At 62.4% G+C, this 115343-nt stretch carries 85 protein-coding genes and 1 riboswitch (2 of these 86 only partly in view); of the genes, 42 read left to right on the top strand and 43 right to left on the bottom strand.

The genetic code is table 11. The features are described from left to right. Positions 1–205: the 3' portion of an HTH domain-containing protein gene (locus tag VGG89_07585; GenBank protein ID HEY1976388.1), read on the top strand. Its footprint begins 56 nt before the window's first position; the window shows 205 of its 261 coding nt (coding positions 57–261); its start codon lies beyond the left edge, outside the window; the stop codon is at positions 203–205. A gap of 60 nt (positions 206–265) precedes the next feature. Next, positions 266–1189, top strand: a complete 924-nt coding sequence (locus VGG89_07580; protein HEY1976387.1) for a WYL domain-containing protein — start codon at positions 266–268, stop codon at positions 1187–1189. A 135-nt stretch (positions 1190–1324) separates the two neighbouring features. Here the strand turns inward: VGG89_07580 and VGG89_07575 are convergent, their stop codons facing one another. The 10 genes from VGG89_07575 to VGG89_07530 all read right to left on the bottom strand — a co-directional run bounded on the left by VGG89_07575 (position 1325) and on the right by VGG89_07530 (position 14945). Further along, a complete protein-coding gene (locus VGG89_07575) occupies positions 1325–2608 on the bottom strand; it encodes a hypothetical protein (GenBank protein ID HEY1976386.1) in 1284 nt (427 codons plus the stop codon). Between the two features lie 533 nt (positions 2609–3141). After that, complete coding sequence (locus tag VGG89_07570) at positions 3142–3318, bottom strand: hypothetical protein (protein ID HEY1976385.1); 177 nt, start codon at positions 3316–3318, stop codon at positions 3142–3144. A 277-nt stretch (positions 3319–3595) separates the two neighbouring features. Next, a complete protein-coding gene (locus VGG89_07565; GenBank protein HEY1976384.1) occupies positions 3596–6688 on the bottom strand; it encodes a type I restriction endonuclease subunit R in 3093 nt (1030 codons plus the stop codon). Next, positions 6689–8026 carry a hypothetical protein gene (locus VGG89_07560; GenBank protein ID HEY1976383.1) on the bottom strand — a complete coding sequence of 446 codons (1338 nt, stop codon included), beginning with the start codon at positions 8024–8026 and terminating at the stop codon, positions 6689–6691. After that, on the bottom strand, positions 7980–9563 hold the full coding sequence (locus VGG89_07555; GenBank protein HEY1976382.1) for a class I SAM-dependent DNA methyltransferase: 1584 nt from the start codon (positions 9561–9563) through the stop codon (positions 7980–7982). The genes VGG89_07560 and VGG89_07555 overlap by 47 nt, the downstream gene beginning before the upstream one ends. Positions 9564–9902: 339 nt before the next feature. Continuing rightward, positions 9903–10226 carry a hypothetical protein gene (locus tag VGG89_07550; GenBank protein ID HEY1976381.1) on the bottom strand — a complete coding sequence of 108 codons (324 nt, stop codon included), beginning with the start codon at positions 10224–10226 and terminating at the stop codon, positions 9903–9905. A gap of 248 nt (positions 10227–10474) precedes the next feature. Further along, a complete protein-coding gene (locus VGG89_07545; GenBank protein HEY1976380.1) occupies positions 10475–11638 on the bottom strand; it encodes a DUF5677 domain-containing protein in 1164 nt (387 codons plus the stop codon). Between the two features lie 870 nt (positions 11639–12508). Then, entirely contained in the window at positions 12509–12892 is a 384-nt protein-coding gene (locus VGG89_07540; protein ID HEY1976379.1) for a hypothetical protein, read from the bottom strand. 625 nt (positions 12893–13517) lie between these two features. Continuing rightward, on the bottom strand, positions 13518–14084 hold the full coding sequence (locus tag VGG89_07535; protein ID HEY1976378.1) for an EVE domain-containing protein: 567 nt from the start codon (positions 14082–14084) through the stop codon (positions 13518–13520). A 159-nt stretch (positions 14085–14243) separates the two neighbouring features. Beyond that, complete coding sequence (locus VGG89_07530; protein ID HEY1976377.1) at positions 14244–14945, bottom strand: DUF6602 domain-containing protein; 702 nt, start codon at positions 14943–14945, stop codon at positions 14244–14246. A gap of 764 nt (positions 14946–15709) precedes the next feature. Here VGG89_07530 and VGG89_07525 point away from each other — a divergent pair. From VGG89_07525 to VGG89_07500, 6 genes are all read left to right on the top strand, one after another. Further along, positions 15710–17278, top strand: a complete 1569-nt coding sequence (locus VGG89_07525; protein ID HEY1976376.1) for a DUF262 domain-containing protein — start codon at positions 15710–15712, stop codon at positions 17276–17278. 780 nt (positions 17279–18058) lie between these two features. Then, on the top strand, positions 18059–18808 hold the full coding sequence (locus tag VGG89_07520) for a hypothetical protein (GenBank protein ID HEY1976375.1): 750 nt from the start codon (positions 18059–18061) through the stop codon (positions 18806–18808). Positions 18809–18810: 2 nt separating this feature from the next. Next, positions 18811–19131, top strand: coding sequence for a hypothetical protein (locus tag VGG89_07515; protein HEY1976374.1), 321 nt, complete (start codon positions 18811–18813; stop codon positions 19129–19131). Positions 19132–19137: 6 nt separating this feature from the next. Next, positions 19138–19566 (top strand): hypothetical protein, encoded by a 429-nt coding sequence (locus VGG89_07510; protein HEY1976373.1) that lies wholly within the window; start codon positions 19138–19140, stop codon positions 19564–19566. A 689-nt stretch (positions 19567–20255) separates the two neighbouring features. Next, entirely contained in the window at positions 20256–23432 is a 3177-nt protein-coding gene (locus VGG89_07505) for a DEAD/DEAH box helicase (GenBank protein ID HEY1976372.1), read from the top strand. A gap of 55 nt (positions 23433–23487) precedes the next feature. Continuing rightward, positions 23488–26187, top strand: coding sequence for a TonB-dependent receptor (locus tag VGG89_07500; protein HEY1976371.1), 2700 nt, complete (start codon positions 23488–23490; stop codon positions 26185–26187). Positions 26188–26196: 9 nt separating this feature from the next. On the opposite strand, the gene VGG89_07495 is transcribed toward VGG89_07500, so the two are convergent. From VGG89_07495 to VGG89_07485, 3 genes are read right to left on the bottom strand one after another with little or no spacing between them, the layout of a single operon-like run. Further along, positions 26197–27060: a hypothetical protein gene (locus tag VGG89_07495; protein ID HEY1976370.1), complete on the bottom strand. Its 864-nt coding sequence runs from the start codon at positions 27058–27060 to the stop codon at positions 26197–26199. A gap of 45 nt (positions 27061–27105) precedes the next feature. Beyond that, the gene (locus VGG89_07490) at positions 27106–28293 is read right to left on the bottom strand and encodes a hypothetical protein (protein HEY1976369.1); all 1188 of its coding nucleotides are present in this window, start codon (positions 28291–28293) and stop codon (positions 27106–27108) included. A 40-nt stretch (positions 28294–28333) separates the two neighbouring features. After that, positions 28334–28480 carry a hypothetical protein gene (locus VGG89_07485; protein HEY1976368.1) on the bottom strand — a complete coding sequence of 49 codons (147 nt, stop codon included), beginning with the start codon at positions 28478–28480 and terminating at the stop codon, positions 28334–28336. A 134-nt stretch (positions 28481–28614) separates the two neighbouring features. Here VGG89_07485 and VGG89_07480 point away from each other — a divergent pair, with 134 nt between their 5' ends. Further along, entirely contained in the window at positions 28615–29406 is a 792-nt protein-coding gene (locus tag VGG89_07480; protein HEY1976367.1) for a hypothetical protein, read from the top strand. 48 nt (positions 29407–29454) lie between these two features. Continuing rightward, positions 29455–31275, top strand: coding sequence for a hypothetical protein (locus VGG89_07475; GenBank protein ID HEY1976366.1), 1821 nt, complete (start codon positions 29455–29457; stop codon positions 31273–31275). Here VGG89_07475 and VGG89_07470 read toward each other — a convergent pair. Continuing rightward, positions 31238–31558, bottom strand: coding sequence for a GYD domain-containing protein (locus tag VGG89_07470; protein ID HEY1976365.1), 321 nt, complete (start codon positions 31556–31558; stop codon positions 31238–31240). The two genes, VGG89_07475 and VGG89_07470, sit on opposite strands and share 38 nt — an antisense overlap. 72 nt (positions 31559–31630) lie before the next feature. Here VGG89_07470 and VGG89_07465 point away from each other — a divergent pair, with 72 nt between their 5' ends. From VGG89_07465 to VGG89_07455, 3 genes are read left to right on the top strand one after another with little or no spacing between them, the layout of a single operon-like run. Beyond that, positions 31631–33793: an EAL domain-containing protein gene (locus VGG89_07465; protein HEY1976364.1), complete on the top strand. Its 2163-nt coding sequence runs from the start codon at positions 31631–31633 to the stop codon at positions 33791–33793. Positions 33794–33837: 44 nt separating this feature from the next. Then, positions 33838–35142 carry a copper amine oxidase N-terminal domain-containing protein gene (locus VGG89_07460; protein ID HEY1976363.1) on the top strand — a complete coding sequence of 435 codons (1305 nt, stop codon included), beginning with the start codon at positions 33838–33840 and terminating at the stop codon, positions 35140–35142. Further along, on the top strand, positions 35139–36527 hold the full coding sequence (locus VGG89_07455; GenBank protein HEY1976362.1) for a serine hydrolase domain-containing protein: 1389 nt from the start codon (positions 35139–35141) through the stop codon (positions 36525–36527). The genes VGG89_07460 and VGG89_07455 overlap by 4 nt, the downstream gene beginning before the upstream one ends. Here VGG89_07455 and VGG89_07450 read toward each other — a convergent pair. Continuing rightward, the gene (locus VGG89_07450; GenBank protein ID HEY1976361.1) at positions 36511–39657 is read right to left on the bottom strand and encodes a two-component regulator propeller domain-containing protein; all 3147 of its coding nucleotides are present in this window, start codon (positions 39655–39657) and stop codon (positions 36511–36513) included. The two genes, VGG89_07455 and VGG89_07450, sit on opposite strands and share 17 nt — an antisense overlap. 58 nt (positions 39658–39715) lie before the next feature. Here VGG89_07450 and VGG89_07445 point away from each other — a divergent pair, with 58 nt between their 5' ends. Then, entirely contained in the window at positions 39716–40729 is a 1014-nt protein-coding gene (locus VGG89_07445) for a hypothetical protein (GenBank protein HEY1976360.1), read from the top strand. Between the two features lies 1 nt (position 40730). Here the strand turns inward: VGG89_07445 and VGG89_07440 are convergent, their stop codons facing one another. Genes VGG89_07440 through VGG89_07425 form a run of 4 tightly spaced genes read right to left on the bottom strand, consistent with a single transcriptional unit; the run spans position 40731 to position 45242 of the window. Further along, positions 40731–42419, bottom strand: a complete 1689-nt coding sequence (locus VGG89_07440; protein ID HEY1976359.1) for a hypothetical protein — start codon at positions 42417–42419, stop codon at positions 40731–40733. A 41-nt stretch (positions 42420–42460) separates the two neighbouring features. Continuing rightward, positions 42461–44191: a PDZ domain-containing protein gene (locus VGG89_07435; protein ID HEY1976358.1), complete on the bottom strand. Its 1731-nt coding sequence runs from the start codon at positions 44189–44191 to the stop codon at positions 42461–42463. Then, positions 44188–44985, bottom strand: coding sequence for an SAM-dependent methyltransferase (locus VGG89_07430; GenBank protein HEY1976357.1), 798 nt, complete (start codon positions 44983–44985; stop codon positions 44188–44190). The genes VGG89_07435 and VGG89_07430 overlap by 4 nt, the downstream gene beginning before the upstream one ends. Next, complete coding sequence (locus VGG89_07425) at positions 44967–45242, bottom strand: hypothetical protein (GenBank protein ID HEY1976356.1); 276 nt, start codon at positions 45240–45242, stop codon at positions 44967–44969. The genes VGG89_07430 and VGG89_07425 overlap by 19 nt, the downstream gene beginning before the upstream one ends. A 115-nt stretch (positions 45243–45357) precedes the next feature. On the opposite strand from VGG89_07425, the gene VGG89_07420 reads away from it, so the two are divergent. The 8 genes from VGG89_07420 to VGG89_07385 all read left to right on the top strand — a co-directional run bounded on the left by VGG89_07420 (position 45358) and on the right by VGG89_07385 (position 61163). Continuing rightward, complete coding sequence (locus tag VGG89_07420) at positions 45358–46893, top strand: D-alanyl-D-alanine carboxypeptidase (GenBank protein ID HEY1976355.1); 1536 nt, start codon at positions 45358–45360, stop codon at positions 46891–46893. A 10-nt stretch (positions 46894–46903) separates the two neighbouring features. Continuing rightward, positions 46904–48490, top strand: a complete 1587-nt coding sequence (locus VGG89_07415) for an alkaline phosphatase family protein (protein HEY1976354.1) — start codon at positions 46904–46906, stop codon at positions 48488–48490. Between the two features lie 9 nt (positions 48491–48499). Then, positions 48500–49177 carry a DUF969 domain-containing protein gene (locus tag VGG89_07410; protein HEY1976353.1) on the top strand — a complete coding sequence of 226 codons (678 nt, stop codon included), beginning with the start codon at positions 48500–48502 and terminating at the stop codon, positions 49175–49177. Beyond that, positions 49174–50139: a DUF979 domain-containing protein gene (locus VGG89_07405; protein HEY1976352.1), complete on the top strand. Its 966-nt coding sequence runs from the start codon at positions 49174–49176 to the stop codon at positions 50137–50139. Before VGG89_07410 ends, VGG89_07405 begins: the two co-directional genes overlap by 4 nt. Continuing rightward, positions 50136–51110 carry a DUF2891 family protein gene (locus tag VGG89_07400; protein ID HEY1976351.1) on the top strand — a complete coding sequence of 325 codons (975 nt, stop codon included), beginning with the start codon at positions 50136–50138 and terminating at the stop codon, positions 51108–51110. The genes VGG89_07405 and VGG89_07400 overlap by 4 nt, the downstream gene beginning before the upstream one ends. Before the next feature lie 72 nt (positions 51111–51182). Further along, positions 51183–54509: a choice-of-anchor Q domain-containing protein gene (locus tag VGG89_07395; GenBank protein ID HEY1976350.1), complete on the top strand. Its 3327-nt coding sequence runs from the start codon at positions 51183–51185 to the stop codon at positions 54507–54509. 42 nt (positions 54510–54551) lie between these two features. Next, positions 54552–57806 (top strand): choice-of-anchor Q domain-containing protein, encoded by a 3255-nt coding sequence (locus VGG89_07390; protein ID HEY1976349.1) that lies wholly within the window; start codon positions 54552–54554, stop codon positions 57804–57806. A 9-nt stretch (positions 57807–57815) separates the two neighbouring features. Then, on the top strand, positions 57816–61163 hold the full coding sequence (locus VGG89_07385; protein HEY1976348.1) for a choice-of-anchor Q domain-containing protein: 3348 nt from the start codon (positions 57816–57818) through the stop codon (positions 61161–61163). Here the strand turns inward: VGG89_07385 and VGG89_07380 are convergent. Further along, positions 61147–63054 (bottom strand): multicopper oxidase domain-containing protein, encoded by a 1908-nt coding sequence (locus VGG89_07380; protein HEY1976347.1) that lies wholly within the window; start codon positions 63052–63054, stop codon positions 61147–61149. The genes VGG89_07385 and VGG89_07380 overlap by 17 nt on opposite strands. 99 nt (positions 63055–63153) lie before the next feature. Between VGG89_07380 and VGG89_07375 the strand changes: the two genes are divergently transcribed. Then, complete coding sequence (locus VGG89_07375) at positions 63154–64608, top strand: OmpA family protein (protein ID HEY1976346.1); 1455 nt, start codon at positions 63154–63156, stop codon at positions 64606–64608. Positions 64609–64731: 123 nt separating this feature from the next. On the opposite strand, the gene VGG89_07370 is transcribed toward VGG89_07375, so the two are convergent. Together VGG89_07370 and VGG89_07365 are read right to left on the bottom strand one after the other, a co-directional pair. Beyond that, entirely contained in the window at positions 64732–65325 is a 594-nt protein-coding gene (locus VGG89_07370; protein ID HEY1976345.1) for a hypothetical protein, read from the bottom strand. A gap of 140 nt (positions 65326–65465) precedes the next feature. Continuing rightward, positions 65466–65849 (bottom strand): hypothetical protein, encoded by a 384-nt coding sequence (locus VGG89_07365; protein ID HEY1976344.1) that lies wholly within the window; start codon positions 65847–65849, stop codon positions 65466–65468. Positions 65850–65922: 73 nt separating this feature from the next. Between VGG89_07365 and VGG89_07360 the strand changes: the two genes are divergently transcribed. Then, positions 65923–66483, top strand: coding sequence for a hypothetical protein (locus VGG89_07360; protein HEY1976343.1), 561 nt, complete (start codon positions 65923–65925; stop codon positions 66481–66483). On the opposite strand, the gene VGG89_07355 is transcribed toward VGG89_07360, so the two are convergent. Beyond that, positions 66484–69606, bottom strand: a complete 3123-nt coding sequence (locus tag VGG89_07355) for a hypothetical protein (GenBank protein HEY1976342.1) — start codon at positions 69604–69606, stop codon at positions 66484–66486. It lies immediately after the preceding gene. A gap of 171 nt (positions 69607–69777) precedes the next feature. On the opposite strand from VGG89_07355, the gene VGG89_07350 reads away from it, so the two are divergent. The 5 genes from VGG89_07350 to VGG89_07330 all read left to right on the top strand — a co-directional run bounded on the left by VGG89_07350 (position 69778) and on the right by VGG89_07330 (position 75461). Continuing rightward, positions 69778–70785, top strand: coding sequence for a hypothetical protein (locus VGG89_07350; GenBank protein ID HEY1976341.1), 1008 nt, complete (start codon positions 69778–69780; stop codon positions 70783–70785). A gap of 20 nt (positions 70786–70805) precedes the next feature. Further along, entirely contained in the window at positions 70806–71198 is a 393-nt protein-coding gene (locus tag VGG89_07345; GenBank protein HEY1976340.1) for a hypothetical protein, read from the top strand. A 165-nt stretch (positions 71199–71363) separates the two neighbouring features. Then, positions 71364–73442, top strand: a complete 2079-nt coding sequence (locus tag VGG89_07340) for a hydantoinase/oxoprolinase family protein (GenBank protein HEY1976339.1) — start codon at positions 71364–71366, stop codon at positions 73440–73442. Next, positions 73439–75013, top strand: coding sequence for a hydantoinase B/oxoprolinase family protein (locus VGG89_07335; GenBank protein ID HEY1976338.1), 1575 nt, complete (start codon positions 73439–73441; stop codon positions 75011–75013). Before VGG89_07340 ends, VGG89_07335 begins: the two co-directional genes overlap by 4 nt. A 19-nt stretch (positions 75014–75032) precedes the next feature. Beyond that, positions 75033–75461, top strand: a complete 429-nt coding sequence (locus tag VGG89_07330) for a hypothetical protein (GenBank protein ID HEY1976337.1) — start codon at positions 75033–75035, stop codon at positions 75459–75461. Here the strand turns inward: VGG89_07330 and VGG89_07325 are convergent, their stop codons facing one another. The 3 genes from VGG89_07325 to VGG89_07315 are packed head-to-tail and all read right to left on the bottom strand — an operon-like array spanning position 75462 to position 79328. After that, positions 75462–76997: a glycosyltransferase family 2 protein gene (locus tag VGG89_07325; protein HEY1976336.1), complete on the bottom strand. Its 1536-nt coding sequence runs from the start codon at positions 76995–76997 to the stop codon at positions 75462–75464. Then, on the bottom strand, positions 76982–77983 hold the full coding sequence (locus tag VGG89_07320) for a zinc-dependent alcohol dehydrogenase family protein (GenBank protein ID HEY1976335.1): 1002 nt from the start codon (positions 77981–77983) through the stop codon (positions 76982–76984). The genes VGG89_07325 and VGG89_07320 overlap by 16 nt, the downstream gene beginning before the upstream one ends. 1 nt (position 77984) lies before the next feature. Then, entirely contained in the window at positions 77985–79328 is a 1344-nt protein-coding gene (locus VGG89_07315; GenBank protein HEY1976334.1) for a sugar porter family MFS transporter, read from the bottom strand. A 38-nt stretch (positions 79329–79366) separates the two neighbouring features. Between VGG89_07315 and VGG89_07310 the strand changes: the two genes are divergently transcribed. Next, complete coding sequence (locus tag VGG89_07310; GenBank protein HEY1976333.1) at positions 79367–80191, top strand: serine hydrolase domain-containing protein; 825 nt, start codon at positions 79367–79369, stop codon at positions 80189–80191. Here the strand turns inward: VGG89_07310 and VGG89_07305 are convergent. From VGG89_07305 to VGG89_07285, 5 genes are read right to left on the bottom strand one after another with little or no spacing between them, the layout of a single operon-like run. Then, positions 80166–80363 carry a hypothetical protein gene (locus VGG89_07305; protein HEY1976332.1) on the bottom strand — a complete coding sequence of 66 codons (198 nt, stop codon included), beginning with the start codon at positions 80361–80363 and terminating at the stop codon, positions 80166–80168. The two genes, VGG89_07310 and VGG89_07305, sit on opposite strands and share 26 nt — an antisense overlap. A 17-nt stretch (positions 80364–80380) precedes the next feature. After that, positions 80381–80761 (bottom strand): hypothetical protein, encoded by a 381-nt coding sequence (locus VGG89_07300; GenBank protein ID HEY1976331.1) that lies wholly within the window; start codon positions 80759–80761, stop codon positions 80381–80383. Continuing rightward, positions 80758–81303: a hypothetical protein gene (locus VGG89_07295; GenBank protein ID HEY1976330.1), complete on the bottom strand. Its 546-nt coding sequence runs from the start codon at positions 81301–81303 to the stop codon at positions 80758–80760. Before VGG89_07295 ends, VGG89_07300 begins: the two co-directional genes overlap by 4 nt. A gap of 57 nt (positions 81304–81360) precedes the next feature. Beyond that, positions 81361–84444 (bottom strand): hypothetical protein, encoded by a 3084-nt coding sequence (locus tag VGG89_07290; protein HEY1976329.1) that lies wholly within the window; start codon positions 84442–84444, stop codon positions 81361–81363. Further along, positions 84441–87725 carry a hypothetical protein gene (locus VGG89_07285; GenBank protein ID HEY1976328.1) on the bottom strand — a complete coding sequence of 1095 codons (3285 nt, stop codon included), beginning with the start codon at positions 87723–87725 and terminating at the stop codon, positions 84441–84443. Before VGG89_07285 ends, VGG89_07290 begins: the two co-directional genes overlap by 4 nt. Positions 87726–87976: 251 nt before the next feature. Between VGG89_07285 and VGG89_07280 the strand changes: the two genes are divergently transcribed. Beyond that, complete coding sequence (locus tag VGG89_07280) at positions 87977–88618, top strand: lytic transglycosylase domain-containing protein (protein HEY1976327.1); 642 nt, start codon at positions 87977–87979, stop codon at positions 88616–88618. Between the two features lie 13 nt (positions 88619–88631). Here the strand turns inward: VGG89_07280 and VGG89_07275 are convergent, their stop codons facing one another. The 4 genes from VGG89_07275 to VGG89_07260 all read right to left on the bottom strand — a co-directional run bounded on the left by VGG89_07275 (position 88632) and on the right by VGG89_07260 (position 93802). Further along, on the bottom strand, positions 88632–89162 hold the full coding sequence (locus tag VGG89_07275) for a hypothetical protein (protein HEY1976326.1): 531 nt from the start codon (positions 89160–89162) through the stop codon (positions 88632–88634). Continuing rightward, the gene (locus tag VGG89_07270) at positions 89159–89656 is read right to left on the bottom strand and encodes an HAD family hydrolase (GenBank protein ID HEY1976325.1); all 498 of its coding nucleotides are present in this window, start codon (positions 89654–89656) and stop codon (positions 89159–89161) included. The genes VGG89_07275 and VGG89_07270 overlap by 4 nt, the downstream gene beginning before the upstream one ends. 34 nt (positions 89657–89690) lie before the next feature. Then, positions 89691–91271 carry a phosphomethylpyrimidine synthase ThiC gene (gene thiC / locus VGG89_07265; protein HEY1976324.1) on the bottom strand — a complete coding sequence of 527 codons (1581 nt, stop codon included), beginning with the start codon at positions 91269–91271 and terminating at the stop codon, positions 89691–89693. Then, positions 91262–91373: riboswitch (TPP riboswitch) on the bottom strand. It overlaps the preceding gene by 10 nt. Next, a complete protein-coding gene (locus VGG89_07260) occupies positions 91370–93802 on the bottom strand; it encodes a hypothetical protein (GenBank protein HEY1976323.1) in 2433 nt (810 codons plus the stop codon). (Overlaps the previous riboswitch by 4 nt.) A 226-nt stretch (positions 93803–94028) precedes the next feature. Between VGG89_07260 and VGG89_07255 the strand changes: the two genes are divergently transcribed. From VGG89_07255 to VGG89_07235, 5 genes are all read left to right on the top strand, one after another. Then, positions 94029–95711, top strand: coding sequence for a FecR domain-containing protein (locus VGG89_07255; protein ID HEY1976322.1), 1683 nt, complete (start codon positions 94029–94031; stop codon positions 95709–95711). Positions 95712–95736: 25 nt separating this feature from the next. Further along, positions 95737–96603 carry a DMT family transporter gene (locus VGG89_07250; protein HEY1976321.1) on the top strand — a complete coding sequence of 289 codons (867 nt, stop codon included), beginning with the start codon at positions 95737–95739 and terminating at the stop codon, positions 96601–96603. 79 nt (positions 96604–96682) lie between these two features. Next, the gene (gene aceE / locus VGG89_07245) at positions 96683–99346 is read left to right on the top strand and encodes a pyruvate dehydrogenase (acetyl-transferring), homodimeric type (GenBank protein ID HEY1976320.1); all 2664 of its coding nucleotides are present in this window, start codon (positions 96683–96685) and stop codon (positions 99344–99346) included. A 2-nt stretch (positions 99347–99348) separates the two neighbouring features. Beyond that, positions 99349–101040, top strand: a complete 1692-nt coding sequence (aceF, locus tag VGG89_07240) for a dihydrolipoyllysine-residue acetyltransferase (GenBank protein HEY1976319.1) — start codon at positions 99349–99351, stop codon at positions 101038–101040. 371 nt (positions 101041–101411) lie between these two features. After that, a complete protein-coding gene (locus VGG89_07235; GenBank protein ID HEY1976318.1) occupies positions 101412–102260 on the top strand; it encodes a hypothetical protein in 849 nt (282 codons plus the stop codon). Positions 102261–102690: 430 nt separating this feature from the next. On the opposite strand, the gene VGG89_07230 is transcribed toward VGG89_07235, so the two are convergent. Continuing rightward, positions 102691–105153: an EAL domain-containing protein gene (locus tag VGG89_07230; protein HEY1976317.1), complete on the bottom strand. Its 2463-nt coding sequence runs from the start codon at positions 105151–105153 to the stop codon at positions 102691–102693. A gap of 97 nt (positions 105154–105250) precedes the next feature. On the opposite strand from VGG89_07230, the gene VGG89_07225 reads away from it, so the two are divergent. Together VGG89_07225 and VGG89_07220 are read left to right on the top strand one after the other, a co-directional pair. Beyond that, entirely contained in the window at positions 105251–105640 is a 390-nt protein-coding gene (locus tag VGG89_07225) for a VOC family protein (GenBank protein HEY1976316.1), read from the top strand. 5 nt (positions 105641–105645) lie between these two features. Continuing rightward, positions 105646–105993 carry a VOC family protein gene (locus VGG89_07220; GenBank protein ID HEY1976315.1) on the top strand — a complete coding sequence of 116 codons (348 nt, stop codon included), beginning with the start codon at positions 105646–105648 and terminating at the stop codon, positions 105991–105993. A 9-nt stretch (positions 105994–106002) separates the two neighbouring features. Here VGG89_07220 and VGG89_07215 read toward each other — a convergent pair whose 3' ends face one another. From VGG89_07215 to VGG89_07195, 5 genes are read right to left on the bottom strand one after another with little or no spacing between them, the layout of a single operon-like run. After that, positions 106003–106971 (bottom strand): YafY family protein, encoded by a 969-nt coding sequence (locus tag VGG89_07215; GenBank protein ID HEY1976314.1) that lies wholly within the window; start codon positions 106969–106971, stop codon positions 106003–106005. Continuing rightward, entirely contained in the window at positions 106968–107555 is a 588-nt protein-coding gene (locus VGG89_07210; GenBank protein HEY1976313.1) for a TMEM175 family protein, read from the bottom strand. Before VGG89_07210 ends, VGG89_07215 begins: the two co-directional genes overlap by 4 nt. 32 nt (positions 107556–107587) lie before the next feature. Beyond that, the gene (acnA, locus tag VGG89_07205) at positions 107588–110332 is read right to left on the bottom strand and encodes an aconitate hydratase AcnA (protein ID HEY1976312.1); all 2745 of its coding nucleotides are present in this window, start codon (positions 110330–110332) and stop codon (positions 107588–107590) included. After that, positions 110313–111503, bottom strand: coding sequence for a ribonuclease D (locus VGG89_07200; GenBank protein ID HEY1976311.1), 1191 nt, complete (start codon positions 111501–111503; stop codon positions 110313–110315). The genes acnA and VGG89_07200 overlap by 20 nt, the downstream gene beginning before the upstream one ends. Then, on the bottom strand, positions 111500–112141 hold the full coding sequence (locus VGG89_07195) for a VTT domain-containing protein (GenBank protein ID HEY1976310.1): 642 nt from the start codon (positions 112139–112141) through the stop codon (positions 111500–111502). Before VGG89_07195 ends, VGG89_07200 begins: the two co-directional genes overlap by 4 nt. Before the next feature lie 6 nt (positions 112142–112147). On the opposite strand from VGG89_07195, the gene VGG89_07190 reads away from it, so the two are divergent. Beyond that, positions 112148–112570, top strand: a complete 423-nt coding sequence (locus VGG89_07190; GenBank protein HEY1976309.1) for a vitamin K epoxide reductase family protein — start codon at positions 112148–112150, stop codon at positions 112568–112570. Positions 112571–112723: 153 nt separating this feature from the next. On the opposite strand, the gene VGG89_07185 is transcribed toward VGG89_07190, so the two are convergent. Beyond that, a complete protein-coding gene (locus tag VGG89_07185; protein ID HEY1976308.1) occupies positions 112724–113305 on the bottom strand; it encodes a hypothetical protein in 582 nt (193 codons plus the stop codon). A gap of 32 nt (positions 113306–113337) precedes the next feature. Further along, positions 113338–113772 carry an RpiB/LacA/LacB family sugar-phosphate isomerase gene (locus tag VGG89_07180; GenBank protein HEY1976307.1) on the bottom strand — a complete coding sequence of 145 codons (435 nt, stop codon included), beginning with the start codon at positions 113770–113772 and terminating at the stop codon, positions 113338–113340. A gap of 42 nt (positions 113773–113814) precedes the next feature. On the opposite strand from VGG89_07180, the gene VGG89_07175 reads away from it, so the two are divergent. The 3 genes in view from VGG89_07175 to VGG89_07165 are tightly spaced (at most 4 nt apart) and all read left to right on the top strand, a layout consistent with a single transcriptional unit that may run on beyond the window. Beyond that, positions 113815–114381: an NUDIX hydrolase gene (locus VGG89_07175; GenBank protein ID HEY1976306.1), complete on the top strand. Its 567-nt coding sequence runs from the start codon at positions 113815–113817 to the stop codon at positions 114379–114381. Beyond that, entirely contained in the window at positions 114375–115286 is a 912-nt protein-coding gene (locus tag VGG89_07170) for an MBL fold metallo-hydrolase (protein ID HEY1976305.1), read from the top strand. The genes VGG89_07175 and VGG89_07170 overlap by 7 nt, the downstream gene beginning before the upstream one ends. 4 nt (positions 115287–115290) lie before the next feature. After that, positions 115291–115343 carry the 5' end (the start) of an AAA family ATPase gene (locus tag VGG89_07165; protein ID HEY1976304.1) on the top strand. 3355 nt of this gene lie beyond the right edge of the window, so the window shows 53 of its 3408 coding nt (coding positions 1–53); its start codon is at positions 115291–115293; its stop codon lies beyond the right edge, outside the window.

The following is a 115343-nucleotide window of genomic DNA, read 5'->3' as shown; positions in this document are numbered from 1 at the left end:
CCCCGCTATGCGGCGCAAGATCTCGGTCCTCGTGCAGCTCGTCCGCCGGCGACGGGTGTCGCTGCGGCTGCTGCGCGATGCGTTTGCCGTGTCGGAGCGAACGGTGCTGCGCGATCTGCAAGAGCTGCGCGAGATCGGCAAGGTCGAGGGCTTTGCGATCGGCGAACGCGATGGCGCGGGAATGGTTTCCTTGACGGAATTCTAAACCTACGCCATGGCGCAGCGTTTAGGAAGACCGCGGAAGTCGGGCAGTCCGACGCCGGCAGTGGCGCGCAAGATCGGCATCTTGCTGGATTTGGTGCGCAATCGAAAGATCTCGCTGAAGGGCTGCGAGGCGACCTACGGCGCATCAGAGCGCACCATTTTGCGCGACCTGCAAGAGTTACGCAACATCGGAGAGACCGCGGGATTTCGCATCACCGAGCGGGAGCACGGCGATATCTGCGAATTGTCGGAGTTCAAGGCGTCTCCGCCGGGCATTCTCGAAGGCGAGAAGCGCGTACGCGCACTAATGGCCGAGCTGTTTAAGGCATTTGGCGATCCGGTGAACGAACTCGCCGGCGCGGTCGGCGCGGATGGCGATGAAACGCCGTTTCTTCACGTCGTACAGCCGCAGCTCGTAGACGGAACAGCGGTCGGCAAGATTTACCGCGACCTCGAAGCGGCGTGGCGAAGCAGTGCGCGCGTTGAGTTTCGCTACCGTGGCCAGGTGCGGCGAATCGAACCTGCAGCAGCGGTGGTGCGATCGGGGCGCTATTATCTCGTAGGGCGCGACATCGACAAGGGCCGCGACGGCTGGCGACAGTTCTCGATGGACGTTATCGAGGGTTCAATCAAGCGCGTAGGCACGTATACGCGCACCGCACCTCCGACTAAATACACATCCGGCGATACTATCGGCTTCTTCAAGGGCGACGGCGAACCACAGACGGTAGAAGTGACCTTCTCAGAGGACATGGCCCCGGCGATGACTTCACGAAAATGGCAACACGCGCAACAGGTGCGGAAGAACGCCGATGGGACCGTAACCATAGCACTCATTGTGGATGATGTTGATGAGGTTATACGCTGGACGCTCGGATTTGGCGATGAGTCCTGGATCAGCAACCCACCGGCCGCTGTAGATCGATGCGAGGATCTCATAAAAAGAATTCTAGCACGGTACGGAGTACGCTCACTTCGCACCTAGGGCTTACTTCAAGTCTCATCATCTGCATCCGCAGGTCCATAGAATGTTGATGGCGGCCGACTGACAGTGCATTTTATCGATTGGCTGTAGCCTGCCGGCAAAGCTTGTGAGCTCATAACTGCATTATGCGCACTCTTAGTGAAAGTGCTCCGCCGCCTTCCAGAGAAAATACATATCCGATAGGGAGACATCCTCTTTTGCATCGTTGAAGTCCTTAACCGCCTTAGCACCCAATCCAACGCCAACAGGGGCCAGCAATCCAGCCACGGGCGTTAGAAGCCCAAGCGTCAGACCCGCCAAGGTTACTCCAGCACCAAGTGCGAGTGCGTTGTCCCGCTTACGGACATAAGAATCCATCCTATCACCGATCGCTCGGACTTCCACATCGATAACATCCTCAAGGATTTCCTGTGCGATTTTGCTCGGATTGTTGGAGCCAGCGCTATTAATCCGTTCGCGCGCTGCCTTTCTAATAGCGCTTTGGAACCGCTGGAACAAATCCTGATTTGACATCCTGAATTCGACCAGATCGCGCAGCGGGACATCACTTAAAACGGGGAGCTCGAGCGCAAACGCAACGTCCTCGATACGGTTTTGTACCGGATTCTTCAAGAGTTGTCCGTAGAATCGAATCGCCGCACCAAGAGGGAGGTCACTCTTTCGCGCAGATAGCGCATCTGCACTAAGATTTGCGATAAACCGTATTACAACACTTTTTGCAGCCGCCCTCCTCTGTTCGGACTCGCTAACTGGTATAGGACAACCATCTGCCTCGGCGCAAAGGTGCCCGGCAACAACGTGTTCGAAGAAGCGGTGGTGCAGGGCAAATTCTAAATGAGCGTGCCCGGAAATGTTTTCGGCACGAAACTCGATCCTTGCCTCCCGCGCCAGCGTCGTAATTACATTTTTGACATTAGCAATCGATTGATCTATTCGCGCCTCTTTCGCATGATCACGCCAATGCTGTCTACAAGCCGGAAGTCGAGATTCGAAGCGCACGAGGCTCATGGCCGAAGTCGCACGTAAATAGAAAATTGTATCTGCAGTGGAAGCAAGACGCTCCTCCAACCCGTCTTGGTCATGATGCGCGCCCTCGATTAGGCTATGCGCGACATCTGGCAAGACCACGCCGTCGAAATAGTGCCATGACTTGCCCAGCAACTCATCAGCCTCTTTGCGCAGGCACTCGTAATGGTAGCAACCGAGGGTACCGGTCAAGTCAATTCCTTTACCGGCCGAGAGCCACGTCGAACGTCGAGCCTTCGCATCTGGGGCCTGGCCAAACTCTGCGACCGGGCTCGATTGTTGCGCGGCGGCGCGTAACTGCTCTACGGTCGTTTTCCCGTCGAACGCGGCCTGAAATTCGTCGTGGCTCGAAATACCGCGCTCGTCCATCCAAGCCGCAAACCAGTATGTCATTGAAGCAGGCCTATTAAGTGCAACAAGGTAAGAACTAGTCAGGCGCCGCATCGACGTCCCACAACTCGGCACCGTTTTGATGGAATTCGATCGCGAGTCACGGGTTCGACGTGGTGCCTTCCTTCCGCCCTTGCCCGCGCCTTCTCCTAGCATTTATACCAGTGAGAACGCAATCGCCTTTTTTGATAGTTCGAAAGTCTCAGTCGTCCCGGGCTATGTTGGCCTGCCTCGCCGCTTTCTGGTAAATGAGCCCAAGCGAGTGAACCCCATCGAGACAGGCAACGCTCACGAGCGTAGACCCAAGTGCGACAGGTCGGCCGCGTACGCGCGCATAGTAGATTCGGCGACCGAGGACTCCGCGAAGCTTTCCGCACGCCGGCGAAGATCCCCGAGGTGAACAAGCGCGTTCCGCTCGGGGTTGTCAATCAGAGCAAGTGCTGTGTTCACGGCTTGAACTCCGCGACGTCGACGCCGAGCGCCGACTCGAACCACCTCGCAACGTAAAGGCGGTGGCAATCCTCTCGATGCTTCTCTTAGCACAATAGAATTGGCTCGTAGCCAGCGGCCAGCGTCACCAGATCATCGTGCGTCTGGCGCGGATCGAGCAAGGCGAACTGGGCTGCATATGCAGCGTCAAAGGTGCCGCTATCCATTTTCAACATTGCGATCGACGGACAGAGCGGTTTGTAGCTGCCACCCGTGAAACGCATCCATCTTGGTCCGAATCTTGCGATCGAGATGGCGCCGGGGCTCGTTCCCGCAATGGAAAAATAGCTGGTTGTCAAAACCAACCCCCGAGGTTGTGAATTTGTTTTGGACTATACCTTTAGTATAGCATTTGACACGCTAGTGTGCACGGGAAACCCCGCTAGTTTTTCAGGTTTCCCGCTTCGTAAGTCGCGAGAAGTGATGGTTATCGTCGGTGAAGAGCTGCGGTATTACTTTAATGTGGGTCCGATTGTCGCGCTAGTGGACAAGCTATTGATTTTAGGCAGCGACTTGGCAGAGCAACTCTGCCTGTTCTAGCACCTGTTCTGTGGCCTCTTCGGTGGCGTCTGGCGGGTAGCCGTGCTTGCGGAGCAACTTCTTGATCTTCAATCGGATACCGGCGCGAACGCTTTCTCGGAGATTCCAATCGATGGTGGCGCTTTCACGGACGCTCTTAACAAGGTCGCGCGCGATCGCGCGTAGTCGAGTGTCCCCAAGGACCTCTAACGCGTTCTTACTTTGGGCCAGGGCATCGTAGAATGACAGCTCGTCATCTGAGAGCCCCATTGCGTCAGCGCGCTTTGGCTCGTCTCTCAATTCTTTCGCAAACGCGATGAGATGCTCAATCAGCTGCATCGTAGTGACTGATCGGTTCTCATACTTGGCAATTGCCTCAGAAAGCATGTCTGAAAACCTACGCGCCTGAACAGCGTTCTGCTTCGACCGAACCTTAATCTCGTCGCGTAAAAGCCGCTCAAGCATTTCGCGTGCGAGGTTACGCTGCTCTATACCGGCGAGTTCCGCCAGAAAGTCGTCGGAGAACACCGCGATGTCTGGCCGCTTGACCCCGGCCTGCTCAAGGACGTCGACGATCCCACGTGAACCGACTGCCTCAGAGACGAGCTGCTGCAAAGCGAGGTCAATCTCCTCAAGGCTTTGTCCGCTAAGCGGCGTGATCTTAACGATCGTCGATCGCACACCCTTGAAGAACGCGACCTCGTCCGCGATCCCTCGAGCGTAGTCTGCGGTCGAAGCTAGCGAAAATGCCTTCGCAAGGCTGGCGCACGCTCGAAGATACCGTTTCTTCCCGTCGTCCAGACCGAGTATGTGGTCTGCACCATTCGTCAGTCCGAGCATCTTCTGTGCGGTATCGGCGTCGATATATGCCTGGTAAGGAAAACCGTGGAACATACCGCGCACGACTTCGTAATCGCGCTGCAACACTGCGACGGCGTCGCGCTCGTCCAACACCGGATTGCCTGTACCACCTGAGTCGATGTAGGTCGCCAACGCCCGCTTGAGGTCGTCGGCGATGCCAAAATAGTCGACGACTAGACCGCCAGCCTTAGTCTTGAACACCCGATTCACGCGCGCGATCGCTTGGACAAGGCTATGCCCTTTCATCGACTTGTCGACGTACATTGTGTGCAGTGAAGGCACATCGAAGCCGGTCAGCCACATGTCGCGCACGATCACGAGTTTGAGCGAATCGCTCGCGTGTTTGAAACGCTTCTCGATCGTGCGGCGTCGCGGTTTGTTGCGGATGTGTGGCTGCAAGAGCAGATCGTCCGCCGCGCTTCCCGTGATGACGACCTTAATCGTTCCCCGCTCGTCGGCATCGTCGTGCCACTTAGGTCGTCGCGCGACGATCGCCTGGTAGAGCCGCGCACAAATGCGCCTGCTCATACAGACGATCATCGCTTTGCCCTCGAACTCGAAGCCCTTCTGTCGCTGCTCAAAGTGTTCGACAAGGTCACGGGCGATTTCGTCAATGCGGGCGTCCGTTCCGACAAGCGCTTCTATCTGTGACCAGCGGCTCGCGCTGCGGCGTTTCTCGTCGTCCTCTTGCCCCTCGGTAATCTCCTCGAACTCTTCGTCGAGGTACGAGACCTTCACAGGATCGAGCTCGACTTTGACGATGCGAGCCTCATAGTATATCGGCACCGTGGCGCCGTCCTCTACGGCGCGACGGACATCATACACGTCGATATAATCCCCAAAGACACTGCGCGTATTGCGGTCGGACAGCTCGACTGGGGTTCCTGTGAAGCCAATGAATGACGCTTTCGGCAATGCGTCGCGCAGGTGTCGAGCGAATCCGTAGACTGTTTGGCCGGACTCCTCATCCACCTTCCCTTCGAATCCATACTGGCTACGATGCGCTTCATCCGCGATCACGATGACGTTTCGACGATCCGTAACCGCCGGATGGCGGCTGCCGTCACCTTCTGGAAAAAACTTCTGAATCGTGGTGAAAACGATGTGCCCAGAGGCGACCGTAAGAGCCCTGCGCAGATCCTCGCGCCCTTCGGCTTGTTCGGGCGCTTGGCGCAAGAACTCTGTACAGCGCATGAACTGACCAAATAGTTGATCATCGAGATCGTTGCGGTCGGTCAGAACCACCAGTGTGGGATTGGCAAGCTGTGGCTGCTGGGCGACCTTCGAGGCGTAGAAAGTCATTGAGAGACTCTTGCCGCTGCCCTGCGTATGCCAAAACACGCCAATTCGGCGATCGCCACCGTCAGCAGTGGCCGTGATGGTCCGCTCGACCGCTTTGTTTACGGCATAATACTGGTGATAGGCAGCTAGGATCTTGTTCGGCGGCATCGTTGCTTCGTACAGGATGAAGTGTCGCAGGATATCGAGCAGCCGCCGTTTCTGGAAGACTTCGTTGACGAGCGGTTCGATCTCAACTGGAACTTTGGCACCGTCTTCACGTTTCCACGTGCTAAAGCGCTCCCAATCCGCCGTGAGTGAACCCACCTTCGCCTGCGTTCCGTCCGCGACAATCAATAGCTCGTTGTACGCGAGCAGGCCGGGTAAATCGCGCTTGTAGGTCTGTGTCTGACGAAAGGCACTGAGAATTGTGGCTTTCTCATCCATCGGGTTCTTGAACTCGAAAAGCGCGACCGGCAGACCGTTAATAAAGACCAGCAGGTCAGGGCGGCGTTCACCAGCATCCTCTTTGACGGTGAATTGATTGACTGCGAGCCAGTCGTTCCCGTCGGGTTTCTCGAAGTCGATGATCCGTGCTTTAGCATAGCGAACACCACCCGCGCCATCACTATACTCGACACCCACACCTTCGATCATGAACTTGTGGAAACGCTGATTGTTGAGCACGAGATCAGTCGTCTCGTGGACTATAAGCTTGCGCAGCGCCTCATCGAGCGCAGAAACCGGAATCGCCGGATTCAAGCGGCGCAGTGCGGTGCGCAATCGCCCAACAAGTACTACATCTTTGAACGATGCGCGTTCCTCGGCGGCGCCGCCGGGTGCAATAATCGAGCCATGTTGATAGGCATAGCCGACGCCCTTGAAGAGGTCGATCGCGTATTGCTCGATCGCATCTTCGTCGAGGTACCCTGCCATCTAAGTGGACCGCTCCACAACGCGCTCCGCATCTGCTTCACAGATCTCACAAGAGATTAGCTTTGGCAAAAGCGCGTTTCGGATCGAGGACAGAGTATGTGATTCTCTTTCTGCTGCTTTCATGCGCTGCGCTAAGGCCATTTCGATGCTAAAGAACCAATCTTGGATGGCCTGCGGCGGCTGCACTATCTTAAGCACTCCGAGTGCTTGCGTTGAGACCGCCTGACCCTCTCGCGAGCTCGCAGAGATCGCACGATAGTAATAACTGGGGCTCGCCCGCATAAGTCTTTCAAGCATAGCGGGTGGAACGGAGGGGTTGACGACGCGGAAGACCTTGTAGGCCGGGCTTACGCTACCGAGTTCATCGCGCATTATGCCAAAATTTAGCACCTTTCGACTCAGGCCGAAAACGAAGTAGCCTCGCCGAATCAGTTTGTTTCTAGTCGCCGATCGGGAAAGTGTCTTCTTAAACCGGACCGATCTTAGCTGAAGACCCTCATTCGTAGAGGAATATTCCGGGGCAGCCTGGTTCCCAATTCGTTCGATACTCTCTTCCAGAATCTCTGATAAGGGCGCCGCGCTCCAGCCTTTCGGAATTCTTCCTAACTCCGACTCCTCGAACGAATCGGGGAAGATCGCGGCGATCTCTATCGGAAGGCCAGGGTCGCCGCCTTCGCTTTTTGCGAGAACGGGATCGAAGTCAACGAACCACGACTTGAACAACGCCAGCGCTACTGACTCGAGTGTCGCGCTCATCTTGCGGTTCAAGTCGATCTTGTCATCGAGAGCGCCTAGAAGCGCGGCGCTTGCACGTTGCCGCGACAGAGGCGGGAGTGCGATGCAAAGCTTAAGCTGATCGCGGAGACTTAGATATGGCGCCATGTCGGTTGACGACATCATCGCGCGAACCTGCTCTTGGCATTGGGTTGAGCGGGCCCATTGACGAAGGAATCCGGGATCGATGACTCGCCGGTCGAGGACGCGCCAAAACGAAAGGTGCGGAGAGTACACGGCTGGCGGATCGCCAGGTCGAATTACCGCTGTTCTTCCAGTACTATTTCCCTTAGTCGTGATTACGACGTCGTCTGGCCGTGAGCACTTAGGCAATAGGGCCGCCGTGCGTTTACTCGAGAACCTTTCGGCACCAGCCAAATTAATTCCCGAATCCTGAACGAGCGCCGCGCGCATGAATGGCAAACCATTGCCGTTAAGTTCGCTATTTTTTGCGCGATAACCGTCGCCAATTTGCAAGATTTGATTGGCGACTAGCTCTTCAAACGCAACTCGTTGCTCAGTCAAAACCGATGTTCCCGAGTGCGGCGATAATAGAGTCGTCAAGCCGCTCGCCTTCGGTCCGTTGCTCACGAAGAAGGGACGTCAGTCGCCGCATCTTATCAGCAAATGGCTCCGCATCGCCTTCGAGCTCCTCGGTTCCAATGTAGCGGCCCGGCGTGAGCACGTGACCGTGTTTGCGAATCTCGTCGAGGGATGCTGCTTTGCAGAGACCCGGAACATCCTCGTAACCACCGGCCTTCCCGCGCCAAGCGTGGTAGGCCTGGGCGATCTTCGCGACATCCTCGTTCCGAAGGGCACGGTGCGTCCGATCCGTCATTTCACCCATCTTGCGGGCGTCAATAAACAGAATCTCGTCACCGCGGTCCCGGAACTTGTGGTTTCGGCGGTTGCGCGCAAGGATCCATACGCAAACTGGAATCTGGGTCGTGTAGAAGAGCTGGCCCGGTAGCGCAATCAAACAGTCGATGAGGCCGCCGTTTTCCGACTCAATCATATTCCTACGGATCTCACCCTCGCCACCTTGGTTCGAGGACATTGAGCCGTTCGCCATCACGAATGCGGCGACGCCGGTCGGCGTCAAATGATAGACGAAATGCTGAATCCAAGCGTAGTTCGAGTTCCCGGCAGGCGGGATGCCGTAGCGCCAGCGCGGGTCATTGCGCAAACCGACGCCGCCCCATTCACTGTCGTTGAAAGGCGGATTGGCCAAGATGAAGTCAGCCTTTAGATCCGGATAGGCATCCTGAAGGAACGAGCCGCCTTCGTTCCAGGTGATGTCAGCCTCGATCCCGCGAATCGCGAGGTTCATCATTGCCAGGCGCCACGTCGTATGATTCGATTCTTGGCCGTAGATCGATACATCGCCGATCTTCCCACCGTGCGCCAGCACGAACTCTTCCGACTGCACAAACATGCCACCAGAACCAGCGCACGGGTCGAAGACGCGTCCTTTATATGGCTCAATCATCTCGACCAAGAGTCGAACGACAGAACGCGGTGTGTAAAACTCGCCGCCGGCCTTCCCTTCCGCGTTAGCGAATCGCCCGAGGAAGTATTCGTACACACGCCCAATAACGTCGTGCTTGCGCGCCTCAGCATCCCCCAAGCCAATGCCGTTCACGAGGTCGACGAGCTGACCTAGGCGCGTCGAGCCGAGAGACGGCTTTGCGTATTCCTTCGGCAAGACGCCGCGCAGTCGCTGGTTCTCATGTTCAATCGCAATCATCGCCTTGTCGACGATCTCGCCGATCCGTGGTGACTTAGCCTGCGCCGCAATCTGCGACCATCGCGCCGCCGGCGGCACCCAGAAGACATTGCGCGCCATGTACTCGTCGCGGTCTTCGGGATCCGACTCCCGGTCGTCGGCGAGTTGGCCGTGCAGTTCTTCAAATGCGTCGGAAATATACTTGAGAAAGATCAGGCCGAGAACGGGGTGTTTGTACTCGGACGCATCCATCGAACCGCGGAGGGTATCCGCCGCCGCCCAAAGTGTCGCTTCGAACCCCAGGTCACCGCCATTTCCGGTCTTGCCATTTGTCTTCGCCGTCGAGCTCTTGGCCGTCGCTCTTGTGCGTGGCATGCCTCTGAGTGCCTCCCATCAACAACTGAACCTTATGGCCCAAACGGTGGCGACCACGTCACGATAACACTGTTTCGAACGCCGGCACGTCACCATCGAACCCGGGCTGAGGTTCTGCCCACCGATCGGCGGATCCGCCCTTTCGGCCAGTTCGGAAACGCCGGACCTGCAGAACCTTGCACGGCCAAAAGGTATTCCGGGACTCGTTTCTTACCGGGAACTGTGGTGGGGAGAATTGGGGATTATCACTATCCGGTGGCGTCCGTTGCCGGTAGAGTTTGCTCCGAAGCTCGCTTAGGCTGCGCCGAGAGCACGAACACGCTGACCTCAACTACTCGGTTATTCAACGGGCTCGTCATCTTCGAGCCACTCTTCGGCCGATCCGCTGCCGTAGGCCCGGTACGGCGCGTAACGTGCACGTTTTGGCAAGGCTTCGACAAACGCTAGGATCTCATAGAGTTCCTTTCGGCAATCTCCGTGCAGTCGGCGGAGCTCTTCAATAAGACCGTTAAGTTGCTGGGCATTCCCCACGTATCTGTCCCTAAAGCGTTCGTATCGCCCGACGAGGCGATTCACCAAGGCCATGTGCTGCTCGATATCCCCCAACCTCCAATAAAATTTTTCGTCAAAACGGTCTACAATGGCTGCAACGTCCTCGCCCAAGAATAGCGCGAACGTTCGATCAAAGGCGGCTCTATCATAACCGTCATCTGGAAAGAGGTAACTAGTGTTCTCAACGGAGCTAAGGAGCATTTGAAGGCTCGCCCGAGCCCGTCGCAGGATCGCGAGCTCCTTACCGAGCCGAGTAAAATAGTCTCCGCTACGCTGAACAAGTAGCGTGACGATTGCGCCTACCGCTGCGCTCCCGACTAGAGCCAAAATTGTATTAATCGAGGTCAAAAGCCCTCTCCTTACAGATTGTTGTGGGGAGATGATTGGGCTAGGCCGAGTTCCGATCGAACCTGCTCCAAGTATATCGCCGGCCGATCCTTGGGGAACCGCAGGGTGTGCACCCTATTCTCGCGGTCCAGTTCGGATATTCGCGATGCTGCCTCTTCGCTTTGGTGAAGGCCAGGAAAAGCGTCTCGAAAGGCGCGGAGAAATTCGACAAGCATGAGCGTGGCGTCGACAAGATCAGTATTTATGTCCTCGTCGCTTAGATCCGGAACGACCACCGTGGAACCATGAGCATCCCACTGAAAGAGTTCCCGCATCCCGGCTGGGTCTGCATGGATAAAAGCGCTCGGCCAGCGGTATAGGCTCGCATGTTGATCTGCGCTGGCTACGTATTCGAACATCGTCTTAAACTGCAGATCTTTCCAGCGCGCTTTCTTGGCAAGCTCACCGACGGCGGCAAAACGAGCTTCGGTCTGAATCCTAGCAGCCTCCGCTGCCGCGATGGACCTTGAATCCGCGCCGCCATCTTTTAGGCGCTTCTCGAAATCCAGAGCTTCAGCAATAGTTAGCCGCCAGAGAGTGTGGTCAGGATGGCTTACCGCAAATCGAGCTCTAACTGCATACTCTGCCAACGTTCGCTGGATCATTGTCACGCCGCGATCAAGTCTATGAACCGCAAGGCACGCCGTTGACGATTGCGCGGTATCGACGAGCGTAGAAAGATAAAAGATATAGCGCTGAACCATAGCCGCGGCTGGGTCGTCATCCGGTGATATGAGCGGACCTACTTGGTCTCGTAACCAGTAGTGGGTCTCCTCAACCCGCTTTTGTGTAACGAGAATCCCTGTATCGAGCCCAGCCCTAGTATCCGCGCCGCAGGTTCCGCGAGCTGACTGCTTTGATACTGCTTGCACGGTCGGTGGCTTTTGCCATTCGCCTGCAAGCCGCAAAATAATAGCCGATGCCACCTCGGCTGGGAGATCGCTCGCAGAGAATGGCGCCGGAGATCCGATGGCTGCGTCGAGTTGCGGACTCAGAGCTTGAACAAGAAGTCTCGACTGCTGCTCCTCTAGAACGACACTCGCGCTAGGACTGCACCACAAGATCCCGTTTTCCCCGGGCGCGTCCACGACCGCGACAGGCAGCGCCTTACGTACTAAAGCGACGGCGTCGTTCATTAAGTCACGGATTTCTCCCATCGCCTTATCGCTTCGTTAGAGAACCGGTTCTTGAGGGTCGCTTTTGAGAAAGCGCCCAAATCGAGCCTTGGGCAAGTAATGGCGCATGGCCAAGCATGCTCAACCCAACGACCTTGGTTTAAGTCTTCGATCTGCAATTTTTCGAAGATCTTCGCCCTCAAGAGCGCGTTTGCTTAGAAAATCCGTGAAGATATTTATGTGCCAGCGTTGCAGGAGTGTTCTCCGAATATAGTTGGCATGTCCAGATCCTGCAAATGAGCAGACAAGCGACGGAGCTATGTGAATCCTTTTCCGCGATGCTACCTTCTTAAAGAAAATATCGGGCATCATCTCGAACAGCAGTCCAGAAAACGAAAACAGCAGTTCAGGGAATGGAGACATGTTCTTTATTTCGAGGAACGTACGCAGCGATTCATTAGGCACGAAGAACACTGAGCGACGAATTCCTACTTCAAGGTTGTCTGGACCTCGTTGCATTTGGACGCTCTGATCGTCAGCAACGACTATGTCCGCCGAGAAATAGTGTCGAGCTGCGTGCGCGGACTCCACAGACACGTTAGTTAGCACGGAATACACTCGTCCACTTTTTCTCACTGAAAAGTACGAAAAATTACTCGGGTTACCCGTAGGCGTCAATTTGTACCTAAATAAGCCTTGCTTAACGTTCTCGACACCGCACCTAAAGTGCGACTTGCGATAGAATTCTATCACACTATGATACGCCGCGATTTCGGCGTAGGTGCCTATTTTGTCAGTGTGTTGCGCAATTCGAGTGCCATATTCAGACAGAAACGCGTTAACGGCAGACTTTATCTCATCAAGGGGAACAAAAGCATGACTAGCTGGCATTCAGGTGGCCCGTGGTGTACGGCCGAGACGCGCGTCGTACATCTCTAACAGCGAAGGGACATCCGGGTACTCGAGCATGTACTTTGGAATTTTACAAAGCATGAGGCGTTGCTGAAAAGCCACGGCAGTGTCATGAAGTCCATCAAACGTATGCCGCTCCACCTGCTCGCGCCCTACTGCCACACTCAAAACGTTGTGTCTGCGAATTAGGGTCCTTCCGAACTCGGCAAAGCCGCGAAACTGGAGCATAATTAAACGATTAAATGCTGCAAGCGCGATAACAATACTAAGTTCTTCAACTTGTCGCTGGGTTCTGCGACTAAGATCCTTGTTGGTCAGGGTATACGCGAGTGAACTAAGTTGCGCTTCATAGGCACGAAGCACGTCACTCCTTAGATCTCGTGGAAGTCCAACCACCAGGCTTTTCATCAGACTATCTGCGCCCTCACGAGGGAGGTCAGAAGCGCTTCGATATGTCTCTGCGGAACGCCGTCGCTGCCGCGGCATTGCTACCCCCTTTATGTTAGCTCTGACTTCCGTCGTCCGTCAGTCAATACAATCCGCGACCCCAACGCCCGCGCATTTCAATATATCTCTTTGAAGTCATCGTGGGGCTGCAGGCAAGGGTGCGCGCCGGAGCGATATCTTCTCGAGGGATCGGAATGTCGAGAATGGGGAGTTATCGTTAGGTAAGACTGCTCTCGATAGGAAGCGGTTACGTTAGCCAATCACGCGCCGTCACTCCGATAGTTTCCCACTAGATTTTGTGGTTCTCGATCGCAGCAACCGACTCTGGTCGGATCCGCCAGATCCCCTTCGTTTTTACTGGCTCAGTGACGATGTTAAACGCCACGAGGCGCCCCTTTTTGAATGAGCGTGTGCACATGCTGTGCGGAACAGTTCAGGCGCGCTGCCACGTCGCGGACGGTTAGCGCCGGCGACATGGTGTCTATCGGCGATGATTTTGGGTTCACCTTCTTGCTAAACTCGAGACCACCGGAAGCAGTATCTACCATAAGTGTAAGGTCTTTTCAAAGCCCTCGTCAGATGGCCAAATGATGCCGATCCCCTCCGCCTTTGCGAGGCTTAGTAGGTCGTCATTTGGCTTCTCGGGGAGCAGAATCGCACATGGCGGCGCCTTCATAAATCGGCGGTAATCCACGAGCTGACCGATCGCCATACGGAACGCGTCCCGGTCACAAGTCCCTTTCGCTTCGATCACGCGACTATCTCGAATCGGAAAATTTGTGCCCTCCATGCGAGAAAACACTCGAAACTGACTTAAAATGGGATCCTGTAGAACCTCCTGTCGGGGAATGGGAGGCTCAAGCTTCGACTCGTAGATGATGTCGACCGAACCGAATCTACCAGAGGGATTCTCAGGATCGACCTCGGAGACGATTTGCCCCATGGCGAGTAATGCGGCGTGGTCTCCACTTTCCCAAAAGTAAACTCGGTCGCCAGGAGTCATGAGTTTTGCGTGCTGGTTTATCCGCCACCAATCACTCGATATACCATTTGCTAGTAACTTTCGCAAATCATAGATGCTCGGCTTACACTGAAAGACCCAATCCATATCTACGGCTCCAATAAGATTCGCAGAAACGCGCCAACGACGCGGCCCCATAAAACCTGCTGTACCAAAGTTAGCGAATTGATTCTCTTTTAACCCTTTATCGATTCAGAAGTTCCGTACTCGGCGTCCTGGCGGATCCTGCGACGCGTTTTCTCGGCGTTACTTAAGATACGCTTTTGGCTCTATTGATGCCATTTGAATTTTATTCACGGCCGCATCCAGAGCGCAGATAAGCTCCCACAAGGCCGACGGTCCCGTTGCCGTCACTCCTCCAAACGCGGAAGAGCTAGCAAATAAGCCCGCATCGATGATCAAGATCCCGGATATATCCGCTGCTCCACTTAGTGCACTCGTTAAAGAAGCCATGGTCGTCCAGCCCGTGAATGCAGCGACAAAAAGCGGAATTGCGTCCGTTGTTGTCACAGGACCAGCGCCGAGTCTGATGCTTGAGTCAGTCATTCTAATCGATGAGGTATAGGTTCGGCGGAGAGGAGCAAGCTTTGCAGCTGTTTTTATGGCTTGCGTCCATTGTTTACTGATATCGGACTTTACCTCAATAACCGCAGCTATAGACTCCGCTAGGTACAGACGGGTGGACCCGAGCCCAACGTTCGGCAACGTCGGCGCGAATGGAGATTCCACGACTACGTCGAGCTGACCGCTAATCGCGCCATTTAGATCCGTTGCATCCCCCGTTCCAAATCTGTATATGGTGGGCAGCACATTCCTCAAGAACGACTCTATGAATTCTTGCCGCTCGGCCCCTGTCGTGTTTGAAGACATTCCGGAGCTCGCCTGATGTGCGCCTACGAGAGCTGCCTGAATACCGGCGAGCCTTTGTAAGAGAAATCTGTTAGGCATTGCCGCCTCTTGAAGTGAGAGAAAGTTGAAACCATGCCGCTAAGGCCCCGTGCTAATCCGGGGCTAACACAGGACGATGTGCGGCACTAGGTTACGTTATCGGCCGGCGCTCGTCTTGGCCGGGGCGATCTTCTATCCTCCCCTGAAGGTGAAGCCCGCGCGGCAGGTGAGGCGTTATCTCAAAGCTGGATAGTAACAAGGTGTCGGGGCGCCCCTTCAGGGCTGGAATGAAGTGGCGAGAAATAAATGTTATCGCTAGCTAGGGAGCCCCTTCGCTCGAGTCGAGGGCCTGCCTTATCATTCGTGTCCCCCGCCGTTCATGTCGCCTCCCGCCTCGCGCAAAGCGCCGACCCAACCCACTACGTCGCCGTGGCCCGTCCGATTCGGAATGCGAGGCAAAGGAACGCGCCCCACCGCTGACCGCGCCCTGCCCCGGCTGAGCGGCCACCGGGGGTTTTCCCCGACTCGGGACGGGTCCGGATTGCCGGGGTTCTTCTCTAAATATAGGTACCAGAATCGATTTCAAACCGGAAAGTTTTCCTCGGGAATGGTTCTTCCAGGCTTTTTCGTTGGCTTTATTTCGATAAAGCAAAAAAATGGTGGATATTTTTATCCGACTTTTTTAAATGGCGCGTATTTTTAAATCCAAGCTTCCTAGTTTATGCAAATAAGACGGAGTACCAATCCGCTTCCAAGCTGCCGCGTTCTGCAATCGTGGAAGAATCGGCTAAATGCGCCTTTGCCCCGACTTTGAATCGTGTGCGTTGAAGAATCTACTAAATAGATCCAATCGTTTTGATAGCAATATTTCTGCCAAAACGCAGACTGCAATCACGTTATTTCGATTGATGAAAAACTCATATGGCATCGTGCAAAAAACGCACGCGCGCGCCGACCACAATTCGCGCGTCGACCCCCTTCCGCCGCGTGCGCGCGCATGCTATAGTGATGCCCTGCTCGAGCCCCACCGCGCCGTCGACCGCGCATCGGCGGCGCAACCCAACCGGAGAGCAACCATGATCATCACTCGCAACGACATGACTGTCGATCGACTCGTGCAAGCTCACGCAAACGCAAGCGTGAGTCCAAACGAAGAGTACCAACGCGGCGAAAAATGGAACGCGAAACAACAGAAGTGGTTCGTGGACTCCATCTTTCGCGGATACGCTATACCACCGTTTTACTTGCGCAAGCGCGAAGGCGCGTCGCTCGACGGCGACCGCACAATCAGCTTCGAAATCATCGATGGCTACCAAAGGACGCTCGCGCTCAGCGGCTATCGTAAGGGCGACTTTAAGCTGCTGCCGGTCGCCGATCTGCAACTGCCACGCAGTCTCGTGAAGGTCGAAGCACCTTGGGCGAACTGCTTTTATCACGAGCTGTCTCCAGAGATGCGTGAGCAGTTTGACAACTCCGAACTTGTCGCGTACTACGTGTCCGAGGCGACGTCTGACGAAGTACGTGATATCTTCATCCGCTTGAACCAAGGAACGGCCCTAACGGCTCAAGAGAAACGGGACGCGTTCCCCGGCGGGATCGGACCGTTCGTAAACCGGCTCGCCGGCAAATGGCCGAAGCACCCTGCGGTGCGGCTATTCGCGCTAACCGACAAGCGCGGACTCGAACGCCTGGACGACGACGATCTGCGCGATCCGTATGTCGCGGACCGTCAATTGTGTGCGCAGTTGTTGCTCATTTTCCTTGCGCGTGAACGTGCGGAGAGCGACTACCCCCGAACCGGTGCACGAGATCTTGACCGCATGTATCATGAGCACGTTGACTTCGACCCAGATGGCGAGATCGCAGCCAGGTTCCGGAAGATTCTCGAGTTGACGACAACGTTCTTCGACACCGTGCGCCGCTGGTTGCCCAAAGTCAAGAAGATTCGACGTCTGGACATGGCCGCGATTTCAATGCTCATACACGATGCCACGCGCCAGGGACTGAAGATCTCCGAAAAGGCTGTTGCATCGGCGGCGATCGATGCGGCGCGCGTTCTCGACGATCCGACCGCGCGTGAAGGGCGCGACGGACGGGCACGGAGTACGAGCAAGGAGGCTTTACTCGCGAACTACCTGTTTTGGCGTCAGAAGCTGCCACCGGAGACTTTCGGCGTGCAACTCGACGATCGTCGCTTTGCTTCCGCCGAGGTGACTGCAGAAGTGTGCGGGCGCGACAAATGGCGTTGCGGAGAGTGCGGAGGCATCGTCGACCCGGACGAAGTCGAGATCGACCATCATCCGATTCCCCACCGGGATGGCGGTCGCACCGAACTCGACAACCTCCGCCTGGTGCATCGGGCCTGTCACAAGCGCGGCCGCCCGGCGGCGTAGGTGGTCTACCCAAATAGAGGCTGGCAAATGTCGAAGGGAGGCGTGCGGGTGCGCAACCCTTCGACCACAGCGATGGACTTAATGCCTGCAATCAACCCACAGACAGGCTCTTAGATTACCAACGAGCGCCTGTTGCGGCTCCCCATTGAAATGCATACCACCGAGGGCTGGATCGGAGCTGGAATCGTTGGGAAAGGTTTCGGAGGGGCTGCGAATCGACGAGACTCCGCGAGCTGGGTACTCGCCTGCGCTCGGGCCGTCGGGGATCGGCGAGTCCCCGCAACGGTTGGACACGGTGCCCCAGGTGGATCTGGCCAGCGGCAAACGCCGGAACCTCGCCTATGCGGCCACTGATACGCTTCGCAGCGGCACGCCCACCGCTTTAACCGTAAGGGTGGGCGTTTCGAACCGCGGCCGCGAGAGCGCCACGCCGAGTGCGCAATGCAGACCTCCAAACCGGGAACGGAATACGCGCGGCAGGGAACACCGAACCTCGTGTGTGCCGTGCAGCGTCGCAGTTTTCGAGCTTTTTCCGTCAGCATTGAAGAACGCGGGTCCTTTCACGCTTCGAGTGTAACGCTCCCTAGCGTGACGCGTAAGGTACCAAATAAGATACTCTTCGTTCCGCGTCGCGCCCGATGATGGGCCGATGCGCTACGAGCGTTCGAGCCTGCTGAAGAGCGTGAGTGCATCAAGCCTGGGCATTCGGCAAGACGGATGGAACAGCGGAAAGCCGCCGTCGCAGCTGCTTAGCTTAAGTTAGAGCTAAGGGTCAAAACAGTGGATAACGACGTAATAAAACTCGCCGCCGAGTATTCGTACGGCTACGGAAAGTGGAGCGCGCCGTACTGGTTCATCGGTCCCGAACCGGGAAGGGCGAAAAGGGAGGGCGACAACCTCGCGGCGCGATGCGCGGCCTGGCGGGAACTGTGCCCGGATGGTCCGCAGAGCGGGGACCTCATCGATTGCTTCGATCACCACGAGAAAATTGGGCGCCTTGATTTGTTCGTGCCCGGCCCGCGTAAGCGCGTTCCGATGCAAGGTACGTGGCGACAGTTAATTCGCCTTCTCCTCGCCTACGAAGGCAGGCAGACTGACAACGATTCGATCGCCAAGTGTCAGGCGACAGAATGGGGGCGACGCGATTCAGACACGTGCGTTATAGAAATGTCAGCGCTGGCTATGAATAGTTTGTCTGACGCACAGGCGCTTCGTGACAGCTTCCGAGCGGCGCGGGCGTTGAAAATACGCGAGAAGGCGGCGCAAAGCAATCGGTTGCAGTTCGTCATCATGTACGGTGGTGGCAGGAAGTTGCGCCCGTCTTGGCAGGTCATAGGCTGTGGCGACGAGTGCAAGAACTGCTTTCAGACGAAAATGATCGCCGATCCATGGACCGCGGACTTCGTGCTCAACGCGGGCGCCGTATTCGTTGTGGCGAAGCATCCGGTAAATCCGGGTGGCCCGGCGCCGCCAGCCGAATATTGGACCGGCATCGCAGCCGAGATAAGGCGCTTACGGGAGGTACCGTAGCGGTGGAAATCGAGCGAATCCCGAGTAGAGGGTTAAAGCGCGATGATGTCCCGTCTACTCCGGAGCATTGGGACGAACCGTTCGTTCGTTTCGCGCTGAGTTTCGACGGCTACAAAGTCCTCGGGGACGAACTTGCCAGCGCATGCAACCTCGTTAAGGAACTCTTCGCCAAGCACCGCAAAACTCTTGACGTGTCCAGTACGGACGGGCTTCGAATGCTTCTGTTCTACGAGCAACGCCGAGCACGCTGGCTCGATGTACCCGAAGTTGACGATTACTCGAAAGCGATCGCAGATCGGCTTCGCAAACGCTTGCCGAAATAAATCCTGATGCTGGAGCATGTGTTCTCGACATCGCGGGCCTACGCCGAGGAATTTTCCTGGCAGGAGCCGTTTGCCATCATAAGTATTTGCGATCCCGATAGCCCCGCGCCGACGTTGAGAAGCCGAAATCTCGTCGCGCGACTCGATCTACGCTTTCTGGATCTCGACCGAGACTACGAGGACAGCCGCGTCGTCTTCACAATTGAAATGGCACATGAGACGCTTCATTTCGTGCAGCGGCGATGCCGCAACGCGAAGATGCTTCTCGTGCATTGTGAAGCCGGCGTTAGCCGTTCCACGGCCATCGCGTCTGCTCTCGGAGCTGCTTTGGGAGTCGAGGTACGCCACCAGAACGCGGACTACGTGAGTCCCAACCCACTCGTCTCCCAGCTGATGGCCGAGGCGATCGCCAGCCAGGCGCCTACTCCGGGCTGAATCGTGCGAACTATGATGCACCGCTTATCGACGTCAGGGGCTCGCCAGTAGGCTGCTCCGTCACCAGCCGCGGCAAGCGATAACTAGATCCGCCCCTGCACGTAGTCGTCTAACTCACTTGTCGGAATCAAAAGTCGTCTTCCGACGCGTACTGATCGAAGTTGTCTCGTCCTCACGAGTTTGTAGAGCTTTGAACGTCCAACTCCAAGGCATCGCGCCGCCTCATTGATCGGCATCGTTAGCTTCGTGTGGGAACTTGTACCGGGATTTGCTAAAATCTGGGCTAGGAGCCGTTCGATTCTAAGCAGCGACTTAAAGATGGCACCTTGATAATCAGGAGTAGAAGTGATGTCAAGGGATGCCGACTCGACGCTCATGTTAACTCCATTCGCTTTTGTGCAGCAATGGTTGACAGTGCGTACGCAACACTTCGGCGTACAGCCTATTTACAGCCTATCCCCTGCACTTGGATGGACAGCGACGCACGGTTACGCATATTTTTACGAGTACTAGCCAAATGCAATGCGTGCTTGGCTTAGTTCGCATGTAAGGGGTCAGGCGCAGCGGCTCAAGCAACGATCTTGAAAAACCCTAAACTATACACTGGACGCTTCGACGCGGCTAGTCGCTTCGCCCGCGTGCGGAATGCCGCAAATGGGACGGCGTGCCGAACGTCGTAACAACGAAGGTTGCGCTTTACACTTGACATTGCACGTGCTTCCTTCGATCCGACGACGTTTACGCGCGGGATGGGTTACGCGCGCAGCGGACGGGTGGTGCGGCTCGACGCGGCCGCTGGCAACGGGCGCATCGAAGCATCGGTGCGCGGCACGTCGGCGCTCCCATACGAAGTCGTGATCGAGTGGCGCGAGGGCGAGCGCCGGCTTCGCAGCACCTGCGACTGCCCTATCGGCCGTAACTGCAAGCACGGAGCGGCGGCCGCGATCCTTGCCGCCGAGGGCGGCGCTCGCGATGCCGCCGACGGGGCCGTTGATAGCTGGCTGCAAGCGATCACGGCGCAGCGTTTCGAGTCCACTGCGCCGCGGCGCGAGTACGTCATCTATCTCCTCGACGTGCGCGAGTCGTACTACGTTCCGCGCGTGGAGTTGATCGCGCGGGTCGCGACGCTGCTCAAAAACGGCGAGCGCTCGATGGGGCGCGCGATCGAGCTCGCCCATCTCGGCCAAGGTACGGGACGCTATACGACGCCGGTCGATCGCACCATCGGTCGGCTCGCGAGCGTCAGCGGCCTGACCGGCCTCGGTACGCTCTCGCCAAAACTCTTCGCAACGCTGCTCGATCTGCTGCTCGCCACTGGCCGCGTACATTGGCATTCGCCCAACAATCCACCCTTGCAGCGTGCCGACATGGGCGACGCGAAGTTCACGTGGCGCATCGACCCCATCGACCGGCGGCAGCGAGCCGGCATCCACGGCCGTCCGTCGGCGCGCTTGTTGCCGAGTGATCCGCTTTGGTACGCCGACCCCGATCACAACGAAGCCGGCACGATCGATCTCGGCATCACGCCAGAACTTGCTAGCGCGCTCGCGCTCGCACCGTCGCTGAACGCACGGCAAGCGCGGCGCGCGCACACGATGTGGCATCGCATTCCGATCGCACACGCCGTTCCGCCGCCGCAGTCCGACGCCCAGCTCAACGTCATCGAACGCGATCCCATCGTGCGTTTGTTACTGCGCGGCAATCCGGCGATTGCGGAGCTCTCGTTCGCCTACGGCGACAAGACTGTCCGTCCCGACGAGCCGACGTTCGAGTTTCAGGAGACGAACGCGCAGGGTATCGTAACGATGTGGCCGCGGCGGCTTGCGTTCGAAGCGACCGCGCGCGCGACGCTGGCCGAGTACGGCTTGCGCTCCATCGCGTGGCCGCAGGCGCAGTTCGAAGCGGCGGAACGATCTTGGGTGCGCTTTCTCGACGACGCCGTTCCGGCGTTGCGCGAGCGCGGCTGGCAGATTGAGATCGATCCGACCTTTCCGTACGAAGTCGTGCACATCGACGACGCGGCCTGGGACGCCGAGATCGTCGCGAGCGAGAACCGCTGGTTCGAACTCGACATCGGCATCGATCTCGAAGGCAAACGCGTTTCGCTCTTGCCGGTGGTCGTCGACGCGCTGCAAACCTTAGGCGTGCAGTCAATCGCACAACTCAATGCCGAGCTGAGCGGCCCGCACGCTCGTACGCTCTACGGCCGGCTGCCTAACGGCGCGTTCGCCGCGCTGCCGCCCGAGCGCATCGGGCGCATCGTTTCGACGCTGGTCGAGCTGTTCGATGCGCCGCTCAATAAAGAAGGCCGGCTCGAACTCACGCCCGCGCACGTCGCTGCGATGGGCGCCATCGAGGCAGCGCTGCCGCTGCGCTGGTCGGCGGCAACGCAACCGTTGCGCGCCGCGCTGAACGAGCTGACGAGCGCGCAGCACGAACCGGTTACGCTGCCGGCCACCTTTAAAGGCGAACTCAGAGCCTATCAAACGCACGGCGTGGCGTGGCTGGAGCTGCTGCGGCGTCACGGCTTGGGGGGCGTGCTCGCCGACGACATGGGCCTCGGGAAAACGGTCCAGTTCCTGGCTCACCTCGCGATCGAAAAGGCGCGCGGGCGATTGAGCGGACCGGTGCTAATCGTCGCGCCGACCAGCGTGCTGCCGAACTGGCGCGCCGAGATCGCGCGTTTCGTGCCACACCTGCGCGTCGTCTCGCTCTCTGGCAACGATCGGGCGGAGCGCTACTCCCACATCGACGACAGCGACGTCGCGCTGACGAGCTACGCGCTGCTCCACCGCGACGCCGATCGCCTGACCGAACGCGAGTGGCAGATGGTCGTGCTCGACGAGGCGCAGTTCGTGAAGAATCCTCGCTCGAAGGGTGCGCAGGCTGCGGCGCGCTTGCGCGCTGTGCAGCGCCTCGCGCTCACCGGTACGCCGATCGAGAATCATCTCGACGAGCTGTGGTCGATCCTCTCCTTCGCCATCCCGGGTTTGCTGGGCGAGCGAACGAAGTTTGCGCGCGTCTTTCGCACGCCGATCGAGAAGCGCGGCGATACGGCGCGCCGCGCGTTGCTGGCGGCGCGGCTGCGGCCGTTCTTGATGCGGCGCACCAAGGAAGACGTCGCGCTCGACCTGCCGCCCAAGACCGAAATCGTTACGCGCGTGGAGCTCGACGGCGCGCAGCGCGATCTCTACGAAACGATTCGCCTGGCGATGCACGAGCGCGTGCGCGCCGAGATGAAGCGCCGCGGCCTGGCGCGCAGCCGAATCGTCGTACTCGACGCGTTGCTCAAGCTGCGCCAGGTCTGCTGCGATCCGCGGCTGGTTAAGCTCCCGGCCGCGCGCAACGTGCACGACTCGAGCAAGCTCGAGGCGCTCTTCGAGATGCTGCCCGAGCTCATCGACGAAGGCCGGCGCGTGCTCCTCTTTTCGCAGTTCACGTCGATGCTCGATCTGATCAAACCTGAGCTCGAGGAACGCGGCATCGAGTACGTGGAAATTCGCGGCACGACCAAGGATCGCGAAACGCCGGTACGGCGCTTTCAAAGCGGCGAGGTGCCGCTGTTCTTGATTAGTCTCAAGGCGGGGGGCACGGGACTCAACCTCACCGCCGCCGACACCGTCATCCACTACGATCCGTGGTGGAACCCCGCGGTCGAGCGTCAGGCGACCGATCGCGCGCATCGCATCGGTCAGCACAAACCCGTCTTCGTCTATAAACTCATTACCGTCGGCACCGTCGAAGAACGTATTCTCGATCTACAGGAACGTAAAGGCGCACTCGCGGCCGGCATCTTCGACGATGCGGCTGCGGCCGCGCAGTTGTTGGACGAAGCGGAGATCGAGCGGCTTCTTGCTCGCGCGTGACGACCGTTAGGCTGCGATAATCTCGACTTAAAGTCGCGGGCGTACGCTTCACGAGGTGAGCACGTCCTCATTTGTCGCGCGCGTGGCGCTTGTCGTGATCCTCTTTTCACCAGTCGCACTCGGCGCGACGCTGACCACGATTCACGGCCGCGTCTTCGACGTGCGCAGCGGTCTGCCGATTCCCAGCGCTACAATCCTCTTGCAGTCTAGCCAAAAGACGATCGCTCAGACCTCGACCGCGGGCGACGGCTCGTTCGAATTCCGCGGCGTCGCCCCGGCCGGCTACCAAATCACCGTGATCGCGCGCGGCTACCAACAGCAGCGCGTCATCGGCGTCACGATCGCACCGGGGACGGCCGATTTCGTCTTTCGCACCGCGCTGACACCCGGAACGAACGCGTTGCAAACCATTGCGCACGTCGATAGCGCCGCCAAAACGATCGCGAGCTCGAGCACCGTGACCGAGTACGCCAACCCGGGGGTGATGCAGCAACAAGACATCTTGCGCGCCGGCGATCTGTTGGGAACGCTGCCCGGCGTAACGTCCAATGCCAGTTCATCGTCGGTCGGTGATGACGCGACGATCAGCATCCGTGGCTTCGATCCAACCGAAACCGCGACGCTGCTCGACGGGCACCCGATCGGTCCGATCGGCGCGCAAGGCGCGGGCTACAACTACGCCGTCTCGCCGTTCTGGGGTCTGCGTGATGCGAGCGTTACGTTCGGCTCGGGCGCGACCGGATTGTACGGCGTCTCGACGATCGCCGGAGCGGTGAACTTCGTGACGCTCGATCCGACCCGCGAACCGCGCGCCATCGTTGCGCAGGGCATCGGCAATCAGGACCAGCTGCTCACGGAATGGTCGGCGACCGGTACGACCGGCAATCTCGGCTATGCGCTCGCGTTCGGCGTGCAGGGGACGAGCGGCTTATACAGCCCGCAGCTCGTCAGGCAAAGCGGATTGCTCGGCGCCGATGCCAACGGCTATCCCAACGTCACGTCGGGCAATGTCGCGGCCAACACCTACGCGGTGAGCGGCGCTTACGATTTGCGCAACGACCTTGCCAAGTTCACGTACCGCCTCGACAATAAGACGAGCATTGAGGCGACAGCCTACATTGCGACGTCGTGGGTCGATCATACCGGCAACGGCGACAACGACTACAATCCCTATCCGTACAACCTCTACGAATATGGGCTCGAACTCGCCTCGCGCGAAAAGACGAGCGTCGTGCTGCCCGACGGAAAACGCGGAGTCTGCTACGATACGGTGGCGTTTCTCGATAACGGGCCGGGCGGCTTCGGCTGTTTTACGGCAAGCCAAGCCGCGGCCATGACGGCCGGACCAGCCGGCGGCGGCCCCAACTCCTTTACCGCAAACCGCGACCAGGATTATCACGTCCGTCTGACGCGCAGCATCGGTATTTCGCAGCTCTTGGTCGACGGGTTCATCGACAACTACGCCACCGACGATTTCTCGCCGCCGGGACCCCAAATCGGGGGTTATTCGAGCGATCGATTTCTCACGCACGGATTTCTGGTCGCCGATCAACTGCCGCTGTCCAAAAACAATCTGTCGTTCGGCCTGTACTTTCAGCATCAGGCGCACACCGGCGACTCATTCAATCAAGCCACCGACATCTTTGGCAATCCGCTGCAGGGGATCGTACCGTTCCAAGACTTTCACCTGAGCAGCACGAGCTATTTTGCGAGCGATCAGTGGACCCCCAACGGGCGGTCGTCGGTTTTTGCCGACTTGTGGTTCCAGCATTCCAACAACACGCGGGTCACCAACTTCGATCCGCGTCTGGCGTACGTCTATCGTCCGACCAACAACGACACGCTGCGCTTGAGCGGCGGCCATTCGTATAGCGAACCCGATCCCGCGCTGCTGTATGCACTGCCAAGCCTCAACTCCGACGTTTCCGGCTTCAACCCGGTCTGCGGTCCGGGCGCACGAAACGCAATCGGTGGCGTGAGCGATCCCAATCTCAAACCCGAGACCGCGACGGACGCCGACCTTACGTACGCGCACCGCTTCACTTCGGGAACGAACCTGCAAGCCGACGTGTACGATGCCACTGAATGGAACGGCTTACTCGGCGGCACGCTGCCGCTAACCGATACCGGCTTTTCGCAGATTCCGGCGAGCATCATCAACGGCTATCTGAACAAGATCGACGCGTTCTGCCACAATAACCCAACCGAAGCGAACCTGGCCGTCGGAACCACGTACAATGCCGCGCAAGCACACTACCGGGGGATCGTCCTCTCGCTCGATTCGCGGCTGACGCGTTTTCTCGATCTTTCGGCCGACTATAACGTGGAGTCGGAGTTCTACTTCAACCTCGAGAAGAGCCTCATGAGGAATAACGTTACGCTTATCGACGGTGGGCAAACGGGGCAATCGCCGCTCCACACTGCCGACGTCGGATTAGACGTTCACAGCGGCGCGATGAGCGGCTCGTTCGATTCGCATTACGTCGGTCCCGGGAACTGGCTCGACCGCGGCGGCTTCTGGTACGCCGATGCCAGCATTTCCGCGACCTCGCGGCCGTTCACGCTGACGCTCGGCATCAACAACGTCTTCAATAGTGTCGCCGCCAACTATGGCTACATCGGCCTAGGCACATATCAGCCGGAGAATCAGTATGGCCGCGACCTCAACGCCTTCGATCAAGCGTCGGAGCTTTTCGGCTTGCCCTACCGCGGCGTTCGGTTCGTCCTCACCTTCGACAGCGGGACGAGTATCTGAACGTTAGGTTTACTGATAATACGGCGGGACGAACGCCTCGCCGGGGATCGATCGCGGAAAACTCATCTGATCGAGACGGTAGCGCCACACGCCGTGGCCGGTCATGATGCCCAACGTGCGAACGCCGCTTTCGATGATGCCGTCGGTCTGCAGCCAATAGCCGCCGACGGTGCTGTAGTGTTGCTCGACCGACCCTCGGAAACCGGGCGCCGACGCGTTGAAACGCATCGTGCAGAAGTGCATGTTGTGCAAGTTGACGACGACGTCGGCAAGTTGATGGCGCGGATCGCGGTCGCGCGGAATTAAATGCAGCGCGTGGCCGGGCGCACCGTCGCTGCACGTCGCGGGCCCTTTGTCGACCACGCTGTAGATGCTGCTGCCCATCACTTCTACGACGGCGATCGTGCGCAGATCGCTGGGCGGCCCCGGCGTCGGCGTCGCGTAGCTCGATACCGACGGATCGGGTTTTTGATAATCGAGCATCCCCTCACGCAGCGCGCGAAACGCACCATACCAGGTTGGATCGAAGAACGCGCGCGTGCTGACGAGCCGGTCTTCGGCTCCGCCGGTGATCTCCGAGGCATAGTCGTCGGTCCGGTGCCGGATGGACCACAGTGCGGGAGACCCATCCGTTCCCGTCCTCATCCAAAGCCAGACGAGATGGTTGATGACGGTGAGATCGATCCCTAAGTTGTCGCCCTGGCCCTCGATAATGTACGTGAGGTAATGCGGCTGCGGCAGCGCGCGCATCGAATCCACGGCGGCGGAATAAAAAGCTTGCGGCGAAGGTGACGACGCTTGTTGGGCGCGCGCTTGCCCGAGAGCAAAGGCAAGCACGAACACGACGAGTCCGACGACGCGTGCGGGTCGCATACTGCGATTCTACAACCGAAGCCGGCCCCGACGATGAGAAACGTATTACGGAACGCGAGCGCCCCCGACACCCACGATCACGGCACGCGGTTGGAGCACTCCGCCGAATCCAAGCGGCGCGCCCACGGTGCTGCCCTTCGTGTAGCCGATCAACCTGCGGACGGTGTGTATGACGCCGCGTCCCTCGTATACCGGCGGCTGCAGAGCATACTCCTGCGAGATCGTCTCGACCTCGCTGCACACGAGGCCGATACCGGTCGCATAGTAGCTCGTCTCGACGCTGTGGTTGACGTTGCCTAACGGGTTGAACTCCGTTACCGTAACGACGATCTTTTCACCGCGCGTCGCAATCGACGGTGCGACGCCGCAGCTTGCGGGAATCGCCGCCGCCCCCATGTCGCTGGCGTTGGCGCTGCGCAGCGGTGACGGCGGCAGCGCGCCGCCCGGATACCAATCCGGGAGCGTCGTCGCAACCGGCGTAGGAGCCGACGAACAGCCCTTTGCAGACGTCGCGTAAGGAATGACGTACGCCCCCGACTTCATCACGGGAACGCCGACGTCGAGCTTCTGCCGGCACGAGCCGAGGCGGAATTGGTCGTGATACGCACCGTCGCTCGCAAGCACGGTGCTGCCGTTAAAAACCTTGCCCAACTCCTCGCCCGACCCCGCGGACGAGTGCGAACCGTCCGCGTTGAAAACGGTCCGACCGCTGAGGTGCAGGTTTGCGGGGTGTTGGGACGTCTCATCGGTTGTGCCGTCGTAGGCCGCGCTGCGGCTCCACGTTCGCCCTGCCGAAAACGGCAACTCGACCACGACGAACGGTTTGGTAAACGTCAGCGTCCCGTTTTCAACGAAACGCTCCTTGCCGGACGCGAAATCGGTCACGCCGCGGGCGGCGACTTCCTCGAACTGCGAGACGCCGTTGTCGTTCGGCATCGCATAATACTCATACGAGGTCAATTTGCGAGCGGAGCCTATGGGCGTCCGCGCGATTTGGATCAAGCCGTGCATGCCGCCGAAGCCGGCGTTGGTCGTGATGACGCTTTGCTCGGTCGATCTCGACGTCGGAATCGGCAGCGGCTGTCCACCTAGACCCGGCGTGACGCCGTAGGAAGTGCTCGCGTACGTATACGTCGCGCCGTTGTCCGAGGGCGAGGTGCTGGGAACGGGAGAACCGCTGCTGCACGCCGTGACCAAAGCCAGGGTGCCAAGCGCTACGATGATCGGCCGCATGCCCCGGGATTCTGGAGCGCGGCGCGCCTTCCTCGACCGTTTACTTGCGCAGCCGTAGAGCTGCTGCTTTAGTCGCGTTGATACGCGCGTCTTCATCGGCAGAGCGCCGGGAAGTCGAGTCGGTGGGCATCGACACGCTGGGCGCGATGCTAACGGCCGTAATCGGTATGCCGTTGTAGAAACTCATATTGCCTCCTTTCTTCCTATTTTGAAAAGCATTTTTCATATCTAACTACACGTGAAAACCCCAATTAGTTTCGTTGCGAGATTAGTCTCAATGGTAGCCGGAATGTCCGTTTGCGCCGGAGAAGTACGACGCCCATGAAAAACTGGCGCATCGGTCTTTTCATGGCGGCGATCGTGCTCAACGCGTGCGGCGGTCCATCCAATGGATCCAACGCGATGCCGGCTGCCAACAATGCGGCACTGTCGCCGCACCTGACCGTCAAGAAATTCGTGTGGGTGTCGAACACGGGCGCCGCGGGGCAAACCGTCGGCGTGAAATGCCCCAACGGGTATCGCTTGATCGGCGGCGCGTCGAGCAGCGTCGACGGCAGCGCGGTCGGCATCGGCTGGGGACAGCCGACCAAAAACACCTGGTGGGTTCAACCGAGCAGCAACTCGGTGAAAGCCATCGCGATCGGGTCGTGCGTCGTGAAATCCGGGACAAAGGGCCTTTTTAAGTGGCTGCTGCGCCCGTCGGGCGGCGGCGTTGCCACGGTGCAGTGTCCGTCCGGTTTCGTGCTCATCAGCGGCTTTGCGAAAATCACCGCCTCGGGCCAGCAAATCTCGCAGACCTACACGCAAAACGGCAACGCGTTTTTCGTCAAGGGCGGTGCGAGTGCCGGCGCGTCGTGCGGGAAGGGCGCCGCGGGCATCGCGACGTTTCCGAGGTGGAACACCAGCCTCAATCCCAAGCAGGTCTATTCGCCGTGCGGCACCGGGTTTTCGGTGATCGGCGGCAATACCGGCACGTCGCAGTGGCCGGGACCGCCGGTGCAGCAGCATCGCGGCACCAGCACGCCGGGTGTCGTCGGCAGCGACGGGTGGTGGGTCTTTGCCGGCGGCGAGAACGTCATCAGCTACGCCGTCTGCGTGCCCAATGGAACGTAGCGCCGCCTAGCGAAGCGCCGCTGGAATGAAGCGGCATCGGCGACCTAGATGACACCGCGTATATGGCAGCGCGTGCTGCTGGCGCTGAGTATGCTCGGACTGCTCGCCGTCGCCGAGGGCGCGTGGGCGACGTACGCGCTGGAAGGCGATATTTTCGGCGGCTCCCTCTCCACTCCAATTACGCGCGCGCCGTTTCTCGACGCGTTCGAAGCCGTCGTGCCGGGATCGGTTGCGGATCGAAGCGGCGTCCGGCCCGGCGACGCGATCGACCTTCGCGCAATGACGCCCCAGGCGCGCTATTGGTTACGCAACGAACCACTCGCCGGCATGCCGATGCGATTGCCGATCATGCGCAACGGCGTGCTGCGATGGCTCACCGTTACGCCCGAGCCGTATGCGAACATTGCGTTCTTCCGCATCTACCAGTGGATGTTCAACTGGGCATTTTGGCTCGGATCGGCGTTGAGTCTGTGCATCGCGGCCGTCTTGATCGCGCGCCGTCCCGATAACCCGGAAGTCCGCCTCCTTTCGCTGACCTTGATTCTCATCAACCTCAGCGAGAATCTCTTTCCGATCAACGGCTGGCTGACGCCGTGGGTAGAGCTGGATGCGATCCTGAACGTCATCGCGCAGTTTGCGTTCAGCGCCGGCGTCGCGCTGCTGGCGGCGTATGCGTTGCTGTTTGGCAGGCCCATCTCCCGCGCGCGACGCGTGCTCACTGCGCTCGCGTTCGCACTCGCTGGATTGTCGGCGCTGCTGTGGACCGGTGCCGCGCAAGCCGGGCCGGGGCCCGGTGGATTGCTGGGGATCGCCGGCTTGTGGTTTGGCACGCTCGACGTGCGCGCGTGGCTCGCGAACCACCCGGTGGCGTCGTTTGCCGCCTTCGCCGGGCCGTCGATGCTGGCGCTGCTGTCTGCGATCGTCGCCGTGCGCGCCGCAAACGGCGCGGAGCGAACGCGCGTCGCCTGGGCAACCGGATCGCTCGCAATTCTCTACATCTTCGGCATCGCCACCCTTCAGTCGTACTTCACGACCAACGCGGTGCTCTATTATTGGATTCTCAACTTCGCGTGGTTTGCCGCGCCGCTAGGGCTGCTCTACGCGCTGCTCAGCCGCCGCGTGCTCGACGTCGGTTTCGTCCTCAATCGCGCGGCCGTATTCGCAGGCGTCTCGCTGTTCGTCGTCGGCGTGTTCACCTTACTCGAATGGGCGCTGGGCGGCTGGCTGCATTCCGCCGGCCGCGTCGCCAACGTTGCGGTCAGCGCAGCCATTGCGCTCGGACTCGGGCTCTCGCTGCATCAGATACACAAACGGGTCGATCAGTTCGTCGACAACGTCTTCTTCCGCAAACGGCACGAAGACGAGCGCGCGCTCAAGCAGTTCGCGCGCGAGGTCACGTTCATCACCGATGCCGCCGTCGTGGTCGAGCGTGCCGCCGAAACGCTCAAGCGGCACGCCGATGCGTCCTCGGTCGAGTTCGCGCTGCACGACCGCAACGGCAAATACGGAGACGCCGGCGAGAACGATCCCGCCGTCGTCACCCTGCGCGCGTCGCACGAGGTGGTCGATCTGCATCTCACCGACACGGCGTTGACCGGCGAGTTCGCCTATCCGATGCTGGCGCGCGGACACCTCACCGGCGCGCTCGTCCTCGGCCCCAAGACCAGCGGCGAACCCTACGCGCCCGACGAGTCGGTCGCGATCGCGCAGCTCGCACACGGCGTCGCCATCGCACTCGATCTTCTCGGCGTGCGCGCGACCGACGTCAGCCATGAAATCCTCGAGACGCTGCGATCGCTGCCCGACGCGATCGCGCAGCGATTGAAGCCGGTTATTGACCCGGTGCCCGATACACGACGTGGTCCTTAGCGGCGGTATCGATTTCTTCGGGCGTCAGCAACGGCGTCGTCTTCGAGCGCAGCGCGCCCGTCGCATTGACCGCCATCGATAGCGCCGCGGCAGCCGCGTTGCTCGGAACGTCGACGATGATGATCGCGTCGCGCTCGCCGAAGGCGTAGTAGAACGCCTCGAGCTTGCCGCCGACCTCGGCCGTGGTTTCTTCGACGATCTTGCGGCGCGCGGTACCGCCGGCTTTGAGGATGCCCTTCGCGCCTTCGGCGCTGTACGTGGCTTCGACGAGATATTTCGGCATCACAACCTCCAGATAGAGTATTTAGATCAACAATTGAAGGGACCCCAAGCCCGCGCCTGCGAAGGGCTCGGCGTGAACGTCCCGCGGGGTTGGCCAACCGTCGCGTTCCTCGCCGTTTGGTTTGCGCTCATGATCGCGGGCGATATCGCCGCGACGAACTATGCTGCCGGCAACGGCTTCGGCGTGTGGTTCATCGACGTGGCCTTCGAAATGCTCGCGTACCTGGCGTTCGGATGGCGCGCGTTGCCGCTCCCGTTCATCGTTCTGTTCGTCGCCTTTCAAATCCAGCCGCACAATCGGTTCGGCGACCTCCAAATAAACGAGCTCTCTGAGATCCCGTACGCGCTGTCCAACCTCGTCGCCGTCTTGGTGACGGTCGGGCCGTTAGGCGTGCGCTTTCCGCTGCGCACCACGCGCGACGTGTCGCTGTTTACCCTCGTGCTCTGCGTGCTCGGACCGCTGCTCGCCAACGGTTCGTCGCTGGTCGTGTACGGCTTGATCGATCCACAGCTCGCGCCGTGGAGCGGATTCTTGACGCAGCTGCTGCGCGGCGCCGGCGCCGACGCAACGGCCATTATCGTCTTCGTTCCGGCCATCACGCAGCTGTTCGCGTGGCGCGCTCCGCTGGTTTCCGAAGGATCCGAAACCGGCGTGAAGATCGACCGGCCGTTCATCCTCGGTTTGGAAGCGACGATCGCCATCGTGGTCGGCGACTACCTGCTGGGACTGCGGTTCGGTCACAACTTCACCGAGTTCTCCGTGCTGCCGCTCGCGTGGCTGGCCATTCGCTACGGCATGCGTGGCGCGGTTCTCGGATTGCTCGCAGCCAACGTCACGGCGACGATCGCGCAGGTCGCGCTGGCGGTTCCGGTCGACTCGCAGCTCGAGTACCAAGGATTCCTCATCGCTAACGCCCTGCTCGCGTATCTGCTGGGTGCGTTTCGAACCGAACGGGAAGCGCTGATGAACCGCCTCGAGCACGCGGCATACTACGATCAGCTCACCGACTTGCCCAACGCCGGCAACCTGATGGAGTTTCTGGCCAAGGCGCACGGCGGACCAGTAGCGCTGGCCATCGCCGACGTCTGCGATCTGCGGCTGCTCAACGAGGGCATCGGACGCGCCGCGGTCGACGCGTTGATGATCCAGTTCGCGAATCGCTTGCGCGCGAGCGTGAGCGCCGATGCCTTCATCGCGCGCGTCGGATCGGGTGAGTTCGCCGTCGCCACCGCGCACGACGCCGATGCCGCGGCGTTGACGGCTGCCATCCAAGACGTCACGACGACGCCGTTTCCGATCGATGGCTCCCACCTTTTCGTCGAAGTGTCGATCGGCGCAACCGCATCGACGGTCGCGCCGTTCGCGGGCGAGCTGATGCGGCAAGCCGCGCTAGCCGTCCGGCGCGCCAAAGAGTCGTCGCATCGCGCCGTCACCTACCAGCACGCCGTCGAGCAGCTCGCGCCGCCGCCGTTGTACGCCGAGCTCCACCAAGCCGCCGAGCGCGGCGAGTTCGTGCCGTTCTTTCAGCCGATCTATCGATCGCGGCGCGGCATCTGGGAACTCGCCGGTGCGGAAATGCTCATGCGCTGGCGTCATCCCGAGCGCGGTCTGCTCGCGCCGGCGGACTTCATTCATTTGCTCGAGCGCTTGTCGATCTCTAATCGCGTCGGCTGGACTATGCTCGAGCAAGGGCTGCGATTGGCGGCGCAATGGCGCGCGGGCGTTCCCGGCTTCACGCTCTGGGTCAACTTCTTTCCGCGCCAGTTTCTCGAAGCAGACTGCACGCAGCGTATCGGCCAAGCGCTCCAAGATTGCGACGCATCGCCGGACTTGCTCGTGGTTGAGATCACCGAACGCGCCGTCGCGGCCGACGAGAGCGCGTTCACGCAACTCGCGAGCGACCTGCGTGCGATGGGTGTCGCCACCGCGATCGACGATTTCGGCAGCGGCACGTCATCGCTCGCTCGCTTGCGCGAAGTGCCGGCGCACATCCTCAAGATCGACAAGTCGTTCGTCAATCGCAGCGACGTCGATCATAAAGCGATGACCGTTGCGACGACCGTCGTGCGCCTTGCCGCCGAACTCGATCTTCAAGTCGTTGCCGAGGGTATCGAAAATACTGCGCAGGCCAACGCGATGCTCGCGATCGGTTGCGACTTCGGCCAAGGGTACGCGCTGGGCCATCCGGTCCCGGGCGCCGACTTCGAACGGATGCTGCAGGCCGCAACCGTGTAGCCCGCCAAAGCGCCTCGTAACCCTTGCCGTCTCGGAGGCGCCCGATGTTCGCAGCACTACTTCTCGCGCAAGCCGTCAGTATTTTCGTCGGCGGACACCCGCTCTACACCAATCCCGGCCCGATTGAACGCACCGGACGCGTTTTCGTTCCGATGCGCAGCATTTTCGAGCGCATGGGCGCGACGGTGGTGTACGCGTCGGGGAACATCAACGCGACGCGCGGGCGCACGACCGTGGCGTTGACGATCGGCTCGTCGAACGCGCTCATCGACGGCCGGTCGACGCAGCTCGACGTCGCGCCGTTCATCGTCGGTGCGACAACCTACGTCCCGCTGCGCTTCATCGCGCAATCCCTCGGCGCGAACGTCGACTACAATAACAATACGCGCGTGGTCGCGATCACGATGGCGCACATGCCGCCCTACAATCCCGGGCCGCCGCCGTACAATCCGGCACCGCCGCCGCCCGCGCCTGTCGTCGACCTCTACTCGCAGCATCCGGCGCCGAGCAGCTACATCACCAATCGGTTCGCGCCGGTGACCGCACAGTTTACGCGTGCGGCGCGGCCGGGAACCGTCCGCGTGCTGCTCGACGGTAACGACATCACCTATCGCGCGGGTGTCCGCGCCGGCGGATTCTCCTACACGCCGCCCGCGCCGCTGTCGTTCGGCGCGCACCGCGTCCGCGTCACGGGCATCGCCGTCGACGGATCGGGTTTCGATCGCACCTGGACGTTCTACGTCAACGGCGCGGCACCGCCGCCCGCGACGCCGATCGATTTGCGCAACGTTCAACCCGGCGCGGGAACGACGATCGCCAATCGCTTCGCAACGATCTCGGCCAACTTCTCGCGCAACGTCGACGCGGGCAGCGTGCGCGTGTGGCTCGACGGCGCCGACCGCACCAATCAATCCGGCGTCTCGGCGAACGGCTTTTCGTTCAAGCCGCCGGCGCCGCTGTCGTTCGGGTCGCACACCGTGCGCGTCGCCGGACGCGGTCCAAGCGGCGGCTCGGCCTTCGACCGGTCGTGGTCGTTCACGGTGCAGGGGCAAGCGCCCGCGCCAATGCACCTGACCCTCAGTTCACCGTCGGGCATGGTCGTCGGCAGCACGTTTACCGTTGCCGGTAACACCGTCGCCAACGCACGCATCGCGGTCACCGTCGGCGTGCCGCCGGCGTCGTCGGGTCAGACGAGCCAAAACGGCAGGGCTGGACAGTACGGCAACTTCAGCCTCACGATTACGGTCCCGACCAATCCCGGACAACAATCCATTAAGCTGAAGATCACCGCGACCGATCCCGTCACCGGACGTTCGACCAATCAGACCCTGCAGCTCCGGTTGCGATGATCTTCTTCCTCCTGCTCGTCGCGGCGATCGCCGCACCCGCGCAACCACTCGCTCCCGACACCGTTGCGCGGGTCGACACCACCGTGACCAAAGCGCTGTCGGCCAGCCATATTCCCGGCATGTCGATATCGGTTTCGCGCGACGGAACGATCGTCTACAGCAACGCCTACGGCTACGCGAATCTCGCGCGCCATACGCCGGCGACGGTGCAGACGCACTACGAAATCGGCTCGATCACCAAACAGTTCACCGCGACGGGCATTCTGCAGCTCAAAGAAGCCGGCAAACTCTCACTCGACGACACGATCGGCAAGTGGATTCCGCAGTACGCTCGCGGCGCGAAGATTACGATCCGCGAGCTGCTGCAGCAGACGACCGGTATTCCCGACTACACCGACACGAACGGCTTCGAAAAGATCGCCGGCACCAAGACGCCGTCGTTTGCCGCCATGCTCGGCATGATCTCCGGAAAACCGCTCCTGTTTGCGCCGGGATCGCGCTTTAGCTACAGCAATACGAACTACATCATCCTCGGCGAGATTCTCGAGCGCGCGTCGCATACGCCGTGGGAGAGCTACGTGCGCTCGCATCTGTTCGCGCCGGCCGGCATGACGAGCAGCGGGTTCATCGACGACGAAGCATCGCTCAAGCCGATGGCGACCGGATACGGCCTCAGTAAAAAGGGCGTCAAAGTCGCCCCGCCCCTGATCTCGGGCTGGGCGTGGTCGGCCGGCGCGATCGTTTCGACCGTCGACGACATGCAGCACTGGGACGCCGCGCTCTTGCGCGGCAAACTCATCAACCAGACCGATCTCGCGGCGATGTTTACGCCGGGCAAGTCCGCGTGGGACAAAGGGTCTGGGTATGCCTTCGGCTGGGTCGTCGACAGCGTCGACGGCCACAAGCGCATCTGGCACAACGGAGGAACCTTCGGATTTCTCTCCGCGAACCTGCTGTTTCCCAAAGACCGCGTCGCAATCGTCGCGCTGCAGAACGGCCTGTCGATGGCGGGTCCCGAATCCACCGCGACGCGGATTTTCGAAGCGCTCGAACCGTCGGCGGCGCTTGCGACGTCAGCCGCCGGCGAAGATCCCGCGGTCACGGCTCGGCTGCGCAGCTTGATCGCGGGCTTGGAGAGCGGCACTCTCGACCGCTCGCAGTTGACGCCGCGACTGAACGCGCGCTTCTCGCCCAAGATGCTCGCCGGAATCAAAAGCGAGATCGGTCCGCTCGGCGCGCCGCAGCAGTTGCTCTACGTGCGCAAGGTCAGCACGGCGAAAGTGACGATCTATACCTATCGCGGCGTCTTTGCCGCGGCGACGTTCAACCTGAACCTCGGCATCGATTCGATGGGGAAAGTCAGCGGGATTACGATGACGCCGTAAGGCCGGCGGGACGCACGATCTCAACGTCGTCGTCGCTCTGGGCGTTGGGCGCCGCGACCAATCCTATGCAAGCGTTACGACCGGCTTCTTTTGCCAAATATAGCGCGCGGTCGGCGACGTCGATCGTCTGACTCCACGAAACGGCGCGCGGCGCAGTCCTGACGAACGGAAACGCGGCGAAGCCGATCGACGCCGTCATGTCGATGCGTTCGCCTTTGTCGTCGACCGCGAACTGCCGCGACGCGATCGCTTCGCGCACGCGCTCGGCAATCTCCGGCGCGTCTTCCCGGCGCGACCCGCGCGCGACGGCAAGAAACTCTTCGCCGCCCCAGCGCACCACGAAGTCCGACTCGCGAAACACTTCCAGAAACCGTTCGCGCATCTGCGTCAGCACCATGTCGCCCGCGTGATGACCGAAGCGATCGTTGACCAACTTGAAATGATCGATGTCCGCGATGAAAAACAGCAGATCCGCGGCCTGCGGAGCGGGCGCGCCCGCGCCGCCCGCCAGCCAATCTTCGTAGCGGCGCAGGGAGACGGCGACGTCGGCTTCGACGTGTTGAATCAGGAAGCGACGGTTGCGCAGACCCGTCAGCGGTTCGGTAACGCTCATCTCTTCGAGGCGAACGTTGGCCTGCGACAACTGCTCGTTTGCCCACGCGAGCTCTTGCGTGCGTTTTGCGACCACCGCCTCCAGCTCGCGCTGCTGCCCGCGCAGCACGGTGGTGCGAATCTTGTAGAACGCGTAAGCGCCGACCACGATCAGGATCGCGGCGAGCAGCCGCGCCCACCAGGTTTCGTACCACGCGTAATCGGCGCGCACCGCCAGCGCAAACTCGCGCGGGCTCCACTGTCCGAGTTTGTTGGTCGCGCGCGCCCGCAACGTGTACTGCCCCGGCGGCAAGTTCGTATACGACGCGACGCGATATTCGGGATCCGCGTCGATCCACCCATTGTCGTATCCGTCGAGCTTGTACGCGTAGCGCACCGACTGCGACGCCGGATACTCCAACGCCGCGAACTCGACGCTGATGTCGCGACGGGCCGCGGGCAGCTCCACGGTTCCGAGCCCCGCGTTGAGTCCCCACGTCGACGTCGCGCGTCCGCCGATTTTGAGCGACGCCATCAGCGGCGGCGCCGCGTCGCGCGATTTCGGCAGCGCGCTGGGTGTGACGACCGTCAAACCGTGGCGGCCGCCGAAGACGATCGTTCCGTCGGGGAGCTGATCTGCGGCACCGGGCGTATAAAACGTGTCGGGAATGCCGTCGGCCCATCCAAGTAAACCGGCGGAGTTGGCCTTGGGATCGAACACGACGAGCGAGTTGGTCGTGCTGGCCCAGATTCGGTGTTGCGCGTCTTGCGCCAAGTTAGTGATGTTTTGAAACGGCACACCGTTGACGGCATCCATGCGGCGAATGGCATACGTCCCGTTGCGTTTGTTGAGCCGATTGACCGGACCGTCCATCGAGCCCACCCAAACCTCGCCCTTACGATCCTCGAGAATCGACACGATCTCGCCGGTTCCGAGCGCGTTGGCATTGTCCGCCTCAGACAAGAAATGCTGCACGCGGCGCGTCTTCGGATCGACGAGATTGATGCCGTTGTCGGTGCCGGCCCAAACTCGGTGTTCGCGATCGGCGGCAATCGCGGTAAGCGTCCCATCGGACAGGCCGTTGGGGCCGCTTCCCGCACCGAAACGGGCGGTGATCTTGCCGTCGCGTACGCCGACGAGCCCGCCGTTTTGCGTTTCGACCCACAGCGTTCCGTCGACGGAAACGGCACTTCCCATACGCTGACCCGCAAACGCGGCCGGCCCGCTCGGGCAAACGATCTTCTGCTGTCCGATGGCCAGCGTGCAGAGTCCGTCCGACGTCCCGATCCATAGCGTGTCGTCGGTCACCAACGTCAAGGCGTTGACCAGTAAGTGGTTGGGCAAAACGTAGTGCTTCGTCGCGCCGGTGCGCGGATCGAGAAGGGTGAGCTGTCCCTCCGTGCCGCCGATCCACAACCGCCCGTGCGGATCGCCGATCACCGCCTGCACGCCCGCGTTGGTGAGTTGGAGATACGTATCGGTGGCCGCGAGGTTGTAGATGCCGCGGCTGCGCGCATCGTAGGCTTCCAATCCGCCCGATCCGCTCGCGATCCACAGCAAGCCCGAACGATCGCGAAACAGTTGCCACACCGGCCCGGGTGTTTCCCCGCTCGCGCTCGGCGCGTCGATCTGCACGCGGCGCACGCTCTTGGTCGAAAGATCGACGATGCTGAGCCCGGTGTCTTCGGTGCCGATCAGAACGGTACTCGGCCCGGTCTGCGCGATCGCCCACTGTTCGCCGTCGGCTAACGTCGACGGATCGCCGCTCGAGGAAAAGGTTGCCACGCGCCGCCGCTGCGGATCGAAGACGGTGACTTGGTTCGTTCCGCCGACCCACAACCGCCCCGCGTCGTCTTCGTACAAGCAATACGCCGCCGACGCCAACCCCGAACGCACGAACGCCTTAGCGCCTTTCGTGCGAACGTAGACGCCGCGCAAGGAGGCAACCCAAACCGCGCCGGAGCGATCGGTCAATAGCGCCTCGACGCGCGGCTGCGTTTGCCCGTGCGCTTCGAGATCGAAGTGTTCGAACGTATCGCTCTTGGGATCGAAACGATCGAGTCCGCCGTCGCCGCCGACCCAAATCCGTCCGTCTTCCGAGCGGTTGAGCGCGACGACGTTAGCGCTGCGCGGACCCTTGTTTCCGCTTTGCCGCGGTCGCCAGGTACGAAACGTTTGCGACGTTTGATCGAAGCGTACGAGCCCGCTCGACGACGTGCCGATCCACAGCGCGCCCGCCGGATCGGAGATCAACTCGCGAATCCAGCCTTCGGGCAGCGCCTTGGGATCGTTCGAGTTCGGCAGAAAGTTTTGGAAACGATACCCGTCGTAGCGCGCGAGTCCGTTCAAGGTGCCGATCCAAACGAATCCCGTGGAGTCTTGCGCGACCGCGTACGCCGACGGGTGCGGCAGCCCGCGCATGTCGATGCGCATGAAGACCGGATCGGCAAGCGCGGCCCATGGGGAAACCGGCTGGGCTTGGAGAGCGGCGGGGCTGCCCAGGACAAAAGCCAGAAGGAAGGCGCAGAAACGGCCCACGGCTCGGGGAAGCTTCTCCGGCGTCCGGCTGATTGACTGCTCGGGTTACAATTTCTTTATGCGTACTGTCATTGCCGCCACACTTCTTCTGCTTGCCGGCTGTTCGTCATCCGCAATGACGCCGACGGCGCCTTCGTCCTCCGACGGTGCGTTGCGCGCGCGCAGCTTCGGCGTCACGCCGTTCAACGCGCCCACGAGCGCTTTTCCCGGCGCGGTTTCGACCGAGCCCACCGGCATCCGCGGGCAGTACATCACCGCGACGGTAACGTTGAATACGGGCGCGACGCTGGGCGGACTCTACAACCGCAACAGCAAGACGTGGGTGCAGATTGCCTATCCCGGCGCGCAGTCAACGGCAGCCTATGGCCCAAAGCCGATCAAGGGCGGTTATCTCATCGTCGGAAGCTTTAAGAACGCCGGCCAAAAAGGCGACGACGGCTTCGTCTTCAATTCAGTCACGAAGCAATACAAGTCGATTATCGTCCCGCCAATTCTCTGCGATCCGCAATCGTGCAACTACACGATCGCGCACAGCGTCTATACCGTCGGCAAGCGTTACCTGGTCGTCGGTAACTACGACGCCGGCACCAAAGCGCCGACGATCGCCGGCCACGCGTTCCTCTTCGACTCCAGCCGGAAGGCAATCTCGACGATCGACGTCAAAAATGCGGTCAGCACCACGGCATACGGCATTTGGATCGACGGCAAGACCGTCGCCGTCGCCGGCGGCTATGCCGACAAGAAAGGGCGGCACGCCTACGTCCGCGACATCGTCGGAGGAAACGATTTCCTGACCTACGACTATCCCAAAGCCGCGCTCACGCACTTCGAAGGCATCACCGGCGCCGGCGGTCCCGGCAACTACAACGTCGTCGGAGACTATACCAAGCCGCGCGATAAAGCGGTCTACGGTTTTTACATGCAGATTCGCAACTGGATCGCGTGGCCGCCGATCGTCATCGGCAAATTGAGCGCCAACTCCGTCAGCGTTCGCGACGTCATCGGCGTCTACAATCCCGGCAGCGGTATCTCGGGCTACATCACGATGCTGCCCGTTCAAGATCCACCGTAGGTTACGGACTCGGCGTCGGATACGATCCGTTAGTCGGCTGCAGGTGACGCTGCGCGATCGGGGCCGGCAGCGATCCCTTTAAGGTGTAGAACGGCGACGACGGCGTGAGGTGGAAATCGCCGTGCGCGAAGTCGACGAAGCCCGGATTGGCTTTGCTCACGTTGATGCCGCTCATGCCCGAGCCGTCGCACGGCGTTCCCACCGCATCGTTGCCGTCGGTCGCCGTCGCGTACTTCGTTTGGATCTTCCGGCTAGCCCAGTCTGAGGTGAAGTTCACGTACTGCTGCCAATAACACGCGGCGAACGGGGGCCCCTGATGGCCCTTGGTCTGGGGCGCGGAATAGAACAGATTGTTGATGGCGTAGAACGTCGTGGGCTTAAGCTGGTTGGCGTTCTGGAAGACCGGCGCCGACTTAAGACCGTACGGGTCCTTGTTGCCGATCGCGATCACGACGTTGTTGTAGAAATACACCACGCCGAACCGGTTGTTCTGCGGATCGCCCTCCACGACGCCGTCGCCAAACCCGTCGATCACGCTCATCGCCTGGAACTCGGTCGGCCCGCGCGAGACGAACGTATTATCGTGCACGTAGAGCTGGCTGGCGCACTGCGTGCCGTAAGCGTCCATCTGATGCCACTCGTAGTCGCCGTTGGACTGCGGGTCGCGAAACGCGATGAGGTTGTTGCCGCTGTCGATGTAGTTATCGGCGTACTCCACGCAGACCGAGCGATCTTTGATGTTTTCGCCCTGCGTGTGCGCGATCGGCGGCCCGAAGTAGTTGTGGATCACGCGCTCGCCGACCAGCTCGAAGTAGTAGTTGTGCTGGCTCGCCTCGCCATTCCCGTTGTCGGTGATCGTGTTGTCGGTCACGTAGAAATCGCGCGATTGATGGTGCGATCCGTCCAGCGAGTTGGTGAACGCGCCGAGCCCGTTGTTGTGGAAGTAGTTGTTCTTGATGAGCAGATGCTGCGCCGGATCGATGTACAATCCGGCGACGAACTCCGCCCACGGTTTGACCGGCTGACCGCTCACCGTGCACGTGTATACCGGCTGGTTACTGCCGGGATACTTGCCGAACGCGTTTTCGACCTCGAAGTTCTCGACGATGATGTACCCCGGCGTATAGCCGTAGACTTGCTGCGGCACGGCGGTCGACGACGGCAGACCGATGCTGATCATGCCGGCGCAGATCTCGTACGGATCCATACCTTGCGACGCGTACTGCATCGCGTGGCTTCCGTCGAACAGCGGGCGCTGTCCGGATTTATTCATGACGCCTTCGACGGCGATCGCCTTATGGTTCTTGCCGCGCACCGCAATGTAAATCGCGTCGGTGTACGCCTGCGCGCGCCAATAGATCAAGACCGTGTCGCACGGCAGCAGTCGCAGCCATGGCACGTCGTGCGGCTCGGGATACGCTTGTCCCGGACCGACGCGGTACGTCAACCCTTCGTTCGCGCGGCACGCGCTGCGATCGGGTCCGGTCGAGGTGTAGTCCCACGGCACGGGCTTCTCGACGGTCGTAAAGTCCGGCGTCTTCTTCGGCAAGGGATACGGCGTGGGCGCCGCAGCGTGCGCGCGCATGGCGCTGGGCGCCTGATGCGCCGCGGGAGCGAAGCCGCCGCCTCCGCAGGCCGCCAAAAGACAAGCGGCGGCCAGCGCCGTCGCAAAGACGTACCTTCCGTTCATGACCCTATGCTAGCTTCGGCCGCGTCCAGGAAGCGTCCAAACTAGGCGATCGAGCCCGCCTTCGTTCGCAGCGCCGCCAGCTCGCGATCCTTGATCTGGCACTGCAGCAGTAGCGCCTCGAGCTCCTCGCGCAAGGCGCGCGCGTCGATGTGATCGTACGACGCGCCCGCACTTTGCGTGAGGTGCGTGAGGCTGCGCACTTCGTCGGGATCGATGTCGGCGCCGTTACGGTGCGGTCCGTAGAGGACGATCGTCACCAGCTCATCGCGCAGCATCACCGGCGTCGCCAGTACGGCATGACCGACGCTAGGCATACTGCCCGTCGACCACGCGACGTCGGCCAGGCGCACGGGCTCGCCTTCGGCCAGCAAATGCAGCACGAGCGGATCGTCGCCGGTCAGCTCGGTCACGTCGGCGTCGTTCCAGCCCACCGACATGTCGCGCAGGAAACGCGGTTCGTCGCCGGCGCGATGGAAGAGCGCGGCCGACGTTAGCTTCAGCGCTTCGACCGGTTCGTGAACGAGAAACCGGTCAACCGCCTCGTGCGTTTCCGCGCGCATTACCGCTGAGGCGGCGCGCGATAAACGCTTCTCAGACAGGTGCCGCGCACGAAAGAACGTGCCGTCCACGAACCGGTCGACGCTTTTGTGCAGCATGTTCAGCCACGATCCCAACGCCAGCGCCACGATGATCTCCGCCGTCAAGGTCAGCCGCGACTGGCTGAACTGCGCCGACATGACCCAGTCCAGCAGAATAAACGTTCCCGCAACGATCGACGTGATCGCGCCGTAAATGACCGCGCGGCTAATCGCAAACTCGATATCGAAGACGCGCCGCCGGATAATCGCATAGGCGACCGTCAGTGGAATCAGCGCGCCGAGTGCGGTCAAGAAACCCGAATACCATTCCGGCAGTCCGTAGGGCAAATCGATGGCAATCACGCGCATGACCAGCACGATCGGAAACACGAGGATCCAGCGAATCCGCTGGCGTTCGTCGCCGTGACTGCGCAGCAAGGTCACGACGAAGATCGCCGCAGCGCCGAGGTATAGGATCGACGTAAAGAACGCGAGCCGCGCTTCTGCGGTCCCCACCGGCAAGCCCCGCCCGTTCAACTGCCAAAAAATCGAAAACCACGCGATCGGCAGCACGATCGCCAATACGACGGCAACGGCGTTGACCGGTTTGCGCCAGCCGTCCATCCGATCGTTGGGAAAGCGCAGCGCGAACATGGCAACCAGCGGACAACCGGCGCCGCCGATGGCGGCCAGCAGAAAGTAGTTTGCCCAATACCAGTCGTCCGGCCCCGGCAAATACAGGCCGAGGTCGCCGAAGCGCCGCACGACGCAATACAAGTAGAATATCCACGTCATCGCGCTCGGGCGCATCAAGAGCACCGCAGACCCGACCACCAAAAACAGGAGGTACGATGCGCTGAGCGCGAGCAGGCGAAGGTCGACGCCGAGCCACTGCGCCTCCGGCACGAGCGTAACCGTGCGCGTGACGCCGTTGTGAATCACGCCGAACGTTACCGTCACCGGCGGATCGCGATAGAGGTCGCGCGGAATCGGAACCGCGATACGATCGCCCGGCTGTATCGACGCTTTGGCCGCGGGCGATCCGTCGTCGACGGCGCCTACCACGCCGTCGAAGTTGGGCGTAAGGCCGATCGACGGACACGCGCTCCACACGCACGCCACGTGCGGTGCCGCCGTCCCGAGCATCCAGACACCCACGACGAGGACCACGGCGATGCGCAGCAACCGGTTCATGCGTGCATCCGCAATCGGCGCAGCATCGTTTGGTCGACGGTGGAAAGCTCGCACGGGGGCACGAAAAGCGTGCTCAGCGGCGTGACGCCGGCTCGCGTTAGATGCGCAAGCGGCACGCGCATGATCTTCGGCGCGCACGCCGCAAAGCGCGCCGCCTCGTACACCACGACTTCGTGCTCCGCCGGATAGGTTTGCAGCAGCACGTCGGTCAGCACCGCTAAGCCGTGCGGATTCCACGCGTCGCGACTGGTTTGGTACGACAGTTCGGCGATCGCACCGATCTGCCAGAGCACCAGGTTGCTCGCGGGATCGGCTGCGCGCCCGAACACCAGAAAGTCCGTGGCTTCGTAGCTGCGGCAGCCGCCGTGAATCGGATCGATGCCCAAGTCGGCGAACAGACAATCCTCGGCGGAAACGGCGGCGAGCATCTCGGCGGCAAAGCCTTCACCGCGCGCACGCCTGACGGATTCGTGCAGCGGATAGGCTGCGACGCCGGGGTGGCCGTACGATACCGCGCACACGCGCAACCCGTCACGAACCGCATCGAGGATGCGATCCACCATCTGGGCGTAGGTACGACTGCGCTCGACTCCGGTACGATACAGAACCGAGAGCGACTCGGTGTTCGCGTTGAGGTTCGTCAGCCACAGTTCCGCAACCGGATCGGCGACGAGTGAAAAGACTTTATCGGCCCGTGCGATGCGCTCCGCGGTCTCGTTGGTGGTTTGCAAGGGCGCGCGAATCCCGATACCGACGGCACATAGCGAACCGCTCGCTACTTGGGCTTTTTGCACGGGTGAAGATCCAGCAGCACTTGGATCGTGTAATGCATGCCGCCGGCCGGATTGGGTCCGCTTCGCATCTCGAGCATCACTTCATCGGTGATGCGAGCGGAATCGGCGCTCGCCAATGCATCGCATTGTTCGGGCGTGAGGCCGGCGGCCTTCAACAGACCACGACGCTCGTCTTCATCGGCAGCGTTGTACCGCTCGAGTTCGTCGGGATCGGTCGCGAGCTTCAGGAGATAGTGTGTGAGTCGCGGATGCGGCATGGCTGTCCCCTTGTGCTCGCTATGCTCCCCGAGCGATAGCCCAATCTCCTAGCCGCTAAACGTGCGCATGCCTGCCGCGCCGGGCGTCCGCTTGCGGCATGGCGAAGGAGCCCCTATGCACGGACTATTATTGGCGATTTCCTTATTTTCCGTTATGCATCAGCCGCGTTACGCACATGCGACGTGGGGGCTGCGCGTGCTCGACGGCTCGAAGGTGCTCCTCAACGTCAACTCGAGCAAACAGCTCTTCATCGGGTCGGTGCGCAAGGTGTTCACGCTCGGCGAGCTGCTCGACGCGGTCGGCCCCAACAAAACCTACGACACGCCGGTCTATCGCACGGGCCCGATCGTAAAAGGCGTGCTGCACGGCAATCTGATCCTCGTCGCGTCGGGCGATCTGACGATGGGCGGCCGCACCAATCCCGACGGCTCGATCGCGATCAGCAACTGGGATCACAACGAAGCCGATAGTCTGGGCAACGCCGTGCTTACGCCGCCGAACCCGCTAGCGGGCTATGCGAAGCTCGCCCAGCAAGTGCGCAGCGCCGGCATTCGCCGCGTCACCGGCGAGATCATCGTCGATGACCGGCTCTTCAAACCGTTCGACTTTCGGGGCGAGTTTCGCGTTGCGCCGATCTTCGTCAACGACGACGCGGTCGACGTTTCGATCACCCCCGGCGGCACGCCGGGCAGCCCGGCACAGATGGCGACGCGACCGGTCTCCGCGGCGCTGCACGTCGCGAACGAGCTGCGCGTCGGCGCGCCCGGATCGAAAGATACGCTCAAGATCGGGCCCGAGTTTCCCGCCTGCATCGGCGCGCCGAACTGCAACGTTGCCGTGACCGGGTCGCTTCCGAGCACCTTCGTTCCGCCGCTCACCGGTACGCCGCAGCTCGTGCGGATGGTGCGCATCGTGCAACCCGGCAACTACGCGCGCACGGTCTTCATCGAGCAGCTCGGCGCCGCCGGCGTGCGCGTCGACGCGCGCAACGTCGAGCCGAATCCCGTTGCGCTGCTGCCGCTGCGAGGGTCGTACCTCGCAACGAGTCAAGTCGCACGGCTCAACGGCCTGCCGGAGTCCGACAACGCGAAGCTGGTGCTGAAGATCAGCTACAACATCGGCGCCGACACGAGCCTCGTGCTGTGGGGACTCACCAAGCACGTCGACTCGATGCCCAACGCGCTCGTCGCGGAACGCAAGAATCTCGCAGCGCGATTCGGCATTCCGAGCAGTCAATATCACTTCGTCGACGGCAGCGGCGGCGGCGACTCGTCGGCAAGCGGCGGCGCCGTGATCCAGATGCTGCAGGCACTGCAGCGCCGCCCGGCGTTTTCCACGCTCTATAACGCTCTGCCGATTCTCGGCGTCGACGGATCGCTCGCCTTCGTCAAAGACTTTGCAAAGGATCCGACGCTCGCCGGCGCTGCCGGCAACGTGCACGCGAAAACCGGAACGTGGGTCGACGCCGACGCGTCGGGACGCCCGGTCCTCAAAGGCCAAGCCTTCGCCGGTTACATCACGACCAAGAGCGGCCGACACTTAACGTATGAGGTCGTCGTTAATAACGTCGCCATCACCGGTATTCCCGACGTCGTTCACGTTTTCCAAGACGAAGGCACGATCTCTGCCATGCTCTGGCGCGACTATTAGGAGGATTCTCGTGCGTAACTCGTTGCTCGCTGTTTTTGCTTCGCTACTGGTCGTTGGCTGTTCGCATAGTCCGACGTCGCCGGTCGTGCCGGCGAGTGGTCCTTCGACTTTGCTTCGCCACGGTCAGGATGACAATAAAATTCAGCACGTCGTGTTCATCGTTCAGGAGAATCGGACGTTCGATAACATCTTTGGCGGGCCCAATCCGTTTCCCGGAGCCGACGCGGTATCGTTCGGGCAGACGAGCAGCGGCAAGCAGCTCGCGCTCAACGAGGTCAACCTCGAGAAGCCGGTGTTTTCCGGCGGCGACCCCAACAACTACCATTTTCAATGGATGACGGCGTGCAACGCGCCGTCGCCGCCGCCCTGGCAGGTCGGACAGCCGTCGCCGTGCCGCATGAACGGCTTCGATCAAAACGCCATCCAGCAAAAGGGCTACCCCAAACCGGTCGGCGTGGGCACGATCTATTCGTATGTCAATCGCTCCGAAGTTGCGCCGTACTGGTTCATCGCCAAGCACTACGCGCTTGGCGACCATTTCTTTATGGGCCACAACAGCGAGTCGTACACGGCGCACCAATACATCTTCTCGTCGCAGTCGCACGGCACGGTCGACGCGCCGGTGTTTCCATCAAAGAAGATCTCTTGCGGATTGCTGCACGACTTCTGCGTCTACACGCCGTGGGGATGCGACTCGCCGGCCGGCACGATGACCTACAGTTTAAATTCTATGACGGGAGCTTACACCGCGCCGCCGGCGCAGCCGGCCGGCCCGGCGCCGTGCTTCGGTCAGCACGGCGGCTATCCGTCGATCGCCGATCTCGCTTTGGCAAAGAACGTCAGCTGGAAGCTCTACGCCTACTCGATGTGCTCGAGCATCGTCGGTCTCGACGCGAACTATACGATCCGCCACGCCAAACCGTCGATCTGGCCCGACGCCTCTAAGATGGCCGACTGCTACTCCGATTATGGTCTCTATTCGCCGCTGCTCGCGAACAGCACGCACTTCCGCGCGCAGCAATATACGTTCGTCGGCGACGAAAGCGGCGGCATACCGCTCTCGAGTATCACGTGGATTCTGCCGGGACCGTACACGTCGGATCATCCGGGCATTCCGTTCGGAGACTGCGGACCAACGTGGGTCGCGCAGGCGATCAATGCGATCGGTGCGAGTCCCGATTGGAAGTCGACCGCCATATTCGTCTTCTGGGACGACTGGGGCGGCTTCTACGATCACGTTGCGCCGTACGTCGTGCGCGATCAAGTCGGCCCGGGCTTCCGAGTGCCGCTGCTCGTGATCTCGCCCTACGTCAATAGCGGGCAAGTCGTGCACACCAACGTCGAGTTCGCGACGCTCAACAAGTTCGTCGAGCAGACGTTCAATCTCGGCTCGCTCGGCGCCACCGATGCTTCGCCGTACCTCAACAATCTCAACGGCTTCTTCAACTTCAATCAGGCGCCGCAGAAATTTACCAAGATTCCCTTCCCGAGCTACTTGCGCTGCAACTACCTGCCCGGCAAGGCGGACATTCCGGCGAGCGTTCGCGGCGCGTCGCGCTGGGTGCGGGAGATCGCGCCCCGCGACGACGGCGATTAGCGTCGCGCCATGATCGTTCTCCTGGGCGTCGCAGTAGTCGTCATTGGCTTCGCGCTGCGCTTCAATCCGCTGCTCGTGGTGATGGTCGCGGGAATCGTCTCGGCGTTGCTGGGCGGCATCAGTCCGCTGCACATTCTCGACGCGTTCGGCTCGGGTTTTGCAAGCAGCCGGTCGGTGACGCTCGCGTTCATCGTGGTGCCCGTCATCGGATTGCTCGAGCATTACGGTTTGCGTCAGCACGCCAAGCGGCTCATCGCGCAGGCGGCGGGCATGACCGCGGGACGATTGCTGCTCCTCTATCTCGCCATTCGGCAAGTGACGATCGCGTTCGGGCTCAATATCGGCGGGGCCGCGCAGATGGTGCGTCCGGTCATCTATCCGATGGCCGAAGGCGCGGTGATGCGCGCGCACGGCCATACGCCCGACCGGGTCACCGAGACCGTCAAAGCGCACGCCGCCGCAGCCGATACGATCGGCGCGTTCTTCGGCGAGGATTGCTTCGTCGCGATCGGCTCGATCTTGCTCATCACCGGTTACGTCAACGCGAGCTACCACACGAAGCTCGATCCGCTGCAGTTGGCGATCTGGGCCGTTCCGACGGCGATCGCCGCCTTCCTCATTCACGGATTTCGTTTGCTGCGGCTCGACGGCCGGCTCGCACGCATGATGAAAGAGCACGCAGCGTGATCTCGGCCGAGTGGATCTACTGGCTGCTGGGCGCGTTCCTGTTCGTCTCCGGCGTCCAAATCGCGCTCGATCCCCATCACAAAAAGCGCTGGACGAACGCGGCCTTCTGGTGCTTGTTCGGCGCGTCGATGTGCTACGGAAGCTTCGTTCCGAAGGCGCCGGCGTGGCTGCTCGGTCTCGCGGTCATCGCGATGGCATGTCTCGCGGGCTTCGGTTTTACCGGGGCCGATCGCGTGCACACGAGCAGCGACGACGAACGCGAAGCGCACGCCGCGCGCAAGAAACACTGGCTGTTCGTTCCGGCGCTCACCATTCCGGCGGTGACGATCTTCGTCTCCGTCGCCGGCGGCAAGATCGACATTCACGGAAAGCCGCTGCTCGCGGCCGGATCGGCGACCTTGGTCGGCTTAGGCATCGCCACGATCGTTGCGCTCCTGGTCGGGTGGCTGGTGCTGCGGCCGCCCCATCTCGGCGTCGCGCTCACCGAAGGCCGGCGATTGTTCGAATCGATCGGCTGGGCCACGCTGTTGCCACAGATGCTCGCGACGTTGGGTCTGCTCTTCGCGCAGGCCGGCGTCGGCACGCAAGTCGGTACGATCGTGCACGACATTCTGCCCGGCCACTCGCGCGTGCTCGCGGTCATCATCTACGCGCTCGGCATGGCGTGCTTCACCATCGTCATGGGGAACGCGTTCGCCGCGTTTCCGATCATGACGGCCGCGGTCGGCTGGCCGGTGCTCGTGCAGCAGATGGGTGCACATCCCGCTCCGCTCTTTGCCATCGCAATGCTGTCGGGTTTCTGCGGCACGCTCTGCACGCCGATGGCCGCCAACTTTAATCTCGTCCCGCCGGCGCTGCTCGAAATGCGCGACAAGTACGGGCAGATCAAAGTGCAAATACCGACCGCGATCGCGCTGCTGATCGTCAACATCGTCTTCTTGCTGGTTTTCCCGTTCTTATGATGCGCGACGAGCTGGCGGCGCGCATTCTGCCGGTCGTGCTGTCGAACGTCACGACGCATTATCCCTATCACGACGCGCACTTGAGCACGGCGAGCGACCGCCCACGCGATCCCGCCGTGGCACATCCGTCGTTCGGTAACTCCTACGATTGGCACTCCAGCGTCCATTCGCACTGGACGGGGCTGCAGCTCGTCGATCATTTCAGCCTGCATCCGCTGCACGAGCCCGGCACGCTTTCGCAGCTCGCCGGCGCCATCATCGATCACTTGAGCGCGAAGAAGCTAGCGGTCGAAACCGCGTATCTGCAAAGCCATCGCACCTACGAACGGCCTTACGGTTGGGCGTGGGCGATGCGGCTCGCGACGTGCGCGCGCTCGCTCCACGACATGGCGGACTGGATCGCGACGTCGGCGATCGCGTGGATGACCGCGATGCCCGAGCCGGTACGTCACGGCGTGCACTCCAACACGGCGTTCGCACTGGGACTCATGCACGACGCGGCACGCGTGCTGGATTTCGACGACTTGAAGCAGACCATCGAAACGCGCGCTCGCGACTGGTTCGCAAACGATCGCGACTGGCCCGAGCAATGGGAGCGCAGCGGACACGACTTTCTTTCGCCCGGCCTCGCGGAAGCCGACCTCATGCGCCGCGTCTTGCCGCGGGACGCTTTCGTCTCGTGGTGGAACGCGTTTCTGCCGGACCTTTCAAGCGACGCGCGCATCCTCGCGCCCGTCGACGTGCCCGACGTCCTCGACGGACAGATCGTGCACCTTCACGGACTCAATCTCTCGCGGGCCGGAGCGCTGGCGCGCATCGCGACCGCGCTCGACGACGCCGATCTCGTTGCCGCGGGCCGCCGTCTCTACGCCGCGAGCGCCGATCGCGCGGTCGACGGAGACTACCTCGCGACCCACTGGCTCGCGACCTTCGCCTGGGACGCCGCAACGAATATCGACGAAGCAGGCTAGCGCGTGCTTAGAGAAAGCAACCTGGAGCACTAATACTCCCGAGCGGGGTGGCGAACGCTTGGAGGTTGCTACATGTTGGGTCGCACGATTGCCCTTCTACTTGCCGGGGCTCTGATCGCCGGCTGCAGCGGCACGAGCCGCATCCTTCCGGGGACTGCACCCGGCGTCAGCGCGCCGCAGTTCGCCATTGCGCCCGATCGGGGCGAAATGCGCGTGTTCGTGAGCGTCCGCATTCCGCGGCGCAGCCGGGGTCGGCACGACGTGCATCCGGCGACGATCTCGCCGCTGACGCAATCGCTGTCGATTGCGGTCAATACGTCTAAGGCACAAATCTTCAATACGACGCCGGCGTCGCCGGGATGTACGGCCGGCACCGGGGGTACGACGTGCACGTTTGCCGCGCACGCTAAGGCGGGCACCGATACGTTTACCGTCACGACGTATAGCGGCGTCAACGCAACCGGAACTCCGCTCGATCGCGGCATCGTGGCGAAGGTTCCGATCGCCAAAGGCAAAGCCAATCACGTTGCCGTGAGGCTCGGGCCGCTCGTTACGACCACCGCCAACACCGGCACGGGATCGCTGCGCTACGCCGTCGCAACGGCCAGCGCGGGCGATACCGTGATGTTTTCGCTCCCGGCAGGCTCGACGATTACGCTCGCAACGCCGATTACCATCAGCGGCACCGTCACGATCGCCGGACCCGGCGCGACCGGCTTGACCATCTCAGGCGGCGCCGCGCATCAACTCTTCTCGATCGCCGGAACGGCGACGATCTCCGGTCTCACGTTGACGCACGGAAAGGCCGCGGCCGGCACACCCGGCGGGGCCATCTACAACGCCGGCTCCTTGACGCTGGCCGGCGACGTTATCGGCGGCAGCACATCGACCGTCGCGATACGGCGCGTACGCAGCCCAAAACCGACGCTCCGCATCGTTGCCAATGGGCTGCACCCGCATTGTACTGCGACCACCGCGGACGGCGGGGCCGTCTACAACAACGGTACGCTCGTCATCAGCGGCACGATCTTTAGTAACAACGTCATTCATAGCGTTGCAGGCTGCGTCACCGCTCAAGGCGGCGCAATCTTCAACGACGCGCTCGGAACGTTGACATCCACGAACGACCAGTACAACGGCAACTCCGCGCAGTCCGGCGGCGCGGTCTATAACGCCGCGATAGGCGAGGCCAGCTTCACCAACGACTCCTTTACCGCCAATACCGGATGCAACGCGTCGAGCGGCTGTCCGACGACCGGCTGCGGCACGACCACCTGCACGAGTAGCGCCTTTGGTGAGGGTATTGCCATTTACGATCACGGCACGGGTATCACCGTCGTCAACAGCACGTTTACGAATAACGTCGCCGGCGGACCGGTGCCGGGATCGGTGGGAGAGGGCGGCGCGATCGCGCTCGACACGAATTCGATCCTCGCAACGATCACCGGCAGTACCTTTACCGGCAATCGTGCCGGCGGCGGAACGTCGTCCTGCTCCACCGGCGCGGGCGGTGCCATCGTTGCCGTTAACCCGATCGAGCTCGATAACGACACGTTCAAAAACAACTCCGCAACCGGCGACGAAACGGGAGAGGGCGGTGCCGTCTTCGCCGAGATGGGCGTTACGGGTTCGAACGACATTTTCACCGGAAACAAGGCCGTCGGTTCGGGCGGCCACTGCACGGCCAACGGCGACGGTTACGGCGGTGCCGTGTTTTCCCTCGGCAACGTCACGTTCAACGGCAGCACGTTCTCAACCAACGCGGGAAGCGCGAACTTCGAAGGCGCGGGCGGCGCGATCGCCGGCGCCATGGACATCACGATCGATAAGGGCACGTTTACGTCGAATACTGCGACGAGCACCGGGATCAACGGTGCGACCTCCAACGAGGCGGCCGGTGGAGCGCTCTACGCTACCGACGTGGTAAAGGTCACGAGCAGCACGTTCACGTCGAACGCCATCTCGCTTGCGGGCACGTCGCCGTCGAGCGCAATCGGCGGTGCGATCGTTGCCGGAACCGCGCTCGTATCGACGGGCAGTACGTACACGTCGAACTCCATCAAGCAGACGTCGGGCACCGCCGGCACCGCAGCCGGCGGTGCCGTGGGCACGCTATCGGGCACGTGGATTTCCGACGGTGAAAAGTTCACGTCGAACTCGGTGACGGCACCCGGAACCGCGGGGGGCGGTGCCGGAATCGTCTCAACTGGTACGTGCATCATTAGCAACGACACTGTCACGTCGAACCTCGTGCGCGGGGGAGCAAGCCTAGGCGGCGTGGGCGGCGGCATCGCCGTCGGCAGCGCGTGCAATATCACGCACGTCGTCATCAGCGGAAATACGGCCACCCCTTCGGGTGCCGTTGGATTCGGCGCCGGCGGCGGCTTGTACGATACCGGCGGGTCGACGATTCTCAACAGCACGATTACCGGCAACACCGCAAAAACCGAAGGCGGCGGCATCATCGAAATGACGAATACCGAGACGATCACCAACTCCGTTATTAGCGGAAATACCGTCACCAGCGCAAGCGCTGCAAATGCAGGCGGCGGCGGCATCTATTCCGCCGGCGGCGTGAACCTCAATGATGTCACGATTGCGAACAACACCGTGACGATTTCCGGGCCGGGGCCCGCCGGCGGCGGCGGAATCTTCGATGCCGCCGGCATCGGCGACGTTTACACGACGATTTCCGGCAACAAGGTGCTCGGCACCGCACCCAACAGCGGTGGTGGTGGAATCTATACGAATGCCGGCATCATCTCCCTCGACAATACGATCGGGAACAATTCGTCGTCGGAAAACGGCGGCGGCGTTGACGTTGCCGGATCGGCAGTAACCTTTTTCGAGAACGCGACGATCTATGCCAACGCCGCCACGCACGCCGGAGGCAACGCGCTGGTCGGCGCCTCGGCCACGATCGAGCTCGTGAACAGCATCCTAGCCGGCGGGACGGCACCAACCGGAAAGGACGCCGCCAACGCCGGCACGTTTACGTCCAACGGCGACAACATCGTCGGCAGCGCGGTCACCGGATATACGCCTGCGGCGGGCGATCTCGCCGATACCGATCCGAAGCTGCTGCCGTTGACGAATAACGGCGGCCCAACGTTCACGTTCGCGGACCAGGCGGCGGGGGTGAGTCCCGGGACGCAGCACATCGCGTTTAGCAGCAGCAAATGCGGAACCATCTCAACCACGGTCGATCAGCGGGGCTTCACGCGCGGCGCCGGCGGAAAATGCGACGTCGGCGCTTACGAGCACGCCGGGGTCGCGACCGCGATCGGGCGGCGCCCGCCGTTGCACGTGAAGGTCAAACCGCACGTCCGAGGAGCCATTGCCGCTTCGGCCCTGTTCGCGAACCTCAAGCCGATGAAGCTGAAAGGCATTCCGCTGTAGGGCGGGACGCAACTCGGACGCCCCAGGCGCTAGCGTGTACGCATGAAGATGCGTACGATCGCCCTCGTTCTTACCGTCGCGTTCCTGGCTGGCTGCAGCGGCACGAACCGGCTACTTCCGTCAACTTTTTCGAGCGTTCCCGCCGTGGCGCCCGACGGCGCCGGCGTGACGGCGCTCGTACGGATGCGGATTGCGCGCCGGACCGGCCGCCGGCCCGGGATGCACCCGGCGACGATCTCGCCGCTTACGCAGTCGGTCGCGATCGCGGTCAATACCGCTAAAGCGCAAATCTTCAATACGACGCCGTCGTCGCCCGGATGCGCGATCGGCAGCACGGGGCTTACGTGCACGTTTGCGGTGCACGCCAAGGCCGGCACCGACACGTTCACCGTCACGACGTACGCCGGCGTCAACGCAACCGGTGCTCCGCTCGATCGCGGCATCGTCGCGAAGGTGCCGATCGCTAGCGGCAAAGCCAATCGCGTCGCGGTGACGTTAGGGCCGCTGGTCACGAACGCCGCGAACACCGGCATCGGCTCGCTGCGCTACGCGGTGGGCAGTGCGAACGACGGCGACACGATTACCTTCCTGCTCGCGAAGGGGACGACGATTACGCTCGCGTCGCCGATCGCCATCAACGGCAACGTCAACATCGCCGGACCGGGCGCCACGGACCTTGCGATTTCGGGCGGCAACGCGCATCAGATTTTTCAGATCGCCGGCACGGCTTCGATTTCGGGACTCACGCTCGCGCACGGTAAGGCCGCGCAGCCGGCTACGCCGGGCGGCGCAATCCAGAACACCGGCACCCTGACGCTCGCCTACGATTACATCGGCAGCAGCACGTCGATCGAAGCCCTTCGCCGCGCGCCCGGCAACGATCGCCGGCGGCACGCGCACACGCTCCATCCGCATACCTGCGGGAGCGTCACCTACGTCGAAGGCGGCGGCGTGTACAATGACGGTGCGCTGACCGTCTCGCACACGACGTTCAACGCCAACGTCCTCAAGAGCGACATTGCAACCTGCGTGCAAGCCAACGGCGGCGCGATCTACAACGACGTCGACGGAACGCTGAGCTCGACCGACGATACGTACACCGCCAATGCAGCTGCGGCAGGCGGCGCGGTGTACAACGCGGGAACGGGCGCCGCGACGTTCACCGACGACGCGTTTACCGCCAACTACGGATGCAACGCCGGCAACGGTTGCCCGAACATCGGATGCGGCGCGACCGCCTGCACGAGCTACGCGCTCGGCGAAGGTGCGGCGATCTACGACGCCGGCAGCGGCATTACCGTCGTGGGCAGTTCCTTCACCAATAATGTCGCCGGCGGCAAGTCGGCCGGCGCGATTGGTCAGGGCGGCGCAATCTATCTCAACTCCGACGTTCCAAGCATTGCGAAAAGCACGTTTACCGGCAACCTCGCCGGCGGCGGCACCACGTCGTGCTCGGGCGGCGCGGGTGGCGCAATCTACTCCACCAACGCGTTCGAAATCGACGGCGATACGTTTAAGAACAACGCCGCAATCGGCGACCAGAACGGCTTGGGCGGCGCCGTTGCCGGGGGCGACTCAATCACGGGCACCGGCGACGCGTTTAGCGGCAACGTTGCCTCATCGACGGGCGGTCCGTGCTCGGCTAACTCAACCGGTGCCGGTGGAGCGGTCTACTCCGCAGCCGACAACGTGACGTTCGCGAGCAGCACGTTCACCGGCAACTCCGCCTTTGGCGGCCGTGCCGCCGCTGCCGGCGCGCTCGGCGGCGAAAACGGTATCGTCAGCGACTGCACGTTCGCGTCGAACACGACGTTGGCCAACGGCGCCGGTGCGACGCAAGCCTACGGCGGCGGCGGCGCGGTTGCATTCGATACGTACGGCAAGATCGGCAGCAGCACGTTCACCGGAAATACCGCGACGGTTGACAGTTCCGTCGCACAAGGCGTCTTCGCCGGCGCCGTCAGCGTCGCGACCGGACCGTTCGTTTCGACGAACAACAGGTATACGTCGAATAAGGCGATTGAAAAGAACGCTCCCCAGGGCGCGATCGGCGGCGCGATCGCCGCACTCAACGACCAGCTCCTTTCGACCGGCGACACGTTCGCGTCAAACTCCGCGACGGGCGTCTTAGGGGCCACGGGCGGCGCGGTGGCCGCAACGAGCGGCGCCCAGATCAGCAATGCCACGGTGACGTCGAACGAAGCGATCGCACCGCAAGCGTCGGGCGGCGGCATCGCGATCGGCACGAGCGGTACGCTCACGCACGTGATCGCAACGAAAAACGTCGCCACCGGAACGCTCGCAACCGGCGGCGGCCTGTTCGACGTCGCCGGCTCGTCGATTTCCGACAGCACGTTTTCGCAAAATAGCGCGACGTCGGCGGGCGGCGGCATCTTCGCGGCAAACCTCAGCGAAACGATCCTTTCTTCGACGATCGACGACAACGTCGTGACGAAGGCCAACTTCGCCGCGGCGGGCGGCGGCGGGATCTTTGCCGAGAACGGTCTCAGCCTCGCCTATTCAACCGTTGCCGGCAACACGCTCACGGTGAGCGGCCCGGGACCCGCCGGCGGCGCCGGCATCTTCAACAGCGGCGGCCTCGTACTCTACGAGAGCACGGTGTCCGGCAACACGCTGCTTGGAACCGCACCGCAAAGCGGCGGCGGCGGCATCTTTTCGCTCGATCAAATCATCGCGCTCAACAGTACGATCAGTAATAACAGCTCGTCGGGCGACGGCGGCGGACTCTACAACGCGGACAACGCGGTCAACGAGCTCATGAACGTCACGCTCTTCAAGAACGCGGCGAAGGCCGGCGGCAACATCATGAATATCGCCGCGGGCGCGCTTAGCTTGCAGAACACCGTCGTCGGCGGCGGTACCGCGTCGACCGGCCCGGACATCGACAATCCCGGCTCGATCACCTCGGCCGACTACAACATCATCCAAACCACGCCGGCCGGTACGGCAATCACCGGCACGACCACGCACGATCTCATCACGGATCCAAAACTGGTAGCGCTCTCGAACAACGGCGGCCCGACCTTCACGAACGCCGATCAAGCGACGAGCCCCGGACGCGGTCGCATTCCGTTTTCGAGTTCGGCTTGCGCGGGCGTTCCGGTTCCCACCGACCAGCGGGGCTATACGCGGGGCGCCGGGGGTCACTGCGACGCCGGCGCCTTCGAGTATGCGGGCGTCCCGACGGCAATCGCCCGCCGTCCGATCCTTCCGAAACACGCCTTCCGGCATGCGCGTCCAGGGGTATGGACGCTTGGGGGACGCCGCATGCTGTAGAGTGGACGCATGAAGAAGCGTGCGATCGGACTCTCTCTGGCCGCCCGAGTGGCCGCCTTTACTCTTACCGGCGCCCTGATTGCCGGCTGCAGCGCGAGCAGTCGCCTGCTCCCGGCGGTTCCGGGAGGCGCATCAGAGCTCTCGGCCCCCCGAGCCGGGGACGGCGCGGCGCCGGATCGCTCCGGCGCGGGCAGCGTCCGAGTTTTGATGCAGATTCGGATTCCGCGGCGCACGAGCCGGCGGAGCGGCCTGCATCCGGCGACGATCTCGCCGCTGACGCACTCCGTCTCGATCGCGATCGACACGGCGAAGGCGCAAGTCTTCAACACGACGGCCACCTCGCCGGACTGCACGACCGGAAGCACCGGTACGACGTGCACGTTTGCCGCGCACGCACCGGCCGGCACCGACACCTTTACGGTAACGACCTACAGCGGCGTCAACGCAACCGGCGCGGCACTCGACCGCGGCATCGCGCTGAAGGTTCCGATCTCCAAAGGTAAAGCCAATCACGTTGCGATCAAGCTCGGTCCGCTCGTAACGACCGTCGCGGATACCGGCACCGGATCGCTGCGCTACGCCGTGCAAACTGCCGGCAGCGGCGACACGATCACGTTTTCACTCCCCAAACCGTCGACGATCACGCTCGCGTCACCGATCCTCATCAGCGGAGCGCTGACGATTGCGGGACCCGGCGCAGCCGACGTTGTTCTTTCCGGCGGCGGGACGCATCAGCTCTTTAAGATTCAAGGCAACGTAACGATCTCGGGGCTCACGCTCACGAAGGGCAAGGCCGCAACGCCGGGACAGCCGGGTGGCGCGATTTTTAACATCGGTAACCTGACCCTCGCGAGCGACACGATCGGGAGCAATACGTCTACCGCATCGTTCCGGCGCGTGTCGGTGAACATGCATTCACTGAAAATGTTCGGACTGCATCCGCATTGCTCTACGACACCCGCAGAAGGGGGAGCAATCTTCAACGGCGGCACGCTGACGATGTCGCTCACGACGTTTACCGGCAACAAGGTCTCGAACGATGCCGCGCTGTGCATCGTCGGCGAGGGAGGCGCAATCTACAATACCGCAACGGGAAACCTGAGCTCCACGCACGACACGTACACCGGCAACGCCGGGGCTGAAGGCGGCGCGGTGTATTCGACCAGCCTTGGAGGGGCCACGTTCACCGCCGATACGTTTTCCGCCAACACTGGATGCACGGCTGCCAACGGCTGTCCGACGACCAGTTGCGGCGCAACCAGCTGCACCAGCCACGCCGAGGGCTTGGGTGCCGCGATTTACGACGCGGGTGTCGGCGTCACGGTCACCGATACCACCTTCACCGGCAACGTCGCCGGCGGTAAGACGGCGGGCTCGCTGGGAGAAGGCGGAGCGATTTATCTCGACTCGTTATTTCCCAGCATCACGCACAGCACGTTCACCAGCAATCTCGCCGGCGGCGGTACGGCGTCATGCTCGTCCGGGGTCGGCGGCGCGATCTACGCGCAAAACTCTGCCGAGCTCGACAGCGATGCGTTCAATACCAACGCGGCAACCGGCGACCAGATCGGCGCCGGGGGTGCCGTCGTGTCGGCGGTTACTCTCACGGGCACCGGCGATACCTTCACGGGCAACAAAGCGACCGGAACCGGGGGCCCCTGCACCACGAGCGCCACCGGGTTCGGCGGCGCGATCTACGCCGGGGGCCCGGTCACGCTTACGAGCAGCGCGTTTTCCGGCAACGCCGCGGTGGGTGCCCAAACGGGCGCAGCGGGCGCGATCTTCGCGACAAGCGTGACGCTCTCCAACTGCGCGTTCACCTCGAACGCCGCGACGGGAACCGGTACCGCTGGTGCGACCGCTTCTGCCGGTGAGGGCGGCGCCGTAGTCGCCGGTACGGGCGCTACGATCAGCGGCAGCACGTTCACGAGCAATAGCGCAACGGCCGAAGGTTCCGTCGGGACGGAAGGGCTCGGCGGCGCGCTCGTGGTTGCCGGCAGCGCCACGGTCGCGTCGACCGGAAACACGTTTACGTCAAATACCGCGGCGGTTAAGACGGGGGCGGGGATCGCGGCCGGCGGCGCCGTCGTGGTTGCCACATCGTCGGCATCGCTGGCATCGACCCGCGACACGTTCTCGAAGAACTCCGTCACGACCGCCGCCGGTACGGCGATCGGGGGAGCGGTCTACGCTACGGGCGCCCCCACGATGTTTTTCGCAACCATGACGTCCAACTCCGCAAGCGGCAAAATGAGTGAAGCCGGCGCGCTCGCACTAACCGGCACCACGGGAGGTACGCTCTTTCACCTCGTCGCGACCGGGAACAGCGCGACCGGTACGACGATCGGCGCGGGCGGTGCGGTGATCGATAGTGCCGGCGCGACGATCTACGAGAGCACGATCTCGGGAAACAGCGCAACCTCGGCAGGCGGCGGAATCCTCATCGAGACGAATGCTGAAGTGGTCTTCGAGTCGAGCGTCAACGGCAACGTGGTCCCCAAAGCGAATTTTACATTGGGCGGCGGCGGTATCGGCAACGCGGGCGGCCTTACTTTGGACGCGTCGACGGTGTCCGGCAACAGCATTACGGTAAGCGGCGCAGGACCAACCGGCGGCGGGGGAGTTTTCAGCACTGCCCCCTTCACGTTGACGGACAGCACGATCTCGGGCAACAAGGTGCTCGGGAGCGCGACCGAAGCCGGCGGCGGCGGGCTGTTCTCCTCCGCCTCAATCACGGCGACCAACAGCACGATCAGCAACAACACCTCGTCGCTGGTGGGCGGCGGCATCGCAAGCACATCGGCAAGCAGCGCCACGTTAGAGAACGTCACGCTCTTCAAGAACGCGGCGACCAAACAAGGCGGCAACATCTACAACGACAGCAGCTCGTTCACGCTAACCCAGAGCGTCGTCGGCGGCGGAACGGGTTTGACCGGTCCCGACATCGACAATCCGGGAACGATCACGTCAGGCGATTACAACATCATCCAGACGGCGGTCGCGGGTACGGCAATCACGACGATGTCGCACGATCTGACCGCCGACCCGAAGCTGCTTCCGCTCGCCGAGAACGGCGGTTCGACGTACACGAACGCCGATCAATCGACGAGTCCCGGAAAAGCCCACATCCCGTACTCCGGCTCGATGTGCGGAAGCGTCTCGATTACTGCCGATCAGCGCGGGTACACCCGCGGCCACGGCAACGTTTGCGACTCGGGTGCTTACGAACTCGCGGGCATCGTGTCGGCTATCGCACACCGGCCCGGGCATCGGAAACCGGCGTCGTCCCACCATACGGGCAAAACGCCGATCCCGCTGCCGCATATTGCGCCGATACGGATTACTCTACCCGAATGATGCCCATCATGCCCCGGTCTTCGTGGAAGAGCATGTGACAGTGGAAGACGAACGTGCCGCGCGGCACGTTGCGAAAATCCATCAGCACGCGCACGAGGCTCGGCTTGACGAGCGGATATTGCCGATCTTTGGGATTCGGTAACAGGGTGCCGACCGGATCCCACATATCGTCGATGGTAACCGGCGCACCGTCGGGGCCGCCGTCGAGCTGCACGAAGGACATTTGATGGATGTGGAACGTGTGCGACTCCATCGTCGCATTGAATACGTACCACTCCTCGACCGATCCGCGCTTGACGGTGATGTCGGCGTGCGCGGGAACCGTTTGGCCTTTTGCAAACTGCGGATAGAAGGCGTGCTCGTGAAAGTTCGCATTCGTCGTATCGGTGATGAAGTACGAGGAATGAATCGGGATCTTCTTGCCGGTTGCGGGAAAGAGATACTCGGTAAAGGTGATCGCGCGCTTGCGCACCAGCGCCGGATGAGCGCGCGCGTACGCGACGAGCTTGGCCGCCGGAGTGTCGGCAACGTTGACCGGCTGCGACGCGACGGCGGGAGCCGGATCGTCTTGCGTTACCGCCGTTCCGGTGACGCGCAGCAGCGGATGCGGGAGCTGTAAGAACGCCATCGATCCTTCGCAGTAATGCGTCGACCACAGCGTGTAGGTACGTCCGGCCGGCACGTCGAGCAGAATATCGCTGCGATTCGCCGACGAAACCATCAGCTTGTCGACGGCGAGATAGCGCGCGAGCGGATGCGCGGCATCGCCGCTGAGCGGATTGGCGTCGATCTCGACGACGTGCATCGGCACCGTGTTGCCGCTCTCGTCGCGCAGCTTGAGCGCTTTCGGCGAATCCGACGTGCCGTTAACGATGCGCAAAAGTTGATCTCGTCCGCCCGGAACCGTAAGCGTCGCGGGAACCGCGTGACCGTCGACACTCAACACCGCTTCGGTGTTGATACCGTCGCACGCGTTGGGATCCATCGCGACTCCGGCCGCGCTCAGCGGAAAGCCCAGCGGCCACGCGGGCGGATGGAACGGATCGTAGGCAACGGGCTTGACGTTTTTGAGCGCCGCCTCGTGCAGCATGCCCGCGATATACAGCGCGGTGTTGTCAGGCATGTATTGATAGTCGACTTTAGCCGGCCAGTCGTACGCCAAATACACGAGATGATCGGCCGACGGGGCGATTTGCGGCGTATCGGGCTCGACGATCCAGACGCCGGCCAGTCCGCCCGCGATCTGTTCGCCCGCGCCCCCGTGCACGTGCGGATGATAGTAGTACGTTCCCGGAGGCTGCGACGGTGGAATGTCGATGTGGTATTCGCACGCCTGCATCGGCGTGCTCAAGGTCGAGAGAAAAATATTCTCTTGCAGCGCCGGACCTTGAAAGCCGTGCAGGTGAACGTTCGTATCGACCGCGAGCTTGGGCATCCACGTGTCGTCGATTTCGTGATTGAGGTAACCAGCGTAATGGACGACCTTGGCCGGCGGCATCGCCATCGGCATGCATTCCGGCAAAACGTTCGATGCGACGAACTCCCCCCGGCTCTGCGATGAAATGTCGTTGGCGATGCGCAAATCGAAGCGTTCGCCGCGCCGCACGACGATCACCGGGGCGACGGCGCGTGAGACGCCGTCGAGCTTATAGCGATAGCAGTAACGATCGCGCTCTTTGTGCACGCCGAGCACGAGCTCGTTACGGCCGCCGGCGTCTTTGGGCAGACTCCACACGTCCACCCGTTGCGGTTCGGTAAAGGCGCCCATTAGCGGTTCGCCGCACGGCGACGGCGTATGCGGGGCTTTTGCGGCGCCGGGCGCGGCGTGTAAGAGTGACAGCCCTAAAAACGCTAAAAGCAGCGTCGCTAAAACGCTTGCTCGTCTGGTCATGTCCGGAGCTTACCTAGCGGCGAACGGCAGACCTCTTTAACCGCGCGCAACAGCCTAAGCGCCAGGCCGTCCGCCCTGCGCCCACTAATACTTCCATCCATGCGCGTACGGACGATCGCCGCCTTGGTCTGCGCGATACTTTTCGCGGCGTGCGCGAAATCGCAACAAGCAGCCGAGAGCCCCTCGGCGGCTCCAACTGTCGCTCCCACCGCATCACCGCTCGAATCCGCATCGCCGCTCGAGTCCGCGCCTCCGACGGCGTCGCCGTCGCCGGAACCGACGATGCCGACGCCGCCTCCGGGTTTGCCGCCCGGGTGGTCGGATCAGTCGGAGCGCGCCGTCAACGGTCGCGAAGCCGCTTTACTCGTCCGTACCGGTTCGATCGATAATCTCGGATTCGGCTGGCCGCCGCACTTCACGCCGTTCTCGGGCGAATCGACACCCGCGCATCCATGGCCCTGCCAGGTGCGTCCCGGCGCCGCACCGGGAACCGATCGCATCATGCTGGGCAGCGGCGTTCCGGTCGGTCCCGACGGCGTTGCCAAGTCTCCGCTCGAGGGTTACTCGGGTTGCGCTAAACGTCCCGACGACTTGCCAGTGCCGATCGTGCTTCAAATCGGCTCGCTGCCCGCGAACGTTCACAGCATCTTTTTGCAAGTCTTCGTCGACGATTTCCAACCGGTTCCAATGCACTCGCGCTTCCAGGTAACGCTCAACGGCACGCGCATTCCCACGTTCGAAGACACCATCAATCAACTCGATCAGACCGGCCCGATCGGAAAGCTGCTCACCTTGCAGCTGCTGCCGGAATACTGGCCGATCGTAAAATCGGGCACGGTCAATCTGCTTTTCGACGATCCCACCACGGGTAAGGCCGACGGTTACGCGGTCGATTTCGCGCGTATCCTCGTCAATCCGAAACCGTGGCGCTACGCGGTAACGATCTCGTGCAACGTCATCGACGCGGCCGATCAAAAGCCGATCGCACGCGCCGACGTCGAGGCGGCCGGCGTTACGGCGCGCACCGATGCATCGGGACATTGCGCGCTGCGCAACGTGCCCGCCGGTTTAGTTTCCGTCAGCGCGAACGCCGTCGGTTACGACGGCGCCGTGCAGCTTCTCGATCTGCCCGCCGGGAAACTCGGCACGGCCGATTTCCAGCTCAAGCGTCATAAGGAAACCGTTGCCGATCTCAAAAAGCAGATTCAAGAAAACGGCAGCGTCGCGATCTACGGCATTCATTTCGACACGGCGTCGGCCAAGATTCGTCCCGACAGCCTGCCGTCGCTCAATCGGATACTGGAGCTCGTGAGGAGCAGTCCGGGATCGCGTTGGATCATCGCCGGCCATACCGACAATCAAGGCGGTGCGGATTATAACATGGGTCTTTCTTTGGCCCGCGCACGCTCGGTGGTGGCATGGCTCGTGCAGCACGGCGTCTCCGCAGGCGACCTGACCGCGAAGGGGTACGGCCTGACGCGTCCGATCGCCGATAACTCTACCGAGGCGGGCCGCGCGCTCAACCGCCGAGTCGAGGTAGCCATTCAGAAATAATGCTCGATCAACTGCCGCCGGAAGAAAAAAAGAAGACACCGGGCAGGGGGTTCTTTTTGGTACTCGGCGTCGTTACCGTTATCGCGCTGGCGATCGTCTGGGCGTTCAACTCGCACTAGCGCGCTAAAAATACACGTACGGGTTGAAGTTCGCCGACGCGCCGAACGGGTTGGGAACGAGCCAGAGCGACAGGTCCCAGCAGCGCGGATGAAACGAAAACCACTGTAACTCCGCGTTGGCCGGCAGCAATCCGACGCCGCGCAGCGCGTCGCTCGTCACGGGATCGATTTCGGCGAACCTCGGCTGCGCGTCGGCTTGGGTTAACACCGTTTGTCCGTCGAGAAAGTACGCAACGTGCACGTGCGCGTAGACGACCGACCAGCGCATGCGCCGCACCGGGAAGAGATCGCGCCCCGGCGGATTCATCGGAAACTGCGAAATCGGCAGTTCGTAATCCGCGCCGGCGAGCCGGCCGTTACGGTCGTACCATAAGAAGTTTGGGTGCATCGGATCGACGCCGTCGAACGTGTGATTGAAGTAGACGGCGGTGCCGTCCCAACCCAGGTAGGTCATCTGGGAGAAACCCGCCGATTGCGCGCGATCGACGGTACCGTACCTGGCCATCAGCACCGGACGCACCCGGTCGACGAACGCCCTTGCGTCGCTTTCCGCGTTTGCGTCGTGGTATTCGATCGAGAGCCACACCAGCACGGCCAACGCAACCCCGATAATAGCGAGGAACGCGCGTCGGGGGGTCAGGGCCGTCCGTAACGTCAACTGGGCGGGCAGTGCATCGGCTATCTTGTTAGCCGGCGACCGCCCGCCCCCTTGCGCTTAACGGTGTTTAGGTGGTCGGATTACCCTCGCAGAACCACGCGGTTCGCGATGAAGGTTCCGTTGCTGTAGTAGCCGAGGAGCGCTACGCGCTCGCCCTGCTGCGGCGTCGCGCCGTTAGGAAAGATCGTCGTGCCGTTCTTGAGGTCGACCGTTTGAACGGCGCCGTTACGGCGTTGGATGGTGAGTCGATAAGGAGAAAATCCCGTAACGATGCCGAGCATCACGTGATGTTTGTCATAACGGTTCTGGTCCCAATCCGGCTGCCACGTCGTGTACGGCGGGACGTATTGCGGACCTTCGCCGTACGGATATCCCTGCGCGGACGCAGGACCGCCGGTAAAGCCCATACCAATCGTCGCCGCGAATGCCGCAGCTGTTATGAACGTTCGTGTGATGAGTTTCATATGATTCTGAGTACCCTGCACCCTTGCTTGCCGAAACGAGCGGTAACGGATTTTTAATGGTACAATACCAACCATGCGTACGTTTGTGACCGTGGCGTTTTTGGCCGTCGCGATTCTCGCGCTTCCCGCATCGGCTGCGGATACCGCAACGCTTCAGAGCAACGTGCGAGCGGCACTTCGCTCGGCGAAATCGTTCGTCGTCGACGTGAAGATTAAACCGATGCCGGTCGCGCCGTTAGGCGCGTCGCTCGAATGGACGGTCGTCGCACCGAATCGTTTCCGGCAAGTCACGCACGGCGATCCCAGCGGCGACGACGATACGATTATCATCGGCCGCGACGTTTACGGCAACAAGCACGGCGCGTGGGACGTGCAGACCTGGGACGACCATCTCGTCACGGGTTTTGAAGAAGGCGTCTTCGACGTGCGGATCGTTTCCGCCGGCGACGGCACCTTCGTCATGCACGACGCGCTCGGACGCAGCGAGAGCGATACCCTCTCGTGCACGTACGATAAGGCCACGTATCGGCCGCTGACCTGCGCCAACGCCGGAAAGACCGTCACGTACGGGCGTTACGACGACCCATCCGTGACGATCCCGGCGCCGGCGCACGCCAAACGCGTCGACCAGTAATTATCGAGCCGCGGCTTCGGCGCTCGCGGTAGTCGCCTGCAGTTTCGCGATCGAAGATTTCGCGAGAGCCTGCATCTCGTTCCACACGTCGTACTGCGCCTGCGTCGGCTTGTCGTAGGCCAAATCGATGTCGGCGTTGAGATACGCCAGGTGGTCGCGCAACTTCGTTTCGTAGAGCAGCGCGCCTTCCGACGACTTCTGCTTGAACTGCACGAGGTTGGCGATCTGCTCGTCGAGCGATGCGAGCAGCGCTTTATTTCCCCCGCGACGCTCGAGCTTATCGCGCGCGGTTAACGCGGCGTTGACCGAACGGTCGAGCTCGTCGAGTTGCGCCACGATCTTCTGCTGCAGCGCGAGACGGTCTTCGAGCGCGCCGGCCGCGACCTTGATGCGCGGATCGAGCGCGACGTCGAACGCCGCCGACGTCTTGTCGCCGCCGTAGTCGAGCGTGACGGTGTACTTGCCCGGCGCGACGGCGGGTCCGTCGACGCCGTCTTCCTCACCACCGGCGGCCACCGGCGGCTCGTAACCGCGTACTTCGGTTGCCGGCGTGTAGCGCAGATCCCACTGGAAGCGATTGGGGCCGCCCGAGATGCCGGTATGCACGTTTTCTTGGATGGCTTGACGCTCGGTGGGTTCGTACGCGGCCGTCGGATGTTCGAAATCCTTGGGCAGCTTCGTCTTCTCGTGCAGCTCGAAGCGGCGCACGACGTTACCGTTGGCGTCGGCAAACGTCAGCGTGACCTGCGTCTTGCCGTCGTACGATTTCGGAACGTTGAAGAACACGGTCGCGCCGAACGGCGGATTCGCGCCCGCGCCCGTCCGCGGGAACGCCGGACCGCCGTACGCATTGGTGAGCCATGCGGATTGCGGCGCGAAGACCTGCGCTCCGCCGGATCCGGCAGCCCCCGACGACTTCTGCAGCTGCTCGAGCAGCGACAGATCGTCGAGGATCCAGAACGCACGGCCGTGCGTGGCGATTGCGACGCCGCCTTGACGCGTATCGATCGCGATGTCGCGCACTTGCACCTTCGGAAGGTTGAGCGTGAGATTCTGCCAGTGCGCGCCGCCGTCGAAGCTCGTGTAGACCGTGCTCTTGGTGCCGAGGAACATCAAGCCGGCGTCGTTGGGATCTTGGCGAATAACGAACGCGTATTGATCGCTCGGCACGCCCGAGTCGATCCCCGCCCAGTGCGCGCCGTAGTCGCTGGTCTTGTAAACGTACGGATGGAAATCGTCCCACATGTACCGCGACGCGGTGAGATACGCCGTGCCCTTGTCGACGTGGGACGGCTCGATCGAGCTGATCTGCGTCCACTTCGGCAGCCCTTCCGGCGTTATCGTTTTCCAGTTCGTCCCGTGATCGGTGGTGACGTGCACGAGCCCGTCAGCCGAGCCGGCCCAGATCACGTTGCCGTCGAGCGGCGACACGGCGAGCGCCGAAATATCGGGAAAGACTTCGGCGCTGGTTTGATCGAGATCGACCGGACCGCCGGTGGGCCCTTCCGTGGCTTTATCGTTGCGCGTGAGATCGGGACTGATCGTCTTCCACGTCTGGCCGTAATCGTCGCTGACCTGCACGTATTGCGAAGCGAGCAACAGCTCTTTGGGATTCGCCGGCGAGAAGAGAATGGGATGCGTCCAGCTCCAGCGATACCGCATCTCTTCGGACGTACCGCCTTCTTTATAGTACGGATACGGTGAGACGCTGCGATACTCTCCCGTCGTCGCGTCGTATTGCAGGAAGATCGAGAAGTATCCGCTGCCGTACGTCACGTTCGGATTGCCGGGCTGCGGGGCGACGAACGTGCTCTCGCCGTAGGCGGCCGGCTGCCAATCGTCGCTGGTGATGGCGCCCCCGAACGCCGCGCTCGGGCCCGAGATCGAGCCTTCGTCTTGCTGCGCGCCGTACACGCGGAACGGGAACTGATCGTCGATCGAGATGTGATAGAACTGACCCGTCGGCTGATTGCGCACCGGACTCCACGTCTTGCCGCCGTCGGTCGACACCGTCGCGCCGCCGTCGTTGCCTTCCAGCAAAATCTTGGGGTTGCGCGGATTGATCCAGACGATGTGATTGTCGCCGTGCGGCGGACGCAGTCCGCGGAACGTGACGCCGCCATCGGTGGATTTCCACACCGCGGCGACGTTGGGAACGAAGAGTGTGTTGGGATTGGTCGGATCGACGAAGATGGCCATGTAATAGAACGCGCGTTGGCGCAGCTCCATCTGATCGTTGACGCGTTTCCAGGTGGCGCCGCCGTCGTTGGAGCGGAAGATGCCGCCCTCTTTCGCCTGCACGATCGAATAGACGACGTTCGGATTGCTCGGCGCCAGCGCGACGCCGATCTTTCCGAGCACGCCTTCGGGATACCCCGGATTGTGCGTGAGATTCGTCCAGTGCGCGCCGCCGTCGGTGGTCTTGTAGAGACCGCTGCCGCGACCGCCGCTGACGAGCTTCCACGGCGAGCGGTTTTCCTGCCACATCGCCGCGTAGAGCGTCTGCGGATGCCGCGCGTCCATCGACAGCCAGACGCCGCCGGTGGCGTCGTCGACGTAAAGGATTTTCTTCCACGTCTTGCCGCCGTCGGTCGTCTTGAAGACGCCGCGCTCGGGGTTGTCTTTGAAGACGTGGCCCAGCGACGACGCGTACACGACATTTGCGTCGTGCGGATCGATCGCAATCGCGCTGATCGTGTGCGTGTCGCGCAAGCCGGCGTACTGCCACGTCTTGCCCGCGTCGCTCGAACGATAGATCCCGTCGCCGGTGACGAGCGTGCCGCGAATATCGGCCTCGCCCGTTCCGGCGTAGATCACGTTGGAGTTCGACGGTGCGACCGCGATCGCGCCGATGCTATTGCTGTCGCCGGGTAACGTGCCGTCGGAGATGTTGGCCCACGACAACCCATAGTTGGTGCTCTTCCAAATGCCGCCGTCGACGGCGCCCATGTAAAACAGGTCGGGCTCGCTCGGTACTCCGGTAACCGCGACGACGCGACCGCCGATATAGGGTCCGATGCTGCGCCAGGCCAGCTTATCGGTGAGCGTTTGCGACGGATCCGCCGCGCCGGCTGCCGCCGGGAGAAAGACGGTAAGAAGCAGTGCTACAATCCAACGATTCATACTAAAGGCGTTACCTCTTTAAAATGCGCGCGTCCTCGCGCGAGCCGCTCAAAAAAGGTTCAACGGCGATTACTTAGGTTTCCATAGTGGATTCCGGCAGGCTATTTTCGCGGAAAGCGGGTATGATTAAGACAAGCTTAAGGATTCTTAAGTGGGCTTATGGAGGGTCGCGTGCGAGCAGCGGCGGTACTTCTGGGCTTGAGCCTGGCCGCGTGCAGCGCGGGTCCGGGCACGCTTCCGCCTCCTCCAACCCCCGGTCTAAGCACGATTGCGGCCAGCCGCGCCATCGCCGAGTTCGCGATCGCGGGCGGCATCGACGCGGCACCGTTCACCGTGGTCGCCGGGCGCGACGGCTCGATGTGGTTCAGCGAGCAAGGTACCGGCGAAGTCGGGCGCATCGGCGTTCACGGCACCATCCGGCAGTATCGGCTTCCCACCCCCGGCTCCAACCCGCAGGGACTCTTCGTCGATCGCGACGGCAGCGTATACGTTGCCGAGCACGCCGGTCCGTACTTGGGCACGCACGTAGCGCGCATCTCACCCGGCGGCCACGTTACCGAGTGGAACGACGCCAACGCGGCGCCGATGGGCGTCGCGCGCGGCGCCGGCGGCTCGATCTGGTTCACGCAAAGCTGCGGCGGCCTCGGCCTGCTTTCGCACGGCAAGCTCAAACAATACGTCCTTCCCGGCATCACCGGCGAAAGCGCCGCGATCGTGCGCGCGCCCGACGGAACGGTGTGGTTTTCGCAAGACGGCAGCGCGCGCATCGGCCGCATCGACCGGTCGGGAAAGCTCACGACCTTCAACGGGCTCTACTACGAATCGAAATACAACGATATCGCCAGCGCGGTCGCGGCCGGCCCCGACGGCAACCTGTGGTGGACGGCATTCGAGAGCAATGCGATCTGGGCAACCGATTTGCGGGGACGCATCGTGCACGTCTATACGATTCCGACGCCGAATTCGCAGCCGTGGGGAATCGTGCGAGGACGCGACGGCGCGCTGTGGTTCACGGAGTGGGCCGGCAATAAGGTCGGTCGCGTGACGACCGCCGGCGCGTTCACCGAGTATCCGCTGCCGACGCCCGGCGCCAAGCCGCAAGGCATCGCGCGCGGCGGCGACGGCTCGATCTGGTTCGTCGAGTCGGCGGCCAATCGCATCGGCCGGATAGCGCCTTAACTTCCTCGAAGGTCAAGGTCGTGCGTGCGAAGATCCAGCTTCCGCAATGGATCCCTACGATGCTGCTCGTGCTGCTGGTGCCGATCATCGGGTATCTCGTCGTGTGGAACGTCGAACAGACGCGCCACGACCAAGACGCCGGCGCGCAAACCGATGCCGAGGCGCAGCTCATTGGATACATGCGCCAACAGTTCGACGCGCAGCACAAGCGGTTCGGCTTTCACTGGAGTATTGCGCGACGCGACACTCAGAGCGATCTCGTCTGCTACTGCGACGGAAAAGGATACGGCTGGTGGTACCAGGTGCAGATCGCGCCGGACGGCCAGTTCACGGCCACCCAGGTTGCCGATACGAGTGCGGCCTCGACCGTACCCCAACAACCGTCCCTGTTTCCAACGCCGCCCCATAATTAGGAAAGACCTTCGTGGTAAAACCAACCACGAAGGCCCTCCCGTTCGCGCAAGGCTCCTAGGGAGTGGAGCTTTCAAGAATATCGGCCAACCGCAGCGCGCTTACGCATCCCTTGATGAAGGCTTTGCCGCGGGATAAGGTATGCAAAGAATTGAACGGGGGCCTCGATGCTTCGCGTCGGTATTGACGTCGGGGGAACGTTCACGGATCTCGCCGCGATCGACGATCGCAACGGCGCGGTGCTGCGTTTGAAAGTTCCGTCGACGCCCAGCGCGCCCGAGCGCGCCGTGATCGCGGCGCTCGAGGAGCTGCTCGCCAAGGACTACACGAGCGCCGACGTCGCGTTCGTCGGTCACTCGACCACCATAGCGACCAACGCCCTGCTCGGCCAAATGGGGCTCGAGCTGCCGCGCGTCGCGCTGGTCACGACGCACGGATTTCGCGACGTCATCGAAATCGGCCGGCAGAATCGCAGCGCGGTGTACGATCTGTTCGTGCAGCGGCCGCGGCCGCTCGCCGCGCGCGCCGATCGCTTCACGGTCGTCGAACGTATCGACGCGGGCGGCAACGTGCTCGTCCCAATCGACGAACCGTCGCTCGCGCAGACCTGCGCGGCGCTCGCGGCGGACCGCCCCGATGCGGTGGCCGTCTGTCTGCTCAACTCATACGTCAACGACGCACACGAACGGCGCGTCGCCGAAGCGATCGCTGCGGCGATTCCCGGCGTTCCGATCACGCGCTCTGCCGCGGTCGATCCCGAGTATCGGGAGTACGAACGCTTCTCGACCGCCGTCGTCAACGCGGCGCTCGCACCGATCGTCGCGCGCTATTTGGAAAGTCTCTCGGAGCAGTTGCATCGACGCGGCGTCGCCGCAACGCCGTACGTGATGCGCAGCGACGGCGGCATGTCCTCGGCAACGCGCGTCGCCGCATCGCCCGCGGCGATGATTGAAAGCGGGCCGGCATCCGGCGTGATTGCCGCCGCCGCGTTGGCGACGGCGTCGGGCGACGGAAAACTCCTCGCCTTCGATATGGGCGGCACCACGGCCAAAGCGGGAACGATCGTCGACGGCAGCGTGCAGCTCGCTACGGAGTTCGAAGCGGCGGGAAGAACGCATAGCGGCCGCGCGATCAAGGGCAGCGGCTACCCGGTACGGTTTCCGTTCGTCGATCTGGCCGAAGTGAGCGCGGGCGGCGGGACGATCGCGTGGATCGACGAGGCGGGTTCGCTGCGCGTCGGTCCGCTCTCGGCGGGCGCCGATCCGGGTCCCGCGTGTTACGGGCGATCCGACAAGGCCACGGTCACCGACGCCAACGTCGTATTGGGACGATTACATCAAACGCACTTGCTCGGCGGTACGTTTCCGATCGACGCGTCGCGCTCGCGCGCGGCAATCGAAGCGCTCGCGAGCCGGCTCGAGTTGAGCGTCGAAGCAACGGCCGCCGGCATCGTCACGTTGATCGACGCCGAGATGGCCAAAGTGCTGCGCATCGTCACCGTCGAGCGCGGCGAGGATCCGCGCGAGTTTACGCTGGTCGCCTACGGCGGCGGCGGCCCGCTGCACGCGTGCGCGCTCGCACTCGAGCTGGGCATCGCACGCGTGCTCGTTCCGGCGCATCCCGGCATCTTTTCCGCGCAAGGCTTGCTGGTCGCCGGCGTGGCCGCGCACTTCGTCGAGCCCCTGCTCTGCGACATCGACGGCGCGTCGTTGGACGAGCTGGAAAAAACGTGTTCGTCGCTGGAGGCGCGCGGCCGCGAAGAACTGCTCGAACAAGGCGTCGACGCGGCGACGATCGAGTTCAGACGGACGTACGACGCTCGATACGCGGGCCAAAGCTTCGAACTCTCGATCCCGCACGCTGCCTCGCTCGACGACGTCGCCGCGCATTTCCATCGCGCGCATCGCGCCCGCTACGGCTATCACGTCCCCAACGAACGCATCGAACTCGTCAACGCACGCGTAACGGGAAGCGGAAAATTGCCTTCTGCAACGCATGTCATCCTGAGCGTAGCGCCCGAGGGGCGCGAAGTCGAAGGGCAGGCGCATCCCACCAACAGCGGCGTGAAGCGCCGTGTCTGGGTCGGGGACGCCTATGCGAACGTTCCGGTCTATCAACGCGACGCGCTCCAGCCGCAGAAGACCGTCGAGGGACCGGCGATCGTCGAGCAGTACGATGCGACCACGTACGTTCCGCCGCGCTGGAAGTGCGAGGTTCGCGAGACGCTGGTGCTGGTGCGAGCGTGATCGATCCGATTACCATCGAGGTTATCAAGAGCGCGCTCGTGTACGCGAGCGAAGAGATGGGCATTGCGGTGCGCAATAGCGCGTACTCGCCGAACATCAAGGAGCGGCTCGATCACTCGTGTGCGCTGTTCGATGCGCGAGCGCGCCTGATCGCGCAAGCGGAGCACATTCCCGTTCATCTCGGCTCGCTGCCGTGGGGTTTGCGACGGATGATCGAGACCATCGAGCAGCAGTACGGCGGCATGCGGCCCGGCGAGATGTGGGTCGCCAACGATCCGTACATCACCGGTACGCATCTCAACGACGTCACGGTCGTCCGCCCGGTGTTCTCCCACGGGATGCTGGTCGGTTACGCCGCCAACAAAGCGCACCATACCGACGTCGGCGGTGCGGCGCCGGGATCGATGCCGGCCGACGCGACCGATCTTTTCGCCGAGGGCGTGGTCGTTCCGCCGCTGCGGCTGCTCCAAGGCGACGAGCCCAACGCCGAAACCATCGCACTCTTTGCGTCGAATTCGCGGACGCCGGCCGCGCGCGGCGGGGACTTGCGCGCGCAGATCGCCGGCAACTACACCGGCGAACGGCGCCTGCTCGAGCTCTACGATCGCTACGGCCAGGTCACCGTCGACGCGGCCGTCGAACGCGCGCTGCGCGACAGCGAACGGCGCATGCGCTTCGCACTGCGCGCGCTTGGAACCGGCACGTTCAAGAGCGCGGATTTTCTGGAAGATCGCAACGGCGAACCGACTTTGCGCATCGCGCTGTCGCTGGAGCTGCGCGGCGACGGCAGCGTCCGTTTCGACTATACGGGCACCTCGCAACAAGTGCCGCTGCCGCTCAACGCCGTGCTGGGCGTGACGCTTTCGGGCGTGCATTACGCGCTGCGCGCGGTCACCGATCCCACGATTCCGATGAACGACGGCTGTTTCGTGCCCGTCGACGTCTTCGTCCCCGAAGGCACCTTGCTCAATCCGCATCGTCCCGCGGCCGTATCCGGCGGCAACGTCGAAACCAGCACGCGCAACGCCGACGTCGTGCTGCAGGCGCTCGCGCAAGCCGCGCCCGATCGCGTTCCGGCGTCGAGCGGGGGCACGATGAGCAACGTCATGCTCGGCGGCACGCGCGCCGACGGCACCGCGTGGGCGTTTTACGAGACGAACGGATGCGGCATGGGCGCGCGTCCCGGCGCCGACGGTCTCGACGGCATTCAGTGTCACATGACCAACACGCTCAACACGCCGATCGAAGCGATCGAACGCGACTATCCGCTGCGGGTCACACGCTACGAGTTTGCAACCGGAACCGGCGGCAGGGGCAAATATCGCGGGGGCGACGGATTGATTCGCGCGATCGAACTGACCGATGGCATAGCGCAAGCGTCGCTGCTGGCCGACCGGCACACGCTGCCGCCGCCCGGCCACAACGGCGGCGAACCCGGTGCGTGCGGACGCCATACGCTCGTTCGCAACGGGGCGGAAGCCGCGATCCCGGCTAAGACGACCTTGCCGCTGCAGCCGGGCGACGTGCTCGTCATCCAGACGCCGGGCGGCGGCGGATACGGCGCGGTGTAGCCGCGGGTACAACGGCGGTGTGCCTTTTCTCAAACGCCACGGCCTAAGTCTGATCGTTCTCGGTATCCTCGCGCTATGGATCGTCCTCTACTCGTTCGCCAATCCGAACACGCATATCGGCGCGTTCTTCGGAAACGCAATCGCGGACTGGAGCGGCTCGACTGCCGTTATCGTGCTGACGAAGTTTCTCTACGAGAGGCATTCCAGCGAAAGCAAGAAGCCGCCGCCCAAGCGCGACAAGTGGCATCAGTTGCTCTACGATCACTCGCTGTCGCTCGTGCTCGTCATCACCGGCGTTGGATGGGCGCTCCTGTACGCGCATCAGGATTCAAATAGCAAATGGGGTCAAGTCACCGGCAACATCGTGTCGGAATGGGTGCAGATGCTCGGCCTCGTGATTCTCACGAAGCGCTTCGTGGAAATCGGCTCGAAGGAAAGCTCGCACTAATCACAGTCGTATCGGCGCGTTGGTTTTGGCGGGCGCGGATCGCTCCAGTCCGAAGCGCGCCGCACAAAGCAAGTCGACCACACGAATCGCGGTGCGGCGCGGGTTGAACCGGCGCACAGCATCCGCGCGCAGCAGCCGTCCGAAGCGCTCGCGTTCCTCGACGCTCGAAGTAAAGCGCGCCACGGCTTCGGATAAACCGCCGCGCCCGACGGCGACCGTAACGTCGGCTGCGTAGAGGCGCTCCATTCCACGATCCGCGATCACGACCGTGGGCAGTCCGGTCTGAGCGAGCGCGACGTTGCCGAACGCGGCCTCGTCGGTAAAGCCGGCCACGATAACGCACGCAACTTCCGCGTGCGGAAATCGTCCGTCGGGCACGTCGATAATTTCGCAATCCCGTAGCCCTTGGGCAAACTCGCCCCGGTTCGCGCCGGCAACGGCGACCCGCCGGCAATCGGGATCGGCCGAACGGCGCAGCGGAATCGCGTCCGCGCGCTCGGGGGCCGCGCACGGCAGCCACGGCACGTTCAGCTCGATCGCACCGCGAACGCGCATCTCCGCACCGCCAAAAGTGCGCTCCATCGCGACGGCCGCACCGCTGGGTGCTTTGGCGCCGAACCAGCAGAGCGTCGCCGCGCGCCGAAAGCGGTCGTCGATCAACTGCCACGGCTTGATGCCGCCGCGCACGACCGGATGTCCGAACGATCCCAAAGCCGTTTCGAGATCGCCGAGCGCGGCGGTGCTCCACTTCGACGCGTTCGACGGCACGTCGATCGATATCGCGCCGGCGTTGCCGCGCGCAATCCGCGGAATACTCGCAAACGCTTTCGACCAGCGTTCGTAAAAGCGCCGCTCGTTCTGCGTCTCGCGATCGTAGCGTCCCTCCGACGCGCCCTCGTAGTGCGCAAATCGCGACTCGGCGACGTAATGAATCGCGTTCCCGGCTTCGCGCGCGCGCAGGCAGAGATCGACGTCTTCAAAACCGTTGACGAACGATTCGTCGAATCCGCCGGCGTCGAGGAACCATTGCGTGCGCACGGCCATGGCGGCGCCGGACACACCGGCGGCGGCGCGCGACTGCGTTACCCCCGGCAGGTCGGGCGGCAGATTTCGGTACGAGTAGTGCCAGTGCGCGTTGGGCAGAACGACGAACCCCGCGCACTGCGTCACGCCGTCTTCGAAGAACAGCGCGCCGCCGGCGATCGCGACCTCTTCGCGATCGAACGCGCGAACCAGCGGGCTTAGAGCGTCGCCGAGCGGATACGCGTCGTTGTTGAGAAACAAGGTCAGCGGCGCTTGCGCGGCGCGCGCACCGGCGTTGCAGGCACCGGCGAAGTTGAGATTCGTCGCGTTGCGCACGTAACGCACCCATGCGTAGCGCGCGATTTCGGTTTGCGTCTCGTCGGTCGAGGCATTGTCGACGACGACGGTTTCGAAGGGGACCGCGTCGCGCAACCGGTCGAGCTCGGCGAGCAGACGTGCAGTCATCCACCAGTTGTTGTAGACGGGAACGACGACGCTTAGTTGAGGTTGCATCGCACCACCGCGGCTCCGTCGATGGCGTCGCCGCGCACGGCGTCGAGCGCCGATTGGACGGCGTGGAGCGGAAAGACCGTCGTCTGCGCGCGGACGTTCGCTCGAGCGGCAAGCTCGATGAAGTCGCGCGCGTCCGTGCGCGTCATGTTCGTCACGCTGCGAATCTGCCGTTCGCCCCAGAGCAGCGAATCGTAATCGAACTGCGGCATTCGATCGAGGTGGATCGCGTTGATTGCGACGACGCCGCCTTTACGCAGCGACGCCAGGGCCGCGACGACGACGTCGCCGCTTGGGGCGAACGTTACGGCGCGATCGAGCGCGACGGGCGGCCTTTCGGTCGCGTCGCCCACCCACGCGACGCCCAATCGCTGCGCGAAGGCACGGTGTTCCGCGCCGCGCGTCGAGACATACGCTTGGCAGTCCCACGCGCGCAGCACTTGCAGCGCCAAGTGTGCCGACGCGCCGAAGCCGAAGAGCCCGACCCGCTCGCCGGGCTCGACGCCGGCAACGCGCAGCGCGCGAAAACCGATGATGCCCGCGCATAGCAGCGGCGCGACGTCCGCGTCGTCCATCTGCGGCGGAAGCGGCACGGTGAAATCCGCCCGCGCGCAGGCGTACTCCGCGTATCCTCCGTCTCGATCGTATCCGGTGTAGACCGGCGCGTCGCAGAGATTCTCGCGCCCCGCGCGGCATTGCGCGCACGTTCCGTCGGTACCGCCCAACCACGACACGCCGACGCGCTCGCCGATACGCGACCGGTCGACACCGTCGCCGGCCGCGGCGATTTCGCCCACGATTTGATGTCCCGGCACGACGCGGTCGCGGTGCGGCGGCAGCTCTTCGTCGACGATATGGAGATCGGTCCGGCAGACGCCGCACGCGCGGACGCGCAGGAGCACTTCGCCCGCGCCCGGCTGCGGGGGTGCGATTTCGTCGAGCGCTAGGCGGCCGCGCGCGTCGCCCGCGCGCCGCACGGCCGCCAGCATTTTATCCGGCCTCGGAGGCTACGTTGAAGCTGACTTGCTCGAGCAGCTCTTGCTTTGTCTCGGGCACGGTCGTACGCACGAAGAAAATCGTTACGAGGCACAACACCGCATACGTCGCAAAAGTCAAAGACGTTCCGAGCTTGGCAAGCATGGTGAGGAAGAACTGAGAGACGACGAAGTTTCCTACCCAATTCGCCAAGGTCGAGACCGACATGCCGAGCCCGCGCAGCCGCAGCGGGAAGATTTCGGAGATGAGCAGCCAGAGAATCGGCCCCAGAGAAAACGCGAAGCAGCCCACGTAGAGCATCATGCTGAACAGTGCGATCGTGCTGAGGGAGCCGGAGAGGCGCGGCTGCGCGAACGCGTACGCCAGTGCGGCAAGTCCCACGAACATGCCGCTAACGCCGGCGTATAACAGTGGCTTGCGACCGATCCGGTCGACGAAGAAAATTGCAATCAAGGTCGACAGGCAGTTCACGGTACCGACCAGCGTTTCGGCAAGAATCGACGCCGAGTTCGAAGAGATTCCCGCCAGCTGGAAGATCTGCGGGCCATAGTAAATGACGGTATTGATGCCGGTGACTTGCTGCAGCACGGCCAGCGTCACGCCGATGAAGAGCGCGAGGCGAACCCCGCGCGTGCTAAAGAGATCGCTCAGTTTGCCGCCGCCCTCCAACGCCAAGCTTTCCCGAATCGACTTCTCTTCTTCCGCCGGTCCGTCGCCCGCGCCGTACATGCGCGAGAGCTCGTCGCGCGCAGCCGCGTCGCGCCCAATTTTGAAAAGATAGCGCGCGGTCTCGGGCATCACGAACATGCCGATGACGAGCACCAGCGAGGGGACGATTGCGATTCCGAGCATCAGCCGCCAGTTGCCGCTGAGAGCCAACGCGTAATCGACGACGTACGCCCCGAGAATTCCGATGGTGATGGCAAACTGGTAAAGCGAGACGAGCGCGCCGCGCACGTCCTTCGGCGCTACTTCGGAGATATAGAGCGGCGCAACCACCGAGCTGAATCCGATACCAAGGCCGACGACGAAACGACCCACGAGCAAGATGGTCTCGTCGGGCGTAAGCGCCGATATGAGCGCGCCGAGAATGAAGATCACTCCGGCGAGCAAAAGCGTGCGGCGACGCCCGACGCGATCGGCCAGCCAGCCGGCCGCGGCCGCACCGGCGATACACCCGATCAGCACGACGCTGATGGTGAACTCTTGCAGCTGTGTGGGCAGCGCGAAGTCTCGATTGATGAAGAGAATGGCGCCCGAAATCACGCCGGTGTCGTAGCCGAAGAGCAATCCGCCGAGCGCACCTACAGACGCGACCAAAAAGACGAATGGCCTCATGAAGGCGGAGTTGTGGCCGCGCCTCGAACGCCCCTGCCATGAACGTCGAAGCGGCACGTGACTACGCGCGTAAGCACGCGCTGGAGGCCTTCAGCGTGGTGCGCGGCGAGGAGACGCTGGCGCAGGAGTACGGCAGCGGATTTCGCGCCGACGACGCGCATCGGTTATACAGCGGAACGAAGAGTTTCTGGGGCGTTGCCGCGATCTACGCGCAGCGCGACGGCCTGCTGCAGCTCGACGAGCTCGTCGCCGACACGATTCCCGTCTGGCGCGACGATCCGTGGAAGCGCCGCGTTAGCCTGCGCATGCTGCTTTCGCTCACGTCGGGTTTCGGTTTCGGCGGATTGGGCAGCGCGGTGCCCCCCTATTCGCGGGCCCTCGGTATGGAGCTCAAGAACGAGCCTGGAACGACGTTTACGTACGGCGGCATTCCGCTTCAAGTCTTCGGCGCCGTGCTCGCGCAGAAACTTTCGCCGAAGACGCCGCACGAGTATCTGCAGACGCGCGTGCTCGAACCGGCCGGCGTCCGCATCGCGTCGTGGCGAAAGCTCGCCGACGGAACGCAGCCGCTTCCTACCGGCGCGTCGCTGTCGGTGCGTGATTGGCTCGCGTACGGAAAATTCGTGCTGACCCAACGCGCGACCCTTGCGCAGTGCTTTGCCGGATCAAAGGCAAACGCGCGTTACGGACTGGGCTGGTGGTTACGCGCGCCCGGGGCGCCCGACGATCTGTTCTATGCGAGCGGATCCGGCGGTCAGGCGCTCTACGTGGTGCCGTCGCACGACGTCGTGGCGGTGCACTTCGGCAAGAGCGCTTCGTACAAACACGAGCCGCTGCTCAAGCGCCTGTTTTCGGACGCTTGAGCGGGCTCTCTTCTTCACCTAAGGTCGTCTCGCGGACGCCGAGCTCTCGTTCGGTTTCATCTCTGATGGCACTGGGACTGGAGCGCCGGCCGAGCCGCGCCGCGCCGATCGCTGCAATGACGACGATCGCGACGATGACGACGACGAGACCGAAAATCGTGATTCCCCACATGCATCACGTTATACCCGCTAACGCAATAGTCGATTGAAGAACGCGCGATAGCGCCGAAGCGCGACGCGCAGGTTCTCGGTGTCCGCCTCTTCGCCGCGGTTCCATTGGCTCTCTAATCCGGACCGCTCCCGCGTGAAGACATCGTTGAGATCGTTGACGAGCGAGCTTACCAGTCCGTGCGCCTTCTGCACCGAGTTACGCGGGTCATCGACAAATCCGGCCTGGATGTCGTCCCAGCGCTCGCGAAACTCTTCCATACGATCGGGCGGGAGGAAGCTTTCGGTTTCGCGTGACTCGGCGGTGTCGCGTGACTGGGCGGTGTCGCGTGGTTCGACGGTGTCGCGAACCGAACGTTCGCGAACGTCGATGCTATCGTCGCGATCGGTACGATCGTTCATGAAGTTCTCCTTTCCTCGGCGCCGAGGAGTTCGTCGAAAAGGGTGTGGTAATGCTGCATGGCTTGGCGCAGATCTTCGGTTGAAACCTCACCGCGCTCGCTGCGCGCGGCGATGCCGTGCGCGACGCGATAGTCTTCGACCACATGGGGATGATCGGGCGAAATGTCCGCCGCCCGCTGCTCGAAGTTTTCCATGGGATACCCCCGGTCGCGCATCACGGCTACGACCAGGTGATCGGCGTCGACGACGGCCGCGCGCGGCTCGTCGACGAAACGCGTCTGAACCGTCCGCCATTCCTCCACGTACCGGTCTTTGGCGCCCGCCGGGAGTTCCTCGATATGGAACTTGCGCACGCGCGCCTGGCGAGTGGCCAACTCGCGTTCGGCCTCAGCCCGATCACCGCGTTCGCGAAGCGTACGCTCGTATTCAGGCCCGAAGCGCTTTACGAGCTCGCGCGAGCGAGCGGCTCGTATAGCGTATACGATCGCCACGACGATCGCGATTGCGACGATCGCGGCGACGACATAGTAGATGGTTAACATACGGGCGGATATACCCATACGTTAACGCGCGGGGCGGCAAGGCGAGCGTAGGCACGCCTATGGTGTAAGCGGCCGCGCTCCTTCGATCGGTTTGAGCCCCGCCGCCTTGAGCGCGCCGTCGAGCTTCTGCAGAGTCGTTACGTACGAGTTGTAGTTGGTCATCGCGCTGTTGTACGCGTCGTCGAAGCGTTTGGAGTAGTCGAGCTGCGCGGCGGTCGGCGGCCATTGCACGCCGCCGAATCCGGAGCCCGGCACGGATTCGCGCAGCGATCCGCCGCGCTGAATCGAGTCTTCGTCGTTGTGATAGTTTGCCGTGAACGCATCGAAGATCGGCTGCCACGCGTCGCGTAACGACTTCACTTGTGCCGCGAGCGCGCCGCTCGCCTTGACGGAATCGAGCGACTTACGAATGGCGTCGAGGTTGTTGAGCGCCTCGTCGATCTTGCCGTAGATCGTCGAGTATTTCTTGGCGTAATCGTATCCGGCTTGATACTGGGCTTGCGTCCAGTCGAAGCGCGGGTCGGACTTGACCGTCAACTGCCGTTCGAGCGTTTTACCGGCCAAGGTCAAACGCACCGTGTAGGTTCCGGGAACGACCGCCGGGCCGCTCTTGGGTCCTTGATACTCCTCGCGCGCCGCGCCGAGCCACTTCGTGGGCGGATCTTCGGTGAAGTTCCATAGGAAGCGATTGACGCCGGCCTTGTTGGAAACCCACGGCTCCTTCGTCTTTTTTCCCTTGACCTCGATCTCGTGCGTGCCTTCGAAGGTGCGAACGGCTTTGCCGGCCGCATCGACGATCTCGAGTTTGGGCGCCGTCTTTTGTGCGCCCGCCTGGTAGTAATCGATGACCGCGCCGCGCGGCGGATTCTCACCGGAGAACTCGGTATACGTGCCTTCGTTTCCGGAGCTGGAGAAATAATGGTACTCGTAGCCGGTGCGCGGCTCGAACAGGTACTCGCCGGAACGTTCGGCGTTGCCGAGATCCTGAATCGACGCGATGTCGTCGAGGATCCAGACGTCGCGGCCGTGCGTCGCGATGACCATGTCGTCGAACTGCGGCTGGAATCGGATGTCGCGCACGCTGACGTGCGGCAGATTCAAGCGCATGTCTTGCCAGCTCGATCCGCCGTCGACCGAAACCCACATGCCGTTCTCCGTACCGGCAAAGAGCAGATTTTGATTGCGGATATCGGACCGGACGGTGCGCACGTACTGGTCGTTCGGGAAACCGCTGACGATCTTCGCCCACGTTTTACCGTAGTCGTGCGTGACGAACGCGTACGGTGCGTAGTCGCCCATGCGATGATCGTCGGCCGTCACGTAAGCGGTACCCGCGACCAGGGTCGACGGTGCGGCCGTCGGGATGCGCGCGTACTGCGGGGTGCCCGGCGGCGTGACGTTGGTCCAGTGCTCGCCGCCGTCGCGCGTCATTTGCACGACCCCGTCGTCGGTGCCGACCCAAATCTCGCCCTTGTTGATTTGCGAGCCCTCGATGTCCAAGATCGTATCGGAGTACTCCGCGCCCGAAACGTCTTTGGCGAGCGGTCCGCCGGTGGGCTGCTGATGCGACTTATCGTTGCGGGTGAGATCCGGGCTGATCGGCGTCCACGTTTGTCCTTTGTCGGTCGTCTGGAACACGACGTTGCCGCCGTACCACGTGGTCTTCGGATCCCACGGCGCAAACGCGATCGGCGAATCCCAGTTGAAACGATACGCCGATTTGCTCAGATCGAACGGTCCGACGAAGCTGCCCGGAAACGCGTCGTACGGACGCACGAAGTGGAACGTCTGGCTCTGGCGATCGAAGACGGAAACCAACCCGTCTTCGAGGTCGGCCCACACGTAGCGCGTATCGGCGGGATCGGGCACGGTCCATTCACCGTCGCCGCCGATCACGTCGATCCAGTGACGGTTGAGAATGCCGTCGCCGTCGAGTGAGTTCGACGGGCCGCAGAAACCGTTATTGTCCTGCAGCGCCGCGCAAACCTGATACGGATTTTCGTTCGACAGTCCGACGTGATAGATCTGCCCGATCGTCAAGTTGCGCGCGAACGACCAGTGCTCGAGATCCCGCGTGAGCGCATAGCCGCCGTCTTCTCCGACGATGATGCGCTTGGGATCGTTGGGTGCGATCCAAATCGCGTGATAATCGACGTGGACTTCCTTCGCGATCTCTTTGAACTTCTTGCCGCCGTCTTTGCTCTCGGCGAGCATCTCCGAAACGGCAAAAACGTGATTGGGGTCCTTCGGGTCGACGTCGATGTGCGAAAAGTAGAACGGCCGTTGATCGACCAGCGTGTCGCTGCTGACCATCGTCCAGTGCGCGCCCGCGTCGTCGGAACGCCACAGGATTCCGCCCTTGGCTTCGATCAGTGCAAAGACGCGGTTCGGGCGGCTCGGCGCAATCGCCAAACCGATGCGCCCCGTGTACCCCTCGGGCAAACCGTTACCGGTCAGCCGCTTCCAGGTTTTGCCGCCGTCGGTCGATTTGTAGAGTCCGTCGTCGGGGCCGCCGCTCGAAAAGTTCCACGGAACGCGCCGGAACTGCCACATGCCGGCGTACACGACGTTGGGATGCTTGGGATCCATCGCCAGATCGCTGGCGCCGGTCGACGGACCGACGTAGAGCGTCTTGCTCCACGATTTTCCGCCGTCGAACGTCACGTAGACGCCGCGTTCGGTCGAATCTTTGAACGGATCGCCGAAGCCGCCGGCAACGACGTGCTTGGGATTCTTCGGATCGACGACGATCCGCGAGATACTCCACACGCCGTTTAATCCGACGCGCGTCCACGTCTTCGCACCGTCGGTCGATTTGTAAAGGCCGTTGCCGTAACTGACGTCGTTACGCGGATTGGCTTCACCGGTGCCGGCCCACACGACGTTTTCGTCGGTGGGATCGATTGCCACGGCACCGATCGCGGAGACGTCTTGTTTTTCGAAGACCGGGTCCCACGTCGCGCCGCCGTTGATCGTTTTCCAAACGCCGCCTCCGGCGCTGCCGATGTAATAGAGCCGGTCGTCTTGCGGCGTACCCGCCACCGCGGCGACTCGACCGCCGGCCAGTGCCGGACCGATCGAGCGCCACGTGAGGTTTTTGAGGGCCGTCGACAGGGTGACTGCTGCGACGACCGGGATCATCGAGCCTGTACCTCTTCGAGAGATACCTTAGGTACGTTCGCCGCTTTGACGGAACGCGCGAACGCGTTATAACGGTCTACGCCGGCACGATATTCGACGCCGACGCGCTTGATATAGTTGAGCACCGGCGGCGTGTTGAGGCCTTGGGCGCTGAAGAACGCCGTCTGCAGGTCTTGGTAGAGCGCGTTCTCTTGCAGCGTACCTTCGCCTTGAGTGTCCGTGCCCAACGTGGCGGATAGCGCGGCTCGCGAAGTCTCCAGGTCGCCAAGCTTCGTCACGAGCGCGTTGTCGTTGGCTTTCTTCGCCGCGTCGCTCGCCGTCGCGAGAGACTTCTTGAGACTGTCGAGATTGTTGAGCATCGTCGCTACGGTCGAGTAATGCCCCATCTGACGCATCGCCTCGTCGTAGCTCTGCTTGTAATCCGCCATCGTGAACTGCGAGCGCGGATCGGGCTTCACGCTAAAGTGCTGCACGTACGTGTGACCGCCCAAGGTCATGCGGACCGAGTACTCGCCGGGGACGGCGCCGGGCCCGTTATTCTGAATGAAATCGGCGAAGAGCTGATTGGTTTGACCGGTCCACGCCACCGGACCGTTGACCGTGAAGTCCCAGACGTAGCGGTTGAGACCAACCTTGTTGGTGATGTACGGGATATCTTTTCCGTGGATCTTATGCGATCCCGAGACGCTGCGAATCACGCGTCCGCGCGAATCGAGAATTTCGAGCGACGGATTCCCCTTCTGCTTCTCCTTTTGATAGAAGAAAATCATCACGCCGTTCGGCGGATTGTCTGCCGCGTAGTTCGTGTAGGTTCCCTCGTCGTTCTCGTGCATCGTCCATTCGTAGCTGGTGCGCGGCGTGAACAGCCACGTACCGCGTCCGATCGCCTGCTGCAGCTCTTGCACCGGACGGATATCGTCCATGATATAGACGGCGCGCCCGTGCGTCGCAATGACCATGTCGTCGGTCTGCGGCTGGATACGGATGTCGTGTACGGAGACGGTCGGCAGATCGTTCTTGAACGACTGCCACGTGCGTCCGCCGTCGAACGAAATCCAGATGCCCTCTTCGGTACCGAGATAGACGAGATTGCGATCGCGCGTATCGGGACGCACCGTACGCGCCCATTGATCGGCCGGCAGCCCGTCGGTGATCTTACTCCAGTGCTTGCCGAAGTCGTGCGTGACGTACACGTACGGCGCGCTGTCTCCGGAGAAGTGCGCGTCGCTGGTCGCGTAGGTGGTGCCGTCGGTAAGCGTCGACGGCGCGACGGTTTCCCAGCGTCCGTCGTGCGGTGCGCCGGCCGGCGTCACGTCGCTCCAGTGTTTGCCACCGTCGAGCGTGACGTGAATCAAGCCGTCGTCGCTGCCGGTCCAGATCTCGCCCTTGTGCAAGGTCGAGCCCTCGATGTCGAGCAGCGTGCCGGTGTATTCGGCGCCGGAGATGTCCTTGGTGATGGGACCGCCCGCGGGAATTTGATGTGACTTTTCGTTGCGCGTTAAATCCGGGCTGATGACGGTCCACGATTTGCCGCGATCGGTCGTTTGGAAGACGACGTTGCCGCCGTAGAGTCCGATGACTTTATTGCCGGGCGCACGCCACGGCGCAAACCCGAACGGCGCTTCCCAGTTGAAGCGATACTTCGCCGACGCGAGCTCGTACGATTCCCTTCCGGTTTGCAGATAGGGATCGGCGGACCAGCCGTCTTGCGTTACGCGATTGTAGATTTGCAGCGATCCGTCTTGCGACGACGACCAAATCCAGTTGGCGTCGTCGGGTTCGGGAATGCCCCACGTACCGTCGCCGCCCGCTGTGACGTACCAGTACTTATTTTGAATGCCCGAGGGATCGAGCGAGTTCGACGGTCCGCACCAGAAGTTGTTGTCTTGGAGGCCGGCGCAGACCGTATACGGATTGTCGTTGCCCAAACCGACGCGATAGACTTCACCGATCGCGACGTTGAGCGAGAAGAACCAGTTGTCGCCGCCGTCGAGCGTAAGGACGTAACCGCCGTCCTCGCCGAGCATGATGCGGTCGGGATCGTTGGGCGCAATCCAGATAGCGTGGAAATCGGAGTGCACCTGTTCGCCGATTGTTTTGAACGTTTTGCCGCCGTCGGTGCTCGCCATCGTCGTAAACGACACGGCGTAGACTTTGTCGGGGTTCTTCGGATCGACCGCGACGTGCGTGAAGTAGAACGCGCGCGCTTGAATGTCGCGATCGTTGCTGACCATCGTCCAGTTCGCGCCGCCGTCATCGGAGCGCCATAAGATGCCTTCGTTCGATTCGATCATCGCGTACACGCGGTTGCCGTTGCTGGGAGCGACCGCGACGCCGATGCGCCCCATCGTTCCCGCCGGTAAACCGTGGCCCGCAAGCTTCGTCCAGGTCGCGCCGCCGTCGGTCGACTTGTACAGTCCGTCGTCGGGTCCGCCGCTGGTCGTCGTATACGGCACGCGGCGGAACTGCCAGAGGCCGGCATACAGCACGTTGGGGTCTTGCGCGCTCATGGCCATGTCGGAGACGCCGGTTTGCGGCCCGACGAAGAGCGTCTGCTTCCACGTCTTGCCGCCGTCGTCGGTGACGTAAACGCCGCGGTCGTGACTGTCGGCGAACGGATCGCCGAGCGCGCCCACGATCACGTGATTGTGGTTGCGGGGGTCGACCACGATGCTCGAAATGTAGCGCGTCTCTTTGAGGCCGACGTTGGTCCACTTGTCGCCGCCGTCGGTCGACTTGTAGACGCCGTCGCCGTAGCTGACGTCGTTACGCGGGTTCGTCTCGCCGGTCGCGACCCAAACGGTTTTATTGTCCGTCGGATCGATGGCGATGGCCCCGATCGAGGCGGTGCCTTCTTTCTGGAAGACCGGATCCCAGGTCTGCGCACCGTTGGTCGATCGCCACACGCCGCCGCCAGCAGCGCCGAAGTAGTAGAGCTTCGGATCGGTCGCCGAACCGACAACCGCCGAGACGCGGCCGCCGCCTGCTGCCGGCCCGATCTCGCGCCAGTGCATGTTCCCAAACGCCGGCCCGGGGGTCGGACTGGCCGTCGGTGAGGGCGTCGGATTGCCCGTCGTCGGTTCTTTCGCCGGCTTAGCCGGCGCGGCGGCCGGGGTCGGCGATGCGGCAGTCTGCGCTAATGCCGGTTGGACAGGGAAAAAGGCAACGGCCGCCAGGGCCGCCGCTACGAGCAGCGAGCGAATTTTCACGAAGTAGCCTCCTGGAAGCGCGGGTCCAATGCCGGTCTGCGCGACTCCTGCGCGCAGGTGCTCAAAGTTCAATCAAACAGCGCGGTGGCGGTTTAGCAATGACGACCCTCGGCAATTTCGCTTTGGCACGCGGGCACGTTTTTGTTGACTGCCCACCACTGCGCGACCGCGATCGAGGCGCACATCAAAAGGAAGAACGCGACGATCCCGATAGCCCAGCGACGCCGTGAGGCCTGTGAGAGGTGCATCGACACAGGGGTTTTACACGCCCGGAGCAGGTCCCCTGAAGGAGGGTCTTGGTGCGGCTCGAACCCCGGCCGCCTATGCGGAAGTTCTTCGCCGGGTTACTGGCGATGGCGCTCTTCACTTCTGGGCTATTTGCTTTTGCGCGCCCCGCCGCGGCCGCGACCCATCGGCTTCCCGTGACGCCCCGGACGATCGCTGCGTACGCGACGGTCATTCGTCACATCAATCCGGAGATGCCCAAGTGGCAGAGCCGCGACTTCGCACGCCGCGTGATCGTCAACGCCGAGCGCTGGCGTCTCGACGCCAACATCCTCGTCGCGATCGTCACCGTCGAGTCGCGCTGGCACACCCACGCGCTGTCGCGTGCGGGAGCCATCGGCCTCGGCCAGCTGATGCCGGGCACCGCCTCGATGCTTGGCGTCAACCCGCACAACTCGGGGGAGAATCTTTCCGGAGCAGCCGAGTATCTGCACGGCTTGATGAAGCGCTTTGGAACGAACTACGATCTCGTCTTCGCGGCGTATAACGCCGGACCGAAGGCGGTCGAAGAGTTCGGCGGCATTCCGCCCTACGACGAAACGCAGCACTACGTCGTCAAGGTCATGAGCGCGTGGCACTCCCTGCAGCACTGGGTGCAGATCTCACCGCAGGCCGAAGAGCTTGCCGCCATTCCGCATGGCGAAGATGTCGACTACTGGCTCGACGGCGCGCAGCGCTAGAACCCCCTTTTAGCTAGAGATCGCTCATTCGCGGTAGGCGCTGCGGATAGGTTCCGTTGGGATAACGTCGATTCCACATCGTCGCGCGCACCGCGAGATATTCGAAATTTTCGAACGTCGACGGCCCCGTTCTCGCCCGGACGACGGCGATAGCCGGCTCGGCAAGTTTCCAGGCGTTGACGATCTGCATCGAGGTGATATCGAGTAGCGTACTTTCGTCGACGAGGTCGCGCTTCACGAACGTACCGATCTGCTCCCAGAGATCGAAGGCAAGGAATTCCTGATAACGCACACGGTCGACCGATCCGGGCGCTTCGAGCATTTTCACGTACGCGGGATCCTGCATTTTTACCGGAATCTGCTTCAACTCGGTGAGAGCCGCTTGCACCCCCGGAAGATTCCATTGATTCATGATCTCGAACACGGCGTTTAATTGATTGCTCGTGCGGAGATGACGCAGCTGAACGATGGCCGCGACCGAGGCCGCTCCCACGACGATAAGAGTTGCCAGCGAGACGGCGATGTTTAACTGATCGTTGCTCATCGCTTCAAGACGGCTTCGACGGCGGCTGCGAACGTGACCGCTGGGCCGACGAGAATGCCGGTCGCCCCGGCGTTTTTTGCGACGTCGACGTCGCTGGTCTTGTCGCCGATCACCACGATCTGCGCCGGATCGAGAGCCCAATCGCGTGCGGCGTCCAAGACCAGCTTTGGCTTGGGCTTGCGGCATTCGCAGTCTTCTTCGGGCGCGTGCGGACAAACGTACCAGCCGTCGAACGGACCGAGCAAGGCGTCGACGCGATCGTTCACCGCTTGCATCTGCGCCTGCGTGATCATGCCGCGACCGATTCCCGACTGATTCGAGAGCACGCCGACTTTGATGCCGCGCGCACGCAGCGCGTCGAGCAGCTCTTTCGCGCGCGGCACCGGATCGACGAGCTCCGGGTCTCCGTTGTACGGAACGTCGTACACGATCGTTCCGTCCCGATCGAAGAGCACACCCTTGACGCTATGCGCCCGCCCTTCGACTTCGCTCACTTCGTTCGCTACGCTCAGGATGACAACAAAGATGTCAGCTTGACAGTGTATAAATTTCGGCGCCCTGTTCGACGAACTCTTTAGATTTTTCTTGCATGCCGCGTTCGGCGTACTCGCGCACCTCTTGAGTGATCTTCATCGAGCAGAAGTGCGGTCCGCACATCGAGCAGAAGTGCGCGATCTTGGCGCCTTCGGCGGGAAGCGTTTCGTCGTGAAACTCGCGCGCGGTGTCGGGATCGAGCGAAAGATCGAACTGATCGCGCCAGCGGAACTCGAAGCGCGCCTTGGAAAGCACGTCGTCCCAATGGTGCGCGCGCGGATGACCCTTGGCGAGATCGGCGGCGTGCGCGGCGATTTTATACGCGATCACACCATCTTTGACGTCCTTCTTATTGGGCAGCCCCAGATGCTCTTTCGGCGTGACGTAACAGAGCATGGCCGTGCCGAACCACCCGATCATGGCGGCACCGATCGCGCTGGTAATGTGATCGTAGCCCGGCGCGACGTCGGTGACGAGCGGTCCGAGCGTATAGAACGGCGCTTCGCTGCAGATCTCGAGCTGCTTGCGCATGTTCTCCTCGATCAAGTGCATCGGCACGTGCCCGGGCCCTTCAATCATCGTCTGCACGTCATGTTTCCACGCAACTTGCGTCAGCTCGCCGAGCGTCTCGAGCTCGGCAAACTGCGCCGCGTCGTTGGCGTCGGCGGTGCAGCCCGGGCGCAGCCCGTCGCCGAGTGAGAACGCGACGTCGTAGGCCTTCATGATCTCGCAGATGTCTTCGAAATGCGTGTAAAGGAAGTTCTCTTGATGATGCGCGAGGCACCACTTGGCCAGAATCGATCCGCCGCGCGACACGATGCCGGTAATGCGGCCGGCCGTCAGCGGAACGTAGCGCAGCAGAACGCCGGCGTGAATCGTAAAGTAGTCGACGCCCTGTTCGGCCTGTTCGATCAGCGTATCGCGGTAGATCTCCCACGTGAGCTCTTCGGCTTTGCCGTTGACCTTTTCGAGCGCCTGGTAGATCGGCACCGTACCGATTGGCACCGGCGAGTTGCGCACGATCCACTCGCGCGTTTCGTGGATGTTTTTGCCGGTCGAGAGATCCATCACCGTATCGGCGCCCCAGCGCGTCGCCCACGTCATCTTCTCGACCTCTTCATCGATCGTCGACGCGACCGCGGAGTTGCCGATGTTGGCATTGATCTTCACCAGGAACTTGCGGCCGATGATCATCGGCTCGGTCTCGGGATGATTGATGTTGTTCGGTAAGATCGCGCGCCCGCGCGCGATCTCGTCACGCACCAACGACGGCTCGACGCCTTCGCGCAGCGCGACGAACTCCATCTCCCGCGTGATCTCGCCGCGACGCGCGTAATGCATTTGCGTCACGTTGGCGCCGGGCTTGGCGCGGCGCGGCTTGCCCACGGTATCCCCGCGCGCGTCGATCCAGGCCGTGCGCAGCGCGGGAAGCCCCGTCTTCAAATCGATCGCGACGGCCGGATCGGTGTGGGGACCGCTCGTGTCATAGAGCGCATGCGTCGTGCCGTCGGTAAGCGAGACTTCTCGCGCCGGAACGCGAATCGACGAATCCGAACCCTGAATATAAACCTTCATTGCGTCCTCCCTTCGCCGGCATTATCCGGATCAGGTACTTGCGGTCGGCGAAGTAGCGCTCGCCCTCTCAGCCCGCTTCCGCGAGCTCCCGCTTCTGCTTAGTTATGCGGTATCGGCGGATATCCCCGGCGGGCGTGCGACCGCGCGCCGCCGCGCGGCGGAGCGCCGCCGTAGTAGATCGAGTCGACTTCGAACGTCACGGGGACCGTCCGTCCGCTGGCGTCGACCACGTCGGCGGTCGTCTCGGCAGCGCCCAGGTTGGTCTCGCTCATGTCAAACGTGATGCCGCGATCGCCCTCGGAAGCCACGTTGCCGATAACGTTCGTGTCGTAGTTCGTCAGCGTAAACGGCCCGGCGGTCGAACCGAACGCTTCCAAGATGCCGAGATAGACGCTCCCGGTATACGGCGAGACCGATCCCCTGAGATTGACCGGTACCACCGTTCCAGGCAGCACGCTCCACGTCGAGGTCGCAACGACGTGATACAACTGGAGCGCGTTCGATGCATTGAGGCAGAGCGCCCACGCCGTATCTTGCGCGTCGAACGCGATGCCTTGGCACACGGTAGCGAACGGAAGCGCTTGGAAGTTCGACGACGGATTGGTGTCGGCCGGATTGAGTAACAGCACCGACGCGGCGTCTGAATACGACGTATTGCTTGCGGTCGCGCCCAACACACCCGACGCCGACGCAGCCTTGGAAGTCGTGCTATATAGGAAGGTTTGGACGGTGGCGTCGTACGTCGCAATGTTGGTATAGGCGCCGGCCGGTGAGACGCTGCCGAGCGATTGGCCGCTGCTGCTCAGCAGCGTGTAAGCCGAACTGGGGCCCGAGAACATCGCCTCCGGCTGCGCACCGAATCCGAGCGAAGCACTGGTAACGTTTGGCGTCGAGGCCGGGCTGGCGACCAATATCGATCCCGTGCTGGTATTGAAGTCGTAGCTTCCAATTGCAACCGAAGCGGTTCCCGGAATCGCGGTCAAATCGTACAAGTCGACCGCATCGGTCGGCGGCTGGGTGATGCTAATCGAAGCCGCCGGAGCGGAGCAAGACGTGGCGTTGATCGGCATGTCGCCGATCGTATAAAAGTAAAAGCCTCCAACCGAGCCGTATAGGGCGAACCAGAGATTGTTGGACGAATCTTCGGCGAAGCCGTCGAAGGCGTACAGCGCGCCGCCATTGGGGAATAGCGACGCCGTCGGGATCGAGCCGGCCGGTGTGGAGTACGCCCCTGCCGCGAAACAATCGATCTGATCGGTATTGTGATCGTACACCCAGAGGTTGCCGAGCGAATCGGCAAAGTTCGCATTGGCGAGATTGCCGACAAAGCTGCCGGAGCTGCCCGGCACGCCCGCAGTCGCCGTCCCCACGAGCGCGTTCACGACGGCTCCCGCATAACCGCTTGCAAAGAACGCCATGGTGTTCGCGCCGGCGTTAACGAGTGAAAGCGGTATCGGCGTCGTCAACGTCGTCGGAATCGTTGCGCCCGGAATCGCGTTGCCGGACAGCACTATCCCGGCGGCATCGGGTGCCGGCGTCGCCGCGCGCGGTGCGAGCAGACGGATCTTCTTGCGCGGATGAGCCGCGAGCGTCGATCCCGTTGCGGCGACGGAAAACGAGGTTGTCGACGAAACGGAGCCGCCCGACGCGGTAAACGTTCCGTCGTAAACGACGTTGACGTCGAGATCGTTGGGACCCGAGATCGTTACGGAGTTTCCGGACCCGGAGTTATTGCTCAACGTGAAGCCCTTACCAGTGGGAGAGAGGCTCAACGTAACGGGCGCCGCGTAAGGTACCGGTGTTCCGGTTGCCGGAACTTGCGACAGAATCTGATAGTTTGCAGCGTCGTAGGGAGTGACGTTCAGCGGGACCGTCGTTGCAACGCCGACCGGAATCGCACCGACTTGTCCTTGCGCGTCGGCCGGCACGACTATGTTGGGATACTGCAGAACGACGCGATCGATCACGCCTTCGAGCGTAAATCCTAGCGGTACGATGGTGCCTTTCGGATTCGGCGTTGGAACGATCGTCGAACCGGACATGTATTCCGACAACACTTTACCCGAAGCGTTAGCACCCGAATACGTTTTGACGATGAACGAATCGCGTCCGGGCATCACGCTGACGGTAAACTTGCATTGCAGTGTGGCGCCGAGTGGAGAAACGGGGCCGCACGGTACCGGCGTCGCGACGTTCATCGTTTGCAACGGCATCGGCGTCGGCTGCGGTCCCGATGCAGCGATCGGCTGCACGGCAAACGAAATCGATGCCGTGCCCGGAGAGACGTAGTTTGGATGCATGTGCCGGCGCCCGCGATGATGGTGACGGGGCGCGGGTATGCGCAGGTACACGACGGCACGCACCGGGTGATGCCGATGCCGCGCGTCGCCGGCGAACGGCGAAAATGCCGGTGATTGAAGCGGCTGGAACCCTTGCGGAACGATCGTGCCGCCCCCGCCGCCGGTGCTGCACGCGGCAAGCACGGCTGCGCCCAAGGCGAGCAACCCAAAGCCGACCCGATTCCGTTGCATCCACACCTCTTCTTTACCGAGAGAACGGCCGCATGCTCGAAGACGCGTCGAACGACGCGTCTTTACCGAGACGATACGCCGGCTGCCGGAGCCCGTTCCTCATCTCCATCCTAGAGGCGGTGCGTCCAGGGAGCGTCCAAGACTTCGTTGCCGAGGGAACGGCAGCATGCTATAAAGAACGCTTCGGACACCGAGCGGCGGCTGCCGCACGAAGGAGAGAGACGCTATGAAGGCCCCAGCCTCTGTCGTGCTCGTCTTAGCCGTTTGCCTCTCGACGGTCGTACCGTCGAGTGCCGCGGCTGATAAGACGCTGTCGAACGTACGCGGCACCGTATCGGTAGATCAAGGACCCGGCACGGCTTCGCAGCCGGTCGCCGTCAACGCCAGCATCGCCATCGCCAACAACGACTACGCCGTCACCGGCGGCGTCGTCAACGGTGTCGCGTCGCAAGGCGCGATTCAGCTTCCCGACAGCACGCAAATCCTCGTCGGTCAGAGCACGCGCGTGCAAATGAAGGCCTTCGATCAGCAGCCGAACCTCACCACGGCGAGTTTCATCATCTTAAGTGGTAAGCTTCGCTTCGCCGTGAAACACCCCGGCGGCGCCAAAGCGAACTACACGTTCCAAACGAACACCGGACAGATCGCGGTGCGTGGAACCGAAGGCGACATCTGGGCACCGCAGCCGGGCGCGCTGCAAGTCAACGTGTATGAGGTGACCGATCCGAATCTTCCGGTCGAAGTGACGCTCAACAACGGAAAAGTGTACAAGCTCAGCGCCGGTCAAACGCTGTCGGTCGGCATCGTCGGCGCCGCCATCGTGGCGGGCGCTTCCGCCGGAGCTTCGTCATCGTCTTCGTCGGCGTCGGTGACGTCCACGTCGCAATCGACGATGAGCAACTTCAGCGAGTTCGGCGCGGTGTCGAATAGCGCGGCCGTCGGCGCCGCGGCCGCTTCCGCAGCTGCCGCGTCGAGCGGCGGCATTCCCGCAATCGCTGCCGTAGCGGCCGGCGTCGCCGCCGTCGGCGGCGTCGTCGTCGGCGTTAGCGGCGGCGGGAAATCCGAGCCTTCACCGTCGCCGGCGAACGTACACATCAGCGTCTCCTCGCTGGCGTTTACCCCGGGCACGGGACCGCAGAGTTTTACGGTGTCGCAAAGCGGATTCGCGGGCGCGTTCCACGCATCGAGCGATCAACCGTCGGTCGCAACCGTAAACGCGACGGCGACCGCCGCTCTCGCGCTTACGCCGAAATCGACCGGCACCTTTACGGTGACGCCGAAGAGCAACGGTAACGCAACGATTACCGTCACGGGAGGCTCCGGCGTGACGTCAAGCATCCCCGTATCGGTGCAAGCGAACAAAATCGTCGTTCCGAGTTCGTTGCCGACGTTCACGACGTTGAATCAAAAGCAGAACTTCACCGCGACGGAGACCTATTACACCGGCGGCTTTACGGCAAAAAGCAGCAACCCGGCCGTCGCCAAGATCACGTCGCCGGGATCGTCCTCATCGTCGGCGGCCGGACAGTTTACGGTAACGTCGATCGCGAACGGCAACGCGACGATCGCGGTGAGCGATGGCCTGGGACACACGTCGCCGGTGAGCGTAACGGTCACCGCAACCGCACCGTCGCCGACGCCGACGAGCATTCCGATTTGCATCGGCGAGACGACCGGCGGCCGCGATCGAGACGCGCGGCACCACATGGATCCCGCAATCGTCATGGCGCCCAACAAGTTGAGTCCCGCCGCGAATCCCACGTGCACGCCGCCGCCGGCTCGAGTGACGAATCCGGTCGTGCGGCCGCCGCAGCCGCAACCGCATCCGATTGGTCCGCAACCGCCGGTGACCATGCCCGGGCGTCTGCCCGGCATGCCGACGCCGCCGCCGATGCCCGGCCCGCCGTAAACCCACGCGTAAACTAACGCCGGTCTTGCTTCTCGGCGCCGCACAGCTCGCTGTCGGCGCCGCGGCAATTTTCGCGCGTTTCGCGCTGTCGGGCGCCGGACCGCTCGCGGTCTCCGCCGCGCGGTTGGCGATCGCCGCGATCGTGCTGCTCGCGATCGCCTTCTTGGGCGCACCGGCATCATTACGCGTAGCACCGCGGCGCGCAGCGATACTCGCGGCGGCCGGAGTCGCGCTCGCCGTGCACTTCGCGACGTGGATTGCGTCGCTGCAATATACCAGCGTTGCGATCTCGACGCTGCTCGTTGCAACGACGCCGATTTGGACGGCCACCTACGACGCCGTGATCTTGCATCGTCCGCTCACGCGCCGCGCCCTGGCAGCGTTCGCCGCGGGAGCGCTCGGCGTGTACGCGGTCGTCGGATTCAATCACACGGCAGCGCCGATCCCGGGTCACGACGTCGCGGGTGCGCTGCTCGCGCTGGCCGGCGGGATAGCGATTGCCGCGTACTTCATTTTGGTGCGCGAGGTGCGCGCCGATCTCGGCACGCGCACGATCGTGACGCACACCTACGGCTGGGCAGCCGTCGTGCTGATCGTCGTCGCGGCCGCATTCCGTCAGCCGTTGCCGCCGCTTGCCGCCGCGACCGCTTGGGGCGGCATCGCCGCCATGGCCCTGATTTCGCAGTTGCTCGGCCACACCGCCATGAACGCGAGCCTTCGCTGGTTCACGCCCAGCGCCGTCGCGTTTTCCACTTTGCTCGAGCCGGTCGTGGCCGCGGCACTGGCGCTCGTCATTTTTGGTGAAGGCGTCGCGCCGATCGCGATCGCCGGCGCGGTCGTGCTGCTCGTATCGATTGCCGTGGTGCTGCGCGAGGAACCGATGACCGCATAGGATTGGAGGCTACCAGGCGAGCGATTGGACCCATCCAATCAGAAGGGATTGGCCCGCAGGATGGAATGGTCGTCGGACTATGACGACGCTACTTGCCGCCGATCCCGATCCCCAAGAGACCAGTGAATGGCTCGACGCGATGCGCGGCGTCCTCCACGTCGAGGGCCCCGATCGCGCGCGCGACCTCATCGGACATCTGGTCGACGAAGCGCAGCGCGGCGGCGCGCACGTTTCGCTCGGACTCGAGACACCCTACGTCAACACGATCCCGGTCGAGCGTCAACCGGCGATGCCCGGCGACCGCGAGATCGAAGCGCGCCTACGTCATTACGTGCGCTGGAACGCCGTGGCGACGGTCGTGCGTTCGAACAAGGTCAGCTCGGAGCTCGGCGGTCACGTCGCGAGTTTTGCGTCGGCGGCAACGCTTTATGACGTCGGTTTCAACCATTTCTTCCGCGCACCGTCGGAGAGTTTCGGCGGCGATCTCGTCTTTTTGCAAGGCCACTCGGCACCGGGCTTCTACGCGCGCGCGTTTCTCGAAGGGCGCATCACCGAAGAGCAGCTCGACCATTTTCGTCAGGAAGCCGGCGGTCACGGATTGTCGTCGTATCCGCATCCGTGGCTGATGCCCGATTTTTGGCAGTTCCCGACCGTATCGATGGGACTCGGTCCCATCATGTCGATCTATCAAGCGCGCTTCATGCGCTACTTGCACGACCGCGGCTTGATCGATGCCGGAAACCGAAAGGTGTGGGCGTTCCATGGCGACGGCGAGATGGACGAGCCCGAGTCGCTCGGCGCTATCTCGCTCGCGGGTCGCGAACATCTCGACAATCTCATTTGGGTGATCAACGCCAACTTGCAACGCCTCGACGGTCCGGTGCGCGGCAACGGCAAGATCATTCAAGAGCTCGAAGGCGTCTTCAAAGGCGCGGGCTGGAACGTCATCAAGGTGATTTGGGGTTCGCGCTGGGACGCGCTCCTGCGGGCCGACACGAGCGGCCGTTTGGTGCAGCTCATGAACGAGTGCGTCGACGGCGACTATCAAACGTTCAAGTCGCGCGACGGCAAATACGTTCGCGATGAGTTCTTCGGCCGCTATCCCGAAACACGGGATTTAGTTGCGAGCTGGAGCGACGATCAAGTCTGGGCGCTCAATCGCGGCGGCCACGATCCGGTCAAAGTGTACGCTGCCTATAAAGCCGCGGTCGAACATCGCGGGCAGCCGACGGTCATTATCGCGAAGACCATCAAGGGCTACGGCATGGGCGAAGCCGGCGAGGCGCGCAACATCGCACACCAAGCCAAGAAGATGGATCACGAGGCGATGCGCGCGTTTCGCGACCGCTTCTCGATTCCGCTCTCCGACGAAACGGTCGAAAAGCTCGAGTTCGTCAAGCCGCCCGAAGACGGTCCGGAGATGCGCTATCTCCGCGATCGTGTCACGGAGCTCGGCCACGTACCGCAGCGGCGGCGTAAATCCGAGTCGCTTGCCGTTCCGGAGCTCTCGGCGTTCGAGCCGCAGATGAAGAGCACCGGCGATCGCGAGATTTCGACCACGATGGCGTTCGTGCGCATTCTCAACACGATCGTGCGCGATCACACGATCGGACCGCGCGTCGTGCCGATCGTCGCCGACGAATCGCGCACCTTCGGCATGGAAGGCATGTTCCGCCAGCTGGGCATCTACTCGTCGGTCGGGCAGCTCTACCATCCGCAAGACGCCGAACAGCTGATGTGGTATCGCGAGGACAAGCTCGGGCAGATTCTGCAGGAAGGGATCAACGAGGCGGGGGCGTTTTCGTCGTGGATCGCCGGCGGGACGTCGTACTCGACGCACAACCTGCCGATGATTCCGTTCTATATCTTCTACTCGATGTTCGGTTTTCAGCGCATCGGCGACCTGGCGTGGGCCGCCGGCGACAGCCGTACGCGCGGCTTCCTGCTGGGCGCGACATCGGGCCGCACCACGCTCAATGGCGAGGGACTGCAGCACGAGGACGGGCAGAGTCAAGTCGCGGCGTCGTTCATTCCCAACTGCCGCAGCTACGATCCGACGTATAGCTACGAGCTCGCCGTGATTATCCACGAAGGCTTGCGGCGGATGCTGGCCGATCAAGAAGACGTCTACTACTACATCACCTTGCTCAACGAGAACTACACGCATCCCGAGATGCCCGCCGGCGCCGAGGAGGGCATCTTACGCGGGATGTACTTGCTGCGCGAAAGTCCGGCCGATGCGAAGACGCCGCACGTGCAGCTCTTCGGATCCGGCGCGATTTTGCGCGAGGTCGTGCACGCTGCCGATCTCCTCGCGAGCGAGTGGAACGTTGCCGCCGACGTGTGGAGCTGTACGAGCTTCAACGAGCTCCAGCGCGACGGCGTCGCAGCGCAGCGGTGGAATCTTCTGCATCCCGAGGAGCCGGAACGGTTGTCGTTCGTCGCTTCGTGTTTGAAGGGGCGCAAGGGTCCCGGCATCGCCGCGACCGACTACATCCGCACGTTCGCCGAACAGATTCACCCGTTCGTCGGGCGGCGCTACGTGACGCTGGGAACCGACGGCTACGGTCGCAGCGACTTCCGGCGCCGGCTGCGTGAGTTCTTCGAGGTAAACCGTCACTTCGTCGTGTTGAGTGCGCTCAAGGCGCTTGCCGACGAAGGCACGATTCCCGCGGCGACCGTGACCAAGGCGATCAAGAAATACAACGTCGATCCGAATAAGCCGAATCCGATTACGGTGTAACGATGAGCACGATCGATATACGGGTTCCCGACATCGGCGACTTCAAGGACGTGCCGGTCATCGAGGTGTTGGTCAAAGCCGGCGATACGATCGCCAAAGAGACGCCGCTCGTCGTTCTCGAGAGCGAAAAGGCGTCGATGGAAGTTCCATCGAGCGCCTCGGGCACCGTCGCCGACGTCAAAGTCAAACCCGGCGACAAAGTCTCGGAGGGCTCGGTAATTGTAACGCTGCAAGGCGACGGCGCTAGCACAAAGAGTGAGGCACCTGCTGCAAAGAGTGAATCACCCTCCGCAAAGAGTGAATCACCCGCCGCAAAGAGTGAATCACCCGCCGCCGATGTCATCCTGAGCGTAGCGCCCGAAGGGCGCAAAGTCGAAGGGCAGGCGCATCCAGCGCCGGGCACCGCGCAAACCGTCGAACTGAAAGTCCCCGACATCGGCGATTTCAAAGACGTTCCGGTGGTCGACGTGCTCGTCAAACCCGGCGATGCGATCGTGAAAGAAGCGCCGCTGGTCGTTCTCGAGAGTGAAAAAGCCTCTATGGAAGTTCCCGCTTCCGCGAGCGGTACGATCGTCGACGTCAAAGTCAAGCCCGGCGACAAAGTTTCGCAAGGCAGCGTGATTGCGACGGTGAGCAGCACGGCAGAGGTTAGTGACGCCCGCCCTTCGACTTCGCTCGCTGACGCTCGCTACGCTCAGGATGACAGTGCTATCGCCCACCCTTCGACTTCGCTCGCTGACGCTCGCTACGCTCAGGATGACAAAAGCGAAACCCAGCGTGAAAGCGGCGCTGTCGTTCACGCGAGTCCGGCGATTCGGCGGTTCGCGCGCGAGCTCGGCGTCCAGCTGCAGCAGCTCAAAGGTTCGGGACCGCATGGCCGCGTCACGCGCGACGACGTTCAAAACTATGTCAAAGACGCGCTAAAGGGCGGCGGCGCACCGAGTGGCGGCACCACGTTCGCCGGACTTCCGCCGTGGCCGAAAGTCGACTTCGCGCAGTACGGCGAGATCGAGCGCAAGCCGCTGCCGCGCCTCAAGAAGATTTCGGGGCCAAACTTGCACCGCAACTGGCTGCAGATTCCGCACATCACCAATCAAGACGAAGCCGACATCACCGATTTGGAAGCGTTCCGCAACGAAGTCAACGCCGAGCAATCCAAACGCAGCGGACCGAAGCTTACGATGCTGGCGTTTTTGGTGAAGGCGTGCGTCGCCGCGCTGCAGCGGTTCCCCGAGTTCAACGCGTCGCTCGACGGCGACGAGCTCGTCTACAAGCGGTATTACAACATCGGCTTTGCCGCCGACACGCCCAACGGGCTCGTCGTGCCCGTGCTCAAGAACGCCGACCGCAAAGGCTTGCTGGAGATTGCGGCCGAGAGCGCCGCGCTCGCGGGGAAAGCGCGCGAAGGCAAGCTCGGCATGGGCGATATGCAGGGCGGCACGTTTACCATTTCGTCGATCGGCGGGATCGGCGGCACCGCGTTCACGCAAATCGTCAACGCGCCCGAAGTCGCGATTCTCGGAGCCGTTCGTTCGTCGACGAAGCCGGTGTGGGACGGAAAAACATTCGTCCCGCGTTTGATGCTCCCGATCAGCGTCAGCTACGATCATCGCGTCGTCGACGGCGCCGGCGCCGCGCGCTTTCTCACCTTCGTAGCGGGACTTTTGGCGGACTTCCGGAGGGTCGCGCTCTAGAATTCCGAACCGCGCCTCGTAAAGCGCGCGGTTTGGCTCGGGCTCGTCTTCTTATTCGCCTGCAGCCGCGCAGGCCTCGTCGCTACGCTTCGCGATAAGGGCGTCAACGACCACGCCATCCAAGAAGTCACCGGCCACAACTCCAATCGGATGCTAGATCAACACACGCACTCGCATAGCATTTGGTCGAACAACCCGCCGGGGGACGTATTCTAATCGCATGACGTCACTCTAGGCTCCGGGGTAGCACCGAAGCCGCCGTGATAGCACGCGCCGTAGGCCGTAAGTCCCGCGCGACAAACCGGAAGCCGCACATCGAACGGCGAACGTAGAGAGCCCACCGCGCCTATCCGAAGGACGGGCTTCGACCTATGCGATTGACCGCGCAACAAGTCGCTCAAATGCGTTCCGAGATCGCGCACGACCAACGTTCGAAACTTTGGATGTTCCCCGCAGGGATAAGCGCCATTGCCTTTCTCGTCCTCGTTAGCAACGTTTTCTTCAATGACGCGACCGGTGAGGGCATTACCATGTTGTTCCTCTTCGGCGGCGGTATCGCGGCCATGCTCGCCTATCGCGCAGGCGGAAGCGACCCGCAGGCAGTGCGCAACACGCTACAAGCCTACGATACCGCGCAACGTCGCTGGGAATGGATTCTCGAACGGTGCGACCCAAACACCGTTCTGGAGACCCCATTACGGCTCAAGCCACGAGAAACCGTGTACTATGCCGAGCCGGGCTTTCGCCTCGAGGAACGCTGGACACATCAAGATATCGACACGAAGACGACGACACCAAATGGTTTTGGCGCCGCCGTCGTGGGCGATCTCGTCGCCGGTCCAGCCGGCGCGGTCATCGGTGCAAGCATCGCCAGTCGAAAGACCACGGGAACCGCGACGAACGTTTTTAACAGCGTGCCGGTGGACACCGGCCTCGTCATCGTAACCTCGCTACGCTTCGTCTTCATTGGGTCACGGAATACGGTCGAGGTCGCGGACGACTCACTACTTCAAGAGCTTGAACCTGGCGACGACGATCTTCTCGAAGTCCATTATGCACAACGTGCTCCCGGCGAAGCGTACACGGTTGACGGTGATCTGTTCTACGCCTGTATGGCGCGTCGGGCAAACCTCGATTACGAAATGCCCGACCCGCCCGAACCGCTAGCCGAAGATTACCGCCAGGCAATGCCTGCACCGCCCACGGCCCTGCCGAAGTAGATGGTTAACCCACCGTTGGAGCCGCTGGAATACACGATTGGACGAGCCATGGGCCGCGGTCTTCTTATAATTGTCGGTCTCTATCTTCTCGCAACAGCGTTAGAAGGATGGAGTGTCGGCAACGCCATTTATAACGCCAAAACCAATCCATTCGCCGGAATGGCGTCAGCGATCGCCGGACGAGAAGCAACCGAACACTTCGCAATATCGCAGATGCAAGTTCCACCGATAGTTACCGTGTCACCCACGTTTTGGCTTGCTCTACGTCTAACGGAATGAGACACCCGGCCGGGGACTTCTTGTAGTGACAGACCGATGACCGAAGACTCCAGAAGTTTCTCGCGCTCGTGCGACGCGTGACGAAAAGCGGCGAGCCGATTATAAACATGCCGTTCGAGTTCTCCAACAGCAGCGACGGGGACGTCGTGCGCTAACCCGCCGGCAAGGGTGCGGTCAGCGCGCACTCGGCCGCGGGACGCGGATGCCCGATATAGTAGCCCTGCGCGTAGGTACAGCCCAGCGACCGCAGCACGTCGAGCTGATCTTTCGTTTCGACGCCTTCGGCGATCGTAGAGAGCTCGAGCGAGCGTCCGAGCCTGACGATGGCTTCGACGATCGCCGCGTCTTCTTGATTGCTCGGTAGGCCGCTGACGAACGAACGATCGATCTTGAGGAAGCGCACCGGGAAGCGCTTCAAGTAGAGCAGCGACGAATACCCCGTGCCGAAATCGTCGATACCGAGCTGCACGCCCAATCGCGCGATCGAGTTCAGGTGACCGGCAGCCGCTTTCTTCATATCGAGAAAAACCGTCTCGGTAATCTCGATCAAGAGCAGCCGCGGCTCAAGTGCGTATTCCTTGAGCGCATCGTCGACGACGGCGGCGATGCCCGTATCGAGCTGCGACGGCGAGAAGTTCACCGCCATGGAAAGCTCGGGCGCGAGCTCTTGCCAGCGGGCTAATTGTTTGCAAGCTTTGCGAAGGATCGCCGTACCGAGCTGGCCGATGAGGTGGCCCTCCTCGGCAATCGTGAGAAACTCGCCGGGCAAGAGCAAGCCGCGTTGGGGGTGATTCCAGCGCGCCAGCGCCTCAAATCCGCCGACTGCCCCGGTCGCGATGTCGACGATCGGCTGATAGTACGGTTCGATCTCGCCGTTCTTGAGCGCGCTGCGCAGGTCGCGTTTGGTCTCCACGCTCGCCATCGCTCGCCGGCGCAGCGCTTCGTCGAAGAGTTCGATCGCATTCTTGCCGCGCTGTTTCGCGTGATACATCGCGAGGTCGGCGTCGCGCAGGAGCTGCTCGGGATCCACCTCGCGGCCCAGTGCGATGCCGATGCTTGCAGTCGTGATCACTTCTTCACCGCCGATGGTCATCGACGCGGCAACGACGCTCGCGATGCGTCGCGCGAGCGTGGTGAGCTCGTCGTCGTGCGCGACGCTCTCGCAAACCACGACGAACTCGTCGCCGCCGACGCGCGCTGCCGTGTCGCCGCCGCGGCCCGCCGCAATCAAACGGTTTGCAACGGTGCGCAGGATCTCGTCTCCGGCAACGTGTCCGCGCGTGTCGTTAAAAATCTTGAAGTTGTCGAGGTTGAGGAAGAGCACGCCCACCAGCGAACCGGCGCGGCTCGCGCGCGCCAGCGCGCCGTTGAGGCGATCGAGCAGGAGCTCGCGATTCGGAAGACCCGTTAGCGGGTCGTGCAGCGCGCGATGGCGGAGCTGATCCTCCGCGTGCTTGCGCAAGGTGACGTCTTCGAGATGAACGATGAGCGACGACCGGTTTCCCTCGGCGCCGATCAACGAAACGGCGACGACGGCGATCGGGCGCGAACCGTTCTTCGTCCGCAGACGAATCTCGAGCTCGGGCGGCAGCGCGTTGCGGTCGAGGGTCGCGCGCATCAAGGTCGCGCGCAACAGCGGCCAATCGGGCGGGTCGACGACGTGCGAGAGCCGCATCTGCACGAGCTCGGCGGTGCTGAATCCGAGCAGATAGCTTACCGCCTTGTTCGTGCGGGTCACGAACGCGTCGCCTTGCGAGACTTCGACGAGCAGCATGCCGATGGGCGCGTCGTCGAAGATGCGCCGAAAGCGCGCTTCGCTGGCTTCGAGTTGCTCCTCGGCACGCCGCTGCTCGGTCACGTCGTGGCAGATGCCGACGAGCCGCGAAATCGCTCCCTGCGCGTTCTTCAACGCCTTTACGCGCGAAGAGAGAATGCGCTGTTCTCCGTCGTCGGCGCGAATGATGCGCTCGTCCATCGACCAGGCCGATCCGGTTGCCAGCGCGTTGCGAATGTTGTTTTGCAGGCCTTCACGATCGTCGGGATGGATACGCTCGACGAACTCGTCGAGCTTCTTGGGATGCTCGCCGGGCTCGTAGCCGTAGATGCGCGCGAGCTGATCGCTCCACGAGATTTCGTCGGAACCGACGTTCCACTCGAAGCTGCCCATCCCGGCGAGCTGCTCGGCGTCCCGAAGCTGGCGCGCGCTGTCGCGCAGGAGCGCGAGCTTGCGAAAACGCTCGCCGATCTTGCGCACGATTCCGACGGCGATGGCTTCACTTCCCGTACCGGCGATCGAGACCGCAGCCTCCACGGGATACTCCGTACCGTCGGCACTGCGAGCGACCGTCGTCAAATGGGACACGGCGGGACGCCCGGCCGCGAACGCCGCGGCAACGCCCTTTTCGTACTCGCGCAGGAATCGCTCGGGGATCAGCTTCGCGACGGTGCCGCCCAGCATCGAGGCGCGCGTGTAGCCGAAGAGTTCCTCGGCAGCGTCGTTCCAGAGCACGATCCGGCCCGAGGTATCCGCCGCGACAATAGCGTCGCCGGCGCCTTCTAGGACCTCTTTGAACGTCGCACTCAATCCGGCGCGTTCGGCCCAGGTGTCTTCCATCGTCTCCTACCGGTGCTAATACGCCACCGGCGCCGACAAACCTGACGGCGCCTGTCAGGTATGCATTGCTAGGCTAGGCAAAAGGACCCAAATCCGCATGAGGAGCTCGAAAATGACCGTGACCGATTCCAAGAAAACCGCGACGATCACCGGCATCGACATCGCCGGTTATCTCGTAGAAGATCCATCTAAGGCGATCGCCTTTTATCGCGACGTGCTCGGCATGGAACCGACCGCCGTCGATCCCGACGGCCGCGGCGCGGAGTTCACGCTCGCGGACGGGACGACGTTCGGCGTCTGGCGCGAGCCGGGTGCAAAAACCGGCGGGTTCGTCATGCTCGCCGTGGACGACATCCACGCCGCCGTCCCCCAATACAGGGCCAAGGGTCTCACCATCAGCGACGTCGATGAGACGCCCGTTTGCTTCATGGCCTTCACGCAAGATAACGAAGGCAACGGACTGATCGTCCATCAGCGGAAGGCATAACGGCGATGGTTACCGGGATGGACATCGTGGGCTTTCGCGTCGGAGATCCGGTGAAATCAATCGCCTTCTACCGCGACGTGCTCGGGATGGTCCCGACACACGTTGACGAGCAAGGTCGCGGGGCGGAGTTCACGCTATCGGACGGCTCGACGTTCGGCGTGGTTCGCATGCCCGAGACGCCGCCCGGGTTCGGCTTCTTGCTCGCCGTCGACGACATCAACGCCGCCGTCACGGAATACCGTTCCAAAGGGTTAGAAATAAGCGACGTCAATGAAACGCCGGTTTGCTTCATGGCCTTCACGCAAGACCTCGAAGGCAACCGCCTGATCGTGCATCAACGGAAAGCGAGCTAAGCGATTCTGCTACCCTTCAATACGTTGAGCGTCACACGCGTACCGTTCCAGTATCTGCCGCGCGCGCGCGATCGCCGCATCGCGCAGCGCGGCAGGTTCCACTATCCGCGCAACGTCGGCCCACGCAACGGCTTGGAAAACCGCGATTTCCTGACCGGGAAAGAGAATGCGAACGAGCCACTCCGGGCCGTTCGTCTCGAGTACCTCCACCGGCCAGTAGCTCTGGACGCGATCGACGGCACCGGCGGCGACCGCGAACGTCACGGCGATTTCTTCGGTGCGCGAGCTTTCGGAGAATCGCAAGATCGACTCGCGCCAGTACCGCTCGAGATCGAATTCGTCTGGGCGCTCGAAATGTTCCTCGAGCTCTTCGACGTGCGCGATCCGCTCGACGCGAAACGTGCGGAACTCCTCTTTGGAGCGAGCGACGAGGTACCAGACCCCGGCTTTTGAGACCAACCCGAGCGGATCGATTTCGCGTGTCGATGCGACGCGGTTGCGGTCGTGATACGTCATGCGCACGCGCCGGTCGTCCCACACCGCGCGCCGCAGGACGACGAGGAACTCGCGCGGCGGCTCGGGCTGATTCCAGCGCCGTCCGTCGAGATGAATGCGCGAGCGCGACTTCTCGGCGGCGCGACGGTGCACGTCGGCCAGACCGCCTTGCAGCTTCTCGAGCGCGAGGTCGTAGCCGCGATCGTAACCCAAATCGGCCAGTGGGCTGGCGCCCGAAACGAACAGCGCGCGAATTTCGTCTTCGCTGAAATGCGTCAAGGTGCGGCGGTAACCGTCGGCCAAGGCGATGCCGCCGGTCGAGCCGCGTTCGGCGTACACCGGCACGCCGGCAGCGCTGAGCGCGTCGACGTCACGATAGATCGTGCGCTCCGAGACTTCGAGCATCCCGGCGAGCATCGGCGCCGAGCACTGACGTCGCGACTGCAGCACCAGCAGCAGCGAGATAAGGCGATCGGCCTTCATCCGCGGAGACCTCCCAGTCGCGCGACGGCGCGATACAGTATGGATGCGGCGAGAATCACCCAAAACGTCGTCTCGACGGGTTGGTGAAACGCCCACAGCGCGACGGTCGATCCTACCGTCGCGACCCCGATCGTCGTGATTCGTCCGGTCTTGAACAGACCCGATTTACGCTCCGCGTCCGCCAACGCGTTCCACCGCAGTCGCAAGCACAACCCGTAGAGCAGACCCAATAGCAGCCACGTGACGGCAAACGTCGTCAGGTAGGATAACAAGGCTAGTTGACCGTCCGGGGTCGGCGCAAAGTGCAGAAACAACTGAAACTGATAGACCAGCCAAACCAGCGACGCCAGCGTGGCGAAGTTCACGACGATCGTCGAGGCCGTTGGAACGAAGAGATAATCGAACAGCCAATGGTGCGAATACCAGGTCGACGCAACGATCAAAAACGTCGCGAAAAACGCGAATAGTGCGACCGGCTTCGAGTACACGTCGGCGGCGTGTGCCGGCACGACCAGATTGAGGCTCATCTGGGCTAGGCTGAAGCCCATCACGATATCGGAAAACGCCTCTAGCCGGTGCGTCAGCCGCTCGGCGTGCGCGTCCGCGAAGCGGGTGCTTACGACTTCTTCAACTGCCGCAGTACGTATTGCAGGATACCACCGTGGCGATAGTACTCGGCTTCGTCGGGCGTATCGATGCGCACCCGCACCTTGAACTCGATCGACTTCTTGGTTTTCGGATCGGTTGCCGTCACCATTGCGTGCATTCTCGGTGTGATACCGCCAGCGATGCCGGTGACGTCGTACACTTCTTCACCCGTTAAGCCGAACGTCGAGCGGTTGGCGCGGTCGACGAACTCGAGCGGCAAGACGCCCATGCCGATGAGGTTGCTGCGGTGGATGCGTTCGAACGATTCGGCGATGACCGCCTTAATGCCGAGCAGATATGGGCCTTTCGCCGCCCAGTCGCGCGATGAGCCCGAGCCGTATTCCCGTCCCGCGAGCACGATCAGCGGCGTCTGGGTCGACTGATACTTCATCGCAGCGTCGAAAATCGACATCTGTTCGCCGGTGGGCAAGTGCCGCGTGACGCCGCCTTCGACGCCCGGGACCAAGTGGTTGCGCAGCCGCACGTTGGCGAAAGTACCGCGTGCCATCACCTCGTGATTGCCGCGCCGCGCGCCGTACGAGTTGAAATCTTTCGGCTCGATTCCGTGGTCCATCAGATACTTTGCCGCCGGGCTGGTGCGCGAAATGCTTCCGGCGGGCGAAATGTGATCGGTCGTGACGGAATCGCCGAGCACGGCCAGCGCGCGGGCGCCGGCGACATCGCTAAGCGCCGCCGGCTGCTCCGGCATGCCGTCGAAGTACGGTGGATTCTTGATGTACTCCGACTTGGGATCCCACGCGTAGCGCTCGCTCGGCGTGATCTGCAGCTTCGCCCAGTTGTCGTCGCCGTGGAACACGTCGGAGTAGCGCGACTTGAACATTTCGTCGCTAATACACGCCGCGATCGTCTTTTCAATCTCGTCGTCGGTGGGCCAGATATCCTTGAGGTAGACGGGTTTACCGTCGCTTCCCGTGCCGAGCGGCTCGGTGGTGAGGTCGACGTCCATGCTGCCGGCAAGCGCGTATGCGACGACCAGCGGCGGCGACGCAAGGTAGTTCGCGTGCACCTGCGGATGGATGCGCCCTTCGAAGTTGCGGTTGCCCGAGAGCACGGCCGCAACGATCAAGTGCTGTTCGGCGATCGTCTCGGCGACATCCGACGGAAGCGGGCCGGAGTTGCCGATGCACGTCGTGCATCCGTATCCGACGAGATTGAATCCGAGCTTGTCGAGATAGGTCTGCAAGCCGGCCTTGGCAAGGTAATCCGTTACGACTTTGGATCCCGGCGCGAGCGACGTCTTCACCCACGGCTGGGTTGCGAGCCCACGTGCAACCGCATTGCGCGCGAGCAACCCGGCGCCGACGAGCACCGACGGGTTCGACGTGTTCGTGCACGACGTGATCGCCGCAATGACGACCGAACCATCGGCAACGTTCTTCGAGGTCTGGGCGATCGTCGCCGTGCCCCCGCCGCCCTCGCCTTCGAAGCGCGCGACCGCGTTATTGGCTTTGTCGCGCGCCGCCGTCCATTCTTCCATCGCGGCGCCGAACGAGCGCTTCACGTCGTGAAGCGGGACGCGATCCTGCGGACGCTTCGGTCCGGCCAGGCTCGGCTCGACGGTCGAAAGATCGAGCGACAAGACGTCGCTGTATTGCGGATCGGGCGTTTCATCGGTACGGAACAAATCTTGCGCGCGCGCGTACGCTTCGACGAGCGCGACGTGCTCGGCACTGCGTCCCGTCAGACGTAAATACTCGAGCGTCCGGTCGTCGATCGGGAAGATCGCGACCGTCGATCCGAACTCGGGCGACATGTTGCCGATCGTCGTGCGATCGGCGACCGGCAGCGCGGAGAGCCCGCGGCCGAAGAACTCGACGAACTTGCCGACGACGCCTTTCTTGCGCAGCATCTCGGTCACGGTGAGCACGAGATCGGTGGCGGTAACGCCTTCGCGCAGCTTGCCGTCCAAACGGAAGCCGATGACTTCGGGAATGAGCATCGTGACCGGCTGTCCGAGCATCGCGGCTTCGGCTTCGATGCCGCCGACGCCCCACGCGAGCACGCCGAGACCGTCGACCATCGTCGTGTGCGAATCGGTTCCCACGCACGTGTCGGGATACGCCAGCGGTTTGCCCTCGAGCTGCGCCGAGTCGCCGCTTCGCGCGCCGAAGATCACGCGCGCGAGATACTCGATGTTGACTTGGTGGACGATGCCCGTATCGGGCGGCACCGCGCGGAAATCCGACAGCGCCTCCTGTCCCCATTTCAAAAACGCGTAGCGCTCGCGATTGCGCTCGAACTCGATCTCGGCATTTTTCGCCAGCGCGTCGCTGCTTCCGAAGAAATCGATCTGCACCGAGTGGTCGATGACCAGCTCCACCGGCTGCAGCGGATTGATCTTCTTGGGATCGCCGCCCATTGTGGCCATCGCGTCGCGCATCGCCGCGAGATCGACCACGCAGGGAACGCCCGTAAAATCTTGCAACAGCACGCGCGCGGGTCGAAACGCGATTTCCTTCTCGTGGTGCGCTTGCGGGTTCCACTTCGCCAGCGCTTCGATATCGTGACGGGTCACCGAACGCCCGTCTTCGAACCGCAGCAAGTTCTCGAGCAGAATCTTGATCGAGAACGGCAGGCGCGCGAGCTTCGTCAGTCCGGCGCGTTCGAGCGCGTCGAGGCGATAATACTTGTAGGAGCGCTCGCCGGCGCTCAGCGTATCGACGGCGTTGAAACTATTCGTGTGCTGTTCCATCGGACAGGCGTATTTTGGGGTCGCCTTCGGCGTAGCCTTCGATGCGCAGTCCGGACTCGCCGGACAAAAGTCGCCAGAGCGGTTCGCCGACGAGTTCGAGGCGCCAAGGCGTCAGCGCGAGCGCCGCTTCGAAGGCGGCGCGGTCGCGTGGAAGCTCGCGCGCCAGGCGCTCGAGCACCGAGCGCGGCACGACCAGACTGGCCGGCAGATCGGCTTCCCGCGCCATCTCGCCGGCCACCACGCTCAGCAGCGCGACGAGGGTATCGCGCGACGGGCCAAGCGGCCGCTGCGGCTTCTCGGGCAGGCTGGCTTCGTCGAGTGCCTGACCGCGTGCGACCGCGTCGAGAATCGCCGGTCCCAGCTGCCGCCGCGTTCCCGCGTCGAGCCGCCGAAGCTGTGCCAGATCGTCGAGCGTCTTCGGACGCAACGACGCCAAACCGGCGACGACGTCGTCGGGAATCACGTATTTCACCGGAACGTCTCGCTCGCGTGCGATACGATCCCGCAGCTTGACGATCTCGCTGAGCGTGCCGAGCTCGCGCCGGTTCATGCGCATTGCGCCCGGTATTCGAAGGTAGGCGCGCCGCTCGTCGATACGATATCGTTCGATCTCGCCGAGCTCCTCGCACTCCTCGCGCGCCCACTCGAGCCGGCCCTTTTTCTCCAGGCGCTCGCGCAGCACGTCGAACATCGGCAGCAAGTGCGCGACGTCGTCGACGAGATATTCGATCTGGCGCTCCGAAAACGGACGCGACGACCAATCGCTGACGGTCTGCGATTTTGCCAGACGCACGTGCTGCAGGTCGCGCACTAAATCGACGAGCGATATCTGCATGCCGTAACCCAGAAACGCCGCCATGATCTGCGTATCGAAAACCTCCGGCGGTACGCGGTCGAAGCGATCGGCGAAGATCTTCAGGTCCGACGAGAGCGCGTGTCCGATGACGGTCGTCTCGCACAGCGCCTGCGCGAGCGGACCGATATCGGCGATCGCGAGCGGATCGACGATGGCCGCGCCGTCGTCGAACGCGAGCTGCACCACCATCAATCGCGGCGAATACGTACGCTCCGCGTGGAACTCCGTGTCGATCGCCACGCGGCCGGCGGCGCGCACGCGCGTGCAGAGCGTCTCGAGCTCGCGCCCGTTCGAGACGATCGTGGGAACGATCACGGCGACGGCCTCGGCGCCGGGTGGAACCGGCGGAAATGGAAATGCGGACAGCGATGCGTCTGGCAGTAGTGCGTCGCGCGCCACTCGGTGCGGTGGATGAAGACCGTCACGCGATCGCCGAAGATCGCAAGCAACGTGCAGATCGGTATCGCGATCGCGCACATCGTCCACACGTGCACCCAAATCGGAACCTTGAACGCCGCAGCCGTTGCCGTTGCGACCGTTCCGCCGAAGCCGGGAATCACGCGGACCGCGAGCAAGAACGCCGGCGACCCGACCGGGAAGCGTTTGACCCACGCCGGTAACCGCTCGAGATACTGGTGCACGTCGAGCATTTGCGTCGCGCGGGTATTGATCCAATAGCCGAGCAGGGCGGCAAAAATCAGTCCAACCGCATTGACGATGGAGCCCTCAACCGGTCCGAAGATCGCGCCGTTCATGATGGCCAGCGCGTCGGTGACCGAGAACGGCGCCGAAGCGACCAGCGCGAAAACGGCGGTCGCCAGCGGCAGTGCCATGAAGCCGATAGTGCGAATTTCGTGCTCGACCCGCGGCTGATAGCGGATGACGAAGAACGCCAGTAAGAACGAAGCGATCAGCAGCGCGAGGGCGGCCAAGCGGCGAACGAGGCGGTTCAATCCCAGATGGTCACGATACTAGAAGTAGCGATCACGGTGCTGTGCGGAGTTGGGCTCTACGCCTCGCTTTTCATGCTTGCCAAGACCCGGCGGGCCGAGCGGGGCCGGCTGGCGGAGCCCAGCGTCGTCCAAACCCCCCGCGCCCGGCTCTACGGCGGCGTCCCCAACGCCGCCCTCGGAGCGGTCTATTATCTCGCGCTCGCGGCGGCCGTCTGGCTGGTGCGCTCCCCGGCCGGAACGGCGGTCGTACTCGTTGCCGTCGGATTCGCCGCGATAACGTCGGTAGTGCTTGCCTACTCGCTGCTGTTGGTTACGCGGCGATCGTGTCCGTACTGTTGGACGGGACATGCGATCAACTGGTCGCTCGCAATCCTCACCCCATGGTTATTCAAAACGATCATATTGAGTGCGACCACTGTCTTTTGGTAGAATCACCGTCTCCGGGTTGAAAAGGTCTCTATGACCGGTTCGCCGGAGTGAAAAGTAGCCGGAGCGCAGCGCCAGATTCTGCGACCTGGTGAATGGCAGAAAAAACCTGGGGGTGGTGCGATTGCACCACCCCCACTGCTTTACCGTTCGGGATTACATGCTGGACGGCTGGCTGAAGCCGTACACCGTCGCCAGATCGTGCATCGCCTGGTTGAGGACGGCGTGATAGTCTGCATCCTTCGCGACGCCGTACTTGGCATCGATGTCGGTCATGACCTGATCGTGGATACCGTGCGACACGGCGCGATCGAGCATCACTTCTGCGTTGAAGCTGTGGCCGGTCTGGCCCGCATCCCACAACGCCTTGGAGAGCGCCTTACCATCTTTGGGATCGGGACTGGGGGCCGACGGCAGCGCGACGCCCTTTGCCTTCGCGATCTTGAGCGAGTCGGAGACGACGAAGGGGAAGATGGTCACGAAGTTGGTGACTTTGTCGGCACCGAATTTCGCTTTGAGCGACGCCACTTCGGCGTCGGCTTTGCTGCCCGCGAGCGCCTTGACGAGCGTTACGGTTTGAAAGTTCGACGGCCCGCCGCCCGCGATAACCATCGAGAGCGTCACCGGAAGCGCCGGCGCCCCGGTGTACACGCCGGGTCCCGAGAACCGTGACGGCTGATCGACGACGTTTGGCATCCAAGTCATTGCGGCAATCACCGCTGCGATAATGAGTTTCATGCCCTACCAACGGCCAAGGTGGCGGCTTGGATTTACGCGTTCGTGATTTCGTCGATCATCGCGCGATAGGCCGGATCTTTGGTAGGTTCCGCCGAGAACCAAGCGGCGAGAATCTCCTCGCCGATCGCCGGCGCGGTCGCGCGCAAGCTCAAACAGAGCACGTTGGCGTCGTTCCACTCGCGCGCGCCGGCGGCGGTCGCAGCGTCTGCGCAGAGCGCGGCGCGCACGCCCCGAACCTTGTTGGCGACAATGCTCACGCCGGTCCCCGTCCAGCAGCACAGAATTCCGTAATCGGCCTGTCCGCGCGCCACCGCCTCGCCAACGTCGCGGGCAACCCCCGGCCACGGGCCTTGTGCGCCGGTTTTCAGCGCGCCAAAGCGCACGATCGTATGACCGTGGCGGTCGAGCCAGCGCCCGAGCGCTTCGGGCAGCTCGCCGGGCATGTCGGTTCCGACGGCGATGTTCATGAGTGAAGGAGATTCGCGCCGCAGCGAACGCATCCATGGATCGTGAGCGCTCCGCGTTTGGCAGCGACCGTCATTCTTGCGCGCCCGGCTGCCGGCGGCTTCGAACTCTACCTGACGCGACGCTCGTCGCGCAGTGGGTTCGCGCCCGACGCGTACGTCTTTCCGGGCGGTACCGTCGATCCGCAAGACGGCGAGCTGCCCGGCGCGCTGCGCAACGCTGCGGTACGCGAGCTCTTCGAAGAGGCGGGGGTGCGTTTGGATCCGGCGGCGATCGCCCCGTTCTCGCACTGGGTCACGCCGCCGAGCGAGCCGCGGCGCTACGACACGCACTTCTTCTTCGCACTAGCGCCTGCCGATCAAATCGCGCGCGCCGACGCGTTCGAAACCCACGACGGCATTTGGATCGCGCCGGCGGACGCGCTGCAGCGTTTCCGCGAAGGCAGCCTGCACCTCGTCTATCCCACGATCAAACATCTCGAGCGTTTACGCGCGTTTGCGTCGGTCGAGGACGTCGCGGCGTTCGCGCGCACCAAAACCATTCATACGATCTGCCCGGACGATGCCGGCGACTCGTTCGAAATTCCCGCGGAGCTGGAAGACGCGTGGTAACCCTGGTGCGCGCTCCCAATCCATCGGCGATGACCTTGACCGGGACGAACTCCTACGTGATCGATTGCGGCGGCGGCGCCGCACTCGCGATCGATCCGGGGCCGCCGATCGTGCGTCACGTCGAAGCCATCGCGCAGACGGCACGCGAACGCGGCTTGACGATTCGAGCCATCGCGCTCACGCACGGCCATCCCGATCACGCGCCCGGAGCGCGTCCGCTGGCGCAGCTCACCGGCGCGCCGATCTACGCCCATCCGCGCAGCAGTGCCGATCGCGACGCCGATCTCACCCTCGAAGGCGCGCTATCCGTCGGCGCCGTCGCGCTGCGCGTGATCGACGCTCCCGGTCACACGTTCGATCACGTCGTCTTCTATCTGCCGCAACAACGCGCGTTATTTACGGGCGACGTCATTTTAGGTGAAGGTACCGTCGTGATCGCGCCGCCCGGCGGCGCGATGCGACCGTATCAGGCGACGCTCCGTCGTCTCGCTGACGAGTTTCCCGACGCACGAACGATTTACGGCGGTCACGGCCCGATCGTTGAGAGCGCGCAAGCAAAAATCTCCGAGTACATCGAGCACCGCGAAATGCGCGAGCGCGAACTCACGCAGGCGCTGGCGCGCGGCGAAAAGACCGTTCCCGAACTCGTTTTGGAGATCTATGGCGAGCATCGCCCGGTATTATGGCCGGCGATGGCCCGCCAAATGCTGGCGTATTTGATCGCGCTCGAGCAGGAAGGCCGCGTCGCGTCGCGCCGGCTCGATCGCGCGATGACCGATCGCGAGCGCTGGATTCTCAATCCGCCCCTCGAGGAGCTCGTCGGCACCGAACAGGCCGAAGTGATCGCCGCCGAGCTGGGGGCAGAGCTCTACTTGAACGAGCTCTACGTGTATAATCTGATCTAATCCGATGTCGCGTTTGGTCGTCCAGCTCTTCGGAACGCCGTCGATACAGTTCGACGG

The organism is Candidatus Baltobacteraceae bacterium, assembly GCA_036488875.1.
GTDB lineage: Bacteria > Vulcanimicrobiota > Vulcanimicrobiia > Vulcanimicrobiales > Vulcanimicrobiaceae > JAFAHZ01.
The sequence above is the reverse complement of the archived record's forward strand: the minus strand, read 5'-3'. Positions and strand labels throughout refer to the sequence as shown.

Coding starts and splice junctions, on each gene's coding strand:
- VGG89_07575 (HEY1976386.1), bottom strand. CDS start 2,608: ATGACATACTGGTTTGCGGCTTGGATGGACGAGCGCGGTATTTCGAGC.
- VGG89_07570 (HEY1976385.1), bottom strand. CDS start 3,318: ATGCGTTTCACGGGTGGCAGCTACAAACCGCTCTGTCCGTCGATCGCA.
- VGG89_07565 (HEY1976384.1), bottom strand. CDS start 6,688: ATGGCAGGGTACCTCGACGAAGATGCGATCGAGCAATACGCGATCGAC.
- VGG89_07555 (HEY1976382.1), bottom strand. CDS start 9,563: ATGCCACGCACAAGAGCGACGGCCAAGAGCTCGACGGCGAAGACAAAT.
- VGG89_07545 (HEY1976380.1), bottom strand. CDS start 11,638: ATGAACGACGCCGTCGCTTTAGTACGTAAGGCGCTGCCTGTCGCGGTC.
- VGG89_07535 (HEY1976378.1), bottom strand. CDS start 14,084: ATGGATTGGGTCTTTCAGTGTAAGCCGAGCATCTATGATTTGCGAAAG.
- VGG89_07530 (HEY1976377.1), bottom strand. CDS start 14,945: ATGCCTAACAGATTTCTCTTACAAAGGCTCGCCGGTATTCAGGCAGCT.
- VGG89_07510 (HEY1976373.1), top strand. CDS start 19,138: ATGCTGGAGCATGTGTTCTCGACATCGCGGGCCTACGCCGAGGAATTT.
- VGG89_07495 (HEY1976370.1), bottom strand. CDS start 27,060: ATGCGACCCGCACGCGTCGTCGGACTCGTCGTGTTCGTGCTTGCCTTT.
- VGG89_07490 (HEY1976369.1), bottom strand. CDS start 28,293: ATGCGGCCGATCATCGTAGCGCTTGGCACCCTGGCTTTGGTCACGGCG.
- VGG89_07485 (HEY1976368.1), bottom strand. CDS start 28,480: ATGAGTTTCTACAACGGCATACCGATTACGGCCGTTAGCATCGCGCCC.
- VGG89_07480 (HEY1976367.1), top strand. CDS start 28,615: ATGAAAAACTGGCGCATCGGTCTTTTCATGGCGGCGATCGTGCTCAAC.
- VGG89_07475 (HEY1976366.1), top strand. CDS start 29,455: ATGACACCGCGTATATGGCAGCGCGTGCTGCTGGCGCTGAGTATGCTC.
- VGG89_07470 (HEY1976365.1), bottom strand. CDS start 31,558: ATGCCGAAATATCTCGTCGAAGCCACGTACAGCGCCGAAGGCGCGAAG.
- VGG89_07460 (HEY1976363.1), top strand. CDS start 33,838: ATGTTCGCAGCACTACTTCTCGCGCAAGCCGTCAGTATTTTCGTCGGC.
- VGG89_07455 (HEY1976362.1), top strand. CDS start 35,139: ATGATCTTCTTCCTCCTGCTCGTCGCGGCGATCGCCGCACCCGCGCAA.
- VGG89_07445 (HEY1976360.1), top strand. CDS start 39,716: ATGCGTACTGTCATTGCCGCCACACTTCTTCTGCTTGCCGGCTGTTCG.
- VGG89_07440 (HEY1976359.1), bottom strand. CDS start 42,419: ATGAACGGAAGGTACGTCTTTGCGACGGCGCTGGCCGCCGCTTGTCTT.
- VGG89_07435 (HEY1976358.1), bottom strand. CDS start 44,191: ATGAACCGGTTGCTGCGCATCGCCGTGGTCCTCGTCGTGGGTGTCTGG.
- VGG89_07425 (HEY1976356.1), bottom strand. CDS start 45,242: ATGCCGCATCCGCGACTCACACACTATCTCCTGAAGCTCGCGACCGAT.
- VGG89_07420 (HEY1976355.1), top strand. CDS start 45,358: ATGCACGGACTATTATTGGCGATTTCCTTATTTTCCGTTATGCATCAG.
- VGG89_07410 (HEY1976353.1), top strand. CDS start 48,500: ATGATCGTTCTCCTGGGCGTCGCAGTAGTCGTCATTGGCTTCGCGCTG.
- VGG89_07400 (HEY1976351.1), top strand. CDS start 50,136: ATGATGCGCGACGAGCTGGCGGCGCGCATTCTGCCGGTCGTGCTGTCG.
- VGG89_07395 (HEY1976350.1), top strand. CDS start 51,183: ATGTTGGGTCGCACGATTGCCCTTCTACTTGCCGGGGCTCTGATCGCC.
- VGG89_07390 (HEY1976349.1), top strand. CDS start 54,552: ATGAAGATGCGTACGATCGCCCTCGTTCTTACCGTCGCGTTCCTGGCT.
- VGG89_07385 (HEY1976348.1), top strand. CDS start 57,816: ATGAAGAAGCGTGCGATCGGACTCTCTCTGGCCGCCCGAGTGGCCGCC.
- VGG89_07380 (HEY1976347.1), bottom strand. CDS start 63,054: ATGACCAGACGAGCAAGCGTTTTAGCGACGCTGCTTTTAGCGTTTTTA.
- VGG89_07375 (HEY1976346.1), top strand. CDS start 63,154: ATGCGCGTACGGACGATCGCCGCCTTGGTCTGCGCGATACTTTTCGCG.
- VGG89_07365 (HEY1976344.1), bottom strand. CDS start 65,849: ATGAAACTCATCACACGAACGTTCATAACAGCTGCGGCATTCGCGGCG.
- VGG89_07360 (HEY1976343.1), top strand. CDS start 65,923: ATGCGTACGTTTGTGACCGTGGCGTTTTTGGCCGTCGCGATTCTCGCG.
- VGG89_07355 (HEY1976342.1), bottom strand. CDS start 69,606: ATGAATCGTTGGATTGTAGCACTGCTTCTTACCGTCTTTCTCCCGGCG.
- VGG89_07340 (HEY1976339.1), top strand. CDS start 71,364: ATGCTTCGCGTCGGTATTGACGTCGGGGGAACGTTCACGGATCTCGCC.
- VGG89_07325 (HEY1976336.1), bottom strand. CDS start 76,997: ATGCAACCTCAACTAAGCGTCGTCGTTCCCGTCTACAACAACTGGTGG.
- VGG89_07320 (HEY1976335.1), bottom strand. CDS start 77,983: ATGCTGGCGGCCGTGCGGCGCGCGGGCGACGCGCGCGGCCGCCTAGCG.
- VGG89_07315 (HEY1976334.1), bottom strand. CDS start 79,328: ATGAGGCCATTCGTCTTTTTGGTCGCGTCTGTAGGTGCGCTCGGCGGA.
- VGG89_07310 (HEY1976333.1), top strand. CDS start 79,367: ATGAACGTCGAAGCGGCACGTGACTACGCGCGTAAGCACGCGCTGGAG.
- VGG89_07305 (HEY1976332.1), bottom strand. CDS start 80,363: ATGTGGGGAATCACGATTTTCGGTCTCGTCGTCGTCATCGTCGCGATC.
- VGG89_07300 (HEY1976331.1), bottom strand. CDS start 80,761: ATGAACGATCGTACCGATCGCGACGATAGCATCGACGTTCGCGAACGT.
- VGG89_07295 (HEY1976330.1), bottom strand. CDS start 81,303: ATGTTAACCATCTACTATGTCGTCGCCGCGATCGTCGCAATCGCGATC.
- VGG89_07290 (HEY1976329.1), bottom strand. CDS start 84,444: ATGATCCCGGTCGTCGCAGCAGTCACCCTGTCGACGGCCCTCAAAAAC.
- VGG89_07280 (HEY1976327.1), top strand. CDS start 87,977: ATGCGGAAGTTCTTCGCCGGGTTACTGGCGATGGCGCTCTTCACTTCT.
- VGG89_07275 (HEY1976326.1), bottom strand. CDS start 89,162: ATGAGCAACGATCAGTTAAACATCGCCGTCTCGCTGGCAACTCTTATC.
- thiC (HEY1976324.1), bottom strand. CDS start 91,271: ATGAAGGTTTATATTCAGGGTTCGGATTCGTCGATTCGCGTTCCGGCG.
- VGG89_07260 (HEY1976323.1), bottom strand. CDS start 93,802: ATGCAACGGAATCGGGTCGGCTTTGGGTTGCTCGCCTTGGGCGCAGCC.
- VGG89_07255 (HEY1976322.1), top strand. CDS start 94,029: ATGAAGGCCCCAGCCTCTGTCGTGCTCGTCTTAGCCGTTTGCCTCTCG.
- aceE (HEY1976320.1), top strand. CDS start 96,683: ATGACGACGCTACTTGCCGCCGATCCCGATCCCCAAGAGACCAGTGAA.
- aceF (HEY1976319.1), top strand. CDS start 99,349: ATGAGCACGATCGATATACGGGTTCCCGACATCGGCGACTTCAAGGAC.
- VGG89_07235 (HEY1976318.1), top strand. CDS start 101,412: ATGCGATTGACCGCGCAACAAGTCGCTCAAATGCGTTCCGAGATCGCG.
- VGG89_07230 (HEY1976317.1), bottom strand. CDS start 105,153: ATGGAAGACACCTGGGCCGAACGCGCCGGATTGAGTGCGACGTTCAAA.
- VGG89_07225 (HEY1976316.1), top strand. CDS start 105,251: ATGAGGAGCTCGAAAATGACCGTGACCGATTCCAAGAAAACCGCGACG.
- VGG89_07220 (HEY1976315.1), top strand. CDS start 105,646: ATGGTTACCGGGATGGACATCGTGGGCTTTCGCGTCGGAGATCCGGTG.
- VGG89_07215 (HEY1976314.1), bottom strand. CDS start 106,971: ATGAAGGCCGATCGCCTTATCTCGCTGCTGCTGGTGCTGCAGTCGCGA.
- acnA (HEY1976312.1), bottom strand. CDS start 110,332: ATGGAACAGCACACGAATAGTTTCAACGCCGTCGATACGCTGAGCGCC.
- VGG89_07190 (HEY1976309.1), top strand. CDS start 112,148: ATGGTCACGATACTAGAAGTAGCGATCACGGTGCTGTGCGGAGTTGGG.
- VGG89_07185 (HEY1976308.1), bottom strand. CDS start 113,305: ATGAAACTCATTATCGCAGCGGTGATTGCCGCAATGACTTGGATGCCA.
- VGG89_07180 (HEY1976307.1), bottom strand. CDS start 113,772: ATGAACATCGCCGTCGGAACCGACATGCCCGGCGAGCTGCCCGAAGCG.